We start from the raw sequence: 115,343 nt of genomic DNA, 5'->3' as shown, positions 1-115,343 counted from the left end.
ATGGTATATGGTTGGATTGCTGGCGACTCTATGTATTGCCGGTTTTTTCATTATAAAAAGGGAATGGCCTGTTTTATTTAAGGGAAGGCTCATTGGGTTATATCTAATATTTGCCAGTATTCTTGTACTTGCCCATGTCAAACTCTTTGGCTTGATGAATAAAGAAGGGATGCTTACGAATAACAGTGTTATAAAAAGCACGTATTATTTGTTTATGCAAATCATCAAAGGGGAAGCGTCAACGAATGATTTAGGCGGAGGAATGATCGGAGCCATTTTATTTTCCGGATTTTATCTTCTTTTTGATGCAACGGGGACAAAAATCATCAGCTTTTTCCTCATATTGGTCGGGCTCATTTTAATAACAGGGAAATCAATGGGGGAGTTTGTTGAAAAGGCCGGAAAAAAATCCGGAGTATTTATCAAAGGACAATGGGCAGCTTTTTTAAAAGATATAAAAGAACTGAAGGAAGAAAGAAAAGCAAAAAAAGAGGCAAAAAAGACGGATATTGGCGGAGAAAAGGAAAATGCCGGCCAGCCTCCTCTTATTATTGAACCTCCAAAAAACACTATACATACAGATGAACCGGTAGAACCGATCATCTCAAGCTTTTCCGAACGGAACAACCATCCTGAGAATGATAGAGAAGAGAAGTTGATTGAGCCGGAAGACTACGAGGAGGATATGGATCTTGCTCCGAAGCTCACGTTCATAGAGATGGAGAACGAAGATTATGAACTGCCGCCTTCAACGCTGCTTTCCAGACCTCGTACAGCTGACCAAAGCAATGAATATAATTTGATCAAGAGCAATGCAGCGAAATTAGAACAGACATTTCAAAGTTTTGGAGTGAAGGCACATGTTACCGAGGTTCACCTTGGCCCGGCAGTCACAAAATATGAAGTGCACCCGGAGGCAGGGGTAAAAGTCAGCCGCATTGTCAGTTTGAGTGATGATTTGGCATTGGCCCTTGCAGCGAAGGATATTCGGATTGAAGCTCCAATCCCAGGGAAATCGGCAATCGGCATTGAAGTACCTAATTCGGAAATTGCCGTTGTTTCCTTGAGGGAAGTGCTCGAGGCGAAACAGCACCAGAAACCGGAGGCAAAATTGCAGATCGGTCTCGGAAGGGATATTACCGGTGATGCCGTTGTGGCTGAATTGAATAAAATGCCGCACCTTTTAGTTGCTGGCGCTACCGGAAGCGGGAAAAGTGTATGTATTAATGGGATCATTACAAGCATTTTAATGAGAGCCAAGCCTCATGAGGTAAAAATGATGATGATCGATCCGAAAATGGTTGAGTTAAACGTCTATAATGGGATTCCTCACCTGCTGGCACCAGTTGTAACAGATGCTAGAAAAGCATCACAGGCACTCAAGAAAGTGGTAAGTGAGATGGAAAGGCGTTATGAATTATTCTCTCATACAGGTACAAGAAATATTGAAGGCTATAATGACTTTATCCAACGAGAAAATGCTGAAAGGGAAGAAAAACAGCCGCTGTTACCTTATATAGTTGTCATTGTTGACGAATTGGCTGACTTGATGATGGTTGCCTCTAATGATGTGGAAGATTCAATTACACGATTGGCGCAAATGGCTCGCGCTGCCGGCATCCATTTGATTATTGCGACCCAGCGTCCGTCTGTTGATGTCATTACAGGTGTCATTAAGGCAAATATCCCATCCCGGATCGCTTTCGCTGTATCTTCCCAAACCGATTCGAGAACCATACTTGACACCGGTGGGGCAGAAAAACTTCTCGGAAGAGGAGATATGCTGTTTCTACCGGTAGGGGCTTCAAAACCGGTCCGGGTACAAGGTGCATTTTTGTCGGATCAGGAGGTGGAGGATGTCGTTAATTTCGTCATCTCTCAGCAAAAAGCCCAATACCAGGAAGATATGATTCCCGAGGACGTCCCGGAGACATCCCGAGAGGTGGAGGATGAGCTGTATGATGAGGCTGTACAATTGATCGTCGAGATGCAGACCGCATCTGTATCCATGCTGCAACGGCGTTTCAGGATAGGCTATACACGGGCAGCCAGACTCATTGATGAAATGGAGGCAAGAGGTGTCGTCGGGCCGTATGAGGGTAGTAAACCGAGAACTGTCCTGGTTGCACGGTCGGAGGAACAGACTTCGTGATGACGGAATACAAATCAGGATTTTGAATATAATGATAAGATTGGACATACGATAAACATAACCTGTAAACTAGCCTAAAAGTCAGACCTGCATTAGAAAACGCAAAGCGACAGGCACAGCAAATTACAATGATCTTAAGCCATCACAGCAAATGGCTTGATCTTTGCCCTGATGGCGCCTGGATTCTGACAGACAAATACACATATTTTCTTTAATGAAGGAGGCGTGACGGATGCTGTTATTGCATGAAGAAACAGTGAAAAAGCAAGGGTATACCTTGCATCTTATTAATACTGATAAATTCAAGACAAACACCATTATCTGGAAAATGAAAGCACCACTTGAAAAAGAGACAGTCACTTATCGTGCGCTACTGCCTCATGTTTTACAGAGCAGCACAAGAAAACATCCGACTACCGCACAATTGCGGACGTATCTCGATCATTTATATGGCGCAACCTTACAAGTGGATCTGAGTAAAAAAGGTGATTACCATATCATCACATTGACGATCGAAATGGCTAACGAGGTGTTCTTGAAAGATTCCTCTCCACTATTGCAAAAGGCAGTCCAGCTATTAAAAGAAGTACTGTTGGAGCCCAATGTGAGTAACGGGGCTTTTGATCCAGAAACGGTTGAAAAAGAAAAACGTACCTTAAAACAGCGCATCAAGTCAGTATACGATGATAAAATGAGATATGCTACTTATCGTGTCACCGAGGAAATGTGCAAGGATGAACCTTATTCGCTATTTGTCCATGGAGAACTAAACCAAGTGGATAGTATAACTCAAAGCTCGTTGTACGAATACTATGAGCGTGCTTTGAATGAAGATGAACTCGACCTCTACATAGTTGGTGATATTGACAAGACTGAAGTGGAGAGTTATTGCGATGAACTCCGCTTTGCGCAACGCTCACCGCAGAGGAGTTCAGCATCTGGTGAAAAATATGATATAGAAGTGAAAGAAATCATTGAAAGGCAGGATTTAAAACAGGGGAAATTGAACATCGGCTACCGTACGAATATCAGGTACGGTGATCAGGATTATTTTTCATTGCAAATGATGAATGGCTTATTCGGGGGATTTCCACATTCTAAGCTTTTTATTAATGTACGAGAAAAAGCTAATTTGGCCTATTACGCCGCCAGTAGAATCGAAAGTCATAAAGGCCTGTTGATGGTCATGTCCGGGATTGATGATAAAAACTATGAAAAAGCGGTCAATATCATCAAAGAACAAATGGAATTAATGAAGAACGGAAATTTCTCCGATCAGGAAATAGAGCAGACAAAAGCCGTCATTCTCAATCAATTTCTTGAATCCATTGATACAGCGCGCGGCCTGACAGAAGTGCTCTATCATAACGTTGTTGCCCATACTTCCATTACTCTTGATGAGTGGCAGGACCGAATTTCCAAAACGACTAAACAGGAGATTGTAGATGCCGCCCAAAAGATTAAAATGGATACAATTTACTTTTTGACGGGCATGAAAGAGGGGGCCAAAAAGTGAAGAGCATATTCTTTGATCAGTTAAAAGAAACCTTATTCCATGAAACGCTTGATAATGGGCTGCAAGTGTATGTCCTTCCTAAACAGGGTTTTAATAAGACATTCGCAACATTCACAACAAAATACGGCTCTGTCGATAATACATTTATCCCTTTGAATGAATCAGAAATGAAATCTGTCCCTGACGGTATTGCACATTTCCTTGAACATAAAATGTTTGAAAAAAAAGATGGAGATGTGTTTCAGCTTTTTAGCAAACAGGGGGCATCCGCCAATGCATTCACATCTTTCACAAGAACAGCTTACTTGTTTTCCAGCACGTCAAATGTCGAACAGAATTTAAGTACACTGATCCATATGGTTCAGGAACCTTATTTTACCGAAAAGACCGTTGAGAAAGAAAAAGGAATTATTGGTCAGGAGATTACGATGTACGATGATAACCCGGATTGGAGAGTTTACTTCGGTTTAATCGAGAATCTCTACCATAACCACCCGGTCAAAATCGATATAGCGGGCACTATTGAGTCGATCTCTCATATAACAGCCGACCTGCTTTACTTGTGTTATAACACTTTTTATCATCCGAGCAATATGCTGCTTTTTGTCACGGGACCGGTCGATCCGGAAAAAATCATTTCTTTCGTCCGTGAAGACCAGAGCAAAAAGCAATTTGAAGAGGCCCCCAAAATCGTCAGGCATTTTGAGGAGGAACCGGATGCTGCAGCAAAGAAAAGGCAGGTTATTAAGATGGATGTCCAGACGCCAAAATGCATGGTCGGGGTAAAAGCACCTCATTTTGACGGCGATGGGGAGGATATGCTTAAGAACGAACTGACTGTTAATATTTTGCTCGATATTTTATTTGGTAAAAGTTCAGCCAACTACGAAGCATTATACAATGAAGGGTTGATCGATGAGACATTCCAATTCGATTACAGCCAGGAAGATAACTTTGGCTTCGCCATCGTCGGCAGTGATACCCAAGAACCGGATGTATTGTCCGAGAAATTGCAGAAGATGATGCTGAATGCTGCAGCCCACGTGAATGAGGAAGACCTTGAAAGAGCCAAGAAAAAGCGGATTGGCGGATTTTTAAGGGCGTTCAACTCACCTGAGTTTATTGCAAATCAGTTTACACGCTATAAATTGAATGGAATGAACTTGTTCAATGTTGTACCGGTTATCGAGAATTTGACATTTACTGATCTGCAGTCCGTGGCTACGGAGTTCTTTTCAGAAGACAGGATGTCCACATGTCAAGTAGTACCGAAGTAAACCATTCAATTCAAACCCGGCCATGAGCCCGGGTTTTTTCTGTGGAAGGAAGTGTATAATGAAAAAATTTGCTTTGATTACAGGCGCAAGCGGTGGAATAGGTGCCGCAACCGCGATGAGACTTGCGAGTGAAGGTTGGAATTTGTATTTGCATTATCACAGCAATGAGAAACGGATCTCTGAACTCTTAACTGATTTGACCAAGTTCAAGGTTGAAATTATTCCCATCAAGGCTGATCTTTCAGTCGAAAGCGGTTGTGAACAAATCATCGGGAATATTTTTCAATTGGATGCGATTGTCTATTCAAGCGGAAATGCCCCTTTTGGACTTTTCTCAGATCTTGAAGATGAAACAATGGACAACGCGATTCAGTTACATGTAAAAAGCCCTCTTATTTTGATTAGAAACCTGCTTCCAAAACTGATGAGAAACACAATTTCCCAAATCGTCATCATCAGTTCACTTTGGGGACAGACAGGTGCCGCATGTGAAGTGATCTATTCCACAGTAAAAGGTGCACAAATTTCATTCACAAAAGCTTTGAGCAAAGAAGTGGCACGATCTGGTGTAAGAGTGAACTGTGTAGCCCCTGGCGCCGTCAATACAGGTATGCTTCATCGTTTTTCAAAAGAGGAGCTGGAAAGCCTTGAAGAAGAAATACCGCTAGGCCGACTTGCTGAACCTGAAGAAATTGCGGATACCGTTTCATTTTTGCTATCACCCAAAGCCTCTTATATTACAGGACAAGTCATTGCTGTTAATGGCGGTTGGTATACATAACATATGTATTGTTAACTGAAGAATCATGCATATTTCCTTCACTCATGCAAATAATAACAACGTACCAAAATGTGAAGGAGGCACAGAAGCATGTCAGTACTTGAAAACTGGGAACAATGGAAGAACTTCCTTGGTGACCGTTTGGATCAGGCTCAACAGCAGGGAATGTCACAAGAGGTCATAAACCAAATGGCCCATCAAGTCGGAGATTATTTGGCTAATCAAGTTGACCCGAAAAATGAGCAGGAGCGAGTGCTTTCTGATTTATGGTCTGTTGCATCTGAAGAAGAACAGCAGGCGCTTGCCCGTGTGATGGTTAAACTGGTTGAAAACAATAGCGCTCACTAAATCAATAAGGGTAATGTTACGGAGAGGAATTTTCCTCTCTTTTTTACTTGGATTAATCCCTTGCAACAACTCTTACGGCTGAATTTTATGTTGTTTATGTAATAAGTCGGAGCATTTTGGCACCGTTGTTTTCACAGGTTTTACGTAGGACTGTATTTTATTATAAAGTTTTTTCTTTTTTCTTTGACTAAAATCAGATATGATATAAGCTAGAAATGATGTGATAAAGGATCGATTTCCATTTTTTCGAGGAGCTGTTTTATATGGAAAGTAAAGAATGGTATTTGGAATATGAAATTACAATCGACCGTCCTGGCTTACTAGGGGATGTTTCTTCACTTCTAGGCATGCTTTCAATTAATATTGTTAGTATTAACGGTGTTGATGCAGGCAGAAGGGGACTTTTGATTCGCGCACAAAGCGAGGATCAAATCAAGCGACTTGAATCTATTTTGGAAACAGTGGAAACGATCAAAGTAAGAAAAATCAGGGAGCCTAAATTGCGCGACAAACTGGCTGTAAGGCATGGGCGTTATATTCAGAGAGATATTGATGATAAGAAGACTTTTCGGTTTGTCAGGGATGAGCTGGGGATTCTTGTTGACTTCATGGCTGAAATTTTCAAGGAAAAAGGACACAAATTGATTGGCATAAGAGGAATGCCTAGAGTCGGCAAAACGGAATCAGTTGTGGCGGCAAGCGTTTGTGCCAATAAAAAATGGCTTTTTGTTTCTTCCACTTTATTAAAACAGACAATTCGAAAAGAACTCATAAAAGACGAATATAATGAAAACAATATCTTCATTATAGATGGAATTGTATCAAGAAGAAGAGCAGATGAACGGCATCTTCAACTGGTCAGGGAAATTATGAGGATGCCGGCTGTAAAAGTGATTGAGCATCCAGATATTTTTGTAGAGCATTCGGAGTATTCAATCGAGGACTTCGATTACATAATCGAACTGCGTAATAATCCTGACGAAGAGATAACATATGATGTGGTCGATAAGCAGAACTTATTTGACGAGCCAGGACTTGGGGGCTTTGGTAACTTCGACTTTTAGGATGGGTAGGTGTTAGCTTTGACTGAATTAGGGAGCCGTCTGAGAACGGCTCGTGAGGAAAAAGGGATCAGCCTGGACCAGCTGCAATCAATGACAAAAATCCAGAAAAAGTACCTCTCAGGTATTGAAGAGGGAGATTACAGCAAGATTCCGGGTAAATTTTATGTGAGGGCTTTTATTAAACAATATGCCGAGGCAGTGGGCCTGTCTGCTGATGAACTATTCGAGGAATATAAAAACGAGATTCCAGCTGCTTATGAGGATGATTTGTCGGAAAAGTTTTCCCGTGTACAAACGAGGAAAACAGTATCGGCAAGAACCTCGAAAATTGCCGAGTTGCTGCCGAAAATTTTGATCGGTGTTGTCATTGTCGCGGTACTCTTCTTTATTTGGTATCTTTTTTCGAAGAATGTAGATACCGGTAATCAGCCTGCTGGTAATGGTAAAGATCAAACCGTTGATATTGAAGAGTCAGATGAAATCAAAACTCCTGAGCCATCTAAAGATAAAAAGGAAAAAGCTGAATCAAACAAAGATAATAAAAATAATGAATCGGAGAATCAGAATGAAAGTCCAGGCCAAGAGATGGTCATGGATAACGTCACTGGGAATGTGACTACATACAATTTATCAGGCACTGACAAATTCGAACTGAAGGTGAGTGCTGCGTCTTCGGGAGAGACATGGGTCAAAATACTCGATGGGAACAACCAAGAACTATTTCAAGGGATGCTTCAAAATGGAGCAAGCCAAAGCTTCGACTTGTCCGATCAAAATGGCGCATATATCATTATTGGGCGGGCATTTGAAACTGATATCCATGTAAATGATCAAAAATTAGAATATGAACTGGACCCGGGTCAGAATGTCACACAGGAAATCAGTATCAAGTTTGATCATGAATAGACACCATGCTTCAGGGAGGCCGCCGCGCGATCGGCGGCCATTTTTCAAGTATTGAAATTATAAGTACAAAGCTTGTTGCCGCCAGGCGGCGTCTTGCGTTTTTAGGAGGAAGACAACGGATGAATTTACCTAATAAAATAACTGTATCAAGAATATTACTTATCCCCGTATTCATGATATTGATGCTTGTACCTTTTGACTGGGGGACACTCCATTATTTTGGCGCAGATTTGAAAGTAGCGCATCTTACCGGGGCCGTACTATTTATTATTGCTTCGGTCACCGACTGGATCGATGGCTACTTTGCACGAAAATATAATCTTGTGACGAATCTGGGGAAATTTCTTGACCCGCTTGCCGATAAATTGCTTGTTTCTGCCGCACTCATCGTCCTGGTTGAAATGCATTTGGCACCTTCATGGATTGTCATAGTGATCATAAGCCGTGAATTCGCAGTCACTGGTCTGCGCCTTATATTGGCAGGTACCGGCGAAGTGGTGGCAGCCAATATGCTTGGGAAAATAAAAACCTGGACCCAAATTATTGCAATCAGCGCTCTGCTTCTTCATAATATGCCATTTTCAGCAATCCAATTCCCCTTTGCTGACATTATGTTATGGGTAGCATTGATCTTTACCGTTTGGTCAGGATGGGATTATTTTTACATTAACCGTGGTATATTTAAACATTCGAAATAAGGAAGTGATTCATGAATGAGAGCTGAAATTATCGGTGTCGGCACTGAGTTGCTGCTTGGCCAGATTGCCAATACGAATGCCCAGTATCTTTCCGGACAGTTGGCAGAGATCGGTGTCAACGTCTATTACCATACAGCCGTAGGTGATAACCCAAACCGGCTGACAGATGCTATAAAGCAGGCGGAAAAAAGAGCTGATCTGTTAATTTTTACAGGCGGATTGGGTCCCACGAAGGATGATTTGACAAAAGAAATCATTGCAGATCATTTGCAACGTGAGATGGAAACTGATCATGAAGCCTGGGAAAGAATCCAGAATTACTTTAAAAAAACTGGGCGGTATATGACAGCAAATAACGAAAAACAGGCCCATATCATCAAAGGGGCAAAAGTGCTCCCGAATGAACATGGGATGGCACCGGGGATGTTTGTTAAAGAAGGCCAACACTTTTACATGCTGCTTCCTGGTCCGCCCCACGAAATGAAGCCGATGTTCCGGAACTACGGGAGTCAGGCAATCATTGATCAACTGGAAACAGTGGATTGCATAGAATCAAGAGTGCTTCGTTTTTTTAATATCGGTGAGGCTGAGATTGCTGAGAAATTAGCTGATATTATTGATGCCCAAACGAATCCTACTGTGGCTCCGTTAGCCGGCGATGGGGAAGTGACAATCAGGTTGACCGCTAGAAGCGACAGCAGGGATAAAGCCATGGCTATGCTTGATAATATTGAAAAGGAAATCCAGGAAAAAGCCGGCGAGTATTTTTACGGATATGATGACACTTCATTGATGGCCGAGTTGCTGAAGATACTGGAGGATCGGGAATTGACCATCACTGCAGCCGAAAGCTTGACAGGCGGATTGTTCCAGTCTGAAATGACCTCGGTAGTGGGAGTCAGCACTATGCTGCTAGGCGGTATCGTCTGCTATTCTAATGAGGCCAAAGTCAAGCTGTGTAATGTAAAGCCCGAGACACTGGAAAAGCACGGAGCAGTAAGTGAGCAGTGTGCAATAGAACTTGCTGAAAATGTCAGAGAGTCGTTGAATGCCGACATCGGAATCAGTTTCACCGGTGCAGCAGGGCCGGATTCGCTTGAGGGGCACCCCGCCGGAACTGTATGGATCGGCATGTCTTTCAAAGATCGGGAATCCAAAGCAGTTCTCGTAAAACTGGCGGGTACACGTAATGGAAACAGGCGACGTTCTGTCAAAATGGGATGCTATTACCTGTTGAAAGAATTGGACAAAAAATAGAGCTGCCAGGCTCTATTTTTTCTGGCAAAAGAATCACCCTATCAAACGGTATTCCGGTGACCTAGGGAAACCTGGGCTCTTATCACATTGACAAGCCAAGAAATATTGCCATTTTGATATTTAAATTTTCATGGTAAATAAATGCTCGAAAATACAACTATCAGCTAATGAAAAATACATTTTCTATCATTATCCTCCATTTCAAAATACAGAATAAATGTTCGCTTTTTGCTTGGCAATGATATGAAAAAAAGGTATAATATAAATAGATTTTGTTAGGAAATCCCAAGGTTTAAACTTGAATGAATATATTTGAGGAGGAAAATGTGTGAGTGATCGTCAAGCGGCATTAGATATGGCTTTGAAACAGATAGAAAAGCAATTTGGAAAAGGGTCCATCATGAAATTGGGAGAACAGACGGACCGTAAAGTATCAACGATTCCAAGCGGATCGCTGGCGCTTGATATAGCGCTCGGTGTTGGCGGCTATCCAAGAGGGCGGGTCATTGAAATTTATGGCCCTGAGAGTTCCGGTAAAACGACTGTTGCACTTCATGCAATTGCGGAAGCACAGGCACGTGGCGGAACGGCGGCTTTTATTGATGCGGAGCATGCACTCGATCCGGTATATGCACAAAAGCTTGGTGTAAATATTGATGAGTTGCTTCTTTCACAGCCGGACACAGGCGAGCAAGCTTTGGAAATAGCTGAAGCACTTGTCCGGAGCGGTGCTATCGAAATTCTTGTCATCGACTCTGTCGCTGCTCTTGTACCAAAAGCGGAAATCGAAGGGGAGATGGGAGACTCACATGTCGGGCTGCAGGCCCGTCTCATGTCCCAGGCTTTAAGAAAGCTTTCCGGCGCCATCAATAAATCGAAAACAATCGCCATCTTCATTAACCAAATCAGGGAGAAGGTGGGGGTCATGTTCGGAAATCCGGAAACAACCCCTGGTGGACGTGCTTTGAAATTTTATTCATCTGTGAGGCTTGAGGTACGTCGTGCCGAGCAATTGAAGCAAGGGCAGGATGTCGTGGGAAGCAAGACAAGAATCAAAATTGTCAAAAATAAGGTGGCCCCTCCTTTCAGAACAGCCGAAGTAGACATCATGTATGGAGAAGGTATTTCACGTGAAGGGGAAATCATTGATATGGGTTCCGAACTTGATATTATTCAAAAAAGCGGATCCTGGTACTCTTATAATGATGAACGTCTCGGACAAGGACGGGAAAACGCAAAGCTCTTCTTGAAAGAAAACGAGGATTTGCGCAGGGAGATCATGTTTAAAATACGGGAATATTATGGGCTGGACGACGAAAACACAGTACCTGAGGAAGAAGAACAGGAAGAATTTAGCCTGTTAGATCAATAATTAAGATACTTAAACAGCAAAACTTCGGTTTTGCTGTTTTCATTTTGGAATAACGGGGTCTATGCTTGACAATAATTCTCGGCACCTATAAAATTAAACTGTATATTTTACAATTTTTTTCGTAAAATTTAGAGCTTGGCTCTGCATATTGTAACATGTACCAACCGACAGTTAGAGAATGATACAAGTTTATAGCAAGAGGGGGTGAAAACATGGATCTGACCATATTCATCATCTCCATTTTGCTTGCCCTTATCGTCGGTGTAGTTGTTGCCTATTTCATCTTTAAATCAGTTGCTCAAGCAAAAATAACAGGTGCACATGGTTCTGCGGATCAGATTTTGGAAGAAGCCAAAAGAGAAGCGGAATCTTTGAAGAAAGAGGCCCTGTTGGAAGCGAAGGATGAAAACCACAAACTCCGTATTGAAACAGAACGTGAACTTCGTGAACGAAGAACTGAATTGCAAAGACAGGAAAATCGCTTATTGCAAAAGGAGGAGAACCTCGACAGAAAAGATGACACTCTGTCCAAGCGTGAAGAACAGCTTGAACGGAAAGAGGACTCTCTGAATGGAAGACAACAACATATTGAAGAGATGGAAAGCAAAGTGGATGAAATGATCCGCCAGCAAAAAGCAGAACTGGAGCGCATCTCAGGGTTGACACGCGAGGAAGCGAAAGCACTCCTTTTATCAAGTGTTGAGAAAGAATTGGCGCATGATACTGCGTTGATGATCAAAGAGAGTGAAACGCGGGCAAAGGAAGAAGCGGACAAAAAAGCGAAAAGCATTCTTTCGCTCGCAATCCAGCGTTGTGCTGCCGAGCATGTAGCCGAAACAACAGTCTCGGTTGTCAACCTGCCTAATGATGAAATGAAAGGACGGATTATCGGCCGTGAGGGCAGAAATATCCGGACTTTGGAAACATTGACAGGCATTGACCTCATTATTGATGACACACCAGAAGCTGTAATTTTGTCAGGCTTTGATCCAATCAGACGGGAAACCGCTCGAATTGCACTTGAAAAGCTAGTACAAGACGGACGCATCCACCCAGCCCGAATTGAAGAAATGGTAGAGAAAGCAAGGCGTGAAGTTGATGAGCATATTCGTGAAGTCGGTGAACAAACAACATTTGAAGTTGGTGTTCATGGCCTCCACCCCGACTTGATTAAAATTCTCGGCCGTTTGAAATACCGGACAAGCTATGGTCAAAATGTACTCAAACATTCTATTGAAGTTGCCCATTTATCCGGGTTGCTTGCAGCCGAATTAGGGGAAGATGAAGCCTTGGCTCGCCGCGCAGGACTCCTTCATGATATAGGAAAAGCAATTGACCATGAAGTCGAAGGAAGCCATGTGGAAATCGGAATTGAATTGGCGACTAAATATAAAGAACATCCGGTTGTTATTAACAGTATTGCCTCTCATCATGGAGATACTGAACCTACTTCAATCATTTCTGTTCTTGTGGCAGCAGCTGATGCATTGTCTGCAGCAAGACCAGGAGCACGTAGTGAAACTCTTGAGAGCTATATTAAACGACTGGAGAAACTCGAAGAGATTTCAGAGTCATATGACGGAGTCGAAAAATCATTTGCCATTCAGGCGGGTAGAGAAGTTCGAATCATTGTCAAGCCGGAACAGATCAATGATTTGGAAGCACATCGGTTAGCCCGTGATATTCGAAAAAGAATTGAAGATGATCTTGATTATCCCGGTCATATCAAAGTTACAGTTATCCGGGAAACAAGAGCAGTTGAATACGCTAAATAAAGCGGTGTGATTTTTCACACCGCTTTTCCTATGTACAAAACCGACTGTCTGCTTTTGGGAGACTGAAGATCTTATAGTTTGGTTTATATATCTTTATTTTTTGAGTATGATACAATCATGAAAAACAGTTTTTTAGAAAAGAAGGAGCACTTAATGAATATTTTATTTGTCGGTGACGTGGTCGGTTCAATGGGAAGAGAAATGGTCAAAGAATATTTGCCTAAATTAAAAAACCATTTCAGGCCACACATTACCATAGTGAACGGCGAAAATAGCGCCGGAGGCAGAGGGATTACTGAATCCATATACAAACAATTACTTGAAGCTGGTGCCAATGCGGTCACACTTGGCAACCATGCTTGGGATAACAAAGCGATCTTCGATTTCGTAGATACCGCTAAATATATGATAAGGCCTGCTAACTTCCCGGAAGCGCCCGGATCTGGGATGGTCTTTTTAAGGTTGAATGATTTGGAAGTGGCGGTTATTAACCTTCAGGGACGTACTTTTATGCCGCCGCTTGACTGTCCATTTAAAAAAGCGGAGGAACTAATTGAGATTGCAAAGGCTCGTACCAATATTATTTTTGTCGATTTTCACGCAGAAGCTACGAGTGAAAAGCAGGCAATGGGCTGGTTCCTTGACGGTAAAGCCACTGCGGTTATCGGAACTCATACACACGTGCAAACTGCAGACGAAAGAATCCTTCCTGCCGGGACTGCATATCTCACTGATGTTGGCATGACAGGCCCGTACGACGAGATTCTTGGTATGGATAAACACGCCGTCTTGTATCGCTTCCAGACCTCATTGCCAGCACGCTTTGAGGTTCCCAAAACAGGAAGAAAGCAACTCAGCGCCTGCCTCATACAAGTGAACAAGGAAACAGGTAAGGCAAGATCGATTGAACGGATTATGATTAATGACGACCGGCCTTTTTTTAAAGACTGAAGCCTTCCTCCTTCATTTTCAGTTTAGGACAAACCGGAATAGTTCCTCCATTCCGCGAATATAGTATCAGTGGAAAGGTCTACCGCGATTGCTTGTCTAATGGCAATCGATATGGGGAAATGACAAGGAGGAACAGGAAATGGAGATATTAAAAGTTTCAGCAAAATCCAATCCAAATTCTGTAGCGGGCGCGTTGGCAGGGGTTCTCCGTGAAAGAGGCGGGGCGGAGATTCAGGCAATAGGAGCCGGGGCTTTGAATCAGGCAGTAAAGGCTGTTGCAATTGCAAGAGGATTTGTCGCCCCCGGAGGTGTAGATTTAATCTGTATACCTGCTTTCACGGACATTCTGATTGATGGGGAAGAACGAACAGCAATAAAATTGATTGTGGAACCGAGATAGTGAAAAACATATAAAAGGCCCGTTTCATAGTTACGGGTTTTATATAAGTGATATTTTTAAGCCGAATCCAACATATGGAACCGGCTTTTTTTGTTTGGAAAATAATCCATTATTATAGATTATTTCTTCGAAGGTCACATGCAGTTAATGCTGGGGGAAAAGTACGCATCCAACAGAGTTCCTCCAGCATTACACATGCAGGCCAGGCTCTTGATGTGGTCAAAAATTAATTCTTTTGCTTAGTTCAAAGATATCTTTTTACGCGTATAAATATAGTACAAGAATGCCGAATTAAAAAAGGTGGTGTGCATCTATGTTTGAAATATATAATGTTGCTATCGTTCCTCTGATCATTGGTATCGTTCAATTGCTAAAAAGATATGGGTTCCCGGTGAAATATTCTCCATTGGCAGCAATTGTTTTGGGACTTGCATTCGGTATTTTTTTTATTACTCCAAATGTTAAAGAAGGGATCATTATTGGATTGATGCTCGGTTTGTCTGCGAGCGGCCTGTACAGTGGCGGGAAAAACTTAATGGATAATAATCATAAGGATTCCAAATAGGGCTGAAAAAGCTCTTTTTTTTGAATATGGTTTTTCTATGGTGGCCATTTAAGGTCTATCAGTCAGCCTTCAAAATACATAAGGTTATTCGAACTATCTTGCTGAGATCTATTTGAGAGGTTTTCACTATTTTTATGTAAAGTAATTTGACCCCATCCATCATGTATTTCCGAATAATTGTCTACAAAAGTACCCTCCTGTTGTATTCAAAAAAAAAAGGGATTATACTAAAAGAATGTATGGAAAAATACTGCATTACATTTTACATTCATTTTGGCTTACAATGGGCCGGATTCGTTCTTTATAAATAGAAAGGGGATTTTTATGAACGAGAAACAGCGTTTGGAAAGCAACCAAGTGCAGCAAAATGCCTCCTCTGAAAAGAAAGAGAAGGATTACAGCAAGTATTTCCAAACTGTCTATATGCCTCCTTCCTTGAAAGATGCAAGAAAGAGGGGACGGGAAGAGGTAAAATATCATAAAGACTTTGAGATTCCCGAGGAATTTCTTGGCATGGGAAATGGGAGAAAGTTTTATATCCGTACGTATGGATGCCAAATGAACGAGCATGATACCGAGGTTATGGCCGGCATCTTTATGGGATTGGGGTACGAGCATACTGAAACAGTTGAGGACGCAGATGTCATTCTTTTGAATACGTGTGCCATTCGCGAGAATGCGGAAAACAAAGTTTTCGGTGAACTTGGACATCTGAAATCACTGAAATTAGAAAGACCAGGCCTTTTGATTGGCGTGTGCGGCTGTATGTCACAGGAAGAATCTGTTGTCAACCGAATTTTGGAAAAACACCAATTTGTGGACATGATTTTCGGAACGCACAACATTCATCGATTGCCTCATATCTTAAGTGAAGCCTACATGTCCAAAGAAATGGTCATTGAAGTATGGTCTAAAGAAGGCGACATTATCGAGAACCTTCCGAAAGTCCGTATGGGAAACATCAAGGCATGGGTCAACATCATGTATGGGTGTGACAAGTTCTGTACGTACTGTATCGTTCCATATACTCGTGGAAAAGAAAGAAGCAGACGGCCGGAAGACATTATCCAGGAAGTCCGCCATTTGGCCGCACAGGGTTATAAAGAAATCACCCTCCTTGGGCAAAACGTCAATGCGTATGGAAAAGATTTCGATGATATGGAATACGGGCTTGGCGATTTAATGGATGAGCTAAGAAAAATTGATATTCCACGGATCCGCTTTACAACAAGCCATCCACGTGATTTTGACGACCGTTTGATCGAGGTCCTTGCCAAAAAAGGGAATATGGTGGAGCATATCCATTTGCCGGTCCAATCTGGATCAAGTGCCATTTTGAAAATAATGGGACGTGTCTATAATCGTGAACAGTACCTTGAGCTCGTAAGAAAAATTAAGGCGGCTATTCCGGATGTTTCCTTGTCAACCGACATTATCGTTGGCTTCCCTAACGAGACGGATGAACAATTTGAAGAGACACTGACGCTTTACAAGGAAGTCGGATTCGAAACAGCTTATACTTTTATCTATTCACCGCGTGAGGGCACTCCTGCAGCAAAAATGAAAGATAATGTGTCAATGGAAGTGAAGAAAGAGAGATTGCAGCGTTTGAATCAATTGGTAAACGAGCTTTCCGCGGAAGCAATGAAAAAATATGAAGGCCAAGTTGTGGAAGTGCTTGTTGAAGGCGAAAGTAAAAATAACCCTGATGTTCTCGCAGGCTATACACGTAAAAATAAACTTGTAAATTTCAGAGGTCCGAAGTCTGCAATCGGGAAATTGGTCAATGTAAAAATTGTAGAGGCAAAAACATGGACGCTGGATGGAGTAATGGTGGAAGAACCAGAAGTGGCTGAGGTGAACTAAAATGGCAAAGTATACAAAAGAGGATATTGTTGAGCGTGCGCATGAATTGGCAAGAATGATCGCCAATACGGAAGAAGTGGATTTCTTTAAACGTGCAGAGGCCCAAATTAACGAAAACCAAAAAGTAAGGGAAATGATTGCAAGCATCAAAAGCTTACAAAAACAGGCGGTCAATTTTCAACATTATGAAAAAGACCGGGCATTGAAGCTTGTTGAAGAGAAACTTGAAAAACTTGAAAAGGAATTGGATGACATTCCTATCGTTCAGGAATTTAAGCAATCACAAACGGATGTCAATGACTTGCTTCAAATGGTGGCAAGCGCCATTTCGAATAAGGTCACAGATGAAATCCTCGTTTCCACAGGCGGAGACCTGCTGTCAGGCGAAACGGGATCAAAACTGAAAAACAGCCCATCAAGCTGTTCTTGATTTACCTTTAATCATAAGTTCATAAGAAATATCCGGAGCCTTCGCCCATTTGGGCGGGGCTCTTTTTGTTGGACAAACACCCATTCATGACAGATGCCATAATTTATAGTGTGCAAGCAGGCTCTCAATGCATCTATTTCATAAACAGGGAGATACCTATTAAACACTTTAAGGTGAATCTGGATGACTGCCTAAATATAGGCGGGCAAGGGCTTGCAAATTAAGCACAGGAGTCCAGATGAATGCATACGATGAAATGAAAATGAATGAGGAGGTTTCGCTCGAATGGCAGAATATAGAGAAATTATAACGAAAGCGGTCGTTGCGAAAGGGCGCAAATTGACACTGTCCAATCATACGATCAACCCGCCAAACCATCCTTCGAGCATACTCGGCTGTTGGATTATCAATCATAAATATGAAGCGCGGAAAGTAGGCAAAAATGTCGAAGTCTGCGGCTCTTTTGATATTAATGTTTGGTATTCCCATCACGATAATACAAAGACATCGGTGGTGACAGAAAAGGTTGATTATAAAGACGTAATCAAACTTAAATACCGTGACCCTGATTGTCTGGATGATAAAATTGTCTCAGCCAAAGTGCTCCAACAGCCAAATTGTGTCGAAGCTGTCATATCAAAGAAAGGGAACAGGATACTCGTCAATGTGGAGAGAGAATTCCTGGTTGAAGTCATCGGGGAAACAAAGATTTGCGTCGCAATCCATCATGATAAATGCAGCTGCGATGATGATGACGATGATTGGGAAGATGAATTGGATGACAAAGAATTTGAGGAAATTGATCCGGATTTCCTTGTTGCACACGAAGAAGAAGAATAAGTATAAAGCCGGGGAGAATTCCCGGTTTTTTCTTTGAAAAGGAAGATTTAAATCGGAAAACATAATACATCATGTCTAACTTTCCGACGGGCTGGATGTCCGACGCTGGCGAGTGACACAGCACAATTCTCTAGATAGACTTCCTCATCAGGTTCACCAAGCACTTTTTCTTTATGGAAACTTCTTCTGTAATGATGGTATGATATAATCAGTCTAAGCGTTTGAATGGAAAGGAAACGGGTACATATGGGTCAGTATACACCAATGATACAGCAATATTTAAAAGTAAAGGCAGAGTACCAGGATGCCTTTTTATTTTTTCGTCTTGGAGACTTTTACGAACTTTTCTTTGAAGATGCCTTGAAAGCATCCCAGGAACTGGAAATCACATTGACAAGCAGAGATGGCGGAGCGGAAGAAAAAATCCCCATGTGTGGTGTTCCCCATCATTCTGCTGCAGGTTATATTGAGAATCTAATTCAAAAGGGCTATAAAGTGGCGATTTGTGAACAGACAGAAGATCCCAAGCATGCCAAGGGTGTTGTAAAAAGAGAAGTAGTCCAGTTGATCACTCCCGGAACAGTCATGGATGGGAAAGGCGTAGCAGCGAAAGAAAACAATTACATAGCAGCGATTGCCAATTTCAACAACCAATCATACGGGATAGCCTATACGGACATTTCGACTGGGGAGAACAGGGTAACAGTGCTGGAAGGTTCGGTTGATCTGCTTTTGGATGAATTGGGAACAATCGGGGCAAAGGAAGTCATTGCATGTCCGGATGAAGATAAAGCCCTTCTCATGAAAATTAAAGAAAGATTCCAAGCGGTTATTTCTTACGAAGAGAATTGCCATACACAGGATGAATTCAAACAAATCCTAAAGAAATTGAACGTTAAAGAGCTCCAAGAGCCGGCTCAACGGTTGCTTCACTATTTGAAAAAAACACAAAAGCGCAGTCTTGATCATTTGCAGCCATTTGCAATCTATGAAAATAACCAATTTATGAAAATAGATTTTTATTCTAAAAGAAACCTGGAAATAACGGAGCCCATTCGCGGAAAAGACAAAAAAGGGACACTGCTCTGGCTGCTGGATGAAACTTCCACTGCAATGGGGGGACGTCTGCTTAGGCAATGGCTTGACAGGCCACTGATCAGCAAATCATTGATTGAAAAGCGTCTTCTTTTAGTGGAGTTATTCATTGAGCATTATTTTGAGCGGCTTGACTTGCAGGAACTATTAAAAAGCGTCTATGATTTAGAACGGCTTGCTGGAAGAGTGGCTTTCGGTAACGCAAATGCGCGTGATTTCATCCAATTAAAAAAATCACTGGTCCAGATCCCGGCGATACGAAGCTTAATAGAAGGTATGGGAAACGATGAAACAGACAAGCTTGCCCAGGAACTTGATCCTTGTGAGGAATTGACTGATTTGCTCGAACGGGCAGTGGCGGAAAATCCGCCGATATCCGTCAAAGAAGGCGGCATCATCAAGGATGGCTACAACGAGGAATTGGATCAGTACCGCGATGCAAGCCGAAACGGCAAAAGCTGGATTGCCGCCTTGGAAAAGGATGAACGTGAAAAAACCGGTATTAAATCATTGAAAGTTGGCTACAATCGGGTATTTGGCTATTACATAGAAGTTACAAGAGCCAATGTGAAATTTCTTGAGGAAGGCCGATATGAACGAAAACAGACGTTGACGAATGCAGAAAGATTTATTACCCCTGAGTTAAAAGAAAAAGAAGCTTTGATTCTTCAGGCCGATGAAAGGTCCATTGAACTGGAATATGATTTATTTCTTGATCTCCGGGATCAAGTAAAACAATTTATTCCAAGGCTTCAAAAGACGGCAAAAATTATCAGCGAGATTGATATTTACCAAAGCTTTGCAACTGTTAGCGAGGCAAGGCATTATGTGAAGCCGGAGCTCCATTTCAACCGCGACTTGATCCTTGAAAACGGAAGACATCCGGTTGTTGAAAAAGTGATGGGTTCGCAAGAGTATGTTCCAAATAACTGTATGATGGATCCTAAAAGGGAAATGCTTCTCATTACAGGACCGAATATGTCAGGTAAAAGCACGTATATGAGACAGGTAGCCCTTACGGCAATCATGGCGCAAATCGGATGTTTTGTACCGGCGTCAACAGCAAAGCTTCCGATCTTTGATCAAATTTTTACGAGAATCGGTGCAGCAGACGATTTGATTTCGGGTCAGAGCACATTTATGGTTGAAATGCTGGAAGCAAAAAATGCCATCACTCATGCTACTAAAAACAGTTTGATATTATTCGATGAAATCGGACGCGGTACCTCTACCTATGACGGGATGGCGCTTGCCCAGGCAATCATTGAACATATTCATGACCGAATCGGTGCAAAAACCTTGTTTTCAACCCATTACCATGAGCTTACAGGATTAGATAAGCAGTTATCCCGTTTAAAAAATGTCCATGTAAGTGCAGCAGAACATCAGGGAAAGCTCGTTTTCCTTCATAAAGTAAAAGACGGAGCTGCTGATAAAAGCTATGGGATCCATGTAGCCGAACTTGCAGAATTGCCCGGGACGCTCATTCGACGTGCGGAAGAAATTTTAAGTCAACTGGAACAGTCCAATGGCAAAAAAAGTTCCGAATCTATTTTTGTAGAAGAAGTGAAAGAGCCGGTTCCAACGAATGTTTCGAATGAACAATTGGCCTTTTTCTCTGAACCTAAGGAATCAGACGTTGATAAGCATGAGAAAAAGGTTTTAAAAGAAATCGAGAGCTTAAACCTGCTCGAGATGAATCCTCTGCAAGCTTTAAATGTTCTTTTTTCGCTACAGAAAAAATTAAGGAAATAACAGGGGAGGAGCGAAATAATGCGTGAAATCATAGAGCTGGATGATTCGCTGTCCAACAAAATAGCTGCTGGTGAAGTCGTTGAACGTCCTGCCTCTGTTGTAAAAGAGCTAGTGGAGAACTCCGTTGATGCAGGCAGTACTATCATTGAAATAAATATAAAAGAGGCGGGTCTAGGCGAAATTCGTGTCATAGACAACGGCAAAGGAATCGGAGAAGAGGATACTATCTCAGCTTTTAAAAGGCATGCGACCAGTAAAATCAAAGATGAACATGATCTGTTCCGGATTCGTACTCTTGGTTTCCGCGGAGAAGCTCTTCCGAGTATCGCCTCAGTCTCACGCCTGACAATGGTTACGGCAAGGGAAGGGGAAGACGGAACAAAAGCAGTATTGGAAGGCGGAAAACTGATCAACCATGAAAAAGCTCCTTCACGAAAAGGAACAGACATCACGGTTTCCGACTTATTTTTCAATACGCCTGCACGGCTTAAGTATGTTAAGACCCTTCATACCGAAATTGGACATATTACCGACGTTGTCAACCGTCTGGCGCTGGCTCATCCGGAAGTATCCATACGCCTGAGCCATGAAGGGCGCATTCTGCTTCATACTAATGGAAGCGGAGATATAAGGCAGGTTCTGGCAGCTATCTATGGAAAAAACGTTGCGAGGGACATGATCCATGTAAGTGCCAAATCATTGGATTTTTCGGTTTCCGGGTTTATTGCCCGGCCTGAAGTTACGCGGGCATCCCGAAACTATCTTTCAACAATGATCAACGGCCGGTTTATTAAAAACTATTCACTTGTCAAAGCAGTACTTGATGGTTATCATACACTTTTGCCCATCGGGAGGTTTCCGATCGCTCTTTTATCCGTTGAAATGGATCCGATCTTAGTAGATGTCAATGTTCATCCGGCTAAATTGGAAGTCAGATTGAGCAAAGAGCAAGAATTAAAGGAATTCATCACTGAAACAGTCAAGCGGGCATTTAAAAAAGAGCAGCTGATTCCTTCCGGTGTTATGCCGACTTCCCAAAAGAAGAATGTGAGTTTCCAAGCGGAGTTCAGACTGGAGCCAGCTGAGAAACAACCGATCAAGACAGACAGAAAGCTGCCCGCGTCACCTTCTTATAAAAAAGAAAAACTGCCGTCAGCAGAAGAAATGAAGAAGCTTTACGATCCGGTAGAATATGAACCGGCTGCCCAAATATCAAAAACAAATGAAATAAACGTACAAACGATTGAAAAAAATGAAGAGCCTGAGTACGTCCATGTTGATGAAGTTGAAGAAACAACCTCTGGAAAAGAACGATTTCCCGCACTTTATCCAATTGGTCAAATGCACGGCACTTATATATTCGCACAGAATGAACTTGGTCTGTATATGATTGACCAGCACGCCGCTCAAGAAAGGATCAAATATGAATATTTCCGTGAAAAGGTCGGCAAAGTGTCGAATGACTTGCAACAACTGCTTGTTCCGTTCACATTGGAGTTCTCAGCCGATGAGTACATGAAAATCAAAGAACATAGTCAAGAGCTCCAGTCTGTAGGGGTCTTTTTGGAAGAGTTTGGAATGAACAGCTTTATTGTCAGGTCACATCCCGCATGGTTCCCAAGAGGCCAGGAACAGACAATCATTGAAGAAATGATTGAGCAGCTGCTTTCAATGAATAAGATTGATATTAAGAAGCTTCGTGAAGAAGCAGCAATCATGATGAGCTGCAAGGCTGCCATTAAGGCGAACCGCTATTTGCGTGACGATGAAATCCAGGCACTTCTGGATGAATTACGGAGGGCGGAAGATCCGTTCACCTGCCCTCACGGCAGGCCGATCATCGTACATTTTTCCATTACCGACATGGAAAAAATGTTTAAGAGAATAATGTAAAAAAACAACAACGTGAAATCCTTGATATATAAGGGTTTTACGTTGTTGTTTTTATGATCTTGTCCATATTCTTGGATCGGAACCTGAATTTCGTATCGCTTTTGAAGAGTTTTCTATTGAAGAATCTTGTAATTGGGGGTGACGTGACTATATTTATTTAAAGTAATATTAGTGTTTGAGTGTCCTAATCTTTCAGAGATCACTTTTGGATTTTCGCCAATTTCTAACATGATCGAAGCATGAGTATGTCTTAAATCGTGAAAACGAACCTGTTTTACTCCTGCAAGTTTTATATCATATAAGGATTGCTTGTGAATCGTATTAGGATTAGTCGGTTCTCCGCCAAATGAAGAAATAACGAAGTGATCATCATTTAGCTTCATACCCACTTTAAGTAGTTGTTTTTGCTTTTTAAGTTTATACGACTGTAATTCAATAATTTCTTCGGTTATGGAAATATCTCTATTTCCGCTATTTGTCTAGGGGCTTTGCATTTCTTCTTGCGAACGTATGTTCTTTTTGGTTATAAGAAAAGACCAGGAAGGGCATATTAATGATTTGAAATTTTTTCCTTTTCTTTCTGAAACTCCTCTTCTGTTAGTATCCTGCTATCTCTTAAAGATGCTAATTCTTTTAATTCCTCGACAACACTTCTGACTCCCGGATTAATTGGTTCCGGACTCGATCCTTTTTTCCCATCGTTTGTCTAACGTGGTTAATAAAACCATCGATGTCCCCGTCGTTTATTCACTTTATTTCCACTTGCAAAGAAACCTAATAGTATGCCCGATCATTCCCTTGCTTGCTTCAAAACTACTGATATTGGTATAAGGAAATGATACCGAATCGTACCCACCAAGTTTTTTAGCGTAAAAGAAGCAATTATTAAAGTGATGAATGTGAACGTATATTAAAAAGGAATTTTAATATAGATGTAGGTTGGTCACTTGAATATTATATGATTCCTATTTTAAATGATGACGAAGAGAAACAACTTGCGTCACGGTTTTACAAACTAAATAAGTACACCGGGCTAAACCATAATTATATAGTGGATAAAAGAACAAATGAATTGGTAAAAATAATTAGTGGTCAAGCGATTATGCATCAAGTTAACAAAGATTTGGACAAATTGACGGCAAAAGATTTTTTTACTAAATATGAGATTTAAAGCACCAATGCGGTGCTTTTTATTTTGTAGAAAAGGAGGTGGTCATGATTATTTAATTTTAAATCACTTTTCTTATTTTTCCACATCTGACGCATTGATCAGTATAGTAGTTAAATTTATGTTTCTTAGAAAATATACAAATTAAGGCTTTTATGCTCATTTGGTAACTCCTTAGATGTTATTTGGCTGAGTTATAAGATTACCATTTGGGGATTACAGCTAGATGACTAATAAATTAATTTAAGATGTTTATTTCATTACAAAGTCTTAGACAGAGAATTGGGAGGGGGTAAATAATGCTTGATGAGAAGCTGGATAACAAGCCTATTTGGCAAAATCACGAACAACGTATAACGGCCTTGGAAGTGACGATGACAGGGTTATCCTCAAAAATGGATAGCGTTGAAAATATGGTGAAGGAAGGCAACAACGAGCAAAAGAAAATACTCAATACCATCAATAATCGAATGAAGGAGGAGTTTTTTTATAAAAAGCTATCAAATCACGATAACAATTGGCAGATACTAGGTAAGGTTCTAGAGCGGGTGGGATTGTCTACCTGCTTTTTGAATTTATTACATCTAAACTTTAGGAGGGAAACAAAGTGGAACAGATTTTAATATTTGCAACAATCCTGGCGCCAATCATCACGGTGTTTTTTCAATTGGTCAAAAAGGTTTTTAATATCCAAGAAAGATGGACTCCATTGGTGTCCCTGGTACTTGGGATAGGCATTGGAGCAATAGCAACTTTGTTTACAGATATGGAAATTGTGTATCGACTATAGGCCGAAGCTTTCGGTGGATTTGTAATTCGGGGTGACGTGATATTTTTATGTAAAGGAGTGCCTCAATCTTTCGGAAACCATTTTTGGATTTTCACCGGTTTCTTACAAGATTGAAGCATGCGTATGACTGATCGTGGAATTGAATTCTCCTGATTTCAGCTAATTCGATGTCATAGAAAAGTTGCTGATACGAAAGGTGAAATAAATGCGTTCTTTTAGGAGGAATGAAACAGGTAATGGCAGAACAAATGACATTGACTTCAGATTTTATGTAGAGATTGAACAACATCGTTATGGAATTTTAAATGAAATGTTTTAAGTTCTTGAATCCAATGCCTTGATAAGATGTGCTATTCAGTGGGACTGCGAGCAGCCTGCAACTCCACGATCATGGAAACAGAATGTAATTTGTCGGTGTGGCAGATGAAACGATAGTGATTGCATAAAAATGTGGTGAGATTCCAAAACGCCCCCAGTTTACAAAAAAAGGGCACCAGTTTGTACCCCTCAAAAAATACCGTTAGTTACGTTTGCAATCAGTAAAAGAGATTACTTCATTTATTATTTTCTTAGCAGAAGAAAAACTTTCATCTATTGATTTGTTGAGTTCCTCCGATTGAGGATGACTTTTGTCAATCTTACCAATGATAATATTTTTCCATTGAAAATATTTTTTCACCGCTATCGCCTCCTAATAACAAGTATAAAATATGACGCTACGTTAACTTCAACAAATAATTATTTTTTAAAAAATTATGGTCTGACATAGGACACTGAATGACGCAAAAAGCGTTGTTTTGTGTCCTTTTTCTATCGCTGAAAGAAGTGAAACTGTCAACGAAGAAAGAACAATGTATGGATTGGAAACGGCAGCATCAGAAGTAAAGCAACTGGGAAGACTCAGAGACGTACTAAATATTTTCTTGTTTAGTTGTAAGAAAATATTACCACTTGAATAACAAACAAACGTTCGCATATAATAAGCGCAAACGAACGTTCGGGGTGATGATATGAAAAGCTTGTTAAAACGTGCAGCAAGGTCCAAGCAGAGACTTGAAATGATCTACATGAATAAAAACGCTCAGCTGTCACAGCGCACCATCAAAGTGATTGCTGTTACTGATTCGGCGATCAAAGCCTACTGCTATCAAAAGAGGCAATTCCGCACCTTTACATTGAGCAACATATTGTCAGTCGCCCCGATAAAGCAAAGGAGAAGAGGTGTATGTTGAAAGAGAAGGTAATTTTCCTTACCGACATGCAAAGCTTCTATGCATCAGTAGAAAAGGCCAGAGACAGTTCCCTGCAAAACAAGCCTGTGATCGTTGCCGGGGATCCGGAACGCCGTAGTGGAATTGTCCTAGCTGCATGCCCTTTAGCAAAAAAGTTCGGAATCACAACAGCTGAAACACTGGGATCGGCGTTAATAAAATGCCCCCATGTGAAAGTAGTCAGACCGCACATGCAGTTGTATATAGATATTTCAATTCAAATTAGCAAAATCATGGAGCAGTATACCGATTTAGTTGAGCCGTTTAGTATTGATGAGCAATTCATGGATGTCACTGGCAGCCAAAAGCTTTTTGGTGATCAGTTTGAAATGGCGAAAAAACTGCAGAGTACCATCCTTAACAATACAGGAGTATATGCCAGAGTAGGCATTGGGCCAAATAAGATATTGGCAAAGATGGCCTGCGATAATTTTGCAAAGAAAAATGCAGATGGTATTTTTCGGTTGGATCAAAGTAACATAGAAAAACTTTGGCAGCTGCCAGTCGGAAAAATGTTCGGGGTTGGAAGTCGGATGAAAAAACATTTAAATGGAATGGGGATCTCTACAATCGGCGGTCTTGCCAAGTTTCCATTGGAAAGACTCAAAAAGAGATGGGGCATAAATGGAGAGGTCCTTTGGCAAACAGCAAATGGCATTGATTACTCTCCCGTCACAGTGACCACGTACAATCGTCAAAAAGCAATCGGTCATCATATGACGTTGCCGAGGGATTACTCCGAGTTAAATGAAATCAAAATTGTGCTCCTGGAGCTGTGCACAGAAGTGGCACGTAGGTGCAGGAAAAAAGGGTATATGGGTGTAACCGTTTCTTGTGCCGTCAGAGGCGCTGATTTTGATTTTCCCACCGGTTTTCATCGGCAGGTCACATTACCGGTCCCAACTAATTATGATTTGGACATTTTTAATGCAGCTTTTCAATTGCTTTTAGAATTTTGGGATCGGCAGCCGATACGGAGTTTAGGGGTTAGTATGTCAAACCTGCAGCCGGCCAATAATTATCAGATTGATTTATTTGATCGGTATGCCTTAAAAGAAAGCTTGAACACAGCATTTGACACCATTTGGGATAAATATGGCCGAACGGCATTGTATAGAGCATCATCATTAACAGGAGCCGGTCAGGCTGCTGAGAGGGCGGTAAAAATAGGCGGACACTATAAATAGAGAAAAAGGGGCGTTGCATCATGGGTAATTTATCAATAAGACAGATAGAGATGATTGGAGCAATAAAGCGACATGTGGACGGAAAAGGATATCTGTCGGCCTATAGAGAATTGACTGAAATGGTAAGTGTTAAATCAGTACCATCAATATCTGGTCATTTAGACAAACCTAACGCTAAAGGTTATACCAGGAGTACATCGAACACTTACTGTAAACGGAAGTGTTTATCATGAATAAGCTCACTAAAGGCAGTAACATGCGATGGGAATCAAGCAGAATGACATTGCCCGAGCACGTTGAAAAGATTCTATCTTGGCGGGATGAACAGGGAGAGGTTCAGCAGCCTCAGCTTGATGAACAGCAATTGGAGGAAATCAATGATATTCTGTATATCGCAATTGAGTATAATAAGTCTGTTATTATTACTTTATGGAAAGAAAGGCAGTTCCAGAAAATCACGGGGAACCTCCATTTTATTGACGAGATAAATAAACAAATCCACGTGGTGGATAAGAAGGAGCAAATACATAAAATAAAATTTGATGCAATTGTTGAAGTTGAATATTCTGAATAAAATAGGCGGGGTTTTGAATATCCAAATGACTCTGATGCCATGCTTAATTCGAAAAAGTATCACCATGGATTTTAAATGTGGGGCAGTTTGGCAATGCGATAAAAGGGTGACCTTCAATCCCGATTGACCAGAACTCTAACAACCTGACCTAATTTTTCTAAACGGTATTGAAATAATTCAAAAAACTAGTTACCATTAATATTTTCATAACCCCTGAAAGATCCGATTTACATGAATAATGTCACGCGAAATAAAAATATCTATAATTTGTAACAGATTCTTTTTTAAAACAATGAAATATTTTAGTAAAGCGGTATAATGTTGGTATAGGATGCCAAGGAGTGAAAGATATGACTGCTTATATGATCATTGCCGGGATTATTGTAAGTATAGCTGCTCTTGTCGGAACGTTTCTGGTGGGAAGAGATGTTTCAAGACAAATGAAACAGTATGAAGAAGAAGGGGATACCGTCGAAAACGAATTATCGAGATCCCATGCTTACGAGAAAACATCATTAAAGTATAATATTAAAAGGCTGTCATGGATGTACGCGGCATTGATGTTTGTTGTGCTTATTGTATCCATCGGCATAGCCTATTACGGCAAATAATCAAGCATCAGTTTGGGTGCTTGATTTTTTAATCCCAATTTATTGGCAGACTGCTAGATGGGAAGATTAGGAGGAGGTACAAATCATTCTGAAGGACAACGTTTATGCCAATGCTTCTTGAAGAAGGTGCGGAGAATCAGACCGATGAGTGGGGTAACCCCAGAAATACGGCCGCCAAAGCTTCAAATAGGTCAAACACTTTGAGGTTGCCCCAGAAGGTTCTTTGGAATCCTCTATTTTACCAAGGTAACAAACCTAAAATCGGGCATAAGTTTTTTGATAACGCATACTGCATGGAATTCTCGTTCTACGACTCTTATTGCTATAATATATAAACTATTGGAAAGGGGAAAAAACCAATGGATAATTACATAATGGCTATCGATCAGGGAACAACAAGTACGAGGGCTATTCTTTTTAATAAAGATGGTGAAGTGGTCAATATATCGCAAAGAGAATTTACTCAGTATTTCCCCCATCCCGGCTGGGTGGAGCATGATGCGAATGAAATTTGGGGCTCGGTGTTGGCTGTTATCGTTTCCTGCTTGACTGAAGCGAGGGTGAACCCCTCACAGGTTGCAGGTATCGGCATTACCAATCAGAGGGAAACAACAGTCATATGGGACAAGTCTACAGGCCAGCCGATCTATAACGCAATCGTCTGGCAGTCAAGGCAAACCGAGTCCATATGCAGCGAGTTGCGTGATCGCCGGCTTGAAGACATGTTCAGAGATAAGACAGGACTGTTGATCGATCCGTATTTTTCAGCAACGAAAGTGAAATGGATACTTGATCATGTGGATGGAGCAAAGGAAAAAGCAAAGGACGGACATCTGCTGTTCGGCACTATGGACTCATGGATCATTTGGAAACTATCAGGTGGGAAGGCGCATGTAACGGATTACTCAAATGCCTCAAGGACTTTGATGTTCAATATTCACACATTGGAGTGGGATAAGGAGTTATTGGATATACTTGAAATCCCTGCTTCGATGCTTCCGGAAGTCAGGCCATCCTCTGAAATTTACAGCAGGACAGCGCCGGAGCATTTTTTTCAACAAGAAGTGGCGATTGCAGGAGCTGCAGGAGATCAACAGGCTGCATTGTTCGGTCAGGCTTGCTTCGAAACAGGAATGGCAAAAAACACTTATGGTACAGGCTGCTTCATGTTGATGAATACGGGTGAAAAGCCTGTAAAATCAAATCATGGACTGTTGACAACCATAGCTTGGGGATTGGAAGGCAAAGTGGAGTATGCGCTTGAAGGAAGCATTTTTGTCGCAGGATCTGCCATTCAATGGTTAAGGGACGGATTGAAAATGATCGATGACACTCCTTCGAGTGAACAGTATGCCATGCAGGTGGAATCTTCGGATGGGGTATATGTGGTTCCTGCATTCGTCGGACTGGGGACCCCTTATTGGGACAGTGAGGTCCGTGGTGCAGTATTCGGGTTGACAAGAGGAACTTCCAAAGAGCATTTTATCCGTGCAACTCTTGAATCACTTGCATATCAAACGAAAGATGTGCTGATGGCAATGGAGGCGGATTCGGGTATTGCCCTGAAAAAGCTTCGTGTTGATGGCGGTGCGGTAAAAAATAACTTTCTGATGCAATTTCAAAGTGATTTGCTTAGGGTTGGAGTGGAAAGACCGCAAATCAATGAAACAACAGCTTTGGGTGCAGCTTATTTGGCGGGGCTTGCTGTCGGGTTTTGGAAGGATAAAAAGGAAATCGGGTTAAGGTGGTCCTTGGATCAGGAATTCCTTCCGCACATGTCTGAAACAGAATCGATAAAATTGTATAGGGGCTGGAAAACCGCTGTCAAAGCCGCCACAGCTTTTAAGTTGTCCTGATCTGTCTATATAAAAGTGGGTGAAAAAGCGATGATTTTTTCTTCTTTGTCTAGAGAACATATTTTGCATGAACTGGCATCCCGTGAGTATGAGCTTTTGATTATTGGTGGCGGCATCACAGGAGCTGGCATTGCCCTGGATGCGGCCACCCGCGGAATACAAACCGCCCTTGTGGAAATGAATGATTTTGCATCAGGTACATCCAGCCGGTCAACAAAATTAATCCATGGCGGCCTGCGTTATTTGAAGCAGGGTGAGATAAAGGAAGTTGCTGAACTTGGCAGGGAAAGGGCCATTGTCTATAAAAACGCAGTGCATATCACAACGCCGATTCGGATGCTTCTTCCTTTTAAAAAAGCCGGTACATTTGGAAAATGGACTACTGGTATCGGATTAACACTCTATGATGTTTTAGCTGGTGTTAAGCGAGAGGAAAAGAAGAAAATGTTATCGCCCGCCGAAGCCATGGTGAGAGAACCGTTATTGAAAGAAGCTGGGGTGTTGGGAGCAGGCGAGTATGTAGAATACCTTACAGACGATGCCCGTCTTACGATTGAAGTATTGAAAACGGCTGCTCAAAAGGGGGCGGACATCATCAATTATGTTAAGGCTGAGTCGTTTATCTATGATCAAGAGAATAAAATAATGGGTGTTCGTGTAAAAGATGTGCTTAGCAGGCAGTCTGTAGACATTCGGGCGAAAATTATTGTTAATGCGGCGGGGCCATGGGTGGATGGTGTACGGTCAGCCGATGAAAGGGCAAATGTTGATAATAAGCATTTGAAGCTTTCCAAAGGGGTTCACATCGTCATTGACAACTCCAAACTACCATTGCAGAACGCAATCTATTTTGACGCACCGGACGGTCGTTTGATTTTTGCCATTCCGAGAGCTGGAAAAACGTATATAGGAACAACGGATACATTTTACAAAGGGGATCCGGCAAAAATTAAGGTGAATAAGGAAGATCGTGAATATTTGCTTGAATGCATTACGAATTTCTTTCCGAAGGTTCATTTGACATTGGAAGATATCGAATCAAGCTGGGCGGGAGTGCGTCCACTTATTTATGAAGAGGGGAAAACTGCATCCGAGATATCCAGAAAGGACGAAATCTGGGAATCACATACCGGCTTGATTACAATTGCGGGCGGCAAATTGACTGGTTATCGGAAAATGGCAAAACGAGCTGTTTCACTGGTCGTTAAAAGACTGTTATCAAAGGGCAGCGGACCTTTTGCTGCATGTGCAACCAAAAACTGCATCCTGTCGGGCGGGGAAGTCGGAGACGCTGAACAATTCGATGAATGGATCCATTTTCATGCCAAAAAGGCACCCTCACTTGGCTTAACCGAGAAGGAGGGCAGCTACTTGGCTGCTAAATATGGATCGAATGCCGGTATCTTGTTCAATTATGCTCTGGAAGCAGGTTTTTCTGTCAACCGTCTCTTGTATGCAGAGTTAATGTATGCAGTGAATGACGAAATGGCTGTGTCACCCGTTGACTTTTTTATAAGGCGGACAGGAGACCTTTATTTTAATATCCAGAGAGTTAAACGCTGCAAAGTGGAAGCCGTACAAGTGATGTCTGATGTCTTTAAGTGGCCTTTAGAACAAAAAAGGGCATATGAGCAAGAGCTGGAAAAATATATGTCGGATGCAGCTGCTCCTGAACCTGAAAAGGAATAGAACATCTTGCAAGAAGATTTTATTTTTGGCCTGAATTCGTAGTTACCAGTGTGCTGTAAAAATTCCCGTATATGGTTCGCTTTCACCAAACCGGTCACCAATCGCTGGAAAGATCTGCTTTAAATAAGAATCGGTACCTGTTTTTAATAAAATGGATGCCTGTAACTGGTTTCATGAACCCTTTTTTTAAAAACCATTTTCAACCTCGATTAAATTCCTATTTTGTTTAGCTGATCCGGGACTGTCGGCTTACTTTGCAAACCATCTTCATCAAGGCATGGTGTGCGGAAGGAAATATGGCGAAAAAGGTATCCATTGTTTTTCGCAAAGGCATCGGACATATGACTGGCTTATTTTTATGGACTTCATCCAAAGTGATTTTTGCGAGTTTTTCCGGTGTCATGACTTTCTGTTTTTTCAATTGCTTCATAATAAGTGATTTATTGATATTGACTGCTTTGGCTTTTTCAAAGATGGGAGTATCCACGAACGCTGGGCAGAGAGTACTTACTTTGATTCCGAATTCCTCAGCTTCATAATGCAGTGATGTTGTCAGTCCGACTACTGCGTGTTTAGTCGTGGAGTATACTGATGAAATGGGAGTTGGTCCAAGCCCTGCGGCTGATGCGGTGTTAACGATATGACCGAATCCCTGCTCTTTCATAATGCTATATCCAGCCTGAGTACCATATATAACGCCCCATAAGTTGATGTCCATCATCTCATTCCAGTCTTCGATGGTCATATCATATAACTCGCCATACATGGCAATTCCAGCATTATTAAACAGATAATCCAGGCGGCCATATTCTTTCTGAATTTTTTTGATAAGCTGTTCAACATGTTTAAAGTTGGTCACGTCCAAAAATTCGTATCTGGAGACTACTATTTTTTCATTAAGATCCGCTTCAACGCTCTGTCCTTTCTTTTCATCGACATCGGCAATAATGACAAAAATGCCTCGTGAAACAAGCTCATGGCACAGTGCTTTTCCGATTCCGGAAGCACCTCCAGTTACAATAGCGATCTTTTTCTCGGGTTTCATAAATATCCCTCCGGATTTGGAGAAATTAGAAGACGCATGATAGATACCAGTCTGAAAACGCGGTCAATCCTCTGTTTTAATCGACTTCAAGAATATCGAAACCGCCTGTGCAAACAGGTGTTCAAGTTTTCTTAACTCCTGCGTGTATGTGAGCTGGCACAATCCACCAAGCCAGGAGCCGAGCAGAGTCGTCCACTCCTCTAAATTCCCATTTTTGAATTCCTCATTTTCGATCCCTTCTTTCAATATGGAACGATAGGCACTCATTGGAATAATGGCCAATTCGTATAATTGCCGAACAGACTCTTGACTTGATTTAGGGTTGGAGGCCAACTCCTGACCTGATTTTAATAATGGGGTCTGGTAATTATATAGAACGTGACTGGCCATTCCGTATAGTTTTTCTTCAGCTGACGTATAGCCGGGTTCTAGTTTCAGCCATTTTTCGTGCCAATTTTTCATTGTTTTTTGAGCTAAAAGAACGAAAAGCTTCTCTTTATTTTCAAAATGATAATAAATATGTCCTTTACTAAAACCTGAAGCTTTCGCTATGTCTTGTACGGAAGTTTGGTTGTACCCTTTTTCGGAGAATAATTTGGTTGCTTGATCCATTATTTCTTTTTTTGCCTTTTCACTGTCATAACGTCTTTTTGACAAGAATTACACCTTCTTAAATTTGAACGATCGTTCAAATTTTATTATACATATTTTATATCATAAGTAAACTGATAAATCCCAAAACAAAAAAAATTATTCGCCTCGAGATTTAGATATTTTGATAAAAAGCTCATTTCTGTTAAGATGGGAATAAGCATTCAAATGAAAGCAGTGAAACAATTGAATGATAAAAAAAAACTTATTGTTCTAGTAGGGCCTACCGCAGTCGGCAAAACAAAAACGAGCATTGAGATAGCAAAAGCATTTAACGCCGAAATCATCAGTGGAGATTCCATGCAGGTATATAAAGGCATGGATATCGGAACGGCTAAAATTAGACCTGAAGAAATGCAAGGAATTCCACATCATCTGTTGGATATCCGGGATCCTCGCGAATCCTTTTCGGTCGCCGAGTTTCAAGCGGTTGTCAGGAAGAAGATCGATGAGATCACCGCCCGCGGTTCCATTCCATTCATTGTTGGAGGAACCGGGCTTTATGTTCAGTCGGTTCTTTATGATTATCGTTTTACGGAAATGGAAGGTGATCCTTCCTTTAAGTACGAATTGGAGCAGAGAGCCGCTGCAGGGGAAAGTGCTGAACTATACAAAGAATTACAAGCAGTAGATCCTGACAGTGCTATGGATATCCATCCTAATAACGTAAAAAGAGTTATCCGGGCTTTAGAAATCCATCATTTGACCGGTATTAAAAAAAGTGAACAGTCAAAAACAGAGAACAAGGACCTTTTATATGATACAGCTTTGATTGGTTTAAACATGAATCGGGAAAAATTGTATAAACGGATCAATAAACGGGTAGATTTGATGATGGAAGAAGGGCTGCTGGATGAGGCAAGGTATTTTTATGACAATGGCATACGTGAGGTCCAATCTGTCCAGGCAATCGGATATAAGGAATTGTATGAATATTTTGCAGGCAACCTAACGCTTGATGCTGCGGTGGAGCTATTAAAGAAAAATACTCGTCGCTATGCCAAACGACAATTCACTTGGTTCCGCAATAAAATGGATGTTACATGGTTTGATATGACAGATGAGGGGGAACACTTGAACAAAATAGAGCAAATTATTGATTTTATAGCAGGAAAGCTAGAAATAAAATCGAATACATAACTAATAGAGAAAAAGAGGAGGCCATCAGATTGAAACAACCCGTCAATATTCAAGATCAATTTTTAAATCAATTGCGCAAAGAAGGAATCCCAGTCACTGTTTTCCTCTTGAACGGTTTTCAACTTCGCGGGCAGGTGAAAGGATTCGACAATTTTACTGTATTATTTGAAACGGAAGGCAAGCAGCAGTTAGTATTCAAACATGCGATTTCTACATTTTCTCCGCAAAGGAACGTTCAGATAAACTACGAGGAACAATAGGGATACCTGGCCCATAAATGGAAGCGTACCGGCATATTCTAAGCCGGTACGCTTTTTTATTAACTCTTTGGAATACTTCATCTGAAAAAGACAAAATTGAACACAAATGGACTCGACCGATGCAGTTTGTGTTCGGTTAATACTTCTGGTTGATGCAGTTTGTGTTCGGTTGAAGTTAATTTTGCTTCAAAACATTGAAAGCGGTACCATTTTGGGTTGGCACGGTTATTGCTATAACAGATAAACGACAAATTAAAATGGAGGGGTAGCGATGGGGGAACTTATTTTTACATTTTGCTATGGAGGTGCATTGGTTGTCGCAGGCGTTCTCGTTAAAGTGGTAACATCCAGACAAACATCCTTACAAAGAAGGGAAGAGGAGATGGCTGTCAGCACCAAAAAGCAGGGGAGTGTGATTTAAAGTGGCTTTTTCGATAGGGATATTAATCTCTTTTATTATTTTTATTGGTATCGGCATCGGCCTTTCAAGAAAGGTATCGAGCATTGAGGAGTACTATGTAAACGGCCGAAATGCAAGCACACTTTTGATCACCGGCTCACTAGTAGCTTCCTTTTTAAGCACGGTTGCTTTTATGGGAGAAGTTGGCTTTTCATATGACGGCTATCCGATCCTATTATTGATTTTAACGATATTCAATGCAAGCGGTTACGTTTTTGGGGTTCTGTTTTTTGGAAAATACTTACGTCGAAGCAAGGCACTTACACTTCCAGAGTATTTTGGAAAAAGATATGCTTCTTCCAAAGTGAGAACATTGACGGCTGCAACTACTATAATCGGTGTATCTGCTTATTTGGTTGCTGTTACACAAGGTGGGGCCGTACTTTTATCCGAGATTCTTGGTGTCAGATACGCTATTGCACTTATATTGATGTGGGTCGTCTATACCTCTTTTACGACGTTGTCGGGAGCAAAAGGAGTTCTCGTAACGGATACATTTATGTTTTTACTTTTTTCAATTGCTACGTTCATTTCCATCCCGCTTATTATCAAAGCAGTCGGGGGGTGGCCGGGGGCCATTACCAAAGGTGCATCACTTATGGAGCGTCCTGATTTACTGAGCTGGCACGGAATAACAGGTGAGGGGGCTTATATGGGGACACCGGGAGAAGCACTTGCTTGGGCGATCATCATGGGACTTGTATGGGGGTTTGTCATTGCTGTTTCCCCATGGCAGACAAGCCGTTATCTGATGGCTAAAAATGAGCATGTCGCCATTCGTTCAGGAGTGATTGCCATGATTTCGCTTATTACGCTCTATCTGTTTTTACAAATTGGAACTTCACTTGTCTCCGTCGTCAATCCGAATATTGAACCATCAGAAAAAGTGTTCATATGGGCTGCTCAAAATTTGCTGCCAACGGGAGTGGGCGTCATTGCGGTAAGCGGGATACTGGCTGCGGCCATATCATCCTGCTCCACTTTCCTTCAATTGATCGGAAATAGTGTCGCACGCGACCTTCTTCCAAATGCGCAGGAAGGGAAACTCTCTAATAAGAAGGCATTGAAGCTCAGCAGGCTATCTATGTTCGGGGTCAGTGTCGTCATCTTATTAATCACATTATGGCAGCCGCCATCTGTCATGTGGATCGGTTACTTTGCAGCCACTTTATTTGCAGCTTCGTGGGGACCTGCCGCCTTTTTCAGCATTTATTCCAAAAAGGTTACCAAAACAGCGGCGTTTTGGAGCATCATTCTTGGTTTCCTCGGTGTTGTGGGAGGAGAGGGGCTGAAGTTGTTGGGGATCACCCTTCCGATTTTTCTGCATCCTGCGATAATAGGCTTTTCATTGAATACCATCACCATCATAGTCGTCTCACAATTTACTGTGGTCACTGAACAGGAGCGCGTTTTCAGAGCCGAGCTTCTCAGATTGCCAGTTGAAGAAATGGATGTCAAAGAGACAAGGCTTACAGCAAGGTACCCGTATTATTTGATGGCAAGTGGTGTGATTCTAATCATCTTGACATTCATCTTTTATTACCTGCCAATATCAAAGGTGGCGCAGTAAGGAGGAACTGGACATGACGTTATGCTATATTCCCCTTTTGGATGGAAAGCAGATCAAGCCGGAAGGATACGCTCTTGTAGAGCAGGCAAAAAAGTTGGGAGACAGTGTGACAGCTTTCATCATTCACTGCGGTATCGATGAACAAACTATCCGTTTGGATTGTGAAGATGTCCATTTGATAGAACTTCCTGAAAAGCTATGGCCTATTTCTTCAATCCATATCGAAGCCTTTCGGAGTTTTCAAGAGAAACGTACGGATGAAGCCATTTTATTCAGTTCTTCTCCCATGGCAAATGAAATAGCGGCTGGATTGGCTTTTAAGCTGGACAGACCACTTGTAAATAATGTAATGGATGCTGTTCGAGAAAATCAGCATCTATCTATCAAAAAAGAAGTCTATGGTGGTAAAGCCTGTTTATATGACGAAACCGGGCTTTGCAGCATTATCACTTACGATTCGGCATTTCTTCCACCGGTAAAAAGCGAGACTGACAGGAGGGCCCCAGCCTTTCACTTGCATATAAAAGCTGAAGGCAATGCCAACATCAGGTTTATCGAGAAAAAGAAATTGTGCTGGGAAGAAATTGGGTTAACAGAAGCTGCATGTGTAATTGGTATAGGCAGAGGAGTCTATAGCCTGGATGGCAATAACCGGCTGGACATGATCAAGGAACTGGCGAAGGTCTTCAATGCACCGGTTGGAGGCAGCAAAGTGGCGGATGAACTGAAGCTTGTTCCTAAAGAAAGGCGGATCGGTTCGAGCGGGGTTTCATTGGATCAGGCAGATATATACATCGCAATTGGAATTTCCGGATCTTCACAGCATCTGGATGGAATAAAAAATGTCAAACACATTCTAGCCATTAACATTGATCCGGCTGCTCCCATTTTTAAACGCGCAGACCTGGGGATTGTCAGCGATTTTAAAGAAGCCGTTCCTCAGTTGGTTGAAATCATAAAGAACAAAAGTGGAGTGAATAACAGTGAGAATATTAGTCATCTTAAGGCAAGTGTATGAGCAGAAATCCATTCACTGGGACTACGAAATTAATGATTTCAGAAACAGGAAGCTAGCCATTAACAAGGCGGACTTGCATGCGCTGCAATGGGCCGCCGACTTTTCAGAACAGTATACTGCCCCGATTGACATAATGATTTTAACTGAAGAAAACCGGAATGATAGTTTGAAAGAAATCCTTACTGGGTTTCCTGTGGAAAGTTGCATCCAAATACAAAAAAGTAGAAGTGAACAAATGGATGCGAGTCATCTTACTTCATATATCGGCCAGGAAGCATATGACCTGATTGTTTGCGGAGATGAAACAGAGGATGAACACAACACTTCACTGCTCCCGTTGCTGGGATATTCATTGGGGATGGAAGTTTTATGCTCAGTCAATCAGATTGAAACAATAGATTCGGCCAGGCTTCGTGTACATCGAAAAGAGGAGAGGGGAGCGATGCAGATATTCGAAATCAAAATGCCTACAGCTCTGTCTCTTACATCCCATATCAGCAAACTAAAGCATCGCAGAAAGCGAAAAAAAGAGATGGATATCGTCATAAAGGAAAGAACTCTGGAACCGGCAGGGTCAAACAGAAGGTTGGGCGCACCTGATCCGAAAATTATTTTTGGCAGTGTACCTCAGGAAGAGAACCCGCTGAAAAGGTTAATGAACGTCATGGGCTTTTCCAGCAATAATGATGCAGGACTTTCTCAGCAAACCCAGGCATTATCAGATGAACATCTTCATTTCACAGCGGAGCGTCTGATGAAATGGCTAAAGGAGTAGATTGAAATGGAGATAAGAAGGGATACCTTTTGGAACATATCATCAGATATGCAAATTTGGTTTTATATACTTGCAGGAGTCGCTTGCTTGGTTTTTTTGTATGGTTTTTACCGGAGATTCAAGCTGTGGAATAAAGGGCGAAGAGAAAAAGTCCAATGGAAAAATATTAAAGATAATCTTAAACATTTTTTAAAGTTGGCAATCAGACAGACAAAATTGCAGAAAGATAAGCCGGTCGGATTAATGCATAAAATGATTGCTTATGGCTTTGCTGCATTATTCATTGGTACTGTCCTTGTTTTTATCGACGAAGATTTTAACCTTCCCATCTTACAGGGGACATTTTATTTGGTGTATGAGTTTGTACTGGATATCTTCGGTTTGGTATTCCTTGTCGGGTTAATCGCTTTCTTGATTATCAGAGGAGGAAAGTTCAGGAAGAGAATGCTCCAGGGAAAAATGGATTATCTCTTTCTTATCCTATTCATCTTAATTGGAATAGGCGGTTATGTTACAGAAGGAATCCGTTTGGCTGAATCCAATTTGGATTACGCTCAATGGTCTCCTGTTGGCTATGGCCTGAGCCGTTTGTTTGTGAAAAGCAAACTATTTAACATAGACACTTATTGGTTCTGGTGGCTCTCTCATGCATTGTTGGCATTCATATTAATAGCCATTATTCCATTTACGAAGCTGCTGCATATATTGACCGCGCCGTTGAATATTTTGATTTCTCCGGTGAAACGTACAGGTGACTTTGATGCAATGGTTTTTTTGAAAGGTGATCATAGGGACCGCATTGCTGTCAGCAATATGTACGACTTTACTAATATGCAGTTGATGAGCACGGATGCCTGCACGGAATGTGGCAGGTGCGATAATGTTTGCCCTGCCAGATTAAGCGGCAAGGATCTGGCGCCGAGAAACATCGTTATGAAAATACGGGATAACATGTATGAAAACAAGGCTATTTCCTCTTTTATTTCGGCGGAGGAATTGAAGCAGTGTACGAACTGTGCCGCATGTGTGGAAGCCTGTCCAGTCTCAATCAATCATATCGACTTGATACTGGCCATGCGCAGAGGTGCGCTGCCGGAAGAATTGCTGAACCCACATGCTGAGGAGACACTTGTCAATTTGGATTTTGATCAGAACATTTGGGGTTCCGCATGGTCTGAACGGGAAGCCTGGGCCGAGGGTATGAATGTGCAGGTTTTAAAAAATTTAAAAAATACATCCAAGGAGGCATGACATCGTGGAAGTTTTATTTTGGGTCGGATGTGCTGCAGCTTATGATATGAGGTTAAAGAGAATTGCTGTCGCCTTTGGAGATATCATGAACAAAGCAGGGGTGAGCTTTGCGATCTTAGGCAATGAAGAAAGATGTACGGGGGACATAGCCAGAAGGATGGGGGACGAAGACCTCTATGAAAACCTGGCGAAGACGAATATTGAAACCTTGACCAGGCATGGAGTCACATCCATTGTCACGACATGCCCACATTGTTTCAACATGTTTAAAAATGAATATCCCAAACTGGGCGGCTGCTTTGAAGTCGAGCATTATACGACTTTCATTTATAAATTGATTCAGACGGGAAGGCTGAAAGTCCCTAAAAGCGAAAAAAAAGAAATTATCACTTATCATGATCCTTGCTATCTCGGAAGGCAAAATGGCATTTACGAAGAGCCAAGAAGTATTCTGGAGATCTTAGGTTATGAAATCAAGGAAATGGAACATACAAAAGAGAAATCATTCTGCTGCGGGGCAGGTGGCGGCATGATGTTCCAGGATGTGGATAAAGGTGAAAAAATTAACAATATAAGAGCGAAAGAAGCAGTGGCGACTGGTGCATCGACTACTGCGACGGGCTGCCCGTTCTGTCTTGTCATGATGGAGGAAGCGATTGGTGCAATCAATCAAAGGGACGGAACCAATTACTTTACACGGGATATTGCAGAAATCGTCAATGATCTAACAGAAGGGAGATAGTTGTGAATGTCAACATTCAAATATTTGTTCACACCTCAGAAAATAGGAGCCACAACTGTCAAAAACCGTATATTCAGTACCGGGCATATGACAACATATGTTCAGAACGGGCTTCCTACCGACCAGTTGATTGCATATCACCGGGAACGTGCCAAAGGCGGGGCTGGACTTGTCATCGTTGAAGCAAATGCGGTGCACCCGTCCGCAGCATTTACCTCAAATACGCTAAGTGCGTACACGGATCACATTATTCCCCATTATGAAAAAATGGGAGAAGCCGTGCATGAATTTGGCTGCAAAATGTTTGTCCAGCTTTTTCATCCCGGCAGAGAAATTTTCCCGTCAGGAACGTCAGTGGCCGTAGCCCCTTCAATGGTTCCGACTGATCGCTTCGGTGTCATGCCAAAGGCTTTGGAGAAATGGGAAATAAAAGAGATTGTCAATGGCTATGCCGAAACGGCACTCAGGGTAAAAAAAGGCGGGCTGGATGGATCGGAAATCGTGGCTTCTCATGGCTACCTGCCAAGCCAGTTCTGGTCCCCACGGTTGAACTTACGGGAGGATGAATATGGTGGGTCGCTCGAGAACCGGATGCGCTTTCTAGCAGAGATTATTGAGGCGGTCCGCAGCAAGACAGGCTCCGACTTTACGCTCGGACTAAGGTTGAGTGTTGACGACTTTGAAAAGGAAGGCTCAACGTTTCAAGAAGTTTTAGACATATTGAAATATGTCGAGCGGGATATTGGAGGTCTTGATTATTTCAACTTGATTGGAGGGAGTTCGGCCACTCTCGCAAGTTCAGTGTTTATTGTTCCTCCTGCAACCATACCGCCGGCGCACTTTGCACCGCATGCTGCTAAAATTCGGGAGGCTGTTACCATTCCGGTCATGGTCGGATCGCGGATTAATGATCCTATAATAGGAGAAAAAATATTAGCCAACGGCCAGGCAGATATGGTGGCAATGACAAGGGCGATGATTTGTGACCCGCACATGCCAAATAAAGCTCTGAGAGAAGAATTAGATCGTATACGCGTTTGTATAGGCTGTAATCAGGCGTGTATCGGGCACATGCATGACAATATCCCGATCAGCTGTCTTCAAAATCCGGTAACAGGCCGTGAGCTTCAATACTCAGTCATGCCTAAAGCGAAGAAACGTAAAAAAGTAGTTGTTGTCGGCGGAGGACCGGCTGGAATGAAGGCAGCGGTCATTGCTGCTGAAAGAGGCCATTATGTTACTTTATATGAAAAGAGCCGTGAATTGGGAGGGCAGGTAAAGCTTGCACGAAAAATCCCCACAAGAGAGGAATTCGGCGAATTGGTCCCAAATCTTAAAAGGGAACTTGACTATTTCAGAGTGGATGTGATATTGAATAAAGAAGTAACAAGCCAGTTGCTTCAAGAGGAACAGCCGGATGAGATCATATTGGCGGTTGGCGGAAAGCCGTATTATCCCAACGCAGCGGGAATTCGGGAATCATATGTATTGAATACCTGGGAGGTTCTTGAAGGGACAGGAAAAGTAGGGAAAAAAGTAGTGATTGCCGATTGGAAAGGAGATATGCCCGGAATAGGCGCTGCTCTTTATCTTGCTGAGAAAGGCCATGAAGTCGAGCTGGTCACGAATTCAGTCCACGCCGGATATTCACTGCAGCAGTATATCAGAGATATGCTTCTTGGTCGCTTGGCAATCAAGGGGGTAACTGTGACCCCACAGTTTAAGCTGTTAAAAGCTTTACCTGGAAAAACTATTTTTGAAAACATTTATACAGGACAACAGATGGAGAAGGAAGCCGATACTCTTGTACTGGCGTATGGACACATTCAGGAAATGGGTTTATACAATGAATTGAGACAGAAATTTTCCAATATTAAAAGAATCGGAGACTGTATGGTTCCCCGCACAGTGGAAGAGGCTATATTGGAAGGTTTTGAATATGCAGCAAGTCTGTAAGGAGAGAGGATTTTATGACAGGGCAATCAGTTTCGTTCATTCATAATGATATGCAGCTTAAAGAGCTGAGAAAACTGGCTGAAACAGCCGGTTTTCCAGCTGTTTTAACAGGAGATGGAAACGAAGCCATTGAGGGGATCATTACCGAATCGGGTTATTGGCGGGCGCTGGCTCTGTATGGAGATGAAGCACCTGTCAGTCTGAGCAGTAATAAAAACTTTAAAGTGGTGAAAGAATTAGCTGAAATTCAAAATTCAGCTTTTTTTTCTGCCGAGTTTTTTCTTGTCTCGGAGACTACTGCTGGCGGGATCTCAATCTATAATAAGGAACAACTCAGAAATATTTGGCTTCAAAACCAGCTAGTCAGCACTGAAAGGATGAATGGGTTATTAAAAGAGGAGATAAATATTTTACAAAAAAAAGTGATCGAGCTGGAGCAGATACTGAATACATCCTATGATGAGATTTTTGTCACGGATGGTGATGGTAAAGTTTTGCTTGTGTCAGATGCTTGTCAAAGGATGACCGGCATTCCAAAGGAAAGATTTTTAGGAAAAAGCATCTACGATCTGGAAAAAAAGGGATTAGTGAACAACAGTGTCACAATTAATGTTTTAAAAGAAAAAAGAATGGTATCCGCCAATCAGATATACCCGAATGGTGTCCAGGTAGTTGCTACCGGAATCCCCCTATTCGATCATGACGGTAATATTTATCGTGTGATCACAAATTCTAGAGATGTGACAGAGCTGGTAAAGCTTCAGAATGAACTGGAAGTAGCAAAATCTATCATAAATGAAAGAGCAATAGGGAAGAACAACAACAAGGGAAAAGGCCCGTTGTTTACTAACAATGATGACATGCTTGGCTTGATCGATATGGCCATGAAAGTCGCTGTGACAGAATCAACAATTCTTATTCAGGGAGAATCAGGAGTCGGAAAAGGGATACTTGCCAAAATGATTCATGATGAGAGCTTAAGGAAAACCAAAGCTTTCGTTCCAGTTAACTGTGGGGCAATTCCTTTGTCACTCATTGAGGCGGAACTGTTTGGTTATGAAGCAGGTGCCTTTACCGGGGCACAGTCAAAAGGGAAAGCTGGTCTTGTAGAGATGGCAGATGGTGGTACGCTTTTTCTTGATGAAGTAGGAGAGCTTCCTCTTGAGGTACAGGTGAAACTGTTACACCTTGTACAGGAAAAGACATTCCGGAGAGTGGGGGGTAACAAATTAAGAAAAGTCGATATCCGGATCATATCGGCCACGAATAAAGAATTAAAGGCGCTGATGGAAAAAGGGTTGTTTCGTGAGGATCTTTATTATCGGCTTCATGTTGTTCCTCTCAACATATTGCCGCTTAGAAAGCGCAGTGAAGATATTCCTTTTCTCATCCAAATGTTCTTAAAAAAATTCAATAAAAAATATAACCGCAAGGTTATCATCTCCGATGAATCGCTTGCCGAGCTTCGGACATACAGTTGGCCGGGAAATGTACGTGAGCTTGAGAACATGATCGAGCAGCTTGTTGTGACTTCTGGTACGGATATGGTTTATATGGATTGTTTGCCTGATGAGGTCAAGAGTGGCAATGGAAAACCTCTTGTGGTCATGAAAGGGATCGTTCCCTTAAATGATGCAGTAGAAAGCGTTGAAAAGCAGCTATTGAAAACGGCGATTGAGAAATACAAGACCTCTAGGAAAATAGCTGCAGCTCTGAAGGTGAATCAGACAACCGTGATCAGAAAATTGAAGAAATACGGGCTAAGCACCAAAGGAGAAAGGCCGCTTATCAACCATTGAAAAAGGCTTTGGGAAAGCACATAAGTAATCATATATAGTGCTGACGAATATAATGAAATAAGCCGGAGCTTAGTTCTAGGAACATAAATACATAATTGGGCGTATACTGTGTCTGAATGAGAGGTGAGGAGCTGTGGATGAACCAATCAAGATGAAAAATAACGGACAGATCAGTATAATGCTCAATGTGCAGAAACGCGATAAAGCTAAAAAGATTGAGGGAAGGCCGGCTACTTCGAATTCTTTGCCAAGCCAGCACGCCATATTAAGAGAAATTGAAGAGGAAATGAGTGCACTTGTAGGCATGCAGGAAGTGAAAAAGACTTTAAAAGAAGTGTATGCCTGGATATATATTAATAAGAAGCGGGAGGCCGCAGGTCTGAAGACGAGCCCACAAGCCCTTCATATGATGTTCAAGGGGAATCCGGGAACAGGAAAAACCACTGTTGCCCGCCTGATTGGAAAGCTTTTTCAAAAGATGGGAGTCTTGCCCAAGGGGCATTTAATTGAAGCAGAAAGAGCTGATCTAGTCGGGGAATATATCGGTCACACAGCTCAAAAAACCCGTGATCTGGTTAAAAAGGCAGCGGGAGGAATTTTATTCATAGATGAGGCGTATTCTCTTGGGCGTGGCGGTGAAAAAGATTTTGGAAAAGAGGCGATTGATACACTCGTCAAACATATGGAGGATAAGCAGCATACATTCATCCTGATATTGGCGGGTTACTCAAAAGAAATGGACTATTTTCTGAGTTTGAATCCAGGACTTCAGTCGCGTTTTCCGCTTGTGTTCGAGTTTCCCGATTACTCGGTAAACGAACTAATGGAAATAGCCGGCCGAATGTTAAAAGAAAAACAATACGAATTGAGCCGGGAAGCGGGTTCAAAATTAAAGGATCATCTGATATATGTGAAGGCAAGGAGTATGCCTTCATTTTCAAATGGAAGATACGTCCGGAACATAATCGAGAAAGCTGTGAGATCGCAGGCGATGAGACTTTTGGCAGAGCCACATCTCAACCGGAATGATTTAATGATGCTTCACAGCAATGATTTTAAACTTACCGAAAATACTTAGTGTTATCCGCCTTAAGGCGGCTTTTCTTTTTTTTATCCCACAACATTTGCTATGATGGGGGAAGCATCGTGCCAGAGCACATGCGGTTGTTTATCAATGTGCAGGCTGTAGTACCTTCCCGAGATAAAGGAAATACGGCGAAAAGGCGCATAGAAGCTTGCTTCAACATATCGTGAGTTATCTTCTTGAAAAGTTCATGCGTTACGATAAGGTAATATAAAATCCAGAAAAGACTATACCTAAAGTGTATTAGAAGCGAAGCCTGATAGTCGATAACCGCTTCCGCCTAAGAGCAACTGTTGCGCCGGCTAAATTAGGCAGTCCTGTCCCGTAGGCAGTCCAAGCAGCGATATTCTGTCCGTCGGCTGTCTCAGTCAGCGAAGTCCTGTCGCTTCGACTGCATTAGGACATCCTATCCATCGGGTCTGGACTTAGAATGATACGATAAAAATATAATCGACAACTTAAGAAATATTATCATATAAACCGAAAAGAAAGCAGGGGATATTGTGCAATCAGCAGAAAAAGAAAAAGTAATTCTCGTCGGATGCCAGCTGGATGAAAATAGACAGAGATTCCATTATTCCATGGATGAGCTTGCTTCTTTGACAGCTACCGCTAATGGAGAAGTCATTGCAAAGTTGGAACAAAAGCGGGAACGCCTTCACCCTGCCACTTATATCGGGAAGGGCAAGCTGGATGAGCTTTACCAAATTGAAGAAGAACTGGAACCCGATTTGATTATTTTTAATGATGAACTAACCCCGACGCAATTGCGAAATTTGCAGAACGTGTTGTCAAGCAGGGTCCTTGACCGCACTCAATTAATTCTTGATATTTTTGCTCAGCGTGCAAAATCCAAGGAAGGGATTCTCCAGGTCGAGCTGGCCCAGCTTCAATATTTATTGCCAAGATTAGCAGGACAGGGGACTGCGCTCTCCCGGCTTGGAGGCGGAATCGGTACAAGAGGGCCGGGGGAAACTCAGCTTGAAACGGACCGTCGACATATCAGAAGGCGGATAGATGAAATCCAAAACCAGCTGCAGAAAATCGTCAAACATCGTGAAAGGTATCGCAAAAGGAGAAAAAAGAACAATACGTTCCAAATTGCAATCGTAGGATACACGAATGCCGGAAAATCCACATTATTTAACCGTCTATCAATGGCAGAATCATTTGAGGAAAATAAACTGTTTGCGACACTTGATCCGATGACAAGAAAAATCGTGCTTCCAAGCGGGTATTCTGCACTGATAACAGATACTGTTGGTTTCATACAAGATTTGCCAACAACGCTGATTGCCGCTTTTCGTTCAACTTTAGAGGAGGTGAATGAAGCGGATCTCCTGCTTCATGTTGTTGACAGTTCAAATCCCGATTATTTTAATCATGAACGGACAGTGAACGAATTGTTAAAGGAACTTCATATGGAACATCTGCCGAAATTGATCGTGTATAATAAAGCGGATGGGGTGCGTAAGGATTTTGTACCGAGTCCTGGAGAGACAATGTTGATCACTGCTTTCAGCGAAATGGACAGGAACCAATTAAAGCAAAAAATTGAAGACATGGCAGTTGCATCCATGCGGTATTATCATGTTATCGTACCTTCTGATGAAGGACGCATGCTTTCGGTCTTAAAAAATGAAACCATTTTACGAGAGCTCGTTTTTCTTGAAGATAAACAGGCCTATAGATGTAAAGGCTATGTCCTTCCAAGCCACCCAATCACCGGATCTTTAAACTTATATGAAATTTGAAGGGGTATCGAAAACAAGATGCATAAGTATTTACAACATGAAAAGATATTAGGGCCTTTAATTGAGAAGGCTGAAGAAAAAATAAGCCATATCCATCGGAAGATCGATCGTGTCATTGAAGAGAACCAATGCAAAGTATTACAGAGTTTTCAGCAGCATCAAGTAGGAGAAATCCATTTTACTCCATCAACAGGTTATGGATACAATGACTTGGGTCGGGAAACATTGGAAAAAATATACGCTGATGTATTTGGCGGAGAAGCTGCTCTTGTCAGGCAGCAGATTGTTTCAGGTACACATGCAATTTCCATTTCCTTGTTTGGCGTATTACGGCCTGGCGATGAGTTGTTATATATAACGGGAAAGCCATACGATACATTGGAAGAAGTGGTTGGAATCCGCGGAAGTGGGAGCGGGTCGCTAAGAGAGTTTGGAATTAGTTATAACGCTGTACCGCTTAGGGAGAACGGAAAGGTGGACTTTGAGGCCGTATCGCAAGCGATGAAGCCGAGTACGAAAGTCATTGGCATTCAGCGTTCAAAAGGCTACGATGACCGCCCGTCTTTTACTATCAAGGAAATCGAGGAAATGATACGCTTCGTAAAGGAAATCGATCCACATGTGATCGTGTTTGTTGACAACTGCTACGGAGAATTCGTTGAGACGCTTGAACCGTGCAATGTTGGAGCTGACTTAATGGCAGGCTCTCTCATAAAAAACCCAGGTGGAGGCTTGGTGAAAAGCGGTGGATATATTGTTGGAAAAGAAAAACTTGTAGAAGCCTGCTCATACAGGATGACATCTCCCGGATTGGGAGCAGAGTCTGGAGCTTCCTTATATACGCTTCTGGAAATGTACCAGGGGTTCTTTTTGGCTCCGCATGTGACAGGCCAGGCATTAAAGGGAGCTGTGTTTACATCAGCTCTATTGGAATTAATCGGGCTTCAAACAACACCAAAATGGGATGATTTCCGGACGGATTTGATTCAAGCGGTCCAATTTACGAATGCTGATATGATGATAGAGTTCTGCCAGGCAATTCAGGCCGCTTCCCCTGTTGACTCATACGTTACGCCTTTTCCAAGCGAAATGCCTGGCTATAACGACGAAGTCATCATGGCCGCCGGAGCGTTTATACAAGGATCAAGCATTGAATTATCGGCAGATGGACCTATCAGGCCGCCATATTCTGCTTATGTACAGGGAGGACTCACATACGCCCATGTAAAAATTGCCATCGCCTCTGCAGTGGATCGTTTAATTGAAAAAGGTTTGATAAAGGTCAATTAAGTGTATAAATAAGAATGACAGCATTTTACTGCTGTCTTTTTTAAAAAAATCTTGACAGATGAAAACGTGGGAATTATATTACTAAAGTAATATTTTTCTCCGCAGATCATGTCATGGCTGCAGAGTCATTCTGCTTCACACGGGAGGAATTTTGTTCGATGGGAATATTTACAAAAGAAAGTATTACACAGCTTGCAGAAGAGCAAAATGTAAAGTTTGTAAGACTTCAGTTCACTGATATTGTGGGTACCGTCAAGAATGTGGAGATCCCGATCAGTCAATTGGAAAAGGCGCTTGATAATAAGATGATGTTTGACGGATCTTCAATCGAGGGATTTGTGAGGATTGAAGAATCAGATATGTATTTGGTCCCGGACCTTGATACATGGGTCATTTTCCCATGGACTGCCGGAAAGGGCAAAGTTGCTAGAATGATTTGTGATGTTTACCATAAATCCGGAGAGCCGTTCTTGGGTGACCCAAGGAGCAATCTGAAGAGAGTATTAAAAGAAATGAAACAATACGGATTCACGGAATTCAATCTGGGACCTGAACCTGAGTTCTTTTTATTCAAGTTGGATGAAAAAGGCGCCCCGACTCTTGAGCTGAATGACAACGGAGGATATTTTGATTTGGCCCCGACGGATCTTGGTGAAAATTGCCGTCGTGATATCGTACTCGAGTTGGAAGAAATGGGATTTGAAATCGAAGCATCCCACCATGAGGAAGCGCCTGGCCAGCATGAAATCGATTTTAAATATGCGGACGCTGTAACAGCGTGTGACAATATTCAGACATTTAAGCTTGTTGTCAAAACAATTGCACGGAAACATGGCCTTCATGCTACATTTATGCCAAAACCATTGTTTGGTGTGGCCGGTTCCGGTATGCATTTTAATATGTCATTATTCCAAAATGGCAAGAACGCTTTTTATGATACAAATGGCGAGTTGGAATTAAGCGAGACAGCCTATCAGTTTATGGCCGGTGTAATCAAGCACGCTCCTGGATTTACAGCAATTACAAATCCGACAATCAACTCCTATAAGCGTCTTGTGCCAGGCTATGAAGCCCCATGCTATATCGCTTGGTCTGCACAAAACCGAAGCCCGCTTGTCAGGGTGCCTTCTTCAAGAGGCCAGAGTACTCGCATTGAGCTTCGAAGCGTTGATCCTACTGCAAATCCTTATTTGGCGATGGCCGTGCTATTACAGGCTGGCCTGAACGGGATCAAAGAACAACTAGCACCGCCGCATGCGGTTGACCGCAATATTTATATTATGAACAAACATGAGCGTGAGGCAGAAGGGGTAGTGGATTTGCCGCATAACCTTGAAGAAGCGCTCGTAGAATTGAAAGCTGACGAAGTGATCAAAGAAGCGTTGGGAAACCATATCTTTGAAAACTTTATCGAGACGAAAGAGATCGAATGGGAGATGTTCCGAACACAAGTCCACCCTTGGGAAAGGGAACAGTATATGACGTTGTACTAAGCTTGATATAACAACGTTTATGTTTGGGGTGAATGGTGGGGATGTGAGTTAAAAAGAGCCTTCCCCCCCTAAAACACCCCTAAAAATTAAAATTTTCTTTAAAGTACTGTCCATTTATTCATCAAACCGGGCAGTATTTTTTTGTCCATTTTTAGAAACATAAGAATAAGTATAAGGCGTGATCTGCATGCTGCCATGACCTCATTTTTCTTTTATGAATATCCTATCTGCCTTTGCTTTCCGAAGTAACACCGCATGAGTTTGGCAACGAAGAGAGATGCGGCGGTATGATTGTAACAGGCATTGGAGGTAGTATGCCTGGCTTAATTTTTAAATGGTTTTGCAGATTTCTTTGCAACCTTTAGTTTACGTTAATAAAGTCCCTCTCTTACATATTTTTCTCCATTTCAATACAATATCAACTGCATCCCTTTCATCTTCAAAATCCACATCGTTTACTGTCACGTCCCATTTTCTTAGCATTCTAACTCTTTCTCCAACAGGGATGGGCTTAACAACTTTACTTTGGTACATCGGGTTATTGGAGAATCTAAAAAGTCGTAGATTCCTTGTAAAAATAAATCAAGGTTTGTGGGGCGACCAAAGATATGTTAGGAAAAAGTTGATACATTACATTGGAATGTAGCCCTTAGAAAAGTAAATAAATATAACAACGGGGACGAAACTGACCAAGAAACGATCCCTAGAATTAATAGAATAATAGATCCCCAATAATAAAATTTAGTTTTCTTATCGAACAAAGCTTCACTCAATTATGTCACCACTTTACCTATTAGAGGAACAAAAATAAACAAATAGCAAGGGTTGCTAGTGCTGACCGGTTTCCTTATGCTATTAGTATTCGGATAATTAGTCTGGAAGTCTATAAACGAAAAACTCCATATGTGTTTTTTCTTGTTTGTAGTAATCTAATCTATCTTGTAAAGTCCCTGTATGAAACTCGAATTTATGACCATCAGGGTCAGTAAAATAAATAGATTTCTTATCTCTTTCATCTCTTGGACGGCCTGCCAATATGTTTACATTCAAATCCTTTAATCTGTCATACATTTTATCAAATTCTGCTTCATCAATTGAAAAGGCGATGTGAGTATAGGAGTGGTTTATTTCATTACGAGGAATGTCTCTCTCTACATTAAGAGCAAGCCATAGACCATTTAAATCTAAGTACGCAGTGTTTCTGCCCTTGACTAACAACTTAGCATCAAAGACTTTTTGGTAGAAATCAATAGAATTTTCTAGGTTGGAAACTGAAAATAAAATATGATTAATGCCTTTTATCGACACTTTTATCACCCTGCCTTAGAATCATTTATTTTCATCACTCATAGTTCATGTAAATATACTTCTACAACAAGACCAGTTATCCTCTAATAAAAACCAGACCGGTGCTGATTAAAAAGTACCCCTATAGGATAGACTTTTTTATAGTGTCTACTCTATAGGGTACACTTTAGATCGAGCTTCGTTTTTATTTGTATACATCATATCGGCGAACTGCTGTTTGTCATTCTTCTAATATTCCCCCTATAGAGTAACGATAAAGTTGTTTAAATATCAGGGTTATTTATATGAAGTTATAAAACAAAGTCCTATCAATTGACTGTTATATTGATGAGGTTTACAATTAAAACGAATTAAGAAATCTTTAATTCGAGGTATATACAACTTACTAAGGAGGAACTTACCATGAGATTTCGAGATAAAGTTGTAATTGTAACAGGAGGAGCAAGCGGACTTGGAGAAGCTACTGTACTTGAATTTGTAAAAGAAGGTGCTAAAGTATCTATCGCTGATATTTCAGATAATGGACAAGCTTTTTCTGAAGAGTTGAATTCAAAAGGTTACGATACAATTTTCGTAAAAACAGATGTTTCAAAAGAAGATGAAATTAAAAATCTAGTTTCAAAAACTGTTGAAAAATATGGAAAGTTAGACGTTATGTTTGCAAATGCTGGTATAAACATCGAAGCTGATGTACACAATCTTGATCTAAAAACTTGGCACAAAGTACTAGATGTGAACTTAACAAGTGTCTTTCTTTCAGATAAATATGCAATTGAACAATTCCAAAAACAAGGTACAGGTGGAGTTATAATAAATACTGGTTCTATTCATAGTTTAGTTGCACGTGATGGTCTTGTTCCTTATTCAGCTTCAAAAGGCGGCATTAAAATGCTAACTCAACAAGTAGCCGCTAGATATAGCAAAGAAGGAATTCGTGCTAATGCGATAGCTCCAGGCTATATTGAAACACCACTTATGAACACATTATCACAAGATGTAATTGACAGCTTGGTGGGGCTCCACCCAATGGGGCGTTTAGGTAAACCGGTAGAGGTAGCAAAAACTGTCCTATTCTTAGCAAGTGATGATTCATCATTTATATCAGGCGTAACTTTACCAATTGATGGCGGTTATACAGCTGTTTAATCATTTTACAACTATAAAAATCTCGTTGTGAGAGACACGATAAAACACCTTCGAAATGCTGCACTTCAAGTATGAATTCGGGGGTGTTTTTTGCTGAGTAAAAAATCAAGTGAAACGAAGGGGCAATCTTAGAGATAAAATGGTTAATGCCCGATAAACATTAAAGGGAAGCGGCTATCCGGCAGGGAACATGTCCAAATCATTCGTTTTCTCCACAAAAATATTTATTTATCAAAAATATACTCGTTTGGCATGAAGAGAATATAAAGGCTTCATTCATCCATCTTGAATAGGACAGGCAAAAACTGTAAATACTTGAAGTAAAATTATATGGAGACGAGTTGAGCCGTTTCATGTCTTTGTTTAAGAAAAGGAAGGGCAAGCCATTAAAAACTTCAGAAAATGATGAAAAGGAAATTCAAACGCTTTTTCCTTTCCTTGAAGAAAATATCAATTACATTTGCGAAGCTTTTGGGAACACGGACGATTTGAAAACGCGCAATGTGACTTTTAATGGCCGTAACGGAAAGCTTATATATTTGGAGACAATGGCTGACGCGAAGGAAATCCAGAAAAGTTTTCTGATTCCATTGGCAGAAGCGGAAGAAGGAAAGGATATCAAGGACTTGATTACCAGCGTAGAGTCCAAAATATCAACTAGGCTAAACGAAGCGGTATCTGCATTATTATCAGGGAGCTGTGCGCTTTTTTTTGAGGGCGCCACCGATGTTTTTTTGTTCAATACGATTCAGGTGAATGCTCGTACGCCTGATGAGCCTGAAAATGAAAAAGTGGTCCGCGGATCGCATGAAGGATTTGTAGAGAAATTGAATGTCAATTTAAATCTTCTTCGGGAGAGAGTGAAGAATCGCCAGTTGACGATTAAATATTACGAAAAGGGATGGGAATCAAATACGAATATAGCGGTTGTCTACATGAACCAACTTGCAAATCCGTCTTTGGTTGAAGAAGTGAAAAAAAGGATTGAATCGATTTCTTCCGATATGGTTTTTAGCCCAGGATACCTCGAGGAGTGTCTTGAAGACAGTCCCTTTTCTCCGTTCCCACAAATTTTGTTTACAGAAAGGCCTGATCGGCTTGAAGCTCATTTAATGGAAGGAAGGGTAGCCATATTGAGCGAAGGGACTTCAGATGCATCCATTGTGCCAGTCTCCTTTTTTGCCTTTTTCCAGACTCCTGATGACTTTAATATCCGTTTTTACGCAGGGTCAATTTTTCGCCTTTTGCGGCTATTCAGCTTTTGGGGAGCGCTAACCCTTCCTCCGATTTACATTGCTGTTGTCGGTTATCATTTTGAAATTATTCCGCAGGACGTCATCATGATCGTAAAAAGTTCTATCGAAAATATCCCATTTCCGCCATTGCTCGAGGCAATTATCATGGCAATCACGATTGAATTGATCCGGGAAGCCGGTATTAGGCTTCCAACACCGATCGGCCAAACAATCGGTATTGTCGGCGGCCTGATTATCGGAGATGCTGTCGTTAATGCGGGCATGGTATCAAATGTGATGATCATCGTCATCGCCCTCACGGCTATCATGTCATTTTCAATTCCTTCATATGAAATGGGGAACACTATCCGGATCTTATCGCTTCCCATCATGTTCGGAGCAGCAACCTTGGGGTTCGTGGGTATCATTTTTTCATTAATGATCATTATTATCCATATGTGCAAACTTAAATCTTTTGGTACGCCGTATTTAACACCTGTCGCTCCTTTGCACTGGAAGGGCTTGAAAGATACATTTATCCGGTTCCCGATCTGGATGCTGAATACCCGCCCTAAAGGTGCACAGGCTCAGAAATCGATCAAACAGAAGGTTTCGAGGGAATGGAAAAGGAATGACCAGTAAAAAAGCGATTACTCAATTTCAATTGATATTTTTGCTTATTCACAGCCAGGTTGGAGTAGGCGTCATTTCTCTTCCTTATGATGTTTTTTTGCAAGCAGGAGGGGACAGTTGGATATCGGTTTTGCTGACCGGGATTATCATACAAGCCATGATATTATTGAACGGGGCATTGATGGCGCGCTTTCCGTCTACCCATCTATATGGAATCATGCAATCATTATTCGGAAAAATGATGGGCAAACTGCTCACCATTTTATATTGCATCTATCTAATTTCAATCGGGAGTCTGGTACTGGCGAAATTTGGCTATATTATCAAGGTGTGGATGCTTCCCCAGACCCCTACGTGGCTGCTCTTGTGCCTAATGACGTTTATAGTGTTTTATACCGTAAAGGACGACCTGCAAATCATGGCACGTTTCTTTGTACTTTCATCGGTTATCATATTTGTTTTTGTCGCTCTTTCCGCGTATTCATTAAAAGACCTGAACATCACCTATATTTTACCAGTGGGAGAAAGGGGAATCTCCCCCATACTTCAGGGAATTAAACCAAGTATTTATTCTTATCAGGGATTCGACCTGTTGCTCCTTGTTTATCCTTTTGTACAGGCCAGTAAAAAGGGAGTGGTAAAAGCGGCTACTATTGCAAATGTGTTTGTTACTATTTTCTATTCCTTCCTAGTTTTTACGAGTTTGCTTTTCTTTAGTCCGAATGAGTTAAAACTGGTGCCGGAGCCCGTTTTGTATTTAATTAAATCATTTTCTTTTAAAATGATTGAAAGGCCAGACCTTCTCTTTACATCTATATGGATCATCTTAGTGGCTACGACCTACATGAATTTGTTATATGGAATAACATTAGGATTTTCTCATGTCATGAATACTAAGGAAATAAAATATTTTGCATTAATTGCTGGATGTCTTTGTTTTATCGTGGCCATCAACTTCCAAGGAAAATATGAAGTGAAATTTTTATCCAAATTCAGCAGTTATTTAATATATCCTTTTGCTTTTGGATTGCCGGTCCTTCTATTACTGGCGTCCATCCTATTCAGAAAGAAGGAGCAGGTGGAGTGAGGATGAATCATCGTGCATTTCTGATTTGGATAGCCAGCATGAGTATAGTCCTTTCCGGATGTTGGGATCAGCGATTATTGAAAGATCACAGCCTCGTTTTGGCGTTGGGATATGACCGGGAAGAAGGTGAAAGGGTATTAAACACAGTAGCGTTCCCTATTACTAAACCCGGAACAGAGCAAATGGGGCTATCAAGTGAAAGCAAGGTAATATCTTCACATGGTGAAACTGTACGGGATGCCGAAGTTCATATGGATAAAATCATTCCTGAAAAATTTGATATGTCCAAAACGAAGGTCATTTTATTCGGGGAGGAATTGGCATCCCAAGGTATTTTTCCGGTTTTGGATTCAACATATCGGGACTTGAGAGGGCCCTTAAATGCCCATTTGGCAATAATTGGTGGTAGAGCAAGGGATGCATTGACCGTCAAGGAGGACGGCTCCATTCTAATCAGTGAGTTTTTCTCGGAACTTCTTCAAAGCGCCGGGAAAGGTGGTATTACAAAAAATGAAAATGTCCAGGATATTTGCCCGGTTATTTTGTCAGAAGGAAAGGATATTGTCTTACCATACATCGGGGTGAGTAACGAGAAGGAAGAAGCAGTAAAAGTGGAGGGCTTGGCCTTATTCAATGATGATAAATTTACTGGACGGCTTGGACTGCAAGAGACAGGCATGCTGTTGATCTTGTTGAATGAAAGAGCAAAGGCCCTGTCGTTAAATTTGAAAGTGAAGGATCATAAAGAAAACCACGATAAGAAATTTGTCAATGTGGTTGTTCGTAAAATTCATAGAAAGATTAAAATAGAAGCTGATCATCATAAAATTAAAACTGTGATAGATGTAAAACTAAAACTGGGCATCGATGAGTATGCAGCAAATAAACTGAGCAATGAAAAAGAAGTGAAAGCATTATCCAAAAAAGTGGAAAAGGTCCTAAATGGGTTGGCAAAGGAGACGATCCAGAAAATGCAGAATGCGAATAACGATGCATTGGGGATTGGCGAAAGAGTGAAAGCCCATCATAATTCTTCATGGAAAAAAAGGGATTGGAAGAAGGTTTACCCCGAATTACCGATTCATACCAAATTTGATGTGGAAATCATACATCATGGGATCATCAATTAAATATCGTAAAGTCTCCATTTTTAACGAATGATGACTTTATCCTTGTAACGAGATTGATAATCATATTTTTGTTGGGAGAGGGTATGCGTTAAGGGAAGTTCAGGTTCCTTACTGCGTGGTAAGCAGCGATAATTGATAAGGGAAACCTATATGAATGGAGTTTCAAAAATTCACTTGTCCTAAGCGTATCCGATTAAAAAAAGTAGGTCATTTTCGACTAATTGATTTCGGCGTGGATAGAGTTTTCGGATAATACACAGAAGGTTTTTCGGAGTATACAGTTGGTGATTATTGCCCGAAAAAAGTGATGTATGGTCTTTTTTATAGAAATGTATTTAAAGAATGTTATAAAGATGCCTGATGGTTCAAAGTCTCAAGCATGATGTTCCCCTTACATTGGAGGCAAGGAACAGAGGCTTCCATATGCAATCCCTTTAAGAACATTTGACTTCTGAATGATAAACGACAGAGAAAAATTATTACGGAAGAATAATTTGAATTGAGTCAATTAACATTTAATCATCATTGAAATTCCGTTTTGTTATAATCTTGATGGGCGGTATCAATGTTGAACTGCACCTTGAAAAGTTGTTTTATCATATATTATCTGCCCAGATCCATTTTCGGACAGGGACAGAAGGGTGAAAAAGTATATTCGTAAACTCAAGAGCCTTCTGTCTTATTGCCGGGATTCTATTTTGATGTAAGTAACCGCTTATAACAACAGGAGGAATGATCATGTACAGAACGATGATGAATGGAAAAATACACCGCGCCCGTGTGACGGAGTCCGATTTAAATTACGTGGGCAGTATAACAATTGACGCGGATATATTAGATGAAGTAGGCATGACGGCAAATGAAAAAGTTCAGATAGTCAACAATAACAATGGTGCGCGCTTTGAGACCTATATCATTCCGGGGGAAAGGGGGAGTGGTGTCATCTGCCTAAACGGGGCTGCAGCCCGCCTTGTACAGAAGGGAGATATAGTGATCGTTATTTCCTATGTTCTTGTTCCGGAAGAAAAAGTCGCTTCTCATCAGCCGAAAGTAGCCATTATGGATGAAAATAATCGTATTCTAGAAATCTTGCCGGCTGAACCCGCAAATACGGTAATATGATGGAATGTGATCACTCAACGTCAAAAAATCCTTCTTTCCCATATATTTCTGGATTTAAGTTCATTTAGATAGTTTAATAGAAGTGAATCAAATAAAAGAGGGGGTCTACATATGAATTCATTTTATCATCACATACTTGTTGCAGTCGATGGCTCTGAGCCGGCAGAATGGGCTTTCAAAAAAGGGATTGAGGTAGCGAAACGGAACAGCGCCACGTTGAACCTTGTTCATGTGGTGGATACAAGCCATTACCGCGGAATTGAAATGTATGATGTGAATTTTACAAAGAAGGCAGTAAGTCAGGCCCAAGAACTTCTGGAAAGATATGCTCAGCAGGCGAAGGAACAAGGGATTGAAAAAGTGAAGACAATAGTTGAAGAAGGCTCTGCGAAAACAGTTATTACTAAACATGCAGCAAAAAAAGCCAATGCGGACTTGATCATTTGCGGAGCAACAGGAATCAATGCCGTCGAAAGAATGTTCTTGGGAAGTGTATCGGAGCATATTACGCGCCATGCCCACTGTGATGTGCTCGTAGTAAGAACCGAAAAGGAATAGAAAGGTATTCCATAGGATAGAGCAAGACATCTGAGGCGACCCTAGCTTCTACTAGCAAGGGTCGTTCCATTTTTCATTCCGTGAAGTATTATATAGACAGAATATTTAATATCATCATATTTAGAAAATTATGCATTGACAGGAAATTATTGCGCATATATAATTAAGGCGAAATCATAGTTTAGGCTGATTTTTTACATAGGCCATTTTCGTATAACCCCGCTGTTTGGTGTGGGGGTCTCTACAGGGAAACCGTAAACCTTAGCTACGAAAAGGCGCTTTCTTATTTTTGAAGGCTCCTTTTTGTAGCTTTTTTTATTTCCTGCTTTACAAGTTTTGACCTCATTTCATGGTCCCTTCCAAATCCCACACCATCACAACCTTGACGAAAATGGCTCTATACAAAAAACTGTATGGAGGTCGATTTCTTGAAAACAATCAAATTCAAGATCAACGGAAAGGATGCCTCAGTCACTTGCCCGCCAAGTGTCCCGCTGCTTGACATCTTGCGTGATGAACTCGAATTGACCGGAAGCAAGGAGTGCTGCGGAAAAGGAGAGTGCGGTTCATGTACTGTCCTTGTAAATGATAAAGCCATCTGCTCTTGTCTCATGCTGGTAGGGCAAATTGAAAATGAAAACGTTGTCACGGTAGAGGGGATTGGGCAGGCAACAAACATGGACCCGATCCAACAGGCTTTCTGCGCTGAAGGAGCCACCCAATGCGGATACTGTACTCCAGGATTCATCGTCATGGCGAGATCGTTTTTGGACAGCATTCATCATGTACCTACAGAGGATGAGGTTATGAAAGCTTTAAGTGGAAACCTTTGCCGGTGCACAGGATACACGAAGATCATAAAAGCTGTACAGACCGCAGCCCAAAAGCAGTCATTGCAGGAAATGTCAAATTGAGTGAATTTAAAACAGCAGCTATCTTGCTTGCCGCGGGTCTCTCCAGCCGCATGGGACAATTAAAAGCCCTGCTTCCATGGAAAGGAAGGACTCTGATTCAATACCAGATTGAACAAATGAAACAGGCGAAAATCAATGAAATTGTGATAGTACTCGGTTACCAGGCAGAGCGGGTTCAAAAAAACATTTCAGGTTATGATGTGAAAAAAGTGATCAATGAAAGTTATAAGGAGGGAAAAAGCTCATCCATCCGAATGGGGATTTCGAGCTTTCAAGGAGATGCGGAAGGTATCCTTATTTCTGCAGTAGATCAGCCAGTCCCTTCAGGTGTTTTGAAAAAAATGACGAAGCATCTCAAAGAGAGCGGAGCAGCAGTTGTCATTCCGATGTATGAAAAAAGGAGGGGGCATCCGATTCTATTCCACGGGTCCCTTAAAACAGAACTGCAGCTCATAAAAGAGGAGACAATGGGACTGAGAAGCATTATCCACAAATTTGAACAGCAAATTGCTTATCTGGATGTAGAAGACCCCTCCGTTCTTTTGAATTTTAATAAACCGGGAGATTATTTTAACAAGCGACAGGAGGCTCCAAATGAAAGTATCCGAGATTGATATGGTTACTCCGAAATCAGTGGAAGAGTGCCTTTATTATTTAAGTGACAAGGAGAAGACTTTCCGTTTGATAGCCGGCGGCACGGATGCCGTCGTGCAGATGAAAGATGACATTAGAAGGCCTGAAACCTGGATTAACATAAAGAGGATAGATTCGCTCCGGTACATCCGTGAGGAGAGTGACGGAATCCATTTAGGGCCGCTGACTACACATACTGATATTATCCAATCTGAGCTTTTGTGGAAAAAAGCCGATGTATTGGCGTCCGCTTCAAACGAAGTCGGCGGTATCCAGATCCAGAATATGGGGACTATCGGCGGAAACTTGGGCACAGCATCGCCGGCAGGTGATACAATACCTCCGCTTTTTGTACTTGATGCGCAGATTGAACTTAGTTCCATAGGGGGTAAAAGAGTCGTCCCAATCATTGATTTTTTTAATGGACCCGGAAAAACCGTTCAGCAACCCGGCGAAATGATTACCAATATTGTGATTCGACCGCAGGCGGAAAATGAAATTGGAATATTTGAAAAGTTGGGCCCCAGAAAAGCGCAGTCCATTTCGATCGTCAATATGGCCATCTCGTTAAAAATGGGCGATGGACCGCGTGAGTGTCTTGAAGGGAAAATTGCTTTTGGATCTGTCGGACCGACGATAATCCGGGCAGTTAAGTGTGAAAGGATGCTTCGTCTCGGACCGCTGACTAACGATACCATTAAAGATATTGCGGATATTGCCTGGAAAGAGGTCATGCCGATCACCGATGCAAGAGCGACGGCGAAATACAGAAGAAGCATGACCAGCTCTTTAATGGCACGGGGACTTTATCGGCTGATGAAAAGGTGGGATGAAAGATGAGCCAACAAATGGAAGAAGTTAAAAAATCCAACACTGATGAAGAATTAAAATGGGTTGGAAAAAAGGTTAAAAGAATTGACGGTCCTGAAAAGGTGACTGGAGAACAGAAATATATGACGGATTATCATTATCCGGACATGGTTTGGGGGAAAGTCCTCCGTTCCAAATATCCGTATGCTAAAATCAGATCAATAGATACATCTGAAGCAGAGGCCTATCCGGATGTAGTTTGTGTGTTAACTCATGAAGATGTTCCCGGTTTTAACGGATTCGGCATAGTCACACCTGATCAGCCGGTATTATGTGAAGATATCGTCCGATGCACTGGAGATGCTGTTGCTCTAGTGGCCGCAGAGACACTTGAGGCTGCAGAAGAAGCAATTAAATTGATTCAAGTGGATTACGAGCCACTTGAAGCTGTGACAGATGCTGAGAGTGCCATGGTGCAGGGGGCTCCGCAGCTACATCCAGATGGAAATGTCCATAGCCATGTCGTGATCAAAAACGGTGATACCGCCAAAGGCTTTGAAGAAGCGGATTTTATCTTCGAAAATACGTACTACTCTCCTCGGCAAATGCATGCATTTCTTGAAACGGAAGGAGGGTGGGGGAAAGTCGAGAAAGACGGCTCTTTAACCATTCAATGTCCAGGCCAATACGGGCATCGCGATAAGCTTCAGATTGCGCGGGCGCTTGCGCTTAATCCGGAACGTATTCACATCCACTCTAGTCCTAATGGCGGGGGTTTTGGCGGAAAAGATGAAATCACCGTTCAGATTTATTTGGCACTGTTGGCTTTAAATACGAATGGAAGACCTGTAAAGCTACATTTGACACGTGAAGAATCAGTTATTGCAGGCATTAAGCGACACCCATTTAAAGTTACAGTTAAAACCGGTGCTAAAAAAGATGGAACGATAGTGGCCCATAAAGTCCGGGCAGTGGCTGATACTGGTGCATACGCCTCTCTGGGGGGAGCGGTCATTGCTCTTGCCATTGAACATGCTGCAGGTCCATATAAAATTCCGAATGTCGATATGGAAGGTTTTTGTGTTTATACAAACAACGGTATTGCCGGCGCATTCCGCGGATTCGGAGTCAATCAAGTCTGCGTCGGAATCGAGACCCATATTGACATGTTGGCGGAAAAAGCAGGACTTGATCCAATTGAAATCAGAAAGAAAAATGCCTATCGCCAGGGGGAAGTTTCAAGTCTGGGCCATGTCGTCAAATCAAGCGTCGGTACCATAGAAACCTTGGAGAGGGCAAATGAATGTGATCTTTGGGTCAATCGGGACCTTTATAAATCACAGGCAAGCGAACCCTGGAAAAAACGAGGCGTTGCTCTTGCTACTTCCTTTCATGCTGTCGGGATGGGCCTGCGGACACCTGATTACGGGGCTGCTTCTATTGAATTGATGGAAGACGGCAGATTCAAAGTAGGCTTGGCCATAGAAGAGATCGGGACTGGAAATGGAACGGTATATGCGCAAGTTGCTGCCGAGTGTTTAAAATGTGATATCAACAATATTCTGGTTATACAAGGTGATACAAGAGAAACTTTAGATAGCGGAACAATTTCAGCATCTCGGTCAACCTATACAGGAGGCCGTGCAATTGCCACGGCAGCCCTGAATATGATTAGCAAGATGGTGGAAACAGCCGCAGAAATAATGGGAACGGGTGTAGAACAAATCGAAGTCAGTGATAATAGATTGATTGCTGCAGGAAATGAAAACCGCTCTGTTACTTATAAGGAGATCTATGAAACGCTGAAGGAAAAGGATCAATCTACTCGTGTTGAAGGTCATTTTTACTTTCCAAGAGAAAAAAAGGAACTGAAAAATTCAGGAGGGGCACCGCATCATTTATATGGTTATATGACCCATGTCGTAATGGTTGAAGTGGATACATTGACTGGAGAAACGGATGTATTGAGAGTCGTCGCTATTCCTGATGTAGGAAAGGTTTTAAACCCTCAAGGTTTGGAAGGGCAGACCGAAGGCGGGGCTATCATGGGCATCGGCTATACATTGTATGAGGATGTAATCATGAAAGCTGGTTATCACCAAACGAGGAATCTGACGGATTATATTATCCCGACCATTCGGGAAACCCCAGTAATTGAAACGATCCCAGTGGAGTCTATGGAATCATCCGGACCATTTGGAGCAAAAGGGATTGCAGAGGTTGTCATGATTCCGATCATTCCTGCAATATTGAATGCCATCTATGATGCAGTGGGTGTAAGACTGAAGAAATTGCCGGCAAAACCGGAACAAATTTTCCAGGCGATTCAGGAGTCAAAGTCACATGAACTTGTTTCGGGGTGATGCATATTGATGAGCAAACAAATGTATGAGAAGCTTTTGCAGTCCATCAAGGAACATCAGGATGATGTTGCTCTTGTTACGATTACAAGTCATTCTGACAAATCATTGATTGGTTCGAAAATTCTTCTTCAGAAAGATCGGATCGTTTTAGGTGATGTGGAGCTTTCAAGCGAGCTTCAAACAGCTATTTTTGATCAGGTCATACCAATTTTTAAAAAAGGTCTTACAAAAGCCGTACAATTTGAACATCGGCATAGTCAGATTGAATGCTATATGGAGGTTTTTCCGAAACCGCCCAGTCTTATTGTTGCCGGCGCCGGTCATGTATCTGAGCCTGTCGTGGAAATAGGGAAAATGACTGGATTCCATGTTACGGTCATTGATGATCGGTTCGAGTTTGCAAACAAGGAGAGATTCCCAACAGCAGATGAAGTTATCTGCACTCCATATGTTAAATTTTTTAAAAACCTTCCCGTCAATCCTAATACATTTATCGTCTTGCTTACAAGAGGACATAAGTTTGATGTTGTCAGTCTGCAAGAACTATTAAGAAAAGAAGAGGCAATTGAACAGGAGCGGCGGACAGCATATATCGGAATGATAGGGAGCCGGCGCCGGATATCCGGGGTTTTCGAGCAATTGAAAGATGAATTTACCGATCATAATTTTACCAATATTTATTCGCCGGTGGGCCTGGATATTGGAGGGCAGACACCTGCTGAAATTGCTGTCAGCATCATGGCAGAAATTTTAAAAGTGAAAAACAGAAAAAGCGGGAAATCATTAAAAGAAAAAATACCGAGCTATTCGCAATTGAAGTTTAGGGAGAGAGTGAAAAAATGAATACCCTTGAAGTATTCGAAAAGGTCATGTCCATTCGAGAAAAGGGGATCAAGGCAGCGATTGCCACGATCATTCGTACAAAGGGGTCAACGCCAAGGGAGACAGGCGCGAAGATGCTTATTTATCCTGACGGTAAAATATTTGGAACAATTGGAGGCGGCTGTGGGGAAGCTGAAGTCATTGAAAGGGCCTTCGCTGTCATAGAAAAGGGGATGCCAATGCAATATAAGGTCGATTTGACGGAAGGCCTGATGTATGAAGACGGTGGCATTTGCGGTGGAATAATGGATGTATTTATAGAACCGGTGATATAGGAAGAAAAATGGCCCTCGAAGCCGTTACTGCTTCAGGGCCATTGTTCTATTATTCAGCTGAGGTATTTCTTTTACTCAATTCATTTTCATAGACAAAGAGGGCATTTTGATCATTGCCGATACGCTTCAAGTAGTCTATGTGTGTTTCAAAGGACGCTTCTTCTTCAACCTGTTCATCCAAAAACCATCCAAGGAATGAAATGGTAGCATGTTCTTTGAATTCCCAAGCTAGATCCGTTAAGTCATAAATGTTTTTCGTCACTTCTTTTTCCTGCCACAAAGCACTTTCAAACGTATCCAGAACTGAAGAATAGTCGGTCTTCGGTTCAGATAAAGCAGAAAATCTCACATGCACGCCACGGTCATTCAAATACTTGTATATCTTCATGCCATGGGAGCGTTCCTCTTCTGCCTGCTGGAGATAGAAATGGGCAAATCCAAGATAATTGTTATGCTCGCAGTAAGCAGCCATCGCCATATAGCTCTGTGCGGAATAAAATTCATTGTTCATTTGTTTGTTTAATGCTTCCGCCAATTTTTCGTTGAACATTTTCTTCTCTCCTTCAAGTATTATACAGCCATCGTAACCGAAAGAGCGGTAATAGTCACGAAAAATGAGAGCTTGTCCATCATATTGCAAAGGATGGGGTAAACAACAAACAGTGACGAATAGGGTGACGGCTGCTCCTTTTTACTGTCAACATGCTAAAGCACAGATCCCCAGTTGGATCTGCGCTCTTTCATGATTTATTCATCGTCACGTTGTTTTGCGCGGGCTTTCCCGCCTTTATGGCCAATATCTTCGTAAAAGTCTTTATCATGATTCTTTGAAGTAGCCTCTCCGCCTTTACGGCCGATTTCTTGGTAGAATTCTTTATCATGGTTTCGCGCAGTTGCTTCCCCGCCTTTACGTCCCGCTTCTTCCACTGTCATTTTATGATCGTTATTTCTTTTGTCTGCCATTGTGAAAAACTCCTCCTTTATTTTTTTTCCCAAACAATTCTATTTGAAACATTAAATGATGAATAACTGCAAATTTCACATATTTTAACGATTATCTCCATCATAAACACAAAAAGATGATGCCTTTTCTAGGATCATGTACCTGTCTACGACATTTTAAAAGGGAGTTTCGTCGGATAACCGAGAAAGAAAAAATATAATAAAATATAAATAGTTAGATAATTTTGATAAAACGGGAGGGAAATGCTCACATGAAGAAGAAAATGGTTGCCGGTGTCCTTACTGCCAGTTTGCTTTCAGCACCTTTAGGTGTATTGGCGGAATCTCCTTTTCAATGGCACAACGTAAATGTATATGAAACTAATTTTGCCGAAAAGGATGAAAGCCTTTTCAATAGTGAGAATTACAATTTTGTCAAATATTCCAAGTTAGAGACGAAATTGACAGAAGTTACGAAAAGCAGCAACCGCGTCACAATTGAAAAGCGGGGAGTCTCTTCTGATGGCCACGATATGTTCGTTGTTACAGTTTCCGATCCGCAAGCAAAAGGGAAATTTGGGAAATACCAAGCCATACGGAAGCAGATGTTTAAAAATCCCGACAAGGCCCAGGACTTTATAGACAAGCATCCTGATTTGAAAATTCCCGTCATGATCAACGGGTCTATTCATGGAACAGAGTTTGCTGGCACGGACTCCATCCTCCATTTAATAGATAGATTTGCAAATGATAATGACGATGTGACAAAGCAAATATTAAAGGATCATATCATTGTCTTTAACGTAGTTGCAAATCCCGACGGACGGATTGATGCGACCCGATTTAATGGAAATGGAATCGACCTGAACAGGGATTTTATCACCGGTTCCCAATCTGAAACCAAACAGATGGTAGATTTGATCACGGAATGGAACCCTATGGTATTCCTGGATCTCCACGGATATGTTAAACAGTCAGGAGGAACGAAGCAGGGATTGATTGAACCTTGTACACCACCGCATAATCCGAACTATCAATATGATCTGTTCTTGAAGTGGGCAATGAAGCAGGCGGAAGCCATGGAATCGGAAATTTTGGCCAATAAGGATACATATGAAAATACAAATACGGCCGTGTCAAAAGTAGATTATCATAAGATGACAAGTACCAGGATTCCGATCCGTGACAGCTCGTCCGGATGGGATGATTATCCTCCTATTTTCACACCGATGTACGCCATGTATCATGGTTCTTACGGTTATACACTTGAAACCCCGACAAATGACTGGGATGGAGTAAAGTGGCTTTATGATGCAGTCATGGGTGCTTTAAAATATTCAAGCGAAAATAAAGTAGGTATGGTGAAGGATCAAATCGAAATGTTTAAGCGCGGAATCAACTTCGATCACCCATACCATAAAGAAGGATTTTTCCCGAAAGCTTATATCCTTCCGGAGAATGAAATAGATGGGACCATAACCAAGAAAGCAGTTGAACACTTAATCGCTAACGGCATTGTTGTAACTGAAGCGCAAAAGGGGTTTACTTTTGAAGGAAAAAACTATCCAAAAGGAACTTACCTGGTTGAAATGGATCAGGCGAAGGCTGGCCTAGCCAATACCATGCTATGGGACGGAGAAGATATTTCCAACGACACACCAAGCATGTACGACATTTCAGCGTGGAACCTTCCTGAATTATGGGGGTTTGAAGCAGTTGAGGTACCTGAAAAGAGCAGCTTCAGCCTCCATACGAAGGAAGTCAAACATGTCAACAACGATGGCGAGTTGATAGGCAAAGGACCTTATGTTATTCCCAATACGTCCGTGAAAGCTGTACAGCTTGTAAACTCATTGATTCAAAACGGATTTACCGTGAAACGAGCTGATAACGGTGATTTCCATCTTGAAAGCGGAATGAACCCGACTATCAAGAAGCTGGTAAAAGAATCGGGCATTGCAATTAAATCTGGTGCAGTACCTGAAAATGCGGCACAAATACAAGATTTGAAGGTGACAATCTTGCGCGATGGAGGAATCGGCAAGATGCAATCTCACGCGGGAACCAAACTGGCATTAGAACGGCTCGGCTTTAATGTTAAGGAAAAGACTCCTAGAGAAGTAGCAGTTAATGGACTCGAGGGTACTGATGTATTTGTGTACAGCGGATCACAAAGCATGGTCTCTGTTTTAACTGGAGCAAATAAGGAATTTGGACTGGAATCCAATGCTCAAGTTCAGCAGTTCAGGGATAAAGTGAACGCATTTGTCGACAGTGGCGGAAAATATATTGCTGTCGGTGCTGGAGCATCGCTGGCAACAAGGTCGATGGGATTGGCAAGTGCCGGAGTCAGCGCTGGAGGGTCGGACAGCAATGGTATTGTATTGGTTGATTATCAGCCGTCCCCGCTGACGGCAGGATATAAATCAACCGATTATGGATTTGTCTACCGCCCGGCGTGGTATACGAATACAGACGGTTATACTGTTTTGGCAAGATACAAAAACTCAGATGACTTCTTTGTTGCAGGTCATTGGCGGAATCGTACAGGAGCAAAAGGCCAGCCTGTTATTGTCAAGGATAACAACAAAGATGTCATAATGATCGGGCTGGAAGCAGGTTTCCGCGATCATACAGACTATTTGTTCCGACTATTGTCTAATGCGATTTACAGTGAATAATCATTCAATGCGACCGGTCCTCAACGGGACCGGTTTTTGCATGGAAAAAATCCACTCGTTATCAAAAGTGAACCAAAATAGTTAGTTTTATAAAAGGATTGTGGGGTAGTTGCTATATATAGCCTTAATGTGGGGAGGAGAAATAAAAATGAGAGGTAATAAGAAAGAGCTTGCTGACAGCAAAGATAAACAGTTGGAGAATTACCGAGCCCATGATGAAGGAAAAAAGATGACAACGAATCAAGGATTGAGAGTTTCAGAAGATGAATTCTCTCTGAAGGCCGGTGAACGCGGGCCTACCCTAATGGAGGATTTTCACTTCCGTGAAAAAATGACTCACTTCGACCATGAGCGTATACCGGAAAGGGTAGTCCATGCCAGGGGATATGCGGCACATGGAGAATTTGAACTTTATGAATCGATGAAGAAATATACAAAAGCAAAGTTTTTGCAGGAACCTGGGAGCAAAACGCCGGTTTTCGTCAGGTTTTCAACAGTAGTTGGCTCACGTGGATCCGGCGAACTGGCACGGGATGTCCGGGGTTTTGCCACAAAATTTTACACAGAGGAAGGCAATTATGATTTGGTTGGAAATAATATCCCTGTCTTTTTCATTCAGGACGCTGTCAAGTTCCCTGATCTGATCCATGCGGTGAAACCTGAACCGCATAATGAAATACCCCAGGCAGCGACAGCGCATGATACATTTTGGGATTTTGTTGCGAACAATCAGGAATCGGCGCATATGATCATGTGGGCTATGTCTGATCGGGCAATTCCCAGAAGCTTTAGGATGATGGAAGGGTTTGGAGTCCATACATTCCGCTTTATAAATGAAGATGGAGAAGCATTTTTTGTGAAATTCCATTGGAAGCCAACGCTTGGAGTCCATTCTGTTGTTTGGGATGAAGCACAAAAATTAAACGGGAAGAATCCGGACTTCCATCGGCAGGACCTCTATGAATCAATTGAATGCGGAGATTATCCGGAATATGAGCTTGGTGTACAGATTATTTCCGAAAAAGACGAATTCGTGTTCGATTTCGATATTTTGGATCCGACCAAGATATGGCCTGAAGAAGATGTTCCGGTAAAAATCATTGGGAAAATGACATTGAATCGAAACGTTGACAATGTCTTTGCGGAAACAGAACAGGTTGCCTTCCATCCGGGCAATGTTGTTCCCGGTATCGATTTCACGAATGATCCTCTTCTTCAGGGAAGGCTGTTTTCCTATACGGATACTCAGTTGATTCGGCTTGGCGGACCAAATTTTCTTGAGCTGCCAATAAATCGGCCTGTTTGTCCTTTCCACAATAATCAACGGGATGGCTATGGGCGACAAACAATCAATGTTGGACGAGTCAGCTATCATAAAAATTCTCTTGCAAATAATACACCTTCACTCTCGTCCGTGGATGAGGGCGGATACACACATTATCAAGAAAAAATCGATGGCCGAAAAGTAGTGGCGAGAAGTGACAGTTTCAAAGATCATTTTTCACATGCCGTTTTGTTTTGGAATTCGATGAGCGAGCCGGAAAAGGAGCATATTATTGAGGCTTTCAGTTTTGAGCTTGGTATGTGCAAGGAGAAGAATGTTCGACAGCAAGTGGTAGATATGTTTTCAAATGTTGATCTGGAGCTGGCGCAAAGAGTAGCTAAAAACGTTGGAGTTCAACAGCCTGTTATAAACCGGGGACCAAAAGTAAAAAAATCCTCGCCAGCGCTAAGCCAAGAGAACACAGTAAAAAAACCGGATACCCGAAAAATTGCCGTTTTAGTCGGAGAACGCTTTAATAAAAACGTGCCAGTAATCATGGAAGCTTTAAAGAACATAGGGACGCATCCTGTTACCGTTGGGGAAAAGCAAGGCTTCATAAAAGGCGAAAACGGGGATGAACTGGAGGTTGCGCAGACATTCCTTACTGGTGACTCTGTATTATTTGATTCAATCTACGTTGTTGGTGGAGAAGACACCAGCCATCAATTTTTTGAGTCCGCTGCTTATTTTATCAATGAAGCGTTTATCCATTATAAGCCGATTGGGGCATCCTATCAGGGAAGGGAACTAATTGAGTACCTGAATCTGCCAAGCAATGCCGGAATTGTAATGGGGGATGCACCAAGCGAATTTTTAGAAGAATTTATAAAGGCCATTTCGGAACACCGATTTTGGAACAGAAAAACCTACTAAAAACTCCTGAGTGGCAATACTTGTTTTTTGGCATCCTTTCTCGCGTTCGGAGCTGCCCCTTTTAGGAAGATTCCTTAAGAAGCTGATTTTAAAATAATCTTCTACTATTGTACGACACAACTCACAATACCTTATGATAGTATAAATCACACAATACCAAGAACAAAAATGATTTACTGGAAGGAGTTCCTATGGGCAGTGTCAGAATGAAAAGAATTTATGATAATCCCTCACCGGATGACGGGTTCCGTGTTTTGGTGGATCGGATTTGGCCGCGGGGAATGTCGAAGGAAAGAGCACGAATCGATGAGTGGATGAAAGAGCTTGCTCCAAGTGCCGAACTGAGAAAATGGTTTCAGCATGACCCTGAAAAATTTCCATTGTTCAGGAAGCAATATCTATCCTTCTTGGAGGAAAATGAAGAATGCCGCAAGAAGTTGAAAGAATTGAAAGAGAGGCTGAAAGTTGAAAATGTAACTTTGCTATACAGTGCCAAAGATGAAAGACATAATCAGGCAGTCGTTCTCAGAGAATTCATTTTGGAGAGCAGCCGGTAGTATCAATTATACAAGAGGAATCCATGGACTCTGAAAGAGTTCATGGATTTTTTTATATCATAGTCTCTCATTATTTTCATATAAATGAATAAACACGCTAAAAGATAAAGGATGAAAACAATGCTAAAACTTGCTGCCAAATTCTTCGTAACCGTTACTGCTCTATTTTGTCTAGTTTCCTTGATTGCCTTTTCAAGTGTAAAAATCAGTTTACTGTCTTTTATCGGCAATGATCCTAGTAGAACCGATTCTTTTCTTTACGTCATGTCTTTGGAAAATCAGGCTTTAAAAAGCGTTCTTCCAGAAGGGCATAAACGTTCATTCGGGAAAGACGCTTTGGAACTGTTCACAAATATCAACCTTAGAAACATGAAATCTTTTTTGATCAGTGAAATACCAGGACTAAATGCTGCCACCCCTAAAATCATCGTGGCAGGTAAAGGGACCGATTTTACAAACCTTCCTATTGAATCTCCGCCGCCTGCTGATTTTGATGTTTATGAGGGCGGTGAGGAATACTCGGAAGAAAAACCTGAGGAGGAACTACAAACAAGGGATCATGCCGTCTTTATTTATTCCACTCATAATACGGAATCTTTTTTGCCGATGCTTCCCGGAGTGAAGAATCCGAACCTTGCTTGGCATAAAGAAAAAAATGTAACCCTGCTTGGGCAGAGGCTGGGAAAGAAACTTGAGGAAAAAGGAATCAAAACATTAGTAAATAATAAAGACATACAAGGAATCCTTAAAAAAAGAGGTATGGGGTACGAGCAGTCCTATACAGCTTCAAGAGAGGTAGTAGTTGAAGCGATGAAACAAAACAAACAGGTACAGTATTACATTGACATCCATCGAGACTCTCTTAGAAGGGCGGTGACCACCACGACAGTCAATGGGGAAAAATTCGCCAAATGCCTGTTTGTAGTTGGTGAAGCTCATCCTAATTACGAAAAAAATCTAGAATTTGCTACCAATCTGCACCACTCCATTCAGAAAAAGTATCCAGGCCTTTCACGCGGAGTTTTTGGTAAAACAAAGGCTGGCGGAAATAACGGGGTCTATAATCAGGACTTGTCCGAGAATTCTTTATTAATTGAAATAGGCGGAGTGGATAATACTGAGGAAGAATTGAATCGGACAGTAGATGCACTTGCAGACGTTATCAGCGACTACTATTGGGGAGAATCAGTGGAGGTAAATAAATAGCGCAAATCGATTACAGCCAGGGATGTTCAGGATGTGAGTGAAACAAAAAAAGAGCCTTTTTTCAGGCCCGGGATTAATGAATGTTTCTTCTGTATAATCCCACTACTTTTCCGAGTATGGATACGTTTTGTACGATAATCGGCTCCATATTTGAGTTTTCCGGCTGAAGCCTAAAGAATCCGTTCTCTTTGTAAAATCTTTTGACAGTCGCTTCATTCTCTTCCGTCATCGCTACCACGATATCGCCGTTATTCGCGGTATTCTGTTGTCTGACAATCACATAATCTCCATCAAGGATTCCCGCTTCAATCATGCTTTCACCGATAATTTCAAGAATGAATACTTGATCGTCAGAGGGGATCAATTGTTCCGGGAAGGGGAAATATTCCTCGATATTCTCTACAGCCGAGATAGGGACTCCAGCGGTAACTTTACCTACAAGAGGGAGATTGACAGCGCTACTGGCAGATACAGCCGTATTCTCCTGATCCAGGACTTCTATGGCTCTTGGTTTGGTCGGATCCCTTCTGATCAGACCTTTGCTTTCAAGTCTTTCTAAATGTCCATGTACGGTAGAGCTGGACGCCAAACCCACGGCTTTTCCAATTTCACGCACGGAAGGAGGATACCCCTTTTTTTTCACTTCGTCCTTAATGAAGGTTAAAATATCTTCTTGCCTTTTTGAAAGCTTGGACATTGCTTCACACCCTTTAATCTCTATTATGAATTATCCATATTATAGCACGCAGCTTCTTTTAATACAAACGTAAGTTCGAATTTTTGTTTGACACAAACCTATGTTCTGGTTATAATATTTTTAAACAAATACGAACAAACATTCGGGAGTGGTTATTGATGTTATCAATCATAAGGAATCATTCTTTTATCGTTATCTTTTTCATTTTTTCAACCATGATGGGACTCTTTTTCATATTTAACTTGACGGAAGAAGAACAGCCCCCCAAAACTTTGACGGGAAACCAACAGAATATGTATGTCGAACAAACACAGAACAGCCAAGGGTTAATAACAAAAGGGGAACAAGTGTTAGATTAGCGGAATGTGTCCATTGGAGTGGTTTATATGAAAGTAATCATATATTGCAGGGTAAGCACCGAAAAACAGGTGCAGGAAACCTCATTGGCCAGGCAGGAAGAGGAATTGTCGGGTGCAGCCGGAAAATGGGGCTTTCAGATTGATTCCATCATCCGAGATCAATCGAGTGGATATGACCTGGACAGGCCAGGTTTGATGGAGATGCTGGATAAGGTTTCCACCGGTGACATCGATGCTGTCCTGATCCAGGACGAAACTCGTCTTGGCCGTGGAAATGCCAAAATCGCCCTTATGCATTTTTTGTTGAAGGAACATATTAAACTGTATTCACTTGCCCATGACGGTGAACTTCAAGTTTCCGAAACAGATTCCATGCTCCTAAATATAATAGGAATGATAGAAGAATATCAGCGGAGACTGCATAATATCAAAATCAGACGCGGAATGAAAAGGGCTGTGGCAAAAGGTTATCGACCTGAGCAAAACTTAAAAAAACGCGGCAATGTTAATGGAAGAGAGCGGAAAGAAATCCCTGTGGAAGAAATTGTCCGGCTCAGACAAAACAACTTAACCTTTGAAGAGATCGCATCGGTCATAAGAGGTTTTGGTTATAATGTTTCAAAAGCTACCGTTCATAGAAGGTACCAGGAATACATGGATCGGAAAGCCGACCAAAATTAAGACGATTGTTCAATACTCCTTTATTGTTTTCAATCCGTTTTTCTAGTAGTATTACTAGAGATAAAATGAAAACGAAGGAGTTTTTTTATGCTCTCAAAAGAAAAACTCGCAAGGATCAATCAACTAGCAAAAAAGGCGAAAAGCACAGGTTTGACGAAAGCGGAAGCAAAAGAGCAGTCAAAGCTTAGAGGGGAATACCTGCAAACTTTTCGTGCTTCAATGAGACAGACGATTGAAAATGTAAGAGTGTTCGATCCTAACGGAGACGAAGTGACACCTTTGAAGTTGCGAAAAATCCAGGAGAACAAGAAGTTCCATTAATATTGGAAGAAGAAGCGGGCGCTATTCAAGTTTTCCCGCTTCTTTTTTCAACAGCCTTTAGAAAGAGTTGTTTAATTTTATCAATATCTTTATGATAAGAATGATGAACATATGGGAAAGGAAGAATCAAGATGGAAGATCATAATGTGAAAGAACTCGATGTGCTCTCGATCAATACGATCAGGACGCTGTCGATTGATGCTATTGAAAAAGCAAATTCAGGACATCCCGGCCTGCCAATGGGTGCAGCCGCTATGGCATATACTTTATGGACAAAGCACATGGACCACAACCCAAAAAATCCAGAGTGGTTTAATCGTGACCGCTTTATTTTATCGGCCGGCCATGGATCTATGCTTTTATACAGCCTGCTTCATTTGTCGGGATACGATGTAACGATGGAAGACATTAAAAACTTCCGTCAATGGGGCAGTCGAACACCAGGACATCCAGAATACGGTTATACTCCCGGAGTAGAAGCCACAACAGGACCGCTTGGACAAGGTGTCGGCATGGCAGTAGGCATGGCTATGGCGGAAAGCCATTTGGCCGCGACATACAATAAAGACGATTTTAACATCGTAGATCATTATACATATGCGTTATGCGGTGACGGAGACTTGATGGAAGGGGTCGCCTCCGAAGCAGCTTCCCTTGCTGGACACTTAAAACTTGGAAAACTGATCGTATTGTACGATTCAAATGATATTACACTGGATGGCGACCTTTCTCAATCATTCTCTGAGAATGTAGGAGGACGATTTGAGGCTTATGGATGGCAGTATATCCGTGTCGAAAATGGCAATAACGTAGGGGAAATCGAAAAGGCGATTGAAGAAGCGAAAGCTGATACATCCCGCCCAACCTTAATAGAAGTGAAAACTGTCATTGGTTACGGGGCTCCCAATAAATCCGGAAAATCCGATGCACACGGAAGCCCGCTAGGTGAAGCCGAAATGAAATTGGCAAAAGAAAATTACAAGTGGACATATGAAGAAGATTTTTATGTACCGCAAGATGTATACGAGCATTTTGAAAAGACAACCATTAGCCGGGGAGAAAACAAAGAGACTGAATGGAATCAGTTATTCAGTGATTATAAAAAAAGCCATCCAGATTTGGCCGAACAGCTGGAAAATGCTGTGGAAGGTAAGCTGCCGGAAGGATGGGATAAAGATATTCCGGTTTTTGAAGAAGGAAAAAGCTTGGCGACAAGGGCTTCAGCAAGCGAAATCATGAACAGCATTGCCAAGAATCTGCCATCTTTATTCGGAGGTGCAGCAGATCTTGCCAGTTCAAACAAAACGATGATTAAGGGCGAACAGGATTTCAGCGCGGAAAATTACGCAGGAAAAAATATTTGGTTTGGTGTTCGTGAATTTGGAATGGGTGCCGCTTTGAATGGAATGGCTCTTCATGGGGGATTGAAGGTATTTGGTGGAACTTTCTTCGTCTTCTCCGACTACCTCCGTCCGGCGATCCGTCTTGCTTCATTGATGGAAGTACCTGTCACATACGTATTTACACATGATAGCATTGCTGTAGGAGAAGACGGACCGACACATGAACCGATAGAACAATTGTCTTCTTTGCGGGCAATGCCGGGACTTTCAGTGATCAGGCCTGCTGATGCGAACGAGGCAGCTGCAGCTTGGAAGCTGGCAATAGAATCTGACAAGCAGCCGACTGCTTTGATCTTGACGAGACAGAATTTGCCGACTCTTTCCGGTTCAGCGGAATTGGCGAAAGCCGGAGTTGAAAAGGGTGCTTATGTTCTTTCTCCTGCGAAAAAGCAGCAGGCTGATGCGTTATTGCTTGCTACGGGTTCAGAAGTGAGTCTTGCTATTGAAGCACAAAAAGCTTTAATTGAAGAAGGTATTGATGCTGCAGTAGTTAGCATGCCATCATGGGATCGGTTTGAAAAACAACCAAAAGAATACAAACAATCTGTCTTGCCTACTTCAGTGAAAAAGCGCTTGGCTATTGAAATGGGAGCTTCCCTCGGCTGGGAAAGATATACTGGGGATGAAGGAGACGTCTTGGCGATTGATCGCTTCGGGGCTTCTGCACCTGGCGAGAAGGTAATAGAGGAATATGGATTTACACCTGCAAATGTGATTGAGAAAGTAAAAGAGCTCCTGAAATAATTTTTTTAAAAAGAGGGGAGGGAATTTCCCCTCTTTTATCTTTTCGTTTGCCTAATGAAATAAAAAAATTCATAATGGAACTATCAATCGTTGCAACTTCCAGTAAAAAAAGAAAAAAAGATGATCGTTACAGCAATAGACAAACTTTTCACTTTATTTTCACTATAATAGGGGAAAACTGGCAATGGAGTGAAGGTTCCTATGAGAACATACTTTATTTATTTAATAAAAGATGAATTCGCTGATTATTTTTATGGGCGGGAAAGTCGATTTTTCCAATTGTTTTCCGGTAGTCACTCTGCCAATGGAAATCTCCAGGAAATCATACATAAGCAAATAGATTATATAACTGAGCCCTTGCCATATTTGGATTTACATAAGTTATTCTCCCAATTTGTACAAAATCAGCAAATATATATAAAAGGAAAAGTATATTGTATGGGGCATGCAAAAAATAAGGATGGAGCGGAATTGGCCATTGAAGAAGATTGGCTCCAGTTGAATGCATGGGGTGGTTTCGAGTCCGAAACAATCTTTTTTGAAGTGCTTAGAAAATTCAATGGTCATTTTTTTGCTGTTGATATAGAAAATGAAAGATATGGCTGGGTAAAACCTGTTAAAGAAAGAAAATACATATGAAATCGTATCGCAAGTATTGTATAATATTCGGGAATTCAGTAAACTGAAGTGAGACAACACGAAGGAGGAATTTTGGATGGTTTGGCAATTGATCTTAACGGGCGCGATCGCTCTTTTGGCTGGAGTGGCGCTTGGATTTTTCATCGCCCGTAAATATATGATGGATTACCTTAAGAAAAACCCGCCAATCAATGAACAAATGTTACGTATGATGATGATGCAAATGGGGATGAAACCTTCCCAGAAGAAAATCAACCAGATGATGGGCATGATGAAAAAGAACATGGACAGTAAGTAAGCGTTGATTAAAACGTTTTGAGGGCTATGGAGTAGCATTATTAAGAAAGTTTTCTCAACATTTTGTTGAAGAGTGGGGTTTTCAGCGCTACTTTTTCTTATTTTTGCTTTATCTTTCATCAAACTATTCCGAAACCACTTTTTCTATTGGGAACTAAACCAAAGAAAGGTGGTTTTTTGTGTTGTTCGAGGACATTGTGGAAGAGTATATGCACAGGAGATTTACAAAAAAGGCATTGCAGAACAAAAAACAGGAATATAAACAAATTAAAAAATATATCTAAAGATAAAGGGGGAGTAGAATTAGAGTCAATTTCCATCCATGACCTAAGAGCATATGTAACATATAAGGAAAATCAAGGTCTTAACCTCAATCAATCGTTGCCGTGTTTAAGGTTATTCGGGCTTTCTTTTCGTGGTGAAATCGCTTTTATTTTTTGATTAATATTAACTAAATAATATGATAGAATAATACGAGAGTTTAATAACTTATCTATATCATTACTTTCAGCAGATGGAAAATTCAAAACTAGAGAAAATTTAATTAGAAATGAGTGATGAAATGGAAATTAAGAATGCAACAATAGAAGATTTTGATATTGCATTTGATTATATTGAGAAGTTATGGACGTCCAATGATTACGATAAAGAAACAATTAAGAAGGTATATCAAGAAGTTTTGGAAAATGAAAAGGATTTCGCATTTTTCCTTTATGATGAAGGAAAAGTAAGAGGTTTTTGTCATGGAACTTATTTCAATACGTTCTGGCATTCAGGAAAATCTTGTTACGTATCTAGTATTATTTCTAACGAAGAAGATCGTGGGAAAGGATACGGGCGTAGGTTAATGGATCATGCTAAAAAATTAGCTGAAGATATAGGGTGTACTGCAATGTTCTTAGATTCGGGTCTTGCTAGAGAAGAAGCGCATCGTTTTTATGACATTTATGGTTTTGAAAAATGTGCATTTTGTTACCAACTAAAACTCGATTGATTAGATTGTACTTGTATTTAACACAGAAATACATACATGAATAGAAGAAAGAGTGGTCATCCACTTTTACTTCTATTTTTTTATGAATATTAGAGCAATTGGACCCTATTCTCAAGCAATTAAACTGGATAAAACTACTTTAGTCTCGGGCCAACTTCCTGTAAACCCTAATACTAGAGAAATGCCAGGGGTTATTTAAAGGAACAAACAAAACAATCATTGAAAAATGTAAAAGAAATATTAGAATCAGCTGGAGCTTCTTTAGAAGAAGATGTAGTAAAAACACAGTATTTTTAAAAGATTTGTCAAATTTCACTGGAGTTAATGAAATATACGGTAAATTTTTCACTGTAAATTAACCTGCTAGATGTTGTGTCGAAGTATAAAGGTGCAGGGGTAGAAATAGAGGTCATTGCAATATTTGGATAAAACATTTTATTAAAGGAGATTAAAAATGGCCAATTTAAATAAATCAGAAATTCAATATATTGTAAATGAAAATGCGAGAAAAACGAATTCAGAGAAAGCATCTGCAGCATATATGAATAGGGAAGCAGTTGAAAAGGTCAGAAGTTTTCATGAAAGCTTTCCAGAGTATAAAGTAACTCCACTTCACAAATTAGATGAGTTGTCTAAACAATTCGGGATTAGCAATCTATGGGTAAAAGATGAATCTTATCGATTTGGACTTAATGCTTTTAAAGTTTTGGGCGGTTCCTATGCGGTTGGAAAATATCTAGCAGAAACATTAAATGTCGATATTACAGAGCTTTCTTTTGAAAAACTAAGAAGTAAAGAAGTAAAAGAAAAGCTGGGAGATATTACTTTTGTAACAGCAACTGATGGAAATCATGGAAGAGGAATCGCTTGGGCTGCAAACCAGCTAGGACAGAAATCAGTCGTTTATATGCCAAAAGGCTCTTCGGAAATAAGATTAAACAATATAAGAAAAGAAGGCGCAGAAGCTTCTATAACAGATTTAAATTATGATGATACCGTTAGGCTGGCAAGCCGGAAAGCTAAAGAAAATGGCTGGGTTTTGGTACAGGATACGGCCTGGGATGGATATGAAAAGATTCCAGCTTGGATTATGCAAGGTTATGGAACAATCATAGATGAAGCAATGGAACAGATTGCTGAAGCTGGTGCCGGCCGCCCGACGCATGTGTTTTTACAAGCTGGAGTTGGTTCTTTTGCGGGCAGTATGCTTGGATATCTAGTAGAGAAATTTGGCGATGAACGTCCGATTACAATTTTAGTAGAACCTGATAAAGCAGCTTGTTTATACAAATCCATGCACGTAGGCGATGGGAAACCTCATGTAGTAACGGGTGCTTTGAATACGATTATGGCGGGTTTAGCATGTGGAGAACCAAGCAAAACTTCTTGGGGTATTTTAAAAGATTATGCTGAGATTTTTGTTTCTTGTCCAGATTATGTTGCCGCCCGAGGAATGCGAATTCTTGCAAACCCATTGGGTTGTGACCCCCATATTATTTCAGGTGAATCTGGTGCAGCGGTTGGAATAGGGTTAGTAAGTCAATTGGCTGAAAATATCATGCTCAATAATATGAAAGAAGCTTTGAAACTGAATAAGGATTCGAAAATCCTTATTATCAGTACAGAAGGTGACACTGACCCGGATCATTATAGAAAAGTAGTGTGGGACGGGGCATATCCAACAGCATAATAAATTTTTTAAGGAGAGGGCTGCTTTCTGACATATCTCGTCATTATAGTGTTCCTAATAGTATATCTGACATGGTTGGGGTAGCCCTTACTTTGTAATAATCATCGGAATATAAAAAAATTAAAATAAAGTTATAGGAAAGCAGGAACAAGAATGATGGCGACGAAAAAATCATCATTTTGATTCGGATGGTTGCCATTTTTATAGCAAAAGGAAATAAAAATTTTTATGAGGGAGAGCGATGAATATGAACAATATAGGCTTTGAAAAACAGCTTATTGAGTGGAGGCGCTATCTTCATGCACATCCTGAATGTGCTTTTGAAGAAATAAATACTTCTGAGTATATTGCCAAAGTCCTAACAGATATGGGATTAGAGGTTCACAGAAATATTGGTGGTACTGGAATCGTTGCAAATCTTACAGTAGGTGACGGCAAAAGTATTATAGGGATTAGAGCAGATATGGATGCCATTCAACTAACAGAGAATGGGAAACATCCATACACCTCCCAGAACCCGGGTCAAATGCATGCGTGTGGTCATGATGGACATATGACTACTGTATTGGGTGCGGCCAAATTACTAACGGAGCGTAAAAATTTTAATGGGACAGTCAGATTTATTTTCCAACCTGCAGAGGAAACTGGTAAGGGCGCTATTGCTATGATGCAAGATGGACTTTTCGAACGCTTCCCAGTAGAAGAGATTTATGGAATGCACAATATGCCAGGAATGCCTGCGGGTTCAATTTCAACTCGAGCGGGAGGGATTATGGCAAGTGAGGATAACTTTGTGATCCGAATTAAGGGCCAAGGCTCACATGCGTCAAGTCCTCATATGGGGAAAGATCCAATCGTTATTGCGTCTGAAATTGTTCTTGCTTTACAAACCATTATATCCCGAAATATGAACCCAAGTGTTCCTGCTGTCATTTCTTGTACTGAATTTATAACAGATGGGATTCGCAATGCGATACCAACGAATGTAGTCATTAAAGGGGATACTAGAAGTTATACTCCAGAGGTACAAAAGCTGCTAGAAGAACGGATGAGAACTGTAAGTGTGGGAATCTGCCAAATAAATGGAGCGGAATGTCAATTTGAATACACTCATGAATTCGCACCAACAGTTAACTGGGCAGAGTGTGTTGATATTGCGGTAAGAGCAGCCCGAAACGTGGTTGGTGAAAATAATGTAGATGGGAATTGTCAACAGTGGATGGCTTCTGAAGACTTTGGTGCGTTTTTACAAAAGGTTCCTGGTTGTTTTGTATTTATAGGAAATGGTGATGATTCTGATGGAATAGGAAACATTCCACTTCATAACTCGCGATATGACTATAATGATAAGATATTAAAAATTGGTGCAGAATATTTTGCGGAGTTAATTAAAGTGCGCCTGTCCAAATAAATATTTTTATAACTTTTGTGGTAGGTATGTTTTGTACTGCATTTAGTCAGGGTCCTTGAACTTTTTTCCGAAACCTACTTAAAAAGTAAAAGAAAGAGTTCCCGAAACAAATTTATAATATTGTAGTTTTTCGTAAAAACTCTTTTATTTTCAGTTGTTTTGAAAGGGCTTTCTGGAGTTCTTCTTTCAGTTATTTGGAAAAAGCTAGGGATGCTGCGGGAGAACTTTATTTATCTTATCCATTCCCTTCCATCTAAGAATAATTACTTCAATGAATCCTATGAACGGCGCGGGGCTCACTAGGCTTCTTACAATTTTTTTATGTTCCTCAAAATCATTGAAAATAAGGTGAAAGGGAGGGCGAGAAGCGTGGTCTATGCATTTGTATTTGGACATCTTTTTCGTTTCAACTTTATAGGCATTGCTTTCAATTACATCCACCTTTTACATCCACGATGTGTTATCCTAAAATCTACTAGATGCCGGACATGATAAAAATGCAGATCGACTTGCTTCATTTCGGGAAAATAAAGAAAATACCGGCTTTCACAAGGATAGCCGGCTTTATCTATATCAATTAGCGGTTTGCTGTAAATCATGTGAGACGATGTTGTCATATTGATTCAATAATAAGTCTAGTTCTTCGCTGTATTGAAGTGCAAGTCTTGATGTGAGGCTCACGCTTTTTGTAATTTCAAATAATTCTTCCCGCTTTTTCTCTATTTCCTCCCGCAAATGATCTTTCACCTGAAAAACGTCCCTTCCTAAAAAACTTGCATCTATATATTTTAATTAAATATTTGCCATCCTTATTATAGCAAATATATATCCAACTTTTCTACCATTATTCTGAAAATATGTCTTTCTTTTTTCGACTTATTCTGAATTTTTTATAGGAAAATTGACAAAAAAATCTTTGGATGGATCTTAACTTTGGTATATAATAGGAGAGGAAAAATTCTATAACATTAACTGTAAGGGATGACTGGCATGATCATAATATTGTCTACTGTGGGCGCCCTTTGCATGGGGATTCTAGCTATTTTTGTACGTATGAAAGCTTCTCGGAAACCAGTATCTGCAAAGAAAATTCTTCTGCCGCCAGTTTTTATGAGTACAGGAGCATTCATGTTCCTTCACCCTTATTTTCGTGTGACAGCAATGGAGATTTTTGAGGCTGTAACTATTGGAATGCTGTTTTCCATTTTGCTTATCAAGACTTCTAAATTTGAATGCAGGGGAGAGGGCATTTACTTGAAGCGGTCTAAAGCGTTTGGGTTTATCCTAATCGGTCTTCTCCTCATTCGATTGCTTTTAAAATCAGTGCTTAGTCAATCGATTGATGTGGGAGAATTAAGCGGAATGTTTTGGTTACTGGCATTTGGAATGATCGTTCCTTGGCGCCTGGCCATGTACGTACAATACAAAAAATTAAGTTTGAAATTGAATAAGGACCCATCAGTGTCCGTTTGATTTACTTATAAAAAATCCCGTTAAGGGGTTTTTTTATGTTAGAGGGTGGGGGTAGCCATGAGAATAAGAAATATTCTCCCTGATGATGCAGGCAATTTTATTAAACTGACTGGGCAAGTGGAAACGGATGAGAGTATATTACCATCGTTGAGCCGGATGGACTAAAACAGATAAGGCAAGACAGTCGTTCGACAATTCCTGGCGTAGAGGGCATGGAAAAAGAACTAGCTGGCAATCTGGATATCTTTGGTGGAATGCCAGAAGGACTAGGCACTCCGTCTATCTAGTATGTTAAGGGGTACCGAGAACAAGGAATTGGAACATGACTTTTTGGGCAATAAAGTAAGCCATTCTGAAACTGGAATTGACGGTTGTCTGTGAAAATTAGGCAGCAGTTTCGCATTATGAAAAAATAGGTTTTCAAATCGAAAGGACGAAAAGTGCCTCTCTATTGATTAATGGTGTTGAAATAGAACGAACTCGTGATAACCAAACTTCTATAATCTGAGTCCTGTTAAGAAACCTAAGAACGCCAGAACGATACCGCCAAAATAACTGAGGAACATGTAAATCAAAGCAGGTTTCCACTTCTTTTTCCTAAGTTGGTTGATCATTTCAACTTTAAAAGTTGAAAATGTCGTATATGAACCCAAAAACCCAATGCCGACCAATAAGGTCCATTTTGAAGAGGGAAAACCTCCCATTATAAGTCCCAGTAAAAACGATCCGGAGAGGTTAACGAAAAAAGTAGCTGCAGGAAAAGAGTTATTTAAAAATGATAGTTTATTTGCAACAAAATATCTGGTAACCGCTCCAAAAAAGCCGCCAATTGCAACAAGGAAGATATTCAATTTTCCAACCTCCCTTTCCTCGACCCATGATTGCCAATACAAAAACCAACCCATGCGAGTAATAATCCCAAGCAGATGCTCAAAAGAACATAAAAGCCGGCCATAATAGAAGAAGACTCATATAATTGAATAGTTTCGAGACTGAAGGTCGAAAAAGTCGTCAATGACCCGATCATACCGGTCCCAAGTCCAAGCATGATGGTTTTCGGTATCACTTCCTTATTTTCATTCAATCCAGTCAACAGGCCTAGAAAAAAGCAGCCGCACATGTTTGCAATAAATGTGCCAATCGGAAAGTATCCGGACCACAGGTTGACTGTATAAAAACTGATTAAATAGCGGATGACGCTGCCTGCCATTCCACCAAGGCCCACGGCCAAATAATTCATCTTGATCACCTTTCAATGATGAAGGCTTCCATGTATAGGAAGCCTCAAAATAAGTGTTCATAAGGGGTAATATCAATATTCAATTCATCCATTTTTTTGCGCAGGAATTTATGATCTCGCTTTGGTGTTGCCAATATATACCCTTTTATGATGATATCAAGATCTAGTCGCTTTGCTCTCTTCTTCATCGCGACTTCCCCTATTTTTCCCGCGATTTTATGTCTTGCGACATCTCGGAATAACTCAGGAACGGGGCTTACCAGCTCATCGAGAAGCTTGTTCTGTTCGTCCGTCCAAAGATCCTTTGTTTTCTGTACATAATACTCTTCCCAATCCATATCTGATTTTCCATCTTCTTTTGGAAGCCGCTTTAGAAACTTACGAAACATGAAAAAGCCGCCGATTGCGAAAAGTGAAAGTAGTACGACCACCCAAAAAAGAATAAAAACTAAAAACCAACCTTCGAGCATTTCTTTCCCTCCTGATAATACGGGCTTTCGCCATATTACCATTATAGCCAATTGAAAAAGAGAGTGACAAGCTGTTGCCCTTTAGATCAGGATTTTATCTCAAGTTTCTTCTTTTTTTATACACGGGTGTCCTTTTTGCATGAAATTCTGTATACGGAATGTGAGAGGAGGTGATGCACTTGGCTAACGCTTTTTTGAAATCAACAAGGTTAAGACTAGTATTCGAGATTCTCACTGATGGAATGGACAAACCTGTTTATAAAAACAAGACGTTCAATAACATCCATCGTGATGCTACTGCTGCAGAGTTATATCAGGCTGCACAGGCGATCGGCTCACTATCGGAGTATCCGATCTGGGCCATTGAACGTAACGACAGCTTTGACATCGATGCATAATCAAAACGAAGTGAGATGAAGGAGGTGAAATCTTGAAAACATTGGAATTGCATTTTATTGCGAGCGGCGGCAAGACTTCAAGGCTAACCATTGAGCAGCCTCAAGAGCCGGTAAACCCTGAAGATGTTAAAAATGCCATGCAATCGATGATCGACTCCGGGGTATTCATGGACAGTGAAGGAAACACCTATGAGGAAATAAAGGGTGCGCGGCTTATCGAACGTTCGGTTACAGAATTTTCACTGGATTAGTTTCAGCAGGCTTGGCTTATGTCCAAGCCTTTAATTTTATAGGGGGAAGGAGGCATTATTTGTGGAGCAACTTTTGCCCTTCTTCAGTGAAGTCGGATTTCCGGCACTAGTTACTTTTTATTTATTATACCGGATTGAAACGAAACTGGAAGACGTTGTTCAATCGATTCAGAGCCTTCCTGAAAGGATGGAAAGGTGAACAGCTGTCATCAAGGGGCTCAATTTTTAAGCCGTCAGACTTTTTCTGGACGGCTTTTTTCCTGTTTATGAAAGATTAACGTACATCATTTGATATAATAATAGATATTTAGAGGAAACAAGGTGATGAGGTTGAAAATCATACATACCGCCGATTGGCATTTGGGAAAGCTGGTGCATGGAGTCTATATGACGGAACAGCAAGAGGCGGTTCTGGAACAATTCATTGAGCTTGTGGCCACTGAACAACCGGATGCTGTCATCATTGCCGGTGACCTGTATGACAGGTCTGTCCCTCCGGTTGAAGCTGTACAACTGCTTGAAAAAATGTTGTTCAGAATTAATGTGGAGCTGAAAACCCCGGTTCTTGCCATATCCGGTAACCATGACAGTGCAGAACGTCTATCATTCGGATCCTCATGGTACCGGAACAGCGGTTTTTATCTAAATGGGAAGATTAGTGATAGCCTTGAGCCTGTACGGGTGAAAGGAGTGAATTTTTACCTTGTCCCTTACGCCGAGCCAGGTGTTGTAAGGGAATTGTTTCAGGACTCCAGCATCCAGTCGCACCATGATGCGATGGGAAGGGTTACTTGGGAAATCGAGAAAACAATGGATGCAGATGCTGCTAACATTCTTGTAGGACATGCTTTTGTAACAGGCGGAAAGACGACTGATTCGGAACGGATATTATCTGTAGGAGGTTCCGGCAGTGTTGATTCAGAATGCTTCAGCCCTTTTACATATACAGCACTCGGCCACCTGCATAGCCCAGATGCCATTAGGCATGAGACGATCCGTTACTCCGGTTCGCTTTTAAAATATTCGTTTTCAGAAGCCAAACAGCGAAAAAGCATTTCAATTATAGAAATCGATGCAAGTGGACAATTGACCATTAATGAGAAGGCACTGATACCTCCTCAGGATATGAGGGAGATATCAGGATACATAGATGAATTGTTGGACCCGGCATTTTATGAAACTCAAAAACTGGATGACTTTTTAAAGGTGACCCTATTGGATGAAGGTGCATTGCTTGATCCGATCAATAAATTGCGAGCGGTTTACCCGAACATCCTGCACTTGGAAAGAAAAATAGAAATGGTGGACTTAGAAAAGAGGCAAACGATAAAATCTGTCCAAAGAGATAGAAAAACAGAACTTGATCTTTTTTCGGAGTTTTATAAAGAAATGACAACAAGTGATTTTACGGAACAAAAACGAGATCTGATGAACGAGGTAATTGACAGTGTCCGTAAGGAGGTACTCCTTGTATGAGGCCACTAAAACTTGAAATGCAGGCGTTCGGTCCATATGCAGGGATTGAGATCATCGATTTTACCCAATTGCAAAATCGGACGATGTTCGTCATATCCGGAAAAACCGGCGCCGGTAAGACTTCAATATTCGACGGGATCAGTTTTGCCATCTATGGAAAGGCAAGCGGGGAAGACCGCAATGGTGCGGATTTACGCAGCCATTTTGCCAACGATGATCTCCAGACCGAGGTATCTTTGGAATTTAAATTGAGAGATAAGATCTACTATATTTGGAGGGCTCCTCAGCAGGAAAAGAAAAAAGCGCGCGGGGATGGATATACAACTGTTAATGCAAAAGCAGAGCTGTATTTAATAGATGAATCGGGTTCGCGAAAACTGCTTGCAGCCAATGTTAGGGAAACGGATGAAAAAATCAAAGAAATCATTCAGCTGGACGCTAACCAGTTTCGGCAGATTTTGATGATTCCTCAAGGCGATTTCCGAAAGCTTCTGACGTCGGACAGCAAAGAAAAAGAACTCATCTTACAGCGTCTATTTCATACTGAGCAATTCAAGAAAATAGAAGTGAAACTCAAAGAAAAGGCTGGTTTGCTTAAGAATGAGGTGGAAGGCGGTATTGCGCAAAGGAGTCAAAAGCTTAGGGAGATTTTCACGAATGGAAATGATGAATTGCAAGCAGCACTTGCTGAAGAAACGCCGAGCGATACAATTATCTTGCCTTTGCTGGAAACTCTCACAGGGGAAATGAAACAAACTCTGGCTGAACTTCAAAAGAAAATCGAGGCGAAACAAAAAGATCGTGATGCAGCAAAAAGAAAAGTGGATGAAGCGGAAAATATATTGAATGAAATGAACAGCCTTGACACATTGAAGAAGCAGAAAGCCTTGTTGGATGATAAAAAGACTCTGATCGATGAAAAGAAAAAAGCAATCGACCTTGCCCGTCTTGCGGCTAACTTGGAACATCAGGAGAACATATGCCAACGGTTGAAAAAAGAGATCGTCGAAAGAACTTCCAGGAAAAGCAAAATGGAAGAAGAGTTAGGTTTAACCATAAAAGCAAAAACTGTTGCAGATGAAAAATTGAAACGGGAAGAAGAAAAAAGGGGCGTAAGAGAGAAATTTCACGCGGAATTAACCCGGCTGGAAAGTTTGCGAGAGGATGTATTTTCATTCTCGAAACGAAAAACGGAGCTTAATCGTTTGGAACTAGAGACCCAAAATTATCGCCAAAAACTGGATGAAATAAAGAGGAAAGTGGTTGAATGGGGAGAAGCTCTTGAGAATCAACAAAATGAGCTCAAAGAGCTAAGACAACTCCAGGATAAAAATATAGTATTGATAGAAGAAAAGCTTCGACTAGAACATGTTATTGGCAACATTAATCAATTGGCAATGTCTATTGAAAAGGAAAAGGAAGCAATGACATGGTTGGATCGGTGCGAAAAAGAACTGAATCTGGCAAAGTTAAAGTCAGAAGATGCAACAGAAACCTTAAAACACATCGAAAAGAGATGGTATTCGGAGCAAGCTGCGATACTCGCCGGCAAGCTGGAAAATGGTTCTCCATGTCCTGTCTGCGGTTCTTCTCAACACCCTTCACCTGCACACACCTCAGGCGAATCTGTCAGTGAGGAAGATTTTGAAGCGGCAAAAACCGCTGTTCATAAATTGGATGAGCAGCTTGCTGAAGTTCGACAAAGGTGGATGAAGGCAAAAGCTGATGTGGATTTATGTGAGAAGACCGTTTTAGAAAGAGTAAATGAGATTAAAACTCTATTGCCTGATATAAGGCTTGAAGACACTCCCCTCCATTTGCAAAAGCTGACGGAAAGGCAACAGGAATTATCTAAACAGATAGAGATCAATACAATGAAGACAGGCAAAATTTCCGAAAAAGAAGCCAAAATTACGCAGCTTGGCGAAGAGTTAAAAGGTTTGAACAGGAGCTTGGATGAAATGGCGGAAAAAGAACGTCAAGCCGCCCATCAATTTATGGAAACGAAAGCGGTCCTTCAAAGCCTTACTTTGAGCCTTCCAGAAGGTATTGAAACGACAGACCAGTACGAAAGAAGGCTGTCCGAGCTGAAAAAAGAAATTCAGCAATTGGATAATGCCTTGAAACAAGCGCAGGAAGCCTGTGCCAAATTAAATGAACAGACGGCAGCACAAAAAATGGCTTTGGAAAACCTGGCGGAAGATATTGAAAAACTGCAAAGCTCATTGAATGTGGAGCGCGAAAAATTTTTAAACCAACTTCACCAAGAAGGATTTGCAACGTACGGTGAATATGCCGGATCCAAAAGGGATCCTGACTGGATTCAGACTGCTGAAAAGGAAATCCAAGCGTACGGAGAAGAATACCGCTCCATAACAGATCGGCTTAAGGACTATGAAGATCGTTTGAAAGGAATCCAGCGACCGGATATTGAAAAGTTGGCAGCGGATTTTAAAGAACAGGAGAATATTCTGCTTGCCATGAACGGCCAACTTTCAAACTTGTTGATGAACATTAAGAAGAACGAAGAAGTCTATCATGATGTCCGGAATTTGAATGATCAAATAAAAGAACTGGAGAAGCAATATGAAATCATCGGACATTTATCCGATATTACGAGAGGGCAGAATACATACAGGCTCACATTTGAACGGTTTGTTCTGGCCGCGTTTTTGGATGATATTTTGACAGCCGCCAACGGTAGACTATTGAAAATGACCAGCGGTCGTTATCAGCTTTTGAGAAAGAAGGAACGCTCAAAAGGAAACGTTCAAAGCGGATTGGAGCTTCTTGTATATGACCAATATACTGGACTGGAGCGTCACGTTAAAACTCTATCAGGCGGGGAAAGCTTTAAAGCTGCACTTTCACTTGCATTGGGGCTGGCAGATGTCGTGCAGGAGCATGCAGGGGGAGTCTCACTGGAGACCATGTTTATCGATGAAGGGTTTGGAACATTGGACCCGGAGTCTTTGGATCAAGCCATCGAAGCATTAATGGAAATCCAGAGCAGCGGAAGGCTTGTTGGAATCATTTCTCATGTTCCGGAGCTGAAGGAGCGAATTGATGTCCGTTTGGAAGTGCTGGCAGGGCAAAACGGAAGTAGTACCGAATTTGTGTTTTTATCATGAATAGGAGGTGCAGTCCTCTTGGAGAAGACTTTTTATATTGCCACGCAGGTATTTGGGTGGTTCATTTCCATCAGCTTGGCAGTCTTTGCCGTATTTGCCTTTAAGCTGAAATATCCTTTCATCGGAATCCTTTTGATTCTCATATTTATTGCTTCATGTGCAGTCAATTTTTTATTCAGGAAAAAATGGAAGGAAACGTTATAATTGAGAAAGAAGATTCCCGCTCCGGCGAAGGTACAAGGCCGGAACGGGATTTAATAAAAGTGTTCCAATCAAAGTCAATGCCGAGCTGGCAAAGTTAGCAGCAAAGAAATTGGTCAAGCAGAGATTCCAAACTTTATATACGGTGAATTTTAGACATTCACTTAAAAGAGAGTAAATAAATAATTGCAAAATGAAAACGTTTGTATTAATATAAAAATATCGTCGATAATGTGACGAACATTTGTACATTACATGTGCAGATGCCCCGCATGTTATCCGACTGCCAGGAGGATCTTTCGTGTTTCCGGATCATACTGTATATATCATTGGGGACAGTAAGACGGCATCAAACAACCCCATTACACAAAAGTTCAATACTTTTTTCATCGGTCTGGTAATAGACAGGAACAGTCATGAAATATTAGAAGCTGAGTGTTCTTCAACGATTGCTCTGACTTCCAAATTTGTCCGATCAATTTTTACCGGAAAATCAATGAACGAGCCTGAAGCCATCATTGAAGAGATAGAAAAGAGATACTTCGGTTCTTCTCAAAGAGCTATTATTGTTGCATTTAAAAATGCGCATATAAAATATAACCAAATCATGAATAGTTAGCTGCTTCTTTTGTTATTCGCAATTGAAATCCAGCTGTTAGGGAGTTTGTTTCCTAATGGCTGGATTTTTTCATTTTTAATTAAAAGGAGGATCTGAAGATGATTCAGGATGGAGTTGTGTTTGTTTGTTTTTTATTAGCCTTTACCGCTGCTGTAGCAGTTGCTGAAAAAAAGATTGGAGGAAAGTTCTTTAAATATGTGCCGGGGATTGTCCTCATTTATATTGGCGCTGCACTAATGAAAACTTTTGGTCTGTTTTCATCAAGTGATTCAGTTGAGAACGCCTATTCAACAGTGCGTGGACTTCTTCTTCCGGCTATGCTGATGTTGATGCTGCTTCACTGCGATCTCAGAAAAATCATTAGGTTGGGGCCGAAAATGCTGCTGACATTCTTTGCTGCGTCGATCAGTATCGTAGGGGGATTTATAATTACTTATGCTCTTCTCAAAGGTTTTTATGCAGCGGATACATGGAAAGCATTTTCAGCTCTGAGCGCAAGTTGGACTGGCGGTTCAGCAAATATGGTGATTTTGCAGGGAATTCTGGATGTACCGGAGAATATTTTTGGCTATGCATTGATCATGGATACTGTCAATTACTCTGTATGGGTCATGTTTTTATTCTGGCTTGTACCGTTTGCTATGAAATTCAATAAATGGACAAAAGCTGATACAACTTATATCGATGAGGTAACTGCGCAGTTGGAGGCAGAAGAGGTAAAGCAGGAACCTATCGGGTTTGTTGAATTAATCGGTTTCCTGGGACTAAGTTTACTGGTCTCCGTATTGGCGACTAAGATTGGCGGAAAGCTGCCTGAACTTGGTGCAGCTGTTAATGCCACAACTTGGACGATCATCATTGCCTCCGCTGTCGGCCTTGTTCTGGCTGTGACTAAGGTTGGGAAAATGCCAGGGTCCATGGAGATCTCTAAAGTTATGCTATACATCATTATTGGCCTGATCGCCTCCCATGCTGATTTCTCTCAGTTATTCCAAGCGCCGGTTTACATTTTGTCAGGCTTCATGATCATGTTCTTCCATGGGTTGATCATGATCATACTAGCAAAAATATTCAAGCTCGATTTATTTACGATGGGAGTAGCTTCCCTTGCCAACATCGGTGGCGTTGCATCAGCCCCCATACTGGCAGGTTCATTCAATAGACTGCTGATTCCTGTAGGGATTCTGATGGCTGTTCTTGGAAGCTTGCTCGGAACGTATTATGGAATTTTGACATCTTACATTTTATCAGCTATATAAAGGGAAGGTTGCAACTATGAATATTCAAACAATAGAAGTTTCCATAGAAAAATTGCCGTTAATCAAGCCATTCAAAACAGCTCTCAGGACAACTGATGAAATAGAAAATGTGGTTGTCATGCTTCAGTTGGAAAGTGGTATCACCGGAATGGGGGCAGCAGCACCAACAGTGGCAATCACAGGTGATTCAACGGAGGGGATCGTAGGAATCATTCAATCAGTGATTGCTCCCCAACTGATCGGAAGACCCATTACCCAACTCAACGAGCTTTCAAGAATCGTGCAACAAAGCTGTGTTGGCAATACAAGTTCAAAGGCAGCTGTAGAAATAGCAGTATATGATGCGCTTTGCAAATATTGGAAAATACCTTTATATCAATTTTTAGGCGGCAATACGAATTCATTATTGAATGATATGACTATAAGCATCGGGGAAGAGGAACAAATGGTCAGAGATGCCAAACAGATTATACACGATGGATTTTCAATCATAAAAATCAAAGCGGGAAATGATTGGAAAAAAGACATAGAAAGAATCACGAAAATCCGCAAAGCGGTAGGGGATAACGTGACACTTCGCGTGGATGCCAATCAAGGATGGACAGTCAAGCAGTCTGTTGAAGTGATCAGGACATGGGAAAAAGACAGATTAAATATAGAGCTTGTAGAACAGCCGGTCAAAGCTCACGACATCGCTGGATTGAAAGAAATAAAGAGAAATGTCCAAACGCCAATAATGGCTGATGAAAGTCTGTTTTCTCCAAGAGACGCTATGAAACTGCTATCTGAACAGGCGGTGGACTACTTGAACATCAAACTGATGAAAACCGGAGGAATTCGCCGTGCTCTGCAAATTGCCAACATGGCGGAAGCAGCCGAAGTAGAATGCATGGTTGGCAGCATGATGGAGTCTAGTGTCAGTGTCGCGGCGGCGGTACACCTGGCTATTGCGCATCCAAATATAACAAAGATTGATTTGGATGCCCCTTTGTGGATCAAAGAAGAACCATTTGAAGGCATTTTATATGAGCAAAACTCGATACATGTCTCAGGAGATTCAGGATTGGGAATTAAAAGGAAAGACTTCTTTCCTTTTAATCATAAATAAAAGTGAAAGGATGATTTTGTGGCTGTACAAAATTGGCGGATCCTCATTTTTTCATTGGTTTGTATGTTCTTTATGTCGACAGGATTGGCTGAAGCTAAAGGAAAAGAGTCGGAAACATATTTTGTTGATGTTACAGCTGCGACTTTATGGAGCGAGCCAAATCTTTTAAGAGAAGTGGACAAGCCGTCTGCCTCAAATCCGGTAGCCTTGAGGAAATGGACAGGGACAATGACTTATGAGGAAAAGCTTGGATTGGTCGGAAAGCTGGAAACACAAGCACTGTACGGTTCAGAAGTGACCATTATAGAAGAAGAAGGAGATTGGGTGAAAGTAGCTGTACACAATCAGCCCACACCGAGAAATGATTTGGGTTATCCTGGCTGGATGCCTAAAGTCCAACTGGCAAAAGGGAATAGCTATAAAAATCAGCTAAAGAGACCATTTGCCCTTATTACATCCCCAACGGCATGGCTCTACGAAGATAAGAAGACTTCCGAAGAATTTTTGGAGCTTAGCTTCAATACACGCTTACCCATAATGAAAGAATTTAAGAATGAAATTTTGGTAGCCACTCCAAGCCAAGGAAAAAAGTGGCTAAAAAAATCTGATGCGGCAGTGTATCAGGATGAGAAAGACATTCCGGCACCAACAGGTCAGGACGTTGTTAATACAGGAAAGAAATTCTTGAATCTACCGTACTTATGGGCGGGAATGTCAGGCTTCGGATTTGATTGTTCAGGCTTCACTTATACAATGTATCACTCAAATGGAATTACGATTCCAAGGGACTCTTCTGTTCAGGCTACACATGGGACCCCTGTAGAAAGAGAAGACTTGAAAGCCGGAGACCTCCTTTTCTTTGCGTATGAACAAGGGAAAGGCAGGGTCCATCATGTAGGAATGTATGTTGGAGGTGGAAAAATGATTCACTCGCCAAACACTTCTACCCACGTCCGTATTGATGATATAGACACTTCAGGCTACGGGGAAGAATATGCAGGGGCAAGAAGGTATATTGAAGAGTAACTTAACTACAACCATCCACTCGGCTCAGTTTCCGGTGGGTGGTTTTTCATTAAAAACTTTTTAGGAACTCCCATCCTTTTATGTGTTATAATGAAACCTCAATTTTTAAAAAAGGAAGATTCAATGAACTTTGATTACAAGTTGTTTGAAATGATCAATCAATTTGCAGGACAAAATCAAATACTTGACCAAACAGTAATGTTATTTTCAAAGTTTGGCCCAATATTATTTGGACTTGTTTTTGTGTGGTTATGGTTTTCAAAATCGGGGAAGAAGGTTGACAATAGAAAAATTGTCTTGTATGCAATAACAATAACTGTCATTGCCCTTGGAATTAACAAGGTGATTGAATTGATGTATTTTCGTCCGCGGCCTTTTGTTACATATGCTGTCAATTTACTGAGCGATAAAATGGGTACTGACCCATCATTTCCGAGTAATCATTCTGCGGGAGCTTTTGCAATGGCCTGGGCACTGTTTTGGCACCGTAGAAGGATTGGAAGTGTATTGTTGATCATGGCGTTTTTCATGGCACTGTCAAGAATCTATATCGGTGTGCATTATCCTTTTGATGTAACGGCTGGCGCGATAATCGCATTGATTGTAACAGCTGTGCTCATATCACAAAGACGGTTATTAGATCCTTTATATCAAAATATCCTTCAGGCGTTCAGAAAATCAAAGGGTCAAAAATATTATAGAAACATGTGATAGTAATTAAAATTTAAAATATTCAAAGGATATTTTGAAATATCTTAAAAAGAATTCAAAGTGAACTTTGAACAGCTTGATGTGGATTTGCGTGAAGTGATTGATTCCGCAAAGCATAACATGCACGTCATGTCCTGCTTCATTATGAACTTTATGAGGGGCATAATTTTTGACAGATGAATATAGATACTATTTCGATTTATATGTTTTTATTCCTTATTTGTATGAAATACTTAAGCCAATAGCAGAAGGAGATGTGCAATTTAATAATGCACGTCTTTTTTTTGTTGATATAATTTCAATAATGATGAATTGAAAAAGCACATATATGGTATTTCATCAATAAAATAACCGAAAACTAATAAAGGTGTGTTGCTAAAATGGCAATATGGACAGTTTGGCTAATCATTTTGGCTTTTGCTATATCCTCAAGTATTGATAATTTAGGGGTAGGAATCTCTTATGGAATTCGTAAGATAAACGTTCGGATGGGGCCAAATTTCATGATTGCTGTCACATGCTTTCTTTTTAGTATGGCAGGAATTTCTTTTGGACTTTGGCTTTCAAATATCTTTCCCGGAATGCTCCCTGTTATTTTCGGGGCGTTTTTGCTGTTCGTTATCGGAATTAGAATTATTTTATTAGATGCTCCAAGAAACAATACTACTTCAAAAGGAAATAAGAAGCATAAAGAACAAACGAAAACTTTAAAAGGATTATTAAGGAACCCAGAGTCAGCTGACGCGGATCTGTCCGGAGATATTGGCTGGGGAGAAGCAGTCATTTTAGGTGTTGCATTGTCGGCAAATGCACTTACTAATGGACTTGGGGCAGGCCTGCTCGGCCTTTCTCCTTTGGCCATTTCTTTAACAGCCGCGATTGGAAGTTTTATAAGCGTTTGGGCTGGGGTAAAACTGGGAGCAAAGCTGTCGAACATGAGAATTGGTTCCTATACAGTTGGGCAATTTGGAACAGTTTTAAGCGGGGCAATCATTCTGGTGATCGCAATCACCGCATTCTTTTAATAAATAAGCAGTCATTTAAAGTGTAAATAACCCAAACTTTCCTTCCTGAAGAGGAAGTTTGGGTTTTTCAACTCGCAGGATTTCAAAAGAATAATACGGGTGTTGACAAAAAAACAACAACGGTTTATTGTAAAAGTGAATGGCGAATCCATACTTTTTTGAAAGGAAATCGGTTATGCCTAAAAAAGGAGTTAATAATGAGCTTGGTTTGATGTTGAGGCGCTTATTGGACGAACGATCTTTATCCATGAGGAAATTCGCAGAAATGACGAAAATTGATACAGCTACAATTTCGAGGATTATTAACGGTAAGCGGGAAGCTAATATGCAGCATTTACAAGAATTTTCAGCCTGCCTTGACGTCCCGCTGACAGAAATGTTAAAAGCAGCAGGCTACGATATTGGAAAAAGGCAGGAGGATGCATTTTCGGATATTCACACTTCTGTTGATGTGATCAAGACCTACCTCCAATCCTCCAATTTATATGATAAAGATTTTACTATCGATGAAGTTGATCAAAAATTATCTGACTATGGACATTACTCACAGACTGAGGAAGGGAAAGAAACGATTCTTAATGATTTTGAGAATAAACTTCAAAAAGTGGGGAGCATAGGTCCTTTTATTAATCACCTGAAGGAATTATATGAGAAGTTTCTCCAAAGGAAAGGAACATCATACGAGCTAGCCATCATCGGCAGCGTACTTTTGTACTTTATTATTCCTGTTGATGCTATCCCCGATTATATTTTCCCCATCGGTTATATTGACGATGCCATTGCAGTGCAAATGACATTGAACTCTCTTAACAAATGACTCAATCAATCTAGGAAATAGGTGGCTTATTTATGGGTACTAGAGTAAGAAAAACAACTAAGCGCAAGTGGATAAGAAATATTTCTATACTCTTCTTTGTACTGATTTTAACTGCAGGAACATTTAGTGTCTTTCAATATTATAAAGGAGTCTCTGAAGCAAAGGATGGTCCCTACAAGGACGATGGTAAAACTTTTGATCCGTTTAATGGACCAGAACCTCAATTTGGAGAAATCAATATTCTGGTCATTGGAAGCGACTCAAGGGGGGAGGATCGCGGTAACTCTGACACCCTCATGATCGCTCATTATGACCAGAACACGCATGATATTAAGCTTGCTTCTATCATGCGAGATACCTATGTAGACATTCCTGAACACGGAATGAGAAAAATAAATGCTGCATTCGCTTATGGCGGCCCGGAATTGTTAAGACAAACGATCAAGAGGAACTTTGATATCGATATTAATTATTATGCGGTGGTTGGCTTTGATGGGTTTTCAAAAATAGTGGATGTCATCGCACCTGATGGTATTGAAGTAGATATTCCATACGAAATGTCATATGGAATAGGCATGACTTTACACCCTGGCAAACAAGTGTTGCACGGGGAGGAGCTCCTTGGATATGTACGTTTTCGCCATGATCGATTAAGTGATTTTGGGAGAGTGGACCGCCAGCAGGAAGTCATGTCAAAACTAAAAGATGAAGCTGTAAGCATCCATAGTTTAGTAAATTTGCCTAAGATGCTTGGAATGGCAGATCCGTATGTCGATACGAACGTGGATACCGGTACGATTCTTGCAATTGGAAAAGGATTGATTGCCGGGAAATCGAGACAGATGGAAACATTACGATTACCAATCCAAGACTCCTTTGTGGATGAGAGCGCGGATGTTGGAGCGGTTCTTAGGATTGATTTTGATAAAAATAAACAAGCGTTAAAAGAGTTTTTAGCATCCAAAGAGAATGGAGAAATTGCAGCGCAATAAGGATTTGATTCATTCATAAAAAAGTTGACAATGAACTTTTTCATGTTACCATAGAGTTTGGTTTAAAATAACAATTAAACATCCTCGTTAGGTGAGGCTCCTATATGGAGATACGCTGCTGCCCAGAAACGTCTAAAGACACCAATGGGTCAACAGGAACCATCGACATAAGGTGGTTTTTAATGTAGCTGGATGACATTCATCCTATGCCATATAGTGCTAAAGCTCAACGAATAGAGGCTTATTCAGGCATGTTTGTTTTTGTGTGTTTAAAAACACCCTCTTTCGTTGAGGGTGTTTTTTGATTTTTAAGGGAGGTGATGATGATGGAAGAAGAGTCGGACAATAGTAGGACAATGATTGTTATCGCAGTAAGGGTAAATGTCCGTTTTATCGTCCTTCATCACCTAAAACAGAAGATTATTTACCCTCAATATTTGGCGTCAGTTCGTTAACAGGAGGGGAAGAAAGATGGCAAAAGTATTAAGTAAAGTGCTGAATAGCAAAAGTAATTTTGAGCTTGAAATGTTTGTTGTCAAACATCAGCCGTATGATCTGGCGGAAATGGTCACAGCTCTAGACTTTAAAGATCGAATTTATTTCTTTTCAAATGTAGCTCCTGAAACAGGAGCGGAGATCATGGAAAACATGGAGCCTGAGTTTCAGTACAGAATTTTGGACGATGTTAAGGATCATGTGAAAATTTCTTTACTCAATCATATGTCCAGCGATAAAGTGGTTGACTTGTTTCTGGCTATTCATCCATACCAAGCAGAAATATTGATGGAATATTTACAGAGAGACTATCAGGACAAAATTAAAATATTAATGTCCTATGAAGCTAACACAGCCGGAAGTCTAGCATCGGTTAACTATATTGGCGCAAGAAAGCATTGGACTATCGAACATACATTGGAACATGTTCGAAAGGTTGGGCAGAATGCAGATTTAGTTTCCTATATTTACGTCATAGATACTCATGGGAAACTTGCAGGCGTCGTTTCGATTAAAGAAATCATTTTGGCACAGCCAACTGTTAAACTTGAAGAGATTGCAAAGAAAGATATTATTTCAGCGTTGGCTGAGCAGCATCAAGAACAAGTTGCAGATATTTTAGCCAGATATGATCTCGTGGCTATACCAGTTGTGGATAATACTAAGAGAATGATAGGAATCATTAATGTAGATGATTTGATTGATGTCATACATGAAGAAGCGACAGAGGATATTCAAAAGTTAGGGGGAAGCAGCCTCTTGAGGAAACTTATTTCAAAAACACTGTTTGGGATCTGTTTCGTAAAAGAATCGGCTGGCTGCTTATCCTGTTTGTAGCAGAAGCATATACGGGAAATGTTTTAAGGCATTATGAAGAAACTCTTGACCAGGTGATTGCTTTGGCGTTCTTTATCCCATTGTTGATCGGAACCGGGGGGAATTCCGGGACTCAAACCGTTACCACATTGGTTCGGGCGATGGCAATAGGAGAAGTGGAGTTCAAAGACATACTAAAGGTGGTTAGAAAAGAAGTTTCAACCGGGCTGCTTTTAGGAATATCTATGGGGGTTGTAGCTTTTATAAGGGCTGAATTTCTCGGTGTGGGTTTCGATATCGGATCTGTTGTAGCCATTACGGCCATTTGCATTGTAATATGGGCTTCCCTTGTTGCAGCTGTAATGCCATTAATCCTGCACAAATTAAGGGTTGATCCGGCTGTCGTTTCCGGTCCGTTTATCGCCACACTTGTAGATGGTACAGGCTTAATCATCTATTTCTCGATGGCCAAGTTGTTATTAAACATTTAAAAAATTGCCTGTTGTCTCGTCGATCATGACGAGACAACAGGCAATTTAGTTCTTCAACATACGGCGTCCCTTCTAAACAAGCTCAATTATATACAGAGTACCTCTTTGTTTTTACAGCTCTGTTGCTCATAAGTCATTTGCATTTAGGTCCCGTCAATACCGTATCAGCCTATCGTTTGTCCATAGGGGCCGCCTAATCTGCAATGGGCGTTTTCAGAAAAAGAATACCCTCCATAATCTGGAATCTTATCACCAAACCTCTCCGATAATAAATCGTCAATTTTTTAATCTACCACACTCCAATTATTCATTGTCATTTTTCAGTCATACTTGTCTCATCCATCTTCGTTTTAACAAGTGAAGAAATCTATCTTTTTGTAGTACGTCTCCGTAGCTCGGGTTGAAAGGGGTGCCTTCAGTTCATAGTCTGATTATGGAACACCCAGCACTGCCGTCATCGTTGAAAAGATTCCTGCATTGACTATCCGGTTTTCGTTCAGACTTCGTCCGGAAAAAGATAGCTTGTTTATTCATAAGGGCACTATTTATTGGTTTGTTCAGTAAAAAATAAGCATTACCAATTGATAATAATTATCACTAATAAAAAGGAAATCAGCGATTAAAATCATAAATAATGGGGTTAACATTAATAATCATTCTCAATTAGTATGAAAATTTCTCATTTAAATGTTGACTGATGGTAACTTTTTTAATATGATATCTATATAATAATTATTATAAATTACTCGAAGTAATCGTCAAATACTCAGGGGAGGTGCAAATATTGAATCCGGATGTTCAAACAGTTGAAAATAATCATGAACCTTTAAAAACGGATTTTTTAGAGAAACTGAGAGTCAATGGGGAACTGATTGCTGTTATAGTCTGCGGAGTGTTCATTTTATTTGGATGGATCCTTGACAAGAGTGCTCCGGCTAGCGTGTCAGTCGTTTTTTACTTGCTTGCATTTATAATCGGAGGTTTCGCTAAGGCCAAAGAAGGCTTGGAAGAGACCATTAAACATAAAGAATTGAATGTAGAGCTTTTGATGATCCTTGCAGCTATTGGTTCAGCTATTATCGGATACTGGACCGAAGGAGCCATCTTGATTTTTATTTTCGCGATGAGCGGAGCATTAGAAACATATACAATGAACAAAAGTCATAAAGAAATCTCGTCTTTAATGGAAATTCAGCCGGAGGAAGCATGGCGAATCACAAAAACAGGAGAGGAGAGAGTCCATGTATCGGAGCTTGTTGTCGGCGACTCCATTCTCATTAAACCCGGGGAAAGGATTCCGTCAGACGGAGAAATTGTAAGAGGCAGCACAACATTGGATGAGGCTGCAATTACCGGGGAATCTATCCCGGTATCTAAGGGGATCGGCAATCCTGTGTTTGCAGGGACGATGAATATCAATGGCTCCATCACGGTAAGGATTACCAAGCCCAGCAATGAATCACTGTTTCAAAAGATCATTGAACTAGTCCAGTCAGCACAAAGCGAGAAATCTCCATCTCAGCTTTTTATTGAGAAATTTGAAGGGAAATATGTCAAAATCGTTTTGGCAGTTGTTTTCTTAATGATGTTTCTTCCGCATTACATCTTCGGATGGACTTGGAATGAGACATTTTATCGGGCAATGATTTTATTGGTTGTCGCATCTCCTTGTGCCCTTGTTGCCTCCATAATGCCTGCAACATTATCGGCAATTTCCAATGGCGCAAGAAAAGGAGTTCTTTATAAAGGCGGAGTTCATTTGGAACAATTGGGTGATATAAAAGCAATTGCCTTTGATAAAACCGGAACATTGACAAAGGGTAAGCCCGAAGTGGCAAATTTTATTACACGTGAAGATAAAAACTATGAACAAGTACTTCTTGCAGTCGCCTCCATCGAAAAACACTCCAACCATCCCCTTGCCAATGCAATTGTAAAGTTCGCTGAAGAGCAATTAACACATCCTTTGATCAGCTTGGAAACGGTAGAGGATGTCGCAGGCTGGGGGCTAAAAGCAACGATAAACGATGAGAACTGGAAAATTGGAAAAGAAGATTTTGTAGAGATCAAAGAATCTGACCAGTTTTTAGTTGAGAGTGCAAAAGAGTTGGCCAATGAAGGTAAAACCATCGTCTATATTCAAAAGGACAATGAATTGGCTGCGGTCGTTGCATTAAAAGATATGGTCAGAAAAGAATCTATGGATGCAGTCGATCAATTAAAAAAACAGGGTCTTTTCACCGTGATGCTTACTGGCGATAATGAAAAAACTGCGCAGGTCATCGCCTCAGAGAGCCATGTACAGGGCTTTATTGCGGATTGTTTACCGGAAAAGAAAGTTGATCAGGTTAAACAATTGCAAGAGAAATATGGTACTGTTGCTATGGTTGGAGACGGAATCAACGACGCCCCAGCCCTTGCAACATCAAATGTTGGAATTTCAGTCGGGGATGGTACAGATGTCGCTCTTGAAACTGCAGATATGGTCCTTATGAAAAATGACTTGCTTCGGATACCTGAAGCGATACGGCTATCGAAAAGAATGAACAGAATCATTAAGCAAAATATTTTCTTTTCAATCGCAGTAATTGCCTTGTTGATTTTATCAAACTTCTCCCAAGTGATTGATTTGCCTTTAGGTGTTATCGGACATGAGGGAAGTACAATTCTTGTCATATTAAACAGCTTAAGGCTCTTAAAGTAAGCTGTTACTGTGAAGAAGACCGCAACTACGCGGTCTTCTATTACTTGGCAATGAATGATGAAACTATTCTTCGACTGGTTCGTATACATGATATAAATAATATTTAAGGATGAGTAAATCATGAACGACTACGAAGCAAAAGTAACGGAGGAGCTTCAAAAATGGACACGAAAGATAAACAAGCGTTCAAGTCTCATTAATAGGATATCTAAAAAGGCGCAAACGAAAGTAAATGGATTGATCCCGGAAAAGTTTCATGAAGTCATGACAGAAAGCATCAAAAATATGGTGAAAGCAACGCTTATCGGCTCTGACTTTCTTACAAAAAAATATCAGTCAGAAATGACTTTGCTCGAGCGGGATGAACTAGTTTTAAAAAAATTGGACGCTTACCGGAAAACTGCAGTCATAGAAGGAGCAGGGACCGGAGCGGGTGGGATTCTACTAGGGTTTGCTGATTTCCCATTGCTTTTATCAATTGAAATGAAATTTCTATTTGAGGCGGCTGCCATTTATGGTTTTGACACGAATGAGTACAGTGAGAGGCTGTTTATTCTTCATGTATTCCTACTAGCTTTCTCCAGTGATGATACTCGAAAGAAAACGTTCCACATCATCGAAAATTGGGAGCAGGAGAAGGAGCAACTTGCTGACGTGGACTGGCGCGAGTTTCAACAAGAATATAGGGACTATATTGATTTAGTGAAAATGTTCCAGTTGATTCCAGGGTTTGGTGCTATTGTCGGTGCCTATGCGAATTACAACTTGCTTGATCATTTAGGTGAAACTGCAATGAATGCATATCGGATACGATTACTGAACAAAATTTGAAGGTGCCTATTTGAGCGTCTACTCTGATACAATGAGTAAAAAGAAAAACCTAATTGTTTGATGGAATCTTCTAGAACATATATTGTGATACTTTAAGCCATGCGTAATAAACTTTTTAAAATAATTTATGATTGACAGGCCTTTTGCCTGGAGTTTAATATAGTCATTAGACGTACAAAATTTACTTCCCGGATTAATTAGCTTTTTTCGGTTCAAGTAAAATAGTGCGCAACCTTTCAAATTGTTCTAAAGAAAGACTGCCGAATCTGTCAACTAGCGGAACTAACCGCTGGACGAACGCAGAACAAACCAGTCGTGTTATCACCCTTACTAATATGTATAGGGTGGTGCAGGCTGTTTTTTTATATAAAAAAATAAATGAGAAGAATTCTCAATAATTTCATTGACTCTTCTGGAACGAATGTTATAATTAACGAGAGCATAAGTGATAATGATTATCATTCGCCTCGAATATACATAGAAAATGTTGGTGGGTGATCCGTGAAACTTAAGTATTTGTTACCAATACTATTGGTATTATGTATTCTCTCTTTATTTACAGGGGTAAGCAACATATCCCCCTTCGATTTGCTGGATTTTAAATCGGAGGAAACACAGGTATTTCTTATCAGCCGCCTGCCGAGATTGCTTTCGATTATTTTAGCTGGAGCGGGCATGAGTATTGCGGGCCTCATCATGCAGCAGTTGAGCCGCAACAAATTTGTATCACCGACCACAGCTGGTACTCTCGATGCAACAAGACTGGGAATTCTTGTTTCCATGCTATTGTTTGCCAATGCGACAATGCTGGAAAAAATGGCAGTTTCATTCGCCTTTGCCCTTGCGGGATCCCTGTTGTTCATGCAGATTCTTGATCGAATCAAATTCAAGGATGCCATCTTTATTCCACTGGTCGGGCTGATGTTCGGTAATATATTATCATCAGTCACGACGTTTTTCGCCTATCGTGCAAATGTCATCCAAAATATCTCTGCATGGCTGCAAGGGGATTTCTCCATGATCATGAAAGGGCGGTACGAGTTACTTTATATTAGTATACCAGTCCTTTTACTGGCATATTTATATGCCAATCGGTTCACTGTAGCTGGTATGGGAGAGGATTTTGCAAAAAATCTGGGGCTTTCCTATAAAAGAATTGTTCATATCGGACTGATTTTAGTGGCATTGGTTACAACGACAGTTGTTTTGACGGTGGGAATGATTCCGTTTCTCGGTTTAATCATTCCGAATATCATATCGATTTTCAAAGGCGATCACCTGCAAAAGACATTGCCACATACAGCTTTGCTCGGAGCAATATTCCTGCTCATTTGCGACATACTTGGACGTATTCTCATATATCCTTACGAGATATCTATCAGTTTGATGGTGGGAATTATCGGCAGTGGCATATTCTTATATTTGCTTTTCAGGAGGAAGGCCTATGCGTAATTCTGTAAAGATGGGCATGCTCTTCCTTGTCGCCTTGGGTCTTTGCCTGCTTTATTTATTCCATGATTTAAATGGAAGCTTCGATTATGCATTGCCCCGCCGGGGAATTAAAGTGCTTGCAATGATTATTACAGGTGCAGCTATTGCCTATGCAACAGTTATTTTTCAGACTATTACACATAATCGCATATTGACCCCGAGCATAATGGGATTGGATTCACTGTATTTGCTCATTCAAACATTTTTTATTTTCTTTTTAGGATCTGAGCATATAACAGTCGTAAATAAACAGGTGAACTTTCTTTTATCTGTTGGTGCGATGATAATCTTTGCATTGCTGCTATATCGGCTTTTATTTAAAAAAGGCCAGCAATCGATTTATTTCCTGCTTTTAGTTGGAATTATCGTCGGTACTTTTTTTCAAAGTATCAGTACCTTTTTACAGGTTTTGATCGATCCAAATGAATTTTTAATTGTTCAAGACCGTATGTTTGCCAGTTTCAATAATGTAAACGGTGATCTTGTATGGCTTTCGCTTCTATCCATCTTATGCGTATTTGCAGTTGGATGGCGATCTGTCAGCAGACTGGATGTTATGTCACTTGGCCGCGATACCGCCATAAACCTGGGGATTCCCTATGATAAAACAGCAAGGCAGATGCTTGTATTGACTGCCATTCTCATTTCAGTTTCAACGGCGCTCGTAGGCCCGATTACTTTTTTTGGATTGATTGTTGCTAACCTGTCTTATCAGTTTTTCCGTACTTATAGGCACCGCACTCTCATAAGCGGAGCTATCCTTTTGAGTATTATCGCCCTTGTAGGCGGACAATGGGCCGTAGAGCGGGTGTTCACTTTTTCTACGACGCTGAGCGTAATCATCAACTTCGTCGGTGGCGTTTATTTTCTTTACTTATTGCTGAAGGAGAGTCGATCATCATGATTGAAGTCTTGGGGTTATCCAAACTATATGGCAAAAATAAAGTGGTCGAAGATGTATCTGTAAATATACACAGCGGCCAAATTACATCTTTTATAGGGCCGAACGGTGCGGGGAAATCAACCTTGCTTTCAATGGTAAGCAGACTGCTGGATGCGGACACAGGCGATGTTCTGCTAGATCAAAAAAATATGAAAAAAATGAAATCCAATGACCTCTCCAAGAGGGTTTCAATTTTAAAGCAGTCAAACTATGTAAACGTCAAGCTGACAATCAGGGAGCTTGTTTCTTTTGGGAGGTATCCGTATTCAAAAGGCAGGCTGACTAAAGACGATCGACTGATGGTGGACCAGGCGCTCGAGTATATGGAATTGACAGATATCCAAGATTCCTATCTCGATGAATTATCAGGCGGTCAGCGTCAGAGGGCTTTCATTGCCATGGTCATCGCCCAGGACACAGACTATATCCTGCTTGATGAACCGCTTAACAACCTAGACATGAAACATTCGGTTCAAATCATGAAAATTTTACGGCGGCTTGTAGATGAACTTGGTAAAACCGTCGTCATTGTCCTCCATGATATCAACTTTGCCTCTGTTTACTCGGATAGAATTGTTGCGATGAAAAACGGAAAAGTGGTTAAAGACGGACCGACGGAGGACATTATTCAATCTGAAGCACTTAAAGAAATCTATGACATGGATATTCCTATAAAAAACTTAAACAATTGCAGAATCTGTGTGTACTTTAATTCGTAGTTCAAAGGAGATTCATTAAAAATGAAAAAATGGACATTATTGGTCATGGTTTTAATGGCAGCCCTTGTTTTTGCGGCTTGCGGGACGAAAAAAGAGAGTCAATCCGGTGAAAAAGACTCGAATGATACGGAGAAACAAGCAGAAGAGATTACGATTAAACATGAATATGGTGAAGCAGCCATCAAGAAAAATCCGAAGAATATCGTCGTATTTGACTTTGGTGTACTTGATACTTTGGATGAACTAGGGATTGATGTAACTGGAGTACCGCAGACTGCTATTCCCGCTTATCTTGAAAAATATGCAGGCAAGGAATATACCAATGTTGGGAGTTTAAAAGAACCTGACTTTGAAGCCATTCATAATTTAAAGCCGGATGTCATCTTTATTTCAGGACGACAGGCAGAATTATATGATCAATTTGCCGAAATTGCGCCTACAGTATATATCGGTACCGATTACGCCAATTATATTGATTCCTTCAAGGACAATATGAATACAATCGGCAAAATTTTTGGCAAGGAAGACCAAGTCAAAAACGAGCTTGAAGATATAGACAAACAGATTTCAACTATAAAAGAACAAACGGAATCCCTCGATAAAAAAGCATTGATCGTTTTGGCAAATGAAGGTAAGGTGAGTGCCTACGGTCCTAAATCGAGATTTGGCTGGATTCACGATGTACTTGGATTTAAAGCAGCCGATGAAAATATTGAAGTATCCCAACACGGACAAGGTATATCTTTTGAATATATTTTAGAGAAAAATCCAGACATTCTATTTGTCATTGACAGGAATGCAGCAATAGAGGAAAATGCAGAGCCTGCAAAAGATACGATTGAGAATGACCTGGTGAAAAAGACTTCAGCATATAAAGACGGAAAAATCATTTACTTGGATGCTGATTACTGGTACCTTTCCGGTGGAGGAATGCAATCAATAAAAGAAATGATTAAGAGCGTAGAACAGGCTGACTAAGACAGGGAGCCGCTGCACATCATGCAGCGGCTTTTGTGTTGACAAGATAAAATAATAACGTTAGTAATAAAAAGAATCTACAAAATGAAGGAGTTGCCCCACTTCGATGAAATTAAGCGTAATCGATCAATCCCCCATAGCCTGCGGCAGGACTGCAAAGGAAGCGTTGATGGAATCGATGAAATTGGCCCAAGAAGCCGAGCGGCTCGGATATAAACGGTACTGGATTGCAGAACACCATGATTTACCAGGGCTTGCCTGTTCTGCACCTGAAGTCATGCTTGGATTCATCGGAGGACAGACTAACTCAATCAGGATTGGTTCCGGTGCTGTTTTACTCCCGCATTACAAGCCATACAAGGTAGCTGAGGTGTTCAATATGCTGGCCACTTTATTTCCTGATCGGATAGATTTAGGGATAGGGCGTGCACCAGGAGGTTCAGCTGAAGCAACTGAGGCACTATCAAGCCATTTTTTACAGAATGTATGGAAGCTTCCTGAGTTGGTGGATGAATTACTCACATTTTTGAATGATGACTTTCCGGCTCAGTATGAATATTCCAAGCTATCGGCATCCCCTGTACCAAAAATCAATCCTACCCCTTGGATTCTTGGAACAAGTGAGAGGAGCGCTGAACTTGCAGCGAAAAAAGGGATAGGATATAATTTCGGCTACTTTATGAGCGAGAATGACGGGAAAGAGATTGTTCAAAAATATATTGATACTTTCAAGCGTTTCAAAGAAGGAGCTTCCCCGGAGGTGATTATAACAACCTCTGCTATTTGTGCGGAAACATCTGATCAAGCTCATGAAATCGCACGATGTTCAATCATTTGGGGGATTCAGAGAGAAAAAGGCCAAGGAAAGAATGGCATTCCTTCTATTCAGGAGGCGGCAGAATACCGTTTAACTGTAAAAGAACAAGAGAGGGCAGCAAAAATGGAAGAGAAATTGATCATTGGAAATCCGAAAGAAGTAAAAGAAAAAATACTTGAGTTCCGGGAGGCATACAAGGCGGATGAAGTCATGATCAACACTAATACCTTTTCGATTGCTGATCGAATTCGATCCTATCGGTTTATTGCAAGTGAACTGCTCTCCCCATAAGAATAATTTTCACTATCTGTTAAATAATAAAAACAAAAAGCAGGGAGTGATAATAGAGTGAATTTGAATCGTGTTAAGCAAATTTTATCCTCGTCAGCGGATATCGAAGTGAAATATAATGGCGTTTCCGTTTGGATAGATAAAATAAACGAAGATGGAGAGACGGCAACTGTCCACTTGAGAGGGCCAAACAAATTTGAGGAAAGATCCAACGCTGAGATATCGCAATTGACAGAAGAGTAATGAATCATCGTCCAGATGGGCGGTAAAATGATTTCAAGCATACTTTATGAGTTCTTTCATATTGGCAGCCAAAACAATAATGGGTTCTTTCTTATTCTATTTTTCATTAATGGATATTTATTGCCTGTAGTGCAAGTGTGTTTATAAAATGGACACGCTTTTTTCTTTTGGTCATAATTGTTGTTGACGGATTAAATGTCCTATATAATTAAATCGATAGCTATTATCAAAATACTACCTCTTATTATCTCCTTCGGGAAAAAACTTTTCAATAAAACCTATTGGAATACGGTTTCTGTCATTTTCTTCTAATAATGGCAGAAGGGCTGTTTCCGCTGATAACCCCAAACTGCCGGCAGTTTGTTTTCTTCTAGAGAAAGGTATCTTGCATAGCAGTGTACTTCATTGCCACTTTCTATTTTCTATCGGGAAAATTATTTAAACAGAAGCTGGTACAATAATTCTTCATTTTTTAGAATACGGTTTGTAAGTATTTTTAGAGTCAAACAGTGGTTTGGATGGGGGAATGACTTTGAACTTTTCTGTAGAACAAATTGTTTTTATTTTATCAATCTTGCTGATTGTGGGTGTATTGACAGCAAAATTTTCTTCACGTCTCGGGGTACCCTCGTTGGTCCTGTTTATTATAGTTGGCATGGGGTTAAACCGCTTTTTTTATTTTGATAATGTCAAATTGACTACTCTGGTCGGAACAATTGCGTTGGTAATTATTTTGTTTGATGGCGGCATTAATACGAAATGGAGAGATATGAAGAGAGTCATGGTTCCGGCAGGTTCCCTTGCGACTTTCGGTGTTCTTCTTACTACTGTGATTATGGGCGCTTTTGCAAAATATATTTTGGGTTTTAGCTGGCTTGAGGGACTGTTGGTCGGTGCAATTGTCGGCTCAACTGATGCAGCTGCTGTTTTTGCTGCTCTAGGGGAAAGAAATATTCGATTTAAATTGAAAACTACATTGGAAGCGGAATCTGCCTCCAATGACCCGATGGCCATTTTTTTGACAGTATCATTGATTGAATTGATTCAAACTCCCGGATCCTCCTATTTTCAACTTCTGCCAAGTTTTTTCTGGCAAATGGGGTTGGGGCTAATTCTGGGATTGCTCTTTGGTAAAGTATCGGTTTATGTCATTAATCAGATCAACCTTGATTCTTCTGGGCTATATCCTGTGCTTGCATTATCATTTGCGGCATTGACATATGGTGTGACGAGTTTATTGCATGCAAGCGGCTTATTGGCAGTTTATGTGATGGCTATCATTGTTGGTAACTCTGATCTTACCTATCGCCATTCTATTATACGTTTCCATGAAGGGTCAGCCTGGATGATGCAAATCACTATGTTCATATTGCTTGGATTGCTCGTTTTTCCATCCGAACTTATAAAAATTACGTGGCAAGGATTGCTGCTGTCGTTTCTTCTCATGCTTGTTGCAAGGCCGATGAGTGTGTTTATTACGATGCTGTTTATGAAATACACGTTTGGAGAAAAACTTCTGATATCATGGGCGGGGCTTCGAGGAGCTGTACCTGTTGTTCTTGCCACCTATCCATTGGTCGCCGGTATTGAAAACAGCATGCTGATGTTCAATGTTGTATTCTTTGTTGTTTTGACATCTGCCCTTTTGCAGGGGGCAACGATTACACCACTTGCAAACGCATTAGGGTTGTCGGAAGGAGCCAAGGTGACTATCCCACATAGTGTAGAATTGGTTTCAATCGGTAAAACCAATAATGAAATGATGGAAATTATACTCGAAGAGAAAGCTGTATTGGTCGGAAAAAAGATAAAGGAAATTGAACTTCCGGAAGAATCGCTTATCTCCGCAATCATAAGAGGAGACAAACTCGTTACTCCAAGAGGGGATACGACACTTCAAGCCAATGATATCCTATACATTCTTGTTGCGAAGAAAAAACGTGAAAAAGTAAAAGCGATTTTCCAGGATATCCTTCCTGAATTCAATCCGGAATCTGAACTTCAGGGAGAGTCTTCCCAATAATAATACGCTGCTTCTGCAGCGTATTATTCAAGTGCCGGATTAGTTCCAGGTGCTTTTTTTTCTTTTTCAGGTCTGATAGCCTTAAATGCCAGAATTGCTGAAACGGCACTTAAACCCGTCAAGAGAAAAATCATCCCTTTGATTCCTTGATCCATCATAACAGCAATGACCGGAGGTCCGGCAGCTACACCTGCAAATCTCATGGAACTGAAAATCGAAGTAATCGTCCCGCGCATCTCTTTTTCGATACTTTGAGTCAAAATGGCGTCAAGACTGGGAAGTGCAGCCCCGATTCCGACTCCGCATATAGAAAAAATGGTAATTAAAAAAATGAACCCCGTCGATAATAAAGCACACATAACCATTACTCCCATTAAAACAATTCCAAAAAAAGATATCCATTTCATTTTTTGCAGGTTGTCTTTAATCCATTTTCCAGAAGTAAAAGATGCTACACAAAGCGAAGCCAGGGGGATGGCAAGCAATAGTCCTTTTTTGACACCATCAAATCCGTAATCATCTTCCAAAACGGATGATAGGTAAAAAAGCATGCCAAAAAGCACAAACATAAGGCTGGCTCCAATGACGAATACGGCTGTAAGCCATTGCCAATGTTCGGAAAATATTTTCTTTATACTTTTAATAAATCTTCCAAATGAAAGCTCGTGTTGATCATTTTTAGGCTTCTTTACCAGGAACACGATTAACAGAACGGATATAAGTGAAAATACAGGTATGGACAAAAAAGGGAGAAACCAAAGGAACCCCGCAAGGAAAGAACCCATGATGGGACTTAAAACTTTGCCAAAAGTGTTGGAAGTTTCCACCACCCCAAGTGTGACACTAACATCCTTGTCTCTTTTAAACATATCTCCTATCAGCGGAAGGACTATAGGGAATGCTCCTGCGGCACCGATCCCTTGAAAGATTCTTCCGATAAGGATAGTAATATATGGAGAATCCAATTTCCATGCTGCCCATCCGGAAATAAGCCCCCCAATCCCTGCAATGATTAAAGATGGGATAATAACAATTTTTCTACCGTATTTATCAGATAAAAAGCCGGCTACTGGAATCAGGAAAATAGCTACAATGGAATAAACAGTTATGATAAGACTGGATTGCAGTTTTGTGATATCAAGCTTTTGTTCCATTAAGGGCAATACCGGAATGAGCATGGAGTTGCCAAGAGTCATGATAAGCGGAATCGATGCAACCGATACGATGGACCACTTCTTTTCTGACAATTCATTATCTGAACGGCCAAAATCCAACTTGTCGAATGTTGTCATGCCTTTTCCTTTCAATGTGTGGTATCAGAATTAATATGTGTTGATTTGTTAATTTTTATTACATCAGTTTTCATATAAAATACTGGGTTTCCTCATCAAAATTTTTCCGAAATGTCCACTTCGGTATATTGCATGTCGATGTTTTTGGGGATTTGAACTTCAAGAATAAGGTCTTTCACCAAAGCGGTTGCCCCTTTTCTTTTTACGAGGCAGGGTAGAGTAATTATATGTCTATCTCCTATTTCAAAAAAATTTTCAATGATTGCCTGATTGGATGTATGGAAAAATTTGATTTGTTTTTGTTGTTCTTCGTTTTGAAGCTGTATGCGTATGAATACATAATCAAAAGTTTCAAAAACAGCCGCATCCGGCTTTTTTTCCTGGGTGTTACCAGTGGCTGAGGCATTGAAGGGGTTTTCTGTTTTAGTATCACCCGAGTTCTCCCATTGAGAGGGGATGTATTTTTTAATCATATCATTTACATATGATTGGATATCTGCCGGGTTCATCTGATCAGTCATTTTTTTAAGATCTTCATTAAAGGGAAATTTCCCCCAAGGAAACACTCAACCACCCCCCTTGAAATAAATCATGATAGTATATGCGAAACGTGGAAAACGCGTAACAGCCAAGGTTGACCGGAAAAAGAAAAAGGTAAAAGCAATTATGTTTGAATTTTTCTTGAAGAGTAGTAAGATTGTATATGGAAAATTTGACACAAATATGTAACAGGATAGTGATTTTTATAAGTCGATATCTGGTTTTGAACCGATTTTATGCATCATTTGATTGAATTTGTCTAAAAAATGACATTTACCTTTTACTAAATAAGCCGCAGTGATAAAATGGAATTGCACTTGAGGTTTGATTAGATTGACCCGTGTTTTTTTGACCGGTTTTATAAAGAAATCATAACCGGTAAAAATAAATCAAGAGCTTCATGATGGAGGTTTTTAACAAATGAGCAGACAAGCGTCTTATCAAGGATCGCCTTGGGCACAATTTTCAGGGCCGAATCTTGGCTATGTAATGGAGTTGTATGAACAATACCTCAAAGATCCTGACAGTGTCGACCCAGAAATGAAAGAGGCATTTGATCAATGGGGTGCGCCGGCTACGGCCAAGCAAGTTGAAACGACTGAAGGGCAGGCGGACGTCTCCTTCCAAATGCCTGCGACGCACAACCGGCTGAGCAAGCTTGTTGCCGCTGTCAAATACGCGGATAATATTCGTACATATGGCCACTTGATAGCGGATATCAATCCGATTCGCCGCAAAGATAAGAATACACGAAGGCTTGAGCTTTCTGAATATAATTTGACCGAAGAAGATTTAAAACAGATTCCGGCTTCATTTATTTCTCCTAATGCTCCATCTAATTTGAAAGACGGGCTTGATGCGATCAATCATCTAAAGGAAGTGTATACAAAAAAACTTGCGTTTGAATATAATCATGTCCATGAATTGGACGAAAGGAACTGGCTGCAGCAAAAAATTGAAGAAGGCGGCTATTATGTAGATCTAAATAAAGATAGAAAAATCAACTTATTGACGCGTCTGGCTGAGGTGGAGGGATTTGAAAAATTCATTCACCGCACATTCGTCGGGCAGAAGCGTTTTTCGGTGGAAGGACTTGAGACGCTCATTCCTTTGATGGATGAAGTCATCAGTCTTGCTGTGGAAACCGGTACCAGGACCGTCAATATAGGTATGGCGCACCGCGGTCGTTTAAATGTTTTGGCCCATGTACTTCAGAAACCGTATAAATTGATTTTCTCCGAATTTCAACAAGCGCCCAATAAAGAACTCATTCCTTCTGAAGGTTCTATTGGCATCACATACGGCTGGACCGGTGATGTGAAGTACCATCTAGGCGCAGACAGGAAATTGAAGCGCGGGACGACTGCAACAACAAGAATTACGCTTGCTAATAACCCGAGCCATCTTGAAGTCATCAATCCGATCGTGGACGGTTTTACCAGAGCTGCTCAGGAAGACCGCAATGTACAAGGCTATCCAAAGCAAGACATGGATAACTGCCTTGCAATCGTTGTTCATGGTGATGCTGCTTTTCCTGGAGAGGGGATTGTACAGGAAACGTTGAATATGGGGCGCTTGAAGGGATACAATACAGGCGGATCCATACATATCATTGCGAACAACATGATTGGATTTACAACCGAAAGTAGTGACTCCCGTTCAACCTTGTATGCTTCTGACGTCGCAAAAGGCTTTGAAATACCGATAGTCCATGTTAACGCGGATGATCCGGAAGCAGTCCTGGCTGCAGCAGTTATGGCGCACGAATACAGGCAGGCTTTCCACAAGGATTTCATTATCGACCTGGTCGGATACCGCCGTTTCGGACATAACGAGATGGATGAGCCGATGGTGACGAATCCGCTTATGTATAACACCATTAAGAAACATTCAACTTCCAAGGAAATTTATGCAGATAAATTAGTCCAAGAGGGACTGTTGACAAAAGAAGAAGTTGAAAACGTTGATAAAGAGATCCAATCAAACTTGCAGAAGGCATATGACAATCTTCCAAAGGTTGACGGGAACCCAGACATTGTCATGAACCCTCCTGAAAATGTGGTTAAAAAGCTTCCAAAAATCGATACATCGGTTAATATTGATGATTTGGAGACTATCAACAGGGAATTGATAACATGGCCGGAAGATTTCAAGGTTTTCCCAAGGCTTGAACGAATTTTACAAAGAAGAGCGAATGTAATTAAAGAAAAAGGGAAAATAGATTGGGCACATGCTGAAGCTCTTGCATTTGGATCAATACTGAAAGACGGCACTCCGTTAAGAATGTCAGGGCAAGATTCACAGCGCGGTACCTTTGCCCAAAGGAACCTAGTACTCCATGACGTAAATACAGGAGAAGAGTACATTCCGATGCACCATTTATCCGGAGTCAATTCCTCATTCTCCCTATATAACAGCCCGCTGACTGAAGCAGGTGTAGTGGGATTTGAATACGGCTATAATGTCTTTGCTCCGGAAACTCTGGTGATTTGGGAGGCACAATTTGGTGACTTTGCCAACATGGCTCAAGTATATTTTGACCAATTCATTTCTTCAGGCAGGGCAAAGTGGGGGCAAAAATCAGGATTGGTCATGCTATTGCCGCATGGTTATGAAGGACAGGGGCCGGAGCATTCAAGCGGACGTGTGGAAAGATTTCTGCAAAGTGCCGCAGAGAATAACTGGATTGTTGCCAACTTGTCAAATGCGGCTCAATATTTTCATATCTTAAGAAGGCAAGCAGCCATATTGAATAAAGAAGAAGTTAAACCTCTTATCATTATGACCCCTAAGAGCTTGCTCCGTCACCCGCTGGCTTCTGTGGAAGTCGAGGAATTAACGGAAGGATCGTTCAAATCGGTCATAGAGCAATCCGGCTTGGGGCATAACCATGAAGCGGTCGAGCGGATTGCGCTGTGCAGTGGTAAAATAGCCATTGATTTGGAAGAACATCTGAAAGATGAAAAGGATGTTGATTGGCTGCATATTTTAAGGGTCGAGGAACTTTACCCATTCCCGAAAAATGAAATTGCAGATATTTTATCGAGATACCCGAATCTGAAAGAAATTGTCTGGGTGCAGGAGGAGCCGAAAAATATGGGAGGCTGGCTCCATGTAATTTCTTATATAAGAGAATTAAGACCTGAAGGCGTCGATATAAGATATGAAGGACGCCGGAGACG

At 41.1% G+C, this 115,343-nt stretch carries 109 protein-coding genes, 1 pseudogene and 2 riboswitches (2 of these 112 cut by a window edge); of the genes and pseudogenes, 96 read left to right on the top strand and 14 right to left on the bottom strand.

Features of this window, described 5'->3' with window-relative positions:
* The 19 genes from C509_RS0101150 to mutL all read left to right on the top strand — a co-directional run.
* On the top strand, positions 1–2,152 hold the 3' portion of the coding sequence (locus tag C509_RS0101150; RefSeq protein ID WP_018705057.1) for an FtsK/SpoIIIE family DNA translocase. The gene continues 167 nt to the left of window position 1, outside the view; only the last 2,152 of its 2,319 coding nucleotides appear in the window; the start codon falls outside the window, past its left edge; its stop codon occupies positions 2,150–2,152.
* 232 nt (positions 2,153–2,384) lie between these two features.
* A complete protein-coding gene (gene yfmF / locus C509_RS0101145) occupies positions 2,385–3,668 on the top strand; it encodes an EF-P 5-aminopentanol modification-associated protein YfmF (protein WP_018705056.1) in 1,284 nt (427 codons plus the stop codon).
* The gene (yfmH, locus tag C509_RS0101140) at positions 3,665–4,945 is read left to right on the top strand and encodes an EF-P 5-aminopentanol modification-associated protein YfmH (RefSeq protein WP_018705055.1); all 1,281 of its coding nucleotides are present in this window, start codon (positions 3,665–3,667) and stop codon (positions 4,943–4,945) included. The genes yfmF and yfmH overlap by 4 nt, the downstream gene beginning before the upstream one ends.
* 58 nt (positions 4,946–5,003) lie before the next feature.
* Positions 5,004–5,726: an elongation factor P 5-aminopentanone reductase gene (gene ymfI / locus C509_RS0101135; RefSeq protein WP_018705054.1), complete on the top strand. Its 723-nt coding sequence runs from the start codon at positions 5,004–5,006 to the stop codon at positions 5,724–5,726.
* A 90-nt stretch (positions 5,727–5,816) separates the two neighbouring features.
* A complete protein-coding gene (locus tag C509_RS0101130; protein WP_018705053.1) occupies positions 5,817–6,074 on the top strand; it encodes a DUF3243 domain-containing protein in 258 nt (85 codons plus the stop codon).
* Between the two features lie 263 nt (positions 6,075–6,337).
* Positions 6,338–7,138: a DUF3388 domain-containing protein gene (locus tag C509_RS0101125; protein ID WP_018705052.1), complete on the top strand. Its 801-nt coding sequence runs from the start codon at positions 6,338–6,340 to the stop codon at positions 7,136–7,138.
* 9 nt (positions 7,139–7,147) lie between these two features.
* Positions 7,148–8,044, top strand: a complete 897-nt coding sequence (locus C509_RS0101120) for a helix-turn-helix domain-containing protein (protein ID WP_018705051.1) — start codon at positions 7,148–7,150, stop codon at positions 8,042–8,044.
* Between the two features lie 119 nt (positions 8,045–8,163).
* Positions 8,164–8,742, top strand: coding sequence for a CDP-diacylglycerol--glycerol-3-phosphate 3-phosphatidyltransferase (gene pgsA, locus C509_RS0101115; RefSeq protein ID WP_026319617.1), 579 nt, complete (start codon positions 8,164–8,166; stop codon positions 8,740–8,742).
* A gap of 15 nt (positions 8,743–8,757) precedes the next feature.
* Complete coding sequence (locus C509_RS0101110; protein WP_018705049.1) at positions 8,758–9,999, top strand: competence/damage-inducible protein A; 1,242 nt, start codon at positions 8,758–8,760, stop codon at positions 9,997–9,999.
* Positions 10,000–10,327: 328 nt separating this feature from the next.
* Positions 10,328–11,371 carry a recombinase RecA gene (gene recA / locus C509_RS0101105; RefSeq protein ID WP_018705048.1) on the top strand — a complete coding sequence of 348 codons (1,044 nt, stop codon included), beginning with the start codon at positions 10,328–10,330 and terminating at the stop codon, positions 11,369–11,371.
* Positions 11,372–11,583: 212 nt separating this feature from the next.
* Positions 11,584–13,146 (top strand): ribonuclease Y, encoded by a 1,563-nt coding sequence (gene rny, locus C509_RS0101100; protein WP_018705047.1) that lies wholly within the window; start codon positions 11,584–11,586, stop codon positions 13,144–13,146.
* A gap of 153 nt (positions 13,147–13,299) precedes the next feature.
* Complete coding sequence (locus C509_RS0101095; RefSeq protein ID WP_026319616.1) at positions 13,300–14,097, top strand: TIGR00282 family metallophosphoesterase; 798 nt, start codon at positions 13,300–13,302, stop codon at positions 14,095–14,097.
* A 139-nt stretch (positions 14,098–14,236) separates the two neighbouring features.
* On the top strand, positions 14,237–14,497 hold the full coding sequence (gene spoVS, locus C509_RS0101090; protein WP_018705045.1) for a stage V sporulation protein SpoVS: 261 nt from the start codon (positions 14,237–14,239) through the stop codon (positions 14,495–14,497).
* Between the two features lie 313 nt (positions 14,498–14,810).
* A complete protein-coding gene (locus C509_RS0101085) occupies positions 14,811–15,062 on the top strand; it encodes a hypothetical protein (RefSeq protein ID WP_018705044.1) in 252 nt (83 codons plus the stop codon).
* Positions 15,063–15,386: 324 nt separating this feature from the next.
* Entirely contained in the window at positions 15,387–16,928 is a 1,542-nt protein-coding gene (gene miaB, locus C509_RS0101080) for a tRNA (N6-isopentenyl adenosine(37)-C2)-methylthiotransferase MiaB (RefSeq protein WP_018705043.1), read from the top strand.
* Between the two features lies 1 nt (position 16,929).
* Positions 16,930–17,358, top strand: coding sequence for a YlbF/YmcA family competence regulator (locus C509_RS0101075; RefSeq protein ID WP_018705042.1), 429 nt, complete (start codon positions 16,930–16,932; stop codon positions 17,356–17,358).
* Positions 17,359–17,643: 285 nt separating this feature from the next.
* On the top strand, positions 17,644–18,198 hold the full coding sequence (gene cotE / locus C509_RS0101065; protein ID WP_018705040.1) for an outer spore coat protein CotE: 555 nt from the start codon (positions 17,644–17,646) through the stop codon (positions 18,196–18,198).
* A 246-nt stretch (positions 18,199–18,444) separates the two neighbouring features.
* Entirely contained in the window at positions 18,445–21,048 is a 2,604-nt protein-coding gene (gene mutS / locus C509_RS0101060; protein ID WP_018705039.1) for a DNA mismatch repair protein MutS, read from the top strand.
* Between the two features lie 18 nt (positions 21,049–21,066).
* Positions 21,067–22,941 carry a DNA mismatch repair endonuclease MutL gene (gene mutL / locus C509_RS0101055; protein ID WP_018705038.1) on the top strand — a complete coding sequence of 625 codons (1,875 nt, stop codon included), beginning with the start codon at positions 21,067–21,069 and terminating at the stop codon, positions 22,939–22,941.
* Positions 22,942–23,054: 113 nt separating this feature from the next.
* Here the strand turns inward: mutL and C509_RS23180 are convergent, their stop codons facing one another.
* Positions 23,055–23,378 carry a tyrosine-type recombinase/integrase gene (locus C509_RS23180; protein ID WP_281168051.1) on the bottom strand — a complete coding sequence of 108 codons (324 nt, stop codon included), beginning with the start codon at positions 23,376–23,378 and terminating at the stop codon, positions 23,055–23,057.
* A 1,030-nt stretch (positions 23,379–24,408) separates the two neighbouring features.
* Here C509_RS23180 and C509_RS0101045 point away from each other — a divergent pair.
* Both C509_RS0101045 and C509_RS23175 read left to right on the top strand, forming a co-directional pair.
* On the top strand, positions 24,409–24,732 hold the full coding sequence (locus C509_RS0101045) for a hypothetical protein (RefSeq protein WP_018705036.1): 324 nt from the start codon (positions 24,409–24,411) through the stop codon (positions 24,730–24,732).
* Positions 24,717–24,899, top strand: a complete 183-nt coding sequence (locus tag C509_RS23175) for a holin (protein WP_018705035.1) — start codon at positions 24,717–24,719, stop codon at positions 24,897–24,899. Before C509_RS0101045 ends, C509_RS23175 begins: the two co-directional genes overlap by 16 nt.
* Before the next feature lie 520 nt (positions 24,900–25,419).
* Here C509_RS23175 and C509_RS25940 read toward each other — a convergent pair.
* Positions 25,420–25,578 (bottom strand): hypothetical protein, encoded by a 159-nt coding sequence (locus C509_RS25940; protein ID WP_018705034.1) that lies wholly within the window; start codon positions 25,576–25,578, stop codon positions 25,420–25,422.
* Positions 25,579–25,909: 331 nt separating this feature from the next.
* On the opposite strand from C509_RS25940, the gene C509_RS0101030 reads away from it, so the two are divergent.
* The 7 genes from C509_RS0101030 (at position 25,910) to C509_RS0100995 (ending at position 32,087) form a co-directional block, all read left to right on the top strand.
* Positions 25,910–26,131 (top strand): WYL domain-containing protein, encoded by a 222-nt coding sequence (locus C509_RS0101030; RefSeq protein WP_018705033.1) that lies wholly within the window; start codon positions 25,910–25,912, stop codon positions 26,129–26,131.
* Complete coding sequence (locus C509_RS0101025) at positions 26,128–27,357, top strand: DNA polymerase IV (protein WP_026319615.1); 1,230 nt, start codon at positions 26,128–26,130, stop codon at positions 27,355–27,357. The genes C509_RS0101030 and C509_RS0101025 overlap by 4 nt, the downstream gene beginning before the upstream one ends.
* A 20-nt stretch (positions 27,358–27,377) precedes the next feature.
* The gene (locus C509_RS27410) at positions 27,378–27,590 is read left to right on the top strand and encodes a LexA family protein (RefSeq protein WP_018705031.1); all 213 of its coding nucleotides are present in this window, start codon (positions 27,378–27,380) and stop codon (positions 27,588–27,590) included.
* Complete coding sequence (locus tag C509_RS23170; RefSeq protein ID WP_018705030.1) at positions 27,587–27,931, top strand: YolD-like family protein; 345 nt, start codon at positions 27,587–27,589, stop codon at positions 27,929–27,931. The genes C509_RS27410 and C509_RS23170 overlap by 4 nt, the downstream gene beginning before the upstream one ends.
* A gap of 350 nt (positions 27,932–28,281) precedes the next feature.
* Positions 28,282–28,542 carry a hypothetical protein gene (locus C509_RS0101010; RefSeq protein ID WP_018705029.1) on the top strand — a complete coding sequence of 87 codons (261 nt, stop codon included), beginning with the start codon at positions 28,282–28,284 and terminating at the stop codon, positions 28,540–28,542.
* Between the two features lie 359 nt (positions 28,543–28,901).
* The gene (glpK, locus tag C509_RS0101000; protein ID WP_018705027.1) at positions 28,902–30,398 is read left to right on the top strand and encodes a glycerol kinase GlpK; all 1,497 of its coding nucleotides are present in this window, start codon (positions 28,902–28,904) and stop codon (positions 30,396–30,398) included.
* A gap of 30 nt (positions 30,399–30,428) precedes the next feature.
* Positions 30,429–32,087, top strand: a complete 1,659-nt coding sequence (locus C509_RS0100995; protein ID WP_018705026.1) for a glycerol-3-phosphate dehydrogenase/oxidase — start codon at positions 30,429–30,431, stop codon at positions 32,085–32,087.
* Positions 32,088–32,313: 226 nt separating this feature from the next.
* Here the strand turns inward: C509_RS0100995 and C509_RS0100990 are convergent, their stop codons facing one another.
* Together C509_RS0100990 and C509_RS0100985 are read right to left on the bottom strand one after the other, a co-directional pair.
* Positions 32,314–33,132 (bottom strand): SDR family oxidoreductase, encoded by an 819-nt coding sequence (locus C509_RS0100990; protein WP_018705025.1) that lies wholly within the window; start codon positions 33,130–33,132, stop codon positions 32,314–32,316.
* Between the two features lie 63 nt (positions 33,133–33,195).
* Complete coding sequence (locus C509_RS0100985; protein ID WP_018705024.1) at positions 33,196–33,789, bottom strand: TetR/AcrR family transcriptional regulator; 594 nt, start codon at positions 33,787–33,789, stop codon at positions 33,196–33,198.
* Positions 33,790–33,951: 162 nt separating this feature from the next.
* Here C509_RS0100985 and miaA point away from each other — a divergent pair, with 162 nt between their 5' ends.
* From miaA to glnA, 14 genes are all read left to right on the top strand, one after another.
* On the top strand, positions 33,952–34,923 hold the full coding sequence (miaA, locus tag C509_RS0100980; RefSeq protein ID WP_018705023.1) for a tRNA (adenosine(37)-N6)-dimethylallyltransferase MiaA: 972 nt from the start codon (positions 33,952–33,954) through the stop codon (positions 34,921–34,923).
* A gap of 29 nt (positions 34,924–34,952) precedes the next feature.
* Positions 34,953–35,183, top strand: a complete 231-nt coding sequence (gene hfq, locus C509_RS0100975; protein ID WP_018705022.1) for an RNA chaperone Hfq — start codon at positions 34,953–34,955, stop codon at positions 35,181–35,183.
* A 271-nt stretch (positions 35,184–35,454) separates the two neighbouring features.
* Positions 35,455–35,604, top strand: a complete 150-nt coding sequence (locus C509_RS25935; RefSeq protein WP_018705021.1) for a hypothetical protein — start codon at positions 35,455–35,457, stop codon at positions 35,602–35,604.
* A 1-nt stretch (position 35,605) separates the two neighbouring features.
* Entirely contained in the window at positions 35,606–37,213 is a 1,608-nt protein-coding gene (locus C509_RS23165; protein ID WP_018705020.1) for a sodium:solute symporter family protein, read from the top strand.
* A 13-nt stretch (positions 37,214–37,226) separates the two neighbouring features.
* Positions 37,227–38,231: an electron transfer flavoprotein subunit alpha/FixB family protein gene (locus C509_RS24980; protein WP_018705019.1), complete on the top strand. Its 1,005-nt coding sequence runs from the start codon at positions 37,227–37,229 to the stop codon at positions 38,229–38,231.
* Positions 38,197–39,006, top strand: a complete 810-nt coding sequence (locus tag C509_RS0100955; RefSeq protein ID WP_018705018.1) for an adenine nucleotide alpha hydrolase family protein — start codon at positions 38,197–38,199, stop codon at positions 39,004–39,006. The genes C509_RS24980 and C509_RS0100955 overlap by 35 nt, the downstream gene beginning before the upstream one ends.
* Before the next feature lie 6 nt (positions 39,007–39,012).
* Positions 39,013–40,257: a 4Fe-4S dicluster domain-containing protein gene (locus C509_RS0100950; RefSeq protein WP_018705017.1), complete on the top strand. Its 1,245-nt coding sequence runs from the start codon at positions 39,013–39,015 to the stop codon at positions 40,255–40,257.
* 4 nt (positions 40,258–40,261) lie between these two features.
* The gene (locus C509_RS0100945; protein WP_018705016.1) at positions 40,262–40,999 is read left to right on the top strand and encodes a (Fe-S)-binding protein; all 738 of its coding nucleotides are present in this window, start codon (positions 40,262–40,264) and stop codon (positions 40,997–40,999) included.
* Positions 41,000–41,005: 6 nt separating this feature from the next.
* Positions 41,006–42,955: an oxidoreductase gene (locus C509_RS0100940; RefSeq protein ID WP_018705015.1), complete on the top strand. Its 1,950-nt coding sequence runs from the start codon at positions 41,006–41,008 to the stop codon at positions 42,953–42,955.
* A gap of 14 nt (positions 42,956–42,969) precedes the next feature.
* Positions 42,970–44,754, top strand: a complete 1,785-nt coding sequence (locus tag C509_RS23155; RefSeq protein WP_018705014.1) for a sigma 54-interacting transcriptional regulator — start codon at positions 42,970–42,972, stop codon at positions 44,752–44,754.
* A 133-nt stretch (positions 44,755–44,887) separates the two neighbouring features.
* Positions 44,888–45,832, top strand: coding sequence for a stage V sporulation protein K (gene spoVK / locus C509_RS0100930; RefSeq protein WP_018705013.1), 945 nt, complete (start codon positions 44,888–44,890; stop codon positions 45,830–45,832).
* Positions 45,833–46,338: 506 nt separating this feature from the next.
* Positions 46,339–47,592, top strand: coding sequence for a GTPase HflX (hflX, locus tag C509_RS0100925; RefSeq protein WP_026319614.1), 1,254 nt, complete (start codon positions 46,339–46,341; stop codon positions 47,590–47,592).
* Positions 47,593–47,610: 18 nt separating this feature from the next.
* Entirely contained in the window at positions 47,611–48,882 is a 1,272-nt protein-coding gene (locus tag C509_RS0100920) for a methionine gamma-lyase family protein (protein WP_018705011.1), read from the top strand.
* Between the two features lie 158 nt (positions 48,883–49,040).
* Positions 49,041–50,375 carry a type I glutamate--ammonia ligase gene (glnA, locus tag C509_RS0100915; RefSeq protein ID WP_018705010.1) on the top strand — a complete coding sequence of 445 codons (1,335 nt, stop codon included), beginning with the start codon at positions 49,041–49,043 and terminating at the stop codon, positions 50,373–50,375.
* Between the two features lie 870 nt (positions 50,376–51,245).
* On the opposite strand, the gene fosM is transcribed toward glnA, so the two are convergent.
* Complete coding sequence (gene fosM / locus C509_RS0100905) at positions 51,246–51,683, bottom strand: FosM family fosfomycin resistance protein (protein WP_018705008.1); 438 nt, start codon at positions 51,681–51,683, stop codon at positions 51,246–51,248.
* Positions 51,684–52,085: 402 nt separating this feature from the next.
* On the opposite strand from fosM, the gene C509_RS0100900 reads away from it, so the two are divergent.
* The 12 genes from C509_RS0100900 to C509_RS0100840 all read left to right on the top strand — a co-directional run bounded on the left by C509_RS0100900 (position 52,086) and on the right by C509_RS0100840 (position 64,471).
* Complete coding sequence (locus tag C509_RS0100900) at positions 52,086–52,829, top strand: SDR family NAD(P)-dependent oxidoreductase (protein WP_018705007.1); 744 nt, start codon at positions 52,086–52,088, stop codon at positions 52,827–52,829.
* Between the two features lie 353 nt (positions 52,830–53,182).
* Positions 53,183–54,706 carry a spore germination protein gene (locus C509_RS0100895; RefSeq protein WP_051088655.1) on the top strand — a complete coding sequence of 508 codons (1,524 nt, stop codon included), beginning with the start codon at positions 53,183–53,185 and terminating at the stop codon, positions 54,704–54,706.
* The gene (locus tag C509_RS23150; protein WP_018705005.1) at positions 54,696–55,784 is read left to right on the top strand and encodes a GerAB/ArcD/ProY family transporter; all 1,089 of its coding nucleotides are present in this window, start codon (positions 54,696–54,698) and stop codon (positions 55,782–55,784) included. Before C509_RS0100895 ends, C509_RS23150 begins: the two co-directional genes overlap by 11 nt.
* A gap of 2 nt (positions 55,785–55,786) precedes the next feature.
* Positions 55,787–56,914: a Ger(x)C family spore germination protein gene (locus tag C509_RS0100885; protein WP_018705004.1), complete on the top strand. Its 1,128-nt coding sequence runs from the start codon at positions 55,787–55,789 to the stop codon at positions 56,912–56,914.
* Between the two features lie 738 nt (positions 56,915–57,652).
* Complete coding sequence (gene panD, locus C509_RS0100880) at positions 57,653–58,036, top strand: aspartate 1-decarboxylase (RefSeq protein ID WP_018705003.1); 384 nt, start codon at positions 57,653–57,655, stop codon at positions 58,034–58,036.
* Between the two features lie 111 nt (positions 58,037–58,147).
* Positions 58,148–58,594 carry a universal stress protein gene (locus C509_RS0100875; RefSeq protein WP_018705002.1) on the top strand — a complete coding sequence of 149 codons (447 nt, stop codon included), beginning with the start codon at positions 58,148–58,150 and terminating at the stop codon, positions 58,592–58,594.
* A gap of 189 nt (positions 58,595–58,783) precedes the next feature.
* A riboswitch (purine riboswitch) is annotated at positions 58,784–58,882 on the top strand.
* A 140-nt stretch (positions 58,883–59,022) separates the two neighbouring features.
* On the top strand, positions 59,023–59,508 hold the full coding sequence (locus C509_RS0100865) for a (2Fe-2S)-binding protein (RefSeq protein ID WP_018705001.1): 486 nt from the start codon (positions 59,023–59,025) through the stop codon (positions 59,506–59,508).
* Positions 59,505–60,122, top strand: coding sequence for a nucleotidyltransferase family protein (locus tag C509_RS0100860; protein ID WP_018705000.1), 618 nt, complete (start codon positions 59,505–59,507; stop codon positions 60,120–60,122). Before C509_RS0100865 ends, C509_RS0100860 begins: the two co-directional genes overlap by 4 nt.
* Positions 60,103–60,981, top strand: coding sequence for an FAD binding domain-containing protein (locus tag C509_RS0100855; protein ID WP_018704999.1), 879 nt, complete (start codon positions 60,103–60,105; stop codon positions 60,979–60,981). The genes C509_RS0100860 and C509_RS0100855 overlap by 20 nt, the downstream gene beginning before the upstream one ends.
* A complete protein-coding gene (locus C509_RS0100850) occupies positions 60,978–63,314 on the top strand; it encodes a xanthine dehydrogenase family protein molybdopterin-binding subunit (RefSeq protein ID WP_018704998.1) in 2,337 nt (778 codons plus the stop codon). The genes C509_RS0100855 and C509_RS0100850 overlap by 4 nt, the downstream gene beginning before the upstream one ends.
* A 9-nt stretch (positions 63,315–63,323) precedes the next feature.
* Positions 63,324–64,157: an XdhC family protein gene (locus C509_RS0100845; protein ID WP_018704997.1), complete on the top strand. Its 834-nt coding sequence runs from the start codon at positions 63,324–63,326 to the stop codon at positions 64,155–64,157.
* The gene (locus C509_RS0100840; protein ID WP_018704996.1) at positions 64,154–64,471 is read left to right on the top strand and encodes an XdhC family protein; all 318 of its coding nucleotides are present in this window, start codon (positions 64,154–64,156) and stop codon (positions 64,469–64,471) included. The genes C509_RS0100845 and C509_RS0100840 overlap by 4 nt, the downstream gene beginning before the upstream one ends.
* Positions 64,472–64,520: 49 nt before the next feature.
* On the opposite strand, the gene C509_RS0100835 is transcribed toward C509_RS0100840, so the two are convergent.
* Both C509_RS0100835 and C509_RS0100830 read right to left on the bottom strand, forming a co-directional pair.
* A complete protein-coding gene (locus C509_RS0100835; protein WP_018704995.1) occupies positions 64,521–65,021 on the bottom strand; it encodes a ferritin in 501 nt (166 codons plus the stop codon).
* Positions 65,022–65,218: 197 nt separating this feature from the next.
* The gene (locus C509_RS0100830) at positions 65,219–65,434 is read right to left on the bottom strand and encodes a KGG domain-containing protein (protein ID WP_018704994.1); all 216 of its coding nucleotides are present in this window, start codon (positions 65,432–65,434) and stop codon (positions 65,219–65,221) included.
* 251 nt (positions 65,435–65,685) lie between these two features.
* Here C509_RS0100830 and C509_RS0100825 point away from each other — a divergent pair, with 251 nt between their 5' ends.
* From C509_RS0100825 to C509_RS23145, 4 genes are all read left to right on the top strand, one after another.
* Complete coding sequence (locus tag C509_RS0100825) at positions 65,686–68,094, top strand: M14 family zinc carboxypeptidase (RefSeq protein WP_018704993.1); 2,409 nt, start codon at positions 65,686–65,688, stop codon at positions 68,092–68,094.
* Positions 68,095–68,242: 148 nt separating this feature from the next.
* Complete coding sequence (locus C509_RS0100820) at positions 68,243–70,291, top strand: catalase (protein WP_018704992.1); 2,049 nt, start codon at positions 68,243–68,245, stop codon at positions 70,289–70,291.
* Between the two features lie 206 nt (positions 70,292–70,497).
* Positions 70,498–70,848 carry a DUF488 domain-containing protein gene (locus C509_RS0100815; RefSeq protein WP_245542408.1) on the top strand — a complete coding sequence of 117 codons (351 nt, stop codon included), beginning with the start codon at positions 70,498–70,500 and terminating at the stop codon, positions 70,846–70,848.
* Positions 70,849–70,959: 111 nt separating this feature from the next.
* Positions 70,960–72,054: a stage II sporulation protein P gene (locus C509_RS23145; protein ID WP_051088643.1), complete on the top strand. Its 1,095-nt coding sequence runs from the start codon at positions 70,960–70,962 to the stop codon at positions 72,052–72,054.
* A gap of 73 nt (positions 72,055–72,127) precedes the next feature.
* On the opposite strand, the gene lexA is transcribed toward C509_RS23145, so the two are convergent.
* Positions 72,128–72,751, bottom strand: coding sequence for a transcriptional repressor LexA (gene lexA / locus C509_RS0100805; RefSeq protein ID WP_018704989.1), 624 nt, complete (start codon positions 72,749–72,751; stop codon positions 72,128–72,130).
* A 158-nt stretch (positions 72,752–72,909) separates the two neighbouring features.
* Here lexA and C509_RS0100800 point away from each other — a divergent pair, with 158 nt between their 5' ends.
* The 11 genes from C509_RS0100800 to C509_RS0100755 all read left to right on the top strand — a co-directional run bounded on the left by C509_RS0100800 (position 72,910) and on the right by C509_RS0100755 (position 81,290).
* On the top strand, positions 72,910–73,110 hold the full coding sequence (locus tag C509_RS0100800; RefSeq protein WP_018704988.1) for a hypothetical protein: 201 nt from the start codon (positions 72,910–72,912) through the stop codon (positions 73,108–73,110).
* A 27-nt stretch (positions 73,111–73,137) separates the two neighbouring features.
* Entirely contained in the window at positions 73,138–73,791 is a 654-nt protein-coding gene (locus tag C509_RS0100795; protein ID WP_018704987.1) for a YneB family resolvase-like protein, read from the top strand.
* 87 nt (positions 73,792–73,878) lie between these two features.
* On the top strand, positions 73,879–74,112 hold the full coding sequence (locus tag C509_RS0100790) for a DUF896 domain-containing protein (protein WP_018704986.1): 234 nt from the start codon (positions 73,879–73,881) through the stop codon (positions 74,110–74,112).
* A 131-nt stretch (positions 74,113–74,243) separates the two neighbouring features.
* Positions 74,244–76,259 carry a transketolase gene (tkt, locus tag C509_RS0100785; RefSeq protein WP_018704985.1) on the top strand — a complete coding sequence of 672 codons (2,016 nt, stop codon included), beginning with the start codon at positions 74,244–74,246 and terminating at the stop codon, positions 76,257–76,259.
* Positions 76,260–76,460: 201 nt separating this feature from the next.
* Positions 76,461–76,898 (top strand): sporulation inhibitor of replication protein SirA, encoded by a 438-nt coding sequence (gene sirA, locus C509_RS0100780; RefSeq protein ID WP_018704984.1) that lies wholly within the window; start codon positions 76,461–76,463, stop codon positions 76,896–76,898.
* Positions 76,899–76,974: 76 nt separating this feature from the next.
* On the top strand, positions 76,975–77,196 hold the full coding sequence (locus C509_RS0100775; protein ID WP_018704983.1) for a YneF family protein: 222 nt from the start codon (positions 76,975–76,977) through the stop codon (positions 77,194–77,196).
* A gap of 549 nt (positions 77,197–77,745) precedes the next feature.
* Positions 77,746–78,189, top strand: coding sequence for a GNAT family N-acetyltransferase (locus C509_RS0100765; protein ID WP_211214243.1), 444 nt, complete (start codon positions 77,746–77,748; stop codon positions 78,187–78,189).
* Positions 78,190–78,271: 82 nt separating this feature from the next.
* Positions 78,272–78,388 carry a Rid family hydrolase gene (locus C509_RS27315; protein WP_342664507.1) on the top strand — a complete coding sequence of 39 codons (117 nt, stop codon included), beginning with the start codon at positions 78,272–78,274 and terminating at the stop codon, positions 78,386–78,388.
* Positions 78,389–78,408: 20 nt separating this feature from the next.
* Positions 78,409–78,486, top strand: a complete 78-nt coding sequence (locus C509_RS27310; RefSeq protein ID WP_306419648.1) for a hypothetical protein — start codon at positions 78,409–78,411, stop codon at positions 78,484–78,486.
* Between the two features lie 157 nt (positions 78,487–78,643).
* Positions 78,644–79,879, top strand: coding sequence for a diaminopropionate ammonia-lyase (gene dpaL / locus C509_RS0100760; protein ID WP_018704980.1), 1,236 nt, complete (start codon positions 78,644–78,646; stop codon positions 79,877–79,879).
* A 241-nt stretch (positions 79,880–80,120) separates the two neighbouring features.
* Positions 80,121–81,290: a M20 aminoacylase family protein gene (locus C509_RS0100755; RefSeq protein ID WP_018704979.1), complete on the top strand. Its 1,170-nt coding sequence runs from the start codon at positions 80,121–80,123 to the stop codon at positions 81,288–81,290.
* A gap of 573 nt (positions 81,291–81,863) precedes the next feature.
* Here the strand turns inward: C509_RS0100755 and C509_RS25295 are convergent.
* Positions 81,864–82,037 (bottom strand): Spo0E family sporulation regulatory protein-aspartic acid phosphatase, encoded by a 174-nt coding sequence (locus C509_RS25295; RefSeq protein WP_018704977.1) that lies wholly within the window; start codon positions 82,035–82,037, stop codon positions 81,864–81,866.
* A 243-nt stretch (positions 82,038–82,280) separates the two neighbouring features.
* Between C509_RS25295 and C509_RS0100740 the strand changes: the two genes are divergently transcribed.
* Positions 82,281–82,763: a CcdC family protein gene (locus C509_RS0100740; RefSeq protein WP_018704976.1), complete on the top strand. Its 483-nt coding sequence runs from the start codon at positions 82,281–82,283 to the stop codon at positions 82,761–82,763.
* Positions 82,764–83,260: 497 nt separating this feature from the next.
* On the opposite strand, the gene crcB (C509_RS0100730) is transcribed toward C509_RS0100740, so the two are convergent.
* The 3 genes from crcB (C509_RS0100730) to C509_RS0100720 are packed head-to-tail and all read right to left on the bottom strand — an operon-like array spanning position 83,261 to position 84,473.
* Entirely contained in the window at positions 83,261–83,614 is a 354-nt protein-coding gene (gene crcB / locus C509_RS0100730) for a fluoride efflux transporter CrcB (RefSeq protein WP_018704974.1), read from the bottom strand.
* Positions 83,611–84,003, bottom strand: coding sequence for a fluoride efflux transporter CrcB (gene crcB, locus C509_RS0100725; protein ID WP_018704973.1), 393 nt, complete (start codon positions 84,001–84,003; stop codon positions 83,611–83,613). The genes crcB (C509_RS0100730) and crcB (C509_RS0100725) overlap by 4 nt, the downstream gene beginning before the upstream one ends.
* Positions 84,004–84,047: 44 nt before the next feature.
* On the bottom strand, positions 84,048–84,473 hold the full coding sequence (locus tag C509_RS0100720) for a DUF2621 domain-containing protein (RefSeq protein ID WP_018704972.1): 426 nt from the start codon (positions 84,471–84,473) through the stop codon (positions 84,048–84,050).
* A 179-nt stretch (positions 84,474–84,652) separates the two neighbouring features.
* On the opposite strand from C509_RS0100720, the gene C509_RS0100715 reads away from it, so the two are divergent.
* The 25 genes and pseudogenes from C509_RS0100715 (at position 84,653) to C509_RS0100590 (ending at position 110,329) form a co-directional block, all read left to right on the top strand.
* A complete protein-coding gene (locus tag C509_RS0100715; RefSeq protein WP_018704971.1) occupies positions 84,653–84,871 on the top strand; it encodes a DUF1659 domain-containing protein in 219 nt (72 codons plus the stop codon).
* A gap of 32 nt (positions 84,872–84,903) precedes the next feature.
* Positions 84,904–85,122: a DUF2922 domain-containing protein gene (locus tag C509_RS0100710; RefSeq protein WP_018704970.1), complete on the top strand. Its 219-nt coding sequence runs from the start codon at positions 84,904–84,906 to the stop codon at positions 85,120–85,122.
* 61 nt (positions 85,123–85,183) lie between these two features.
* Positions 85,184–85,321, top strand: a complete 138-nt coding sequence (locus tag C509_RS0100705) for a YvrJ family protein (protein ID WP_018704969.1) — start codon at positions 85,184–85,186, stop codon at positions 85,319–85,321.
* A gap of 131 nt (positions 85,322–85,452) precedes the next feature.
* Positions 85,453–86,598, top strand: coding sequence for an exonuclease SbcCD subunit D (locus tag C509_RS0100700; protein WP_033369646.1), 1,146 nt, complete (start codon positions 85,453–85,455; stop codon positions 86,596–86,598).
* Complete coding sequence (locus C509_RS0100695; RefSeq protein WP_018704967.1) at positions 86,595–89,729, top strand: AAA family ATPase; 3,135 nt, start codon at positions 86,595–86,597, stop codon at positions 89,727–89,729. Before C509_RS0100700 ends, C509_RS0100695 begins: the two co-directional genes overlap by 4 nt.
* Positions 89,730–89,747: 18 nt before the next feature.
* Positions 89,748–89,933, top strand: coding sequence for a hypothetical protein (locus tag C509_RS0100690; protein ID WP_018704966.1), 186 nt, complete (start codon positions 89,748–89,750; stop codon positions 89,931–89,933).
* Between the two features lie 298 nt (positions 89,934–90,231).
* Entirely contained in the window at positions 90,232–90,549 is a 318-nt protein-coding gene (locus tag C509_RS0100685) for a DUF3870 domain-containing protein (RefSeq protein WP_018704965.1), read from the top strand.
* A 98-nt stretch (positions 90,550–90,647) separates the two neighbouring features.
* Positions 90,648–91,808, top strand: a complete 1,161-nt coding sequence (locus C509_RS0100680) for a DUF819 family protein (RefSeq protein WP_018704964.1) — start codon at positions 90,648–90,650, stop codon at positions 91,806–91,808.
* A gap of 16 nt (positions 91,809–91,824) precedes the next feature.
* A complete protein-coding gene (locus C509_RS0100675; RefSeq protein ID WP_018704963.1) occupies positions 91,825–92,916 on the top strand; it encodes a dipeptide epimerase in 1,092 nt (363 codons plus the stop codon).
* A 72-nt stretch (positions 92,917–92,988) separates the two neighbouring features.
* Positions 92,989–93,942: a C40 family peptidase gene (locus tag C509_RS0100670; RefSeq protein ID WP_245542407.1), complete on the top strand. Its 954-nt coding sequence runs from the start codon at positions 92,989–92,991 to the stop codon at positions 93,940–93,942.
* A 123-nt stretch (positions 93,943–94,065) separates the two neighbouring features.
* On the top strand, positions 94,066–94,653 hold the full coding sequence (locus tag C509_RS0100665) for an undecaprenyl-diphosphatase (protein ID WP_018704961.1): 588 nt from the start codon (positions 94,066–94,068) through the stop codon (positions 94,651–94,653).
* Positions 94,654–95,033: 380 nt separating this feature from the next.
* A complete protein-coding gene (gene ytaF / locus C509_RS0100655; protein WP_018704959.1) occupies positions 95,034–95,678 on the top strand; it encodes a sporulation membrane protein YtaF in 645 nt (214 codons plus the stop codon).
* A 175-nt stretch (positions 95,679–95,853) separates the two neighbouring features.
* On the top strand, positions 95,854–96,495 hold the full coding sequence (locus tag C509_RS0100650) for a DUF1232 domain-containing protein (RefSeq protein ID WP_018704958.1): 642 nt from the start codon (positions 95,854–95,856) through the stop codon (positions 96,493–96,495).
* A 32-nt stretch (positions 96,496–96,527) separates the two neighbouring features.
* Positions 96,528–97,487: an LCP family protein gene (locus C509_RS0100645; RefSeq protein ID WP_018704957.1), complete on the top strand. Its 960-nt coding sequence runs from the start codon at positions 96,528–96,530 to the stop codon at positions 97,485–97,487.
* 76 nt (positions 97,488–97,563) lie between these two features.
* A riboswitch (M-box (ykoK) riboswitch) is annotated at positions 97,564–97,733 on the top strand.
* An 80-nt stretch (positions 97,734–97,813) separates the two neighbouring features.
* A complete protein-coding gene (locus tag C509_RS27160) occupies positions 97,814–97,942 on the top strand; it encodes a hypothetical protein (protein ID WP_018704956.1) in 129 nt (42 codons plus the stop codon).
* Positions 97,943–97,958: 16 nt separating this feature from the next.
* Positions 97,959–99,289, top strand: a pseudogene (mgtE, locus tag C509_RS24580) (magnesium transporter).
* A 784-nt stretch (positions 99,290–100,073) separates the two neighbouring features.
* Entirely contained in the window at positions 100,074–101,993 is a 1,920-nt protein-coding gene (locus C509_RS0100630; protein WP_018704955.1) for a heavy metal translocating P-type ATPase, read from the top strand.
* A 120-nt stretch (positions 101,994–102,113) separates the two neighbouring features.
* The gene (locus tag C509_RS0100625; RefSeq protein ID WP_018704954.1) at positions 102,114–102,824 is read left to right on the top strand and encodes an EcsC family protein; all 711 of its coding nucleotides are present in this window, start codon (positions 102,114–102,116) and stop codon (positions 102,822–102,824) included.
* 501 nt (positions 102,825–103,325) lie between these two features.
* Positions 103,326–104,276: an ABC transporter permease gene (locus C509_RS0100620; RefSeq protein WP_026319612.1), complete on the top strand. Its 951-nt coding sequence runs from the start codon at positions 103,326–103,328 to the stop codon at positions 104,274–104,276.
* The gene (locus tag C509_RS0100615; RefSeq protein WP_018704952.1) at positions 104,269–105,219 is read left to right on the top strand and encodes an iron chelate uptake ABC transporter family permease subunit; all 951 of its coding nucleotides are present in this window, start codon (positions 104,269–104,271) and stop codon (positions 105,217–105,219) included. Before C509_RS0100620 ends, C509_RS0100615 begins: the two co-directional genes overlap by 8 nt.
* On the top strand, positions 105,216–105,977 hold the full coding sequence (locus C509_RS0100610) for an iron ABC transporter ATP-binding protein (protein WP_018704951.1): 762 nt from the start codon (positions 105,216–105,218) through the stop codon (positions 105,975–105,977). The genes C509_RS0100615 and C509_RS0100610 overlap by 4 nt, the downstream gene beginning before the upstream one ends.
* A 21-nt stretch (positions 105,978–105,998) precedes the next feature.
* Positions 105,999–106,955 carry a siderophore ABC transporter substrate-binding protein gene (locus C509_RS0100605; protein ID WP_018704950.1) on the top strand — a complete coding sequence of 319 codons (957 nt, stop codon included), beginning with the start codon at positions 105,999–106,001 and terminating at the stop codon, positions 106,953–106,955.
* A gap of 106 nt (positions 106,956–107,061) precedes the next feature.
* The gene (locus C509_RS0100600; protein WP_018704949.1) at positions 107,062–108,063 is read left to right on the top strand and encodes an LLM class flavin-dependent oxidoreductase; all 1,002 of its coding nucleotides are present in this window, start codon (positions 107,062–107,064) and stop codon (positions 108,061–108,063) included.
* Positions 108,064–108,120: 57 nt separating this feature from the next.
* Positions 108,121–108,306: an H-type small acid-soluble spore protein gene (locus C509_RS0100595; protein WP_018704948.1), complete on the top strand. Its 186-nt coding sequence runs from the start codon at positions 108,121–108,123 to the stop codon at positions 108,304–108,306.
* Positions 108,307–108,838: 532 nt separating this feature from the next.
* Positions 108,839–110,329 (top strand): potassium/proton antiporter, encoded by a 1,491-nt coding sequence (locus C509_RS0100590; protein WP_018704947.1) that lies wholly within the window; start codon positions 108,839–108,841, stop codon positions 110,327–110,329.
* Positions 110,330–110,352: 23 nt separating this feature from the next.
* Here C509_RS0100590 and C509_RS0100585 read toward each other — a convergent pair whose 3' ends face one another.
* Positions 110,353–111,621: an MFS transporter gene (locus C509_RS0100585; protein WP_018704946.1), complete on the bottom strand. Its 1,269-nt coding sequence runs from the start codon at positions 111,619–111,621 to the stop codon at positions 110,353–110,355.
* Positions 111,622–111,716: 95 nt separating this feature from the next.
* A complete protein-coding gene (locus C509_RS0100580; protein ID WP_018704945.1) occupies positions 111,717–112,187 on the bottom strand; it encodes a hypothetical protein in 471 nt (156 codons plus the stop codon).
* 394 nt (positions 112,188–112,581) lie between these two features.
* Between C509_RS0100580 and sucA the strand changes: the two genes are divergently transcribed.
* Positions 112,582–115,343: the 5' portion of a 2-oxoglutarate dehydrogenase E1 component gene (gene sucA / locus C509_RS0100570; RefSeq protein ID WP_018704943.1), read on the top strand. 85 nt of this gene lie beyond the right edge of the window; only the first 2,762 of its 2,847 coding nucleotides appear in the window; it begins with the start codon at positions 112,582–112,584; the stop codon falls past the right edge of the window.

It is taken from the genome of Siminovitchia fordii DSM 16014 = CIP 108821, assembly GCF_000374565.1.
Taxonomy (GTDB): Bacteria; Bacillota; Bacilli; order Bacillales; family Bacillaceae_C; genus Siminovitchia; species Siminovitchia fordii.
This window is presented reverse-complemented; position numbering and strand designations above follow the sequence as displayed.

Bases quoted from the DNA above. Each gene is read 5' to 3' on its own strand.
- yfmF (WP_018705056.1), top strand. From the start codon at position 2,385: ATGCTGTTATTGCATGAAGAAACAGTGAAAAAGCAAGGGTATACCTTG.
- ymfI (WP_018705054.1), top strand. From the start codon at position 5,004: ATGAAAAAATTTGCTTTGATTACAGGCGCAAGCGGTGGAATAGGTGCC.
- C509_RS0101130 (WP_018705053.1), top strand. From the start codon at position 5,817: ATGTCAGTACTTGAAAACTGGGAACAATGGAAGAACTTCCTTGGTGAC.
- C509_RS0101125 (WP_018705052.1), top strand. From the start codon at position 6,338: ATGGAAAGTAAAGAATGGTATTTGGAATATGAAATTACAATCGACCGT.
- pgsA (WP_026319617.1), top strand. From the start codon at position 8,164: ATGAATTTACCTAATAAAATAACTGTATCAAGAATATTACTTATCCCC.
- C509_RS0101110 (WP_018705049.1), top strand. From the start codon at position 8,758: ATGAGAGCTGAAATTATCGGTGTCGGCACTGAGTTGCTGCTTGGCCAG.
- rny (WP_018705047.1), top strand. From the start codon at position 11,584: ATGGATCTGACCATATTCATCATCTCCATTTTGCTTGCCCTTATCGTC.
- C509_RS0101095 (WP_026319616.1), top strand. From the start codon at position 13,300: ATGAATATTTTATTTGTCGGTGACGTGGTCGGTTCAATGGGAAGAGAA.
- spoVS (WP_018705045.1), top strand. From the start codon at position 14,237: ATGGAGATATTAAAAGTTTCAGCAAAATCCAATCCAAATTCTGTAGCG.
- C509_RS0101085 (WP_018705044.1), top strand. From the start codon at position 14,811: ATGTTTGAAATATATAATGTTGCTATCGTTCCTCTGATCATTGGTATC.
- miaB (WP_018705043.1), top strand. From the start codon at position 15,387: ATGAACGAGAAACAGCGTTTGGAAAGCAACCAAGTGCAGCAAAATGCC.
- C509_RS0101075 (WP_018705042.1), top strand. From the start codon at position 16,930: ATGGCAAAGTATACAAAAGAGGATATTGTTGAGCGTGCGCATGAATTG.
- cotE (WP_018705040.1), top strand. From the start codon at position 17,644: ATGGCAGAATATAGAGAAATTATAACGAAAGCGGTCGTTGCGAAAGGG.
- mutS (WP_018705039.1), top strand. From the start codon at position 18,445: ATGGGTCAGTATACACCAATGATACAGCAATATTTAAAAGTAAAGGCA.
- mutL (WP_018705038.1), top strand. From the start codon at position 21,067: ATGCGTGAAATCATAGAGCTGGATGATTCGCTGTCCAACAAAATAGCT.
- C509_RS0101045 (WP_018705036.1), top strand. From the start codon at position 24,409: ATGCTTGATGAGAAGCTGGATAACAAGCCTATTTGGCAAAATCACGAA.
- C509_RS0101030 (WP_018705033.1), top strand. From the start codon at position 25,910: ATGAAAAGCTTGTTAAAACGTGCAGCAAGGTCCAAGCAGAGACTTGAA.
- C509_RS27410 (WP_018705031.1), top strand. From the start codon at position 27,378: ATGGGTAATTTATCAATAAGACAGATAGAGATGATTGGAGCAATAAAG.
- C509_RS23170 (WP_018705030.1), top strand. From the start codon at position 27,587: ATGAATAAGCTCACTAAAGGCAGTAACATGCGATGGGAATCAAGCAGA.
- C509_RS0101010 (WP_018705029.1), top strand. From the start codon at position 28,282: ATGACTGCTTATATGATCATTGCCGGGATTATTGTAAGTATAGCTGCT.
- glpK (WP_018705027.1), top strand. From the start codon at position 28,902: ATGGATAATTACATAATGGCTATCGATCAGGGAACAACAAGTACGAGG.
- C509_RS0100995 (WP_018705026.1), top strand. From the start codon at position 30,429: ATGATTTTTTCTTCTTTGTCTAGAGAACATATTTTGCATGAACTGGCA.
- C509_RS0100990 (WP_018705025.1), bottom strand. From the start codon at position 33,132: ATGAAACCCGAGAAAAAGATCGCTATTGTAACTGGAGGTGCTTCCGGA.
- miaA (WP_018705023.1), top strand. From the start codon at position 33,952: ATGAAAGCAGTGAAACAATTGAATGATAAAAAAAAACTTATTGTTCTA.
- C509_RS25935 (WP_018705021.1), top strand. From the start codon at position 35,455: ATGGGGGAACTTATTTTTACATTTTGCTATGGAGGTGCATTGGTTGTC.
- C509_RS24980 (WP_018705019.1), top strand. From the start codon at position 37,227: ATGACGTTATGCTATATTCCCCTTTTGGATGGAAAGCAGATCAAGCCG.
- C509_RS0100950 (WP_018705017.1), top strand. From the start codon at position 39,013: ATGGAGATAAGAAGGGATACCTTTTGGAACATATCATCAGATATGCAA.
- C509_RS0100940 (WP_018705015.1), top strand. From the start codon at position 41,006: ATGTCAACATTCAAATATTTGTTCACACCTCAGAAAATAGGAGCCACA.
- C509_RS23155 (WP_018705014.1), top strand. From the start codon at position 42,970: ATGACAGGGCAATCAGTTTCGTTCATTCATAATGATATGCAGCTTAAA.
- C509_RS0100920 (WP_018705011.1), top strand. From the start codon at position 47,611: ATGCATAAGTATTTACAACATGAAAAGATATTAGGGCCTTTAATTGAG.
- glnA (WP_018705010.1), top strand. From the start codon at position 49,041: ATGGGAATATTTACAAAAGAAAGTATTACACAGCTTGCAGAAGAGCAA.
- C509_RS0100900 (WP_018705007.1), top strand. From the start codon at position 52,086: ATGAGATTTCGAGATAAAGTTGTAATTGTAACAGGAGGAGCAAGCGGA.
- C509_RS0100895 (WP_051088655.1), top strand. From the start codon at position 53,183: ATGTCTTTGTTTAAGAAAAGGAAGGGCAAGCCATTAAAAACTTCAGAA.
- C509_RS23150 (WP_018705005.1), top strand. From the start codon at position 54,696: ATGACCAGTAAAAAAGCGATTACTCAATTTCAATTGATATTTTTGCTT.
- C509_RS0100885 (WP_018705004.1), top strand. From the start codon at position 55,787: ATGAATCATCGTGCATTTCTGATTTGGATAGCCAGCATGAGTATAGTC.
- panD (WP_018705003.1), top strand. From the start codon at position 57,653: ATGTACAGAACGATGATGAATGGAAAAATACACCGCGCCCGTGTGACG.
- C509_RS0100875 (WP_018705002.1), top strand. From the start codon at position 58,148: ATGAATTCATTTTATCATCACATACTTGTTGCAGTCGATGGCTCTGAG.
- C509_RS0100855 (WP_018704999.1), top strand. From the start codon at position 60,103: ATGAAAGTATCCGAGATTGATATGGTTACTCCGAAATCAGTGGAAGAG.
- C509_RS0100850 (WP_018704998.1), top strand. From the start codon at position 60,978: ATGAGCCAACAAATGGAAGAAGTTAAAAAATCCAACACTGATGAAGAA.
- C509_RS0100845 (WP_018704997.1), top strand. From the start codon at position 63,324: ATGAGCAAACAAATGTATGAGAAGCTTTTGCAGTCCATCAAGGAACAT.
- C509_RS0100840 (WP_018704996.1), top strand. From the start codon at position 64,154: ATGAATACCCTTGAAGTATTCGAAAAGGTCATGTCCATTCGAGAAAAG.
- C509_RS0100835 (WP_018704995.1), bottom strand. From the start codon at position 65,021: ATGTTCAACGAAAAATTGGCGGAAGCATTAAACAAACAAATGAACAAT.
- C509_RS0100830 (WP_018704994.1), bottom strand. From the start codon at position 65,434: ATGGCAGACAAAAGAAATAACGATCATAAAATGACAGTGGAAGAAGCG.
- C509_RS0100825 (WP_018704993.1), top strand. From the start codon at position 65,686: ATGAAGAAGAAAATGGTTGCCGGTGTCCTTACTGCCAGTTTGCTTTCA.
- C509_RS0100820 (WP_018704992.1), top strand. From the start codon at position 68,243: ATGAGAGGTAATAAGAAAGAGCTTGCTGACAGCAAAGATAAACAGTTG.
- C509_RS0100815 (WP_245542408.1), top strand. From the start codon at position 70,498: ATGAAAAGAATTTATGATAATCCCTCACCGGATGACGGGTTCCGTGTT.
- C509_RS23145 (WP_051088643.1), top strand. From the start codon at position 70,960: ATGAAAACAATGCTAAAACTTGCTGCCAAATTCTTCGTAACCGTTACT.
- lexA (WP_018704989.1), bottom strand. From the start codon at position 72,751: ATGTCCAAGCTTTCAAAAAGGCAAGAAGATATTTTAACCTTCATTAAG.
- C509_RS0100800 (WP_018704988.1), top strand. From the start codon at position 72,910: ATGTTATCAATCATAAGGAATCATTCTTTTATCGTTATCTTTTTCATT.
- C509_RS0100795 (WP_018704987.1), top strand. From the start codon at position 73,138: ATGAAAGTAATCATATATTGCAGGGTAAGCACCGAAAAACAGGTGCAG.
- C509_RS0100790 (WP_018704986.1), top strand. From the start codon at position 73,879: ATGCTCTCAAAAGAAAAACTCGCAAGGATCAATCAACTAGCAAAAAAG.
- tkt (WP_018704985.1), top strand. From the start codon at position 74,244: ATGGAAGATCATAATGTGAAAGAACTCGATGTGCTCTCGATCAATACG.
- sirA (WP_018704984.1), top strand. From the start codon at position 76,461: ATGAGAACATACTTTATTTATTTAATAAAAGATGAATTCGCTGATTAT.
- C509_RS0100775 (WP_018704983.1), top strand. From the start codon at position 76,975: ATGGTTTGGCAATTGATCTTAACGGGCGCGATCGCTCTTTTGGCTGGA.
- C509_RS0100765 (WP_211214243.1), top strand. From the start codon at position 77,746: ATGAGTGATGAAATGGAAATTAAGAATGCAACAATAGAAGATTTTGAT.
- C509_RS27315 (WP_342664507.1), top strand. From the start codon at position 78,272: ATGAATATTAGAGCAATTGGACCCTATTCTCAAGCAATTAAACTGGAT.
- dpaL (WP_018704980.1), top strand. From the start codon at position 78,644: ATGGCCAATTTAAATAAATCAGAAATTCAATATATTGTAAATGAAAAT.
- C509_RS0100755 (WP_018704979.1), top strand. From the start codon at position 80,121: ATGAATATGAACAATATAGGCTTTGAAAAACAGCTTATTGAGTGGAGG.
- C509_RS0100740 (WP_018704976.1), top strand. From the start codon at position 82,281: ATGATCATAATATTGTCTACTGTGGGCGCCCTTTGCATGGGGATTCTA.
- crcB (WP_018704973.1), bottom strand. From the start codon at position 84,003: ATGAATTATTTGGCCGTGGGCCTTGGTGGAATGGCAGGCAGCGTCATC.
- C509_RS0100720 (WP_018704972.1), bottom strand. From the start codon at position 84,473: ATGCTCGAAGGTTGGTTTTTAGTTTTTATTCTTTTTTGGGTGGTCGTA.
- C509_RS0100695 (WP_018704967.1), top strand. From the start codon at position 86,595: ATGAGGCCACTAAAACTTGAAATGCAGGCGTTCGGTCCATATGCAGGG.
- C509_RS0100680 (WP_018704964.1), top strand. From the start codon at position 90,648: ATGATTCAGGATGGAGTTGTGTTTGTTTGTTTTTTATTAGCCTTTACC.
- C509_RS0100675 (WP_018704963.1), top strand. From the start codon at position 91,825: ATGAATATTCAAACAATAGAAGTTTCCATAGAAAAATTGCCGTTAATC.
- C509_RS0100670 (WP_245542407.1), top strand. From the start codon at position 92,989: ATGTCGACAGGATTGGCTGAAGCTAAAGGAAAAGAGTCGGAAACATAT.
- C509_RS0100665 (WP_018704961.1), top strand. From the start codon at position 94,066: ATGAACTTTGATTACAAGTTGTTTGAAATGATCAATCAATTTGCAGGA.
- ytaF (WP_018704959.1), top strand. From the start codon at position 95,034: ATGGCAATATGGACAGTTTGGCTAATCATTTTGGCTTTTGCTATATCC.
- C509_RS0100650 (WP_018704958.1), top strand. From the start codon at position 95,854: ATGCCTAAAAAAGGAGTTAATAATGAGCTTGGTTTGATGTTGAGGCGC.
- C509_RS0100645 (WP_018704957.1), top strand. From the start codon at position 96,528: ATGGGTACTAGAGTAAGAAAAACAACTAAGCGCAAGTGGATAAGAAAT.
- C509_RS27160 (WP_018704956.1), top strand. From the start codon at position 97,814: ATGGAAGAAGAGTCGGACAATAGTAGGACAATGATTGTTATCGCAGTA.
- C509_RS0100625 (WP_018704954.1), top strand. From the start codon at position 102,114: ATGAACGACTACGAAGCAAAAGTAACGGAGGAGCTTCAAAAATGGACA.
- C509_RS0100615 (WP_018704952.1), top strand. From the start codon at position 104,269: ATGCGTAATTCTGTAAAGATGGGCATGCTCTTCCTTGTCGCCTTGGGT.
- C509_RS0100610 (WP_018704951.1), top strand. From the start codon at position 105,216: ATGATTGAAGTCTTGGGGTTATCCAAACTATATGGCAAAAATAAAGTG.
- C509_RS0100605 (WP_018704950.1), top strand. From the start codon at position 105,999: ATGAAAAAATGGACATTATTGGTCATGGTTTTAATGGCAGCCCTTGTT.
- C509_RS0100600 (WP_018704949.1), top strand. From the start codon at position 107,062: ATGAAATTAAGCGTAATCGATCAATCCCCCATAGCCTGCGGCAGGACT.
- C509_RS0100585 (WP_018704946.1), bottom strand. From the start codon at position 111,621: ATGACAACATTCGACAAGTTGGATTTTGGCCGTTCAGATAATGAATTG.